This is a genomic window from Aeromonas sp. s2, assembly GCF_040907935.1.
Classification (GTDB): domain Bacteria; phylum Pseudomonadota; class Gammaproteobacteria; order Enterobacterales; family Aeromonadaceae; genus Aeromonas; species Aeromonas dhakensis.
On the sequence record NZ_JBFOCR010000009.1, the window covers coordinates 57,000 to 172,342 of the forward strand.

Annotated in this window: 95 protein-coding genes and 1 other RNA gene (2 of these 96 cut by a window edge); 51 read left to right on the plus strand and 45 right to left on the minus strand. The window is 60.1% G+C overall.

Features of this window, described 5'->3' with window-relative positions; all coding sequences use genetic code 11:
• On the minus strand, window positions 1–294 hold the 5' portion of the coding sequence (gene queA / locus AB5Y81_RS05235) for a tRNA preQ1(34) S-adenosylmethionine ribosyltransferase-isomerase QueA (RefSeq protein WP_010634307.1). It extends 774 nt beyond the left edge of the window; 294 of the gene's 1,068 nt are visible here — the first part of the coding sequence; its start codon is at window positions 292–294; the stop codon falls past the left edge of the window.
• 211 nt (window positions 295–505) lie between these two features.
• Here queA and AB5Y81_RS05240 point away from each other — a divergent pair, with 211 nt between their 5' ends.
• The 3 genes from AB5Y81_RS05240 to ahpF all read left to right on the plus strand — a co-directional run bounded on the left by AB5Y81_RS05240 (window position 506) and on the right by ahpF (window position 3,892).
• Window positions 506–952 (plus strand): CBS domain-containing protein, encoded by a 447-nt coding sequence (locus tag AB5Y81_RS05240; RefSeq protein ID WP_017765922.1) that lies wholly within the window; start codon window positions 506–508, stop codon window positions 950–952.
• Window positions 953–1,613: 661 nt separating this feature from the next.
• Window positions 1,614–2,180: an alkyl hydroperoxide reductase subunit C gene (gene ahpC, locus AB5Y81_RS05245; protein WP_005299724.1), complete on the plus strand. Its 567-nt coding sequence runs from the start codon at window positions 1,614–1,616 to the stop codon at window positions 2,178–2,180.
• A 125-nt stretch (window positions 2,181–2,305) separates the two neighbouring features.
• On the plus strand, window positions 2,306–3,892 hold the full coding sequence (gene ahpF, locus AB5Y81_RS05250; protein ID WP_279484499.1) for an alkyl hydroperoxide reductase subunit F: 1,587 nt from the start codon (window positions 2,306–2,308) through the stop codon (window positions 3,890–3,892).
• 63 nt (window positions 3,893–3,955) lie between these two features.
• On the opposite strand, the gene AB5Y81_RS05255 is transcribed toward ahpF, so the two are convergent.
• The gene (locus tag AB5Y81_RS05255; RefSeq protein ID WP_279484500.1) at window positions 3,956–5,248 is read right to left on the minus strand and encodes an MFS transporter; all 1,293 of its coding nucleotides are present in this window, start codon (window positions 5,246–5,248) and stop codon (window positions 3,956–3,958) included.
• A gap of 172 nt (window positions 5,249–5,420) precedes the next feature.
• On the opposite strand from AB5Y81_RS05255, the gene AB5Y81_RS05260 reads away from it, so the two are divergent.
• Together AB5Y81_RS05260 and AB5Y81_RS05265 are read left to right on the plus strand one after the other, a co-directional pair.
• Entirely contained in the window at window positions 5,421–6,752 is a 1,332-nt protein-coding gene (locus AB5Y81_RS05260; RefSeq protein ID WP_054545107.1) for a GAF domain-containing sensor histidine kinase, read from the plus strand.
• Between the two features lie 110 nt (window positions 6,753–6,862).
• A complete protein-coding gene (locus AB5Y81_RS05265; protein WP_005299713.1) occupies window positions 6,863–7,108 on the plus strand; it encodes a hypothetical protein in 246 nt (81 codons plus the stop codon).
• 91 nt (window positions 7,109–7,199) lie between these two features.
• Here the strand turns inward: AB5Y81_RS05265 and AB5Y81_RS05270 are convergent, their stop codons facing one another.
• Window positions 7,200–7,949 (minus strand): class I SAM-dependent methyltransferase, encoded by a 750-nt coding sequence (locus AB5Y81_RS05270; protein ID WP_279484501.1) that lies wholly within the window; start codon window positions 7,947–7,949, stop codon window positions 7,200–7,202.
• A gap of 433 nt (window positions 7,950–8,382) precedes the next feature.
• Between AB5Y81_RS05270 and AB5Y81_RS05275 the strand changes: the two genes are divergently transcribed.
• Together AB5Y81_RS05275 and AB5Y81_RS05280 are read left to right on the plus strand one after the other, a co-directional pair.
• A complete protein-coding gene (locus tag AB5Y81_RS05275) occupies window positions 8,383–9,957 on the plus strand; it encodes an arylsulfatase (protein WP_005299709.1) in 1,575 nt (524 codons plus the stop codon).
• A gap of 111 nt (window positions 9,958–10,068) precedes the next feature.
• Entirely contained in the window at window positions 10,069–11,367 is a 1,299-nt protein-coding gene (locus tag AB5Y81_RS05280) for an anaerobic sulfatase maturase (protein ID WP_099358401.1), read from the plus strand.
• A gap of 277 nt (window positions 11,368–11,644) precedes the next feature.
• Here AB5Y81_RS05280 and gcvP read toward each other — a convergent pair whose 3' ends face one another.
• The 6 genes from gcvP to AB5Y81_RS05310 form a co-directional block, all read right to left on the minus strand.
• On the minus strand, window positions 11,645–14,521 hold the full coding sequence (gcvP, locus tag AB5Y81_RS05285; RefSeq protein WP_368146574.1) for an aminomethyl-transferring glycine dehydrogenase: 2,877 nt from the start codon (window positions 14,519–14,521) through the stop codon (window positions 11,645–11,647).
• A 253-nt stretch (window positions 14,522–14,774) separates the two neighbouring features.
• Window positions 14,775–15,164 (minus strand): glycine cleavage system protein GcvH, encoded by a 390-nt coding sequence (gcvH, locus tag AB5Y81_RS05290; RefSeq protein WP_010634317.1) that lies wholly within the window; start codon window positions 15,162–15,164, stop codon window positions 14,775–14,777.
• 107 nt (window positions 15,165–15,271) lie between these two features.
• Window positions 15,272–16,369 carry a glycine cleavage system aminomethyltransferase GcvT gene (gene gcvT, locus AB5Y81_RS05295; protein WP_279484504.1) on the minus strand — a complete coding sequence of 366 codons (1,098 nt, stop codon included), beginning with the start codon at window positions 16,367–16,369 and terminating at the stop codon, window positions 15,272–15,274.
• A gap of 479 nt (window positions 16,370–16,848) precedes the next feature.
• The gene (locus AB5Y81_RS05300; protein ID WP_185450613.1) at window positions 16,849–18,084 is read right to left on the minus strand and encodes an FAD-dependent 2-octaprenylphenol hydroxylase; all 1,236 of its coding nucleotides are present in this window, start codon (window positions 18,082–18,084) and stop codon (window positions 16,849–16,851) included.
• A gap of 88 nt (window positions 18,085–18,172) precedes the next feature.
• Window positions 18,173–19,390 carry a 2-octaprenyl-6-methoxyphenyl hydroxylase gene (gene ubiH, locus AB5Y81_RS05305; RefSeq protein ID WP_279484505.1) on the minus strand — a complete coding sequence of 406 codons (1,218 nt, stop codon included), beginning with the start codon at window positions 19,388–19,390 and terminating at the stop codon, window positions 18,173–18,175.
• 183 nt (window positions 19,391–19,573) lie between these two features.
• Window positions 19,574–20,143, minus strand: coding sequence for a UPF0149 family protein (locus tag AB5Y81_RS05310; protein WP_005299696.1), 570 nt, complete (start codon window positions 20,141–20,143; stop codon window positions 19,574–19,576).
• Window positions 20,144–20,316: 173 nt separating this feature from the next.
• On the opposite strand from AB5Y81_RS05310, the gene zapA reads away from it, so the two are divergent.
• Both zapA and ssrS read left to right on the plus strand, forming a co-directional pair.
• Window positions 20,317–20,649: a cell division protein ZapA gene (zapA, locus tag AB5Y81_RS05315; protein WP_005299694.1), complete on the plus strand. Its 333-nt coding sequence runs from the start codon at window positions 20,317–20,319 to the stop codon at window positions 20,647–20,649.
• Between the two features lie 16 nt (window positions 20,650–20,665).
• Window positions 20,666–20,848: non-coding RNA, 6S RNA (ssrS, locus tag AB5Y81_RS05320), on the plus strand.
• A gap of 149 nt (window positions 20,849–20,997) precedes the next feature.
• Here ssrS and emrD read toward each other — a convergent pair.
• From emrD to AB5Y81_RS05335, 3 genes are all read right to left on the minus strand, one after another.
• Complete coding sequence (gene emrD, locus AB5Y81_RS05325) at window positions 20,998–22,197, minus strand: multidrug efflux MFS transporter EmrD (RefSeq protein WP_005299692.1); 1,200 nt, start codon at window positions 22,195–22,197, stop codon at window positions 20,998–21,000.
• 249 nt (window positions 22,198–22,446) lie between these two features.
• Window positions 22,447–23,109 carry a glutathione S-transferase family protein gene (locus AB5Y81_RS05330; protein ID WP_005299690.1) on the minus strand — a complete coding sequence of 221 codons (663 nt, stop codon included), beginning with the start codon at window positions 23,107–23,109 and terminating at the stop codon, window positions 22,447–22,449.
• A 186-nt stretch (window positions 23,110–23,295) separates the two neighbouring features.
• Window positions 23,296–23,706 (minus strand): hypothetical protein, encoded by a 411-nt coding sequence (locus AB5Y81_RS05335; protein ID WP_279484506.1) that lies wholly within the window; start codon window positions 23,704–23,706, stop codon window positions 23,296–23,298.
• 202 nt (window positions 23,707–23,908) lie between these two features.
• Here AB5Y81_RS05335 and suhB point away from each other — a divergent pair, with 202 nt between their 5' ends.
• Window positions 23,909–24,712 (plus strand): inositol-1-monophosphatase, encoded by an 804-nt coding sequence (gene suhB, locus AB5Y81_RS05340; RefSeq protein ID WP_005299686.1) that lies wholly within the window; start codon window positions 23,909–23,911, stop codon window positions 24,710–24,712.
• 359 nt (window positions 24,713–25,071) lie between these two features.
• On the opposite strand, the gene AB5Y81_RS05345 is transcribed toward suhB, so the two are convergent.
• Window positions 25,072–26,703 carry a methyl-accepting chemotaxis protein gene (locus AB5Y81_RS05345; RefSeq protein ID WP_279484507.1) on the minus strand — a complete coding sequence of 544 codons (1,632 nt, stop codon included), beginning with the start codon at window positions 26,701–26,703 and terminating at the stop codon, window positions 25,072–25,074.
• Between the two features lie 377 nt (window positions 26,704–27,080).
• Here AB5Y81_RS05345 and AB5Y81_RS05350 point away from each other — a divergent pair, with 377 nt between their 5' ends.
• The 5 genes from AB5Y81_RS05350 (at window position 27,081) to AB5Y81_RS05370 (ending at window position 31,415) form a co-directional block, all read left to right on the plus strand.
• Complete coding sequence (locus AB5Y81_RS05350; RefSeq protein ID WP_279484508.1) at window positions 27,081–28,013, plus strand: ZIP family metal transporter; 933 nt, start codon at window positions 27,081–27,083, stop codon at window positions 28,011–28,013.
• Window positions 28,014–28,107: 94 nt separating this feature from the next.
• The gene (locus AB5Y81_RS05355; protein ID WP_279484509.1) at window positions 28,108–28,866 is read left to right on the plus strand and encodes an ABC transporter substrate-binding protein; all 759 of its coding nucleotides are present in this window, start codon (window positions 28,108–28,110) and stop codon (window positions 28,864–28,866) included.
• A 107-nt stretch (window positions 28,867–28,973) separates the two neighbouring features.
• A complete protein-coding gene (gene mtnN, locus AB5Y81_RS05360; RefSeq protein ID WP_005299680.1) occupies window positions 28,974–29,666 on the plus strand; it encodes a 5'-methylthioadenosine/S-adenosylhomocysteine nucleosidase in 693 nt (230 codons plus the stop codon).
• Window positions 29,663–30,613, plus strand: coding sequence for a cobalamin biosynthesis protein (locus AB5Y81_RS05365; protein ID WP_279484510.1), 951 nt, complete (start codon window positions 29,663–29,665; stop codon window positions 30,611–30,613). The genes mtnN and AB5Y81_RS05365 overlap by 4 nt, the downstream gene beginning before the upstream one ends.
• Window positions 30,606–31,415 (plus strand): cobalamin-binding protein, encoded by an 810-nt coding sequence (locus AB5Y81_RS05370; protein ID WP_279484511.1) that lies wholly within the window; start codon window positions 30,606–30,608, stop codon window positions 31,413–31,415. Before AB5Y81_RS05365 ends, AB5Y81_RS05370 begins: the two co-directional genes overlap by 8 nt.
• A gap of 99 nt (window positions 31,416–31,514) precedes the next feature.
• On the opposite strand, the gene AB5Y81_RS05375 is transcribed toward AB5Y81_RS05370, so the two are convergent.
• The 7 genes from AB5Y81_RS05375 to flaA all read right to left on the minus strand — a co-directional run bounded on the left by AB5Y81_RS05375 (window position 31,515) and on the right by flaA (window position 38,669).
• A complete protein-coding gene (locus AB5Y81_RS05375) occupies window positions 31,515–33,602 on the minus strand; it encodes a 6-hydroxymethylpterin diphosphokinase MptE-like protein (protein ID WP_279484512.1) in 2,088 nt (695 codons plus the stop codon).
• 7 nt (window positions 33,603–33,609) lie between these two features.
• A complete protein-coding gene (locus AB5Y81_RS05380) occupies window positions 33,610–33,909 on the minus strand; it encodes a hypothetical protein (protein ID WP_279484513.1) in 300 nt (99 codons plus the stop codon).
• The gene (gene fliS / locus AB5Y81_RS05385) at window positions 33,906–34,328 is read right to left on the minus strand and encodes a flagellar export chaperone FliS (protein WP_010634331.1); all 423 of its coding nucleotides are present in this window, start codon (window positions 34,326–34,328) and stop codon (window positions 33,906–33,908) included. Before fliS ends, AB5Y81_RS05380 begins: the two co-directional genes overlap by 4 nt.
• Before the next feature lie 25 nt (window positions 34,329–34,353).
• Window positions 34,354–35,763: a flagellar filament capping protein FliD gene (fliD, locus tag AB5Y81_RS05390; protein ID WP_017765940.1), complete on the minus strand. Its 1,410-nt coding sequence runs from the start codon at window positions 35,761–35,763 to the stop codon at window positions 34,354–34,356.
• A gap of 27 nt (window positions 35,764–35,790) precedes the next feature.
• Window positions 35,791–36,234, minus strand: a complete 444-nt coding sequence (locus tag AB5Y81_RS05395) for a flagellar protein FlaG (RefSeq protein WP_017786670.1) — start codon at window positions 36,232–36,234, stop codon at window positions 35,791–35,793.
• Window positions 36,235–36,272: 38 nt separating this feature from the next.
• Window positions 36,273–37,178, minus strand: coding sequence for a flagellin B (flaB, locus tag AB5Y81_RS05400; protein ID WP_005299664.1), 906 nt, complete (start codon window positions 37,176–37,178; stop codon window positions 36,273–36,275).
• Window positions 37,179–37,757: 579 nt separating this feature from the next.
• Window positions 37,758–38,669, minus strand: coding sequence for a flagellin A (gene flaA, locus AB5Y81_RS05405; RefSeq protein WP_010634334.1), 912 nt, complete (start codon window positions 38,667–38,669; stop codon window positions 37,758–37,760).
• Window positions 38,670–39,084: 415 nt separating this feature from the next.
• Here flaA and AB5Y81_RS05410 point away from each other — a divergent pair, with 415 nt between their 5' ends.
• Both AB5Y81_RS05410 and AB5Y81_RS05415 read left to right on the plus strand, forming a co-directional pair.
• Window positions 39,085–39,717: a trimeric intracellular cation channel family protein gene (locus tag AB5Y81_RS05410; protein ID WP_017779902.1), complete on the plus strand. Its 633-nt coding sequence runs from the start codon at window positions 39,085–39,087 to the stop codon at window positions 39,715–39,717.
• A 100-nt stretch (window positions 39,718–39,817) separates the two neighbouring features.
• Window positions 39,818–40,210: a hypothetical protein gene (locus AB5Y81_RS05415; protein ID WP_005299659.1), complete on the plus strand. Its 393-nt coding sequence runs from the start codon at window positions 39,818–39,820 to the stop codon at window positions 40,208–40,210.
• A 72-nt stretch (window positions 40,211–40,282) separates the two neighbouring features.
• Here the strand turns inward: AB5Y81_RS05415 and thiI are convergent, their stop codons facing one another.
• Window positions 40,283–41,731, minus strand: coding sequence for a tRNA uracil 4-sulfurtransferase ThiI (gene thiI, locus AB5Y81_RS05420; RefSeq protein ID WP_279484514.1), 1,449 nt, complete (start codon window positions 41,729–41,731; stop codon window positions 40,283–40,285).
• Window positions 41,732–41,909: 178 nt separating this feature from the next.
• Here thiI and AB5Y81_RS05425 point away from each other — a divergent pair, with 178 nt between their 5' ends.
• A complete protein-coding gene (locus AB5Y81_RS05425; protein WP_279484515.1) occupies window positions 41,910–42,869 on the plus strand; it encodes a hypothetical protein in 960 nt (319 codons plus the stop codon).
• Between the two features lie 100 nt (window positions 42,870–42,969).
• Here AB5Y81_RS05425 and pbpC read toward each other — a convergent pair whose 3' ends face one another.
• From pbpC to AB5Y81_RS05440, 3 genes are all read right to left on the minus strand, one after another.
• The gene (gene pbpC, locus AB5Y81_RS05430) at window positions 42,970–45,369 is read right to left on the minus strand and encodes a penicillin-binding protein 1C (RefSeq protein ID WP_368146576.1); all 2,400 of its coding nucleotides are present in this window, start codon (window positions 45,367–45,369) and stop codon (window positions 42,970–42,972) included.
• A 10-nt stretch (window positions 45,370–45,379) separates the two neighbouring features.
• Window positions 45,380–50,350, minus strand: coding sequence for an alpha-2-macroglobulin (locus AB5Y81_RS05435; RefSeq protein WP_279484517.1), 4,971 nt, complete (start codon window positions 50,348–50,350; stop codon window positions 45,380–45,382).
• 86 nt (window positions 50,351–50,436) lie between these two features.
• Window positions 50,437–52,125 (minus strand): FAD-dependent oxidoreductase, encoded by a 1,689-nt coding sequence (locus AB5Y81_RS05440; protein ID WP_279484518.1) that lies wholly within the window; start codon window positions 52,123–52,125, stop codon window positions 50,437–50,439.
• Between the two features lie 134 nt (window positions 52,126–52,259).
• Here AB5Y81_RS05440 and AB5Y81_RS05445 point away from each other — a divergent pair, with 134 nt between their 5' ends.
• The 3 genes from AB5Y81_RS05445 (at window position 52,260) to AB5Y81_RS05455 (ending at window position 56,811) form a co-directional block, all read left to right on the plus strand.
• Entirely contained in the window at window positions 52,260–55,199 is a 2,940-nt protein-coding gene (locus AB5Y81_RS05445) for an EAL domain-containing protein (RefSeq protein ID WP_368146579.1), read from the plus strand.
• A gap of 65 nt (window positions 55,200–55,264) precedes the next feature.
• Entirely contained in the window at window positions 55,265–56,083 is an 819-nt protein-coding gene (gene pflA / locus AB5Y81_RS05450) for a pyruvate formate lyase 1-activating protein (protein ID WP_017765948.1), read from the plus strand.
• A gap of 86 nt (window positions 56,084–56,169) precedes the next feature.
• Window positions 56,170–56,811, plus strand: a complete 642-nt coding sequence (locus AB5Y81_RS05455; protein ID WP_279484520.1) for an energy-coupling factor ABC transporter permease — start codon at window positions 56,170–56,172, stop codon at window positions 56,809–56,811.
• Window positions 56,812–56,891: 80 nt separating this feature from the next.
• Here the strand turns inward: AB5Y81_RS05455 and AB5Y81_RS05460 are convergent, their stop codons facing one another.
• Window positions 56,892–57,416, minus strand: a complete 525-nt coding sequence (locus AB5Y81_RS05460; RefSeq protein WP_026459095.1) for an acyloxyacyl hydrolase — start codon at window positions 57,414–57,416, stop codon at window positions 56,892–56,894.
• Between the two features lie 825 nt (window positions 57,417–58,241).
• On the opposite strand from AB5Y81_RS05460, the gene AB5Y81_RS05465 reads away from it, so the two are divergent.
• The 11 genes from AB5Y81_RS05465 to AB5Y81_RS05515 all read left to right on the plus strand — a co-directional run bounded on the left by AB5Y81_RS05465 (window position 58,242) and on the right by AB5Y81_RS05515 (window position 71,741).
• On the plus strand, window positions 58,242–59,042 hold the full coding sequence (locus tag AB5Y81_RS05465; RefSeq protein ID WP_279484521.1) for an ABC transporter permease: 801 nt from the start codon (window positions 58,242–58,244) through the stop codon (window positions 59,040–59,042).
• Between the two features lie 4 nt (window positions 59,043–59,046).
• Window positions 59,047–59,697, plus strand: coding sequence for an ABC transporter ATP-binding protein (locus AB5Y81_RS05470; RefSeq protein WP_279484522.1), 651 nt, complete (start codon window positions 59,047–59,049; stop codon window positions 59,695–59,697).
• Window positions 59,698–59,728: 31 nt separating this feature from the next.
• A complete protein-coding gene (locus tag AB5Y81_RS05475) occupies window positions 59,729–60,922 on the plus strand; it encodes a sugar transporter (RefSeq protein ID WP_279484523.1) in 1,194 nt (397 codons plus the stop codon).
• A 32-nt stretch (window positions 60,923–60,954) separates the two neighbouring features.
• A complete protein-coding gene (locus AB5Y81_RS05480; RefSeq protein WP_042008107.1) occupies window positions 60,955–62,583 on the plus strand; it encodes a polysaccharide biosynthesis/export family protein in 1,629 nt (542 codons plus the stop codon).
• A 146-nt stretch (window positions 62,584–62,729) separates the two neighbouring features.
• Window positions 62,730–64,007, plus strand: coding sequence for a nucleotide sugar dehydrogenase (locus AB5Y81_RS05485; protein WP_279484524.1), 1,278 nt, complete (start codon window positions 62,730–62,732; stop codon window positions 64,005–64,007).
• An 18-nt stretch (window positions 64,008–64,025) separates the two neighbouring features.
• Window positions 64,026–65,159 (plus strand): hypothetical protein, encoded by a 1,134-nt coding sequence (locus AB5Y81_RS05490; protein WP_368146581.1) that lies wholly within the window; start codon window positions 64,026–64,028, stop codon window positions 65,157–65,159.
• 3 nt (window positions 65,160–65,162) lie between these two features.
• Window positions 65,163–66,548, plus strand: a complete 1,386-nt coding sequence (locus AB5Y81_RS05495) for a hypothetical protein (RefSeq protein ID WP_368146583.1) — start codon at window positions 65,163–65,165, stop codon at window positions 66,546–66,548.
• A 56-nt stretch (window positions 66,549–66,604) separates the two neighbouring features.
• A complete protein-coding gene (locus tag AB5Y81_RS05500; protein ID WP_368146585.1) occupies window positions 66,605–67,255 on the plus strand; it encodes a CatB-related O-acetyltransferase in 651 nt (216 codons plus the stop codon).
• The gene (locus tag AB5Y81_RS05505) at window positions 67,255–68,313 is read left to right on the plus strand and encodes a galactosyltransferase-related protein (protein ID WP_368146587.1); all 1,059 of its coding nucleotides are present in this window, start codon (window positions 67,255–67,257) and stop codon (window positions 68,311–68,313) included. Before AB5Y81_RS05500 ends, AB5Y81_RS05505 begins: the two co-directional genes overlap by 1 nt.
• A 52-nt stretch (window positions 68,314–68,365) precedes the next feature.
• Window positions 68,366–70,420, plus strand: a complete 2,055-nt coding sequence (locus AB5Y81_RS05510) for a capsular polysaccharide biosynthesis protein (RefSeq protein WP_279485546.1) — start codon at window positions 68,366–68,368, stop codon at window positions 70,418–70,420.
• A gap of 7 nt (window positions 70,421–70,427) precedes the next feature.
• Window positions 70,428–71,741: a capsular biosynthesis protein gene (locus AB5Y81_RS05515; protein WP_279484529.1), complete on the plus strand. Its 1,314-nt coding sequence runs from the start codon at window positions 70,428–70,430 to the stop codon at window positions 71,739–71,741.
• Between the two features lie 59 nt (window positions 71,742–71,800).
• On the opposite strand, the gene AB5Y81_RS05520 is transcribed toward AB5Y81_RS05515, so the two are convergent.
• The 4 genes from AB5Y81_RS05520 to AB5Y81_RS05535 all read right to left on the minus strand — a co-directional run bounded on the left by AB5Y81_RS05520 (window position 71,801) and on the right by AB5Y81_RS05535 (window position 74,985).
• Window positions 71,801–72,493 carry an ABC transporter permease gene (locus AB5Y81_RS05520; RefSeq protein ID WP_005299639.1) on the minus strand — a complete coding sequence of 231 codons (693 nt, stop codon included), beginning with the start codon at window positions 72,491–72,493 and terminating at the stop codon, window positions 71,801–71,803.
• A gap of 3 nt (window positions 72,494–72,496) precedes the next feature.
• Entirely contained in the window at window positions 72,497–73,237 is a 741-nt protein-coding gene (locus tag AB5Y81_RS05525) for an ABC transporter permease (protein WP_005299635.1), read from the minus strand.
• 139 nt (window positions 73,238–73,376) lie between these two features.
• A complete protein-coding gene (locus AB5Y81_RS05530; RefSeq protein WP_005299633.1) occupies window positions 73,377–74,150 on the minus strand; it encodes an ABC transporter substrate-binding protein in 774 nt (257 codons plus the stop codon).
• A gap of 64 nt (window positions 74,151–74,214) precedes the next feature.
• Window positions 74,215–74,985 (minus strand): ABC transporter ATP-binding protein, encoded by a 771-nt coding sequence (locus tag AB5Y81_RS05535; RefSeq protein ID WP_005299631.1) that lies wholly within the window; start codon window positions 74,983–74,985, stop codon window positions 74,215–74,217.
• A 532-nt stretch (window positions 74,986–75,517) separates the two neighbouring features.
• On the opposite strand from AB5Y81_RS05535, the gene AB5Y81_RS05540 reads away from it, so the two are divergent.
• A complete protein-coding gene (locus AB5Y81_RS05540; RefSeq protein WP_010634358.1) occupies window positions 75,518–76,420 on the plus strand; it encodes a lysine exporter LysO family protein in 903 nt (300 codons plus the stop codon).
• Window positions 76,421–76,534: 114 nt separating this feature from the next.
• On the opposite strand, the gene iadA is transcribed toward AB5Y81_RS05540, so the two are convergent.
• Window positions 76,535–77,665 carry a beta-aspartyl-peptidase gene (gene iadA / locus AB5Y81_RS05545; protein WP_279484530.1) on the minus strand — a complete coding sequence of 377 codons (1,131 nt, stop codon included), beginning with the start codon at window positions 77,663–77,665 and terminating at the stop codon, window positions 76,535–76,537.
• Between the two features lie 175 nt (window positions 77,666–77,840).
• Here iadA and AB5Y81_RS05550 point away from each other — a divergent pair, with 175 nt between their 5' ends.
• Complete coding sequence (locus AB5Y81_RS05550) at window positions 77,841–78,455, plus strand: ACP phosphodiesterase (protein WP_267997102.1); 615 nt, start codon at window positions 77,841–77,843, stop codon at window positions 78,453–78,455.
• An 850-nt stretch (window positions 78,456–79,305) separates the two neighbouring features.
• Window positions 79,306–81,588 carry a hypothetical protein gene (locus AB5Y81_RS05555; protein ID WP_341536328.1) on the plus strand — a complete coding sequence of 761 codons (2,283 nt, stop codon included), beginning with the start codon at window positions 79,306–79,308 and terminating at the stop codon, window positions 81,586–81,588.
• Window positions 81,589–81,732: 144 nt separating this feature from the next.
• On the opposite strand, the gene AB5Y81_RS05560 is transcribed toward AB5Y81_RS05555, so the two are convergent.
• Both AB5Y81_RS05560 and arsC read right to left on the minus strand, forming a co-directional pair.
• Entirely contained in the window at window positions 81,733–82,116 is a 384-nt protein-coding gene (locus AB5Y81_RS05560; RefSeq protein WP_043170929.1) for a DUF2069 domain-containing protein, read from the minus strand.
• The gene (arsC, locus tag AB5Y81_RS05565) at window positions 82,113–82,463 is read right to left on the minus strand and encodes an arsenate reductase (glutaredoxin) (RefSeq protein ID WP_010634363.1); all 351 of its coding nucleotides are present in this window, start codon (window positions 82,461–82,463) and stop codon (window positions 82,113–82,115) included. The genes AB5Y81_RS05560 and arsC overlap by 4 nt, the downstream gene beginning before the upstream one ends.
• Before the next feature lie 60 nt (window positions 82,464–82,523).
• Between arsC and AB5Y81_RS05570 the strand changes: the two genes are divergently transcribed.
• Window positions 82,524–83,006, plus strand: coding sequence for a TlpA disulfide reductase family protein (locus tag AB5Y81_RS05570; RefSeq protein ID WP_279484532.1), 483 nt, complete (start codon window positions 82,524–82,526; stop codon window positions 83,004–83,006).
• 130 nt (window positions 83,007–83,136) lie between these two features.
• On the opposite strand, the gene AB5Y81_RS05575 is transcribed toward AB5Y81_RS05570, so the two are convergent.
• Window positions 83,137–84,591 carry a M48 family metalloprotease gene (locus AB5Y81_RS05575; RefSeq protein WP_368146589.1) on the minus strand — a complete coding sequence of 485 codons (1,455 nt, stop codon included), beginning with the start codon at window positions 84,589–84,591 and terminating at the stop codon, window positions 83,137–83,139.
• A 129-nt stretch (window positions 84,592–84,720) separates the two neighbouring features.
• Between AB5Y81_RS05575 and AB5Y81_RS05580 the strand changes: the two genes are divergently transcribed.
• From AB5Y81_RS05580 to AB5Y81_RS05590, 3 genes are read left to right on the plus strand one after another with little or no spacing between them, the layout of a single operon-like run.
• Complete coding sequence (locus AB5Y81_RS05580) at window positions 84,721–84,963, plus strand: sulfurtransferase TusA family protein (protein WP_017779381.1); 243 nt, start codon at window positions 84,721–84,723, stop codon at window positions 84,961–84,963.
• A 16-nt stretch (window positions 84,964–84,979) separates the two neighbouring features.
• Window positions 84,980–86,050, plus strand: a complete 1,071-nt coding sequence (locus AB5Y81_RS05585) for an AI-2E family transporter (RefSeq protein ID WP_017786655.1) — start codon at window positions 84,980–84,982, stop codon at window positions 86,048–86,050.
• Between the two features lie 56 nt (window positions 86,051–86,106).
• Complete coding sequence (locus tag AB5Y81_RS05590; protein ID WP_279485547.1) at window positions 86,107–86,895, plus strand: MipA/OmpV family protein; 789 nt, start codon at window positions 86,107–86,109, stop codon at window positions 86,893–86,895.
• A gap of 71 nt (window positions 86,896–86,966) precedes the next feature.
• Here the strand turns inward: AB5Y81_RS05590 and AB5Y81_RS05595 are convergent, their stop codons facing one another.
• Window positions 86,967–87,767 carry an alpha/beta fold hydrolase gene (locus AB5Y81_RS05595; protein ID WP_368146590.1) on the minus strand — a complete coding sequence of 267 codons (801 nt, stop codon included), beginning with the start codon at window positions 87,765–87,767 and terminating at the stop codon, window positions 86,967–86,969.
• A 173-nt stretch (window positions 87,768–87,940) separates the two neighbouring features.
• Between AB5Y81_RS05595 and ppk2 the strand changes: the two genes are divergently transcribed.
• Window positions 87,941–88,756 carry a polyphosphate kinase 2 gene (ppk2, locus tag AB5Y81_RS05600; protein WP_005299604.1) on the plus strand — a complete coding sequence of 272 codons (816 nt, stop codon included), beginning with the start codon at window positions 87,941–87,943 and terminating at the stop codon, window positions 88,754–88,756.
• A 115-nt stretch (window positions 88,757–88,871) separates the two neighbouring features.
• Here the strand turns inward: ppk2 and AB5Y81_RS05605 are convergent, their stop codons facing one another.
• The 5 genes from AB5Y81_RS05605 to yejK all read right to left on the minus strand — a co-directional run bounded on the left by AB5Y81_RS05605 (window position 88,872) and on the right by yejK (window position 95,348).
• Window positions 88,872–90,008: a sn-glycerol-3-phosphate ABC transporter ATP-binding protein UgpC gene (locus tag AB5Y81_RS05605; RefSeq protein WP_279484533.1), complete on the minus strand. Its 1,137-nt coding sequence runs from the start codon at window positions 90,006–90,008 to the stop codon at window positions 88,872–88,874.
• Window positions 90,009–90,078: 70 nt separating this feature from the next.
• Window positions 90,079–90,969 carry a maltose ABC transporter permease MalG gene (malG, locus tag AB5Y81_RS05610; protein ID WP_005299600.1) on the minus strand — a complete coding sequence of 297 codons (891 nt, stop codon included), beginning with the start codon at window positions 90,967–90,969 and terminating at the stop codon, window positions 90,079–90,081.
• Window positions 90,970–90,981: 12 nt separating this feature from the next.
• Window positions 90,982–92,634 (minus strand): maltose ABC transporter permease MalF, encoded by a 1,653-nt coding sequence (gene malF / locus AB5Y81_RS05615; RefSeq protein WP_005299595.1) that lies wholly within the window; start codon window positions 92,632–92,634, stop codon window positions 90,982–90,984.
• A gap of 75 nt (window positions 92,635–92,709) precedes the next feature.
• Window positions 92,710–93,891, minus strand: a complete 1,182-nt coding sequence (gene malE, locus AB5Y81_RS05620; RefSeq protein ID WP_005299593.1) for a maltose/maltodextrin ABC transporter substrate-binding protein MalE — start codon at window positions 93,889–93,891, stop codon at window positions 92,710–92,712.
• A 395-nt stretch (window positions 93,892–94,286) separates the two neighbouring features.
• The gene (gene yejK / locus AB5Y81_RS05625; RefSeq protein ID WP_026140927.1) at window positions 94,287–95,348 is read right to left on the minus strand and encodes a nucleoid-associated protein YejK; all 1,062 of its coding nucleotides are present in this window, start codon (window positions 95,346–95,348) and stop codon (window positions 94,287–94,289) included.
• A 73-nt stretch (window positions 95,349–95,421) separates the two neighbouring features.
• Between yejK and AB5Y81_RS05630 the strand changes: the two genes are divergently transcribed.
• The 10 genes from AB5Y81_RS05630 (at window position 95,422) to hdfR (ending at window position 108,770) form a co-directional block, all read left to right on the plus strand.
• Window positions 95,422–95,649 carry a YejL family protein gene (locus tag AB5Y81_RS05630; protein ID WP_005299589.1) on the plus strand — a complete coding sequence of 76 codons (228 nt, stop codon included), beginning with the start codon at window positions 95,422–95,424 and terminating at the stop codon, window positions 95,647–95,649.
• A 43-nt stretch (window positions 95,650–95,692) separates the two neighbouring features.
• A complete protein-coding gene (locus AB5Y81_RS05635; protein WP_005299588.1) occupies window positions 95,693–97,543 on the plus strand; it encodes a DUF3413 domain-containing protein in 1,851 nt (616 codons plus the stop codon).
• Between the two features lie 306 nt (window positions 97,544–97,849).
• The gene (locus AB5Y81_RS05640; protein WP_279484534.1) at window positions 97,850–100,012 is read left to right on the plus strand and encodes a TonB-dependent hemoglobin/transferrin/lactoferrin family receptor; all 2,163 of its coding nucleotides are present in this window, start codon (window positions 97,850–97,852) and stop codon (window positions 100,010–100,012) included.
• Window positions 100,012–102,090 (plus strand): prolyl oligopeptidase family serine peptidase, encoded by a 2,079-nt coding sequence (locus tag AB5Y81_RS05645; RefSeq protein WP_279484535.1) that lies wholly within the window; start codon window positions 100,012–100,014, stop codon window positions 102,088–102,090. Before AB5Y81_RS05640 ends, AB5Y81_RS05645 begins: the two co-directional genes overlap by 1 nt.
• Before the next feature lie 32 nt (window positions 102,091–102,122).
• Window positions 102,123–104,537, plus strand: coding sequence for a proprotein convertase P-domain-containing protein (locus AB5Y81_RS05650; protein ID WP_279484536.1), 2,415 nt, complete (start codon window positions 102,123–102,125; stop codon window positions 104,535–104,537).
• 58 nt (window positions 104,538–104,595) lie between these two features.
• Window positions 104,596–105,969 (plus strand): DUF1566 domain-containing protein, encoded by a 1,374-nt coding sequence (locus AB5Y81_RS05655; protein ID WP_017765983.1) that lies wholly within the window; start codon window positions 104,596–104,598, stop codon window positions 105,967–105,969.
• Complete coding sequence (locus tag AB5Y81_RS05660) at window positions 105,966–106,523, plus strand: DUF1566 domain-containing protein (RefSeq protein WP_005299575.1); 558 nt, start codon at window positions 105,966–105,968, stop codon at window positions 106,521–106,523. Before AB5Y81_RS05655 ends, AB5Y81_RS05660 begins: the two co-directional genes overlap by 4 nt.
• A 230-nt stretch (window positions 106,524–106,753) precedes the next feature.
• Window positions 106,754–107,236: a serine protease inhibitor ecotin gene (gene eco, locus AB5Y81_RS05665; RefSeq protein WP_005299572.1), complete on the plus strand. Its 483-nt coding sequence runs from the start codon at window positions 106,754–106,756 to the stop codon at window positions 107,234–107,236.
• A 302-nt stretch (window positions 107,237–107,538) separates the two neighbouring features.
• On the plus strand, window positions 107,539–107,895 hold the full coding sequence (locus tag AB5Y81_RS05670) for a DUF413 domain-containing protein (protein ID WP_010634377.1): 357 nt from the start codon (window positions 107,539–107,541) through the stop codon (window positions 107,893–107,895).
• Complete coding sequence (gene hdfR / locus AB5Y81_RS05675) at window positions 107,895–108,770, plus strand: HTH-type transcriptional regulator HdfR (protein ID WP_005299567.1); 876 nt, start codon at window positions 107,895–107,897, stop codon at window positions 108,768–108,770. The genes AB5Y81_RS05670 and hdfR overlap by 1 nt, the downstream gene beginning before the upstream one ends.
• Window positions 108,771–108,834: 64 nt before the next feature.
• On the opposite strand, the gene tyrA is transcribed toward hdfR, so the two are convergent.
• The 4 genes from tyrA to glpD all read right to left on the minus strand — a co-directional run bounded on the left by tyrA (window position 108,835) and on the right by glpD (window position 114,152).
• Window positions 108,835–109,974 carry a bifunctional chorismate mutase/prephenate dehydrogenase gene (gene tyrA / locus AB5Y81_RS05680; RefSeq protein ID WP_206865417.1) on the minus strand — a complete coding sequence of 380 codons (1,140 nt, stop codon included), beginning with the start codon at window positions 109,972–109,974 and terminating at the stop codon, window positions 108,835–108,837.
• Window positions 109,975–110,092: 118 nt separating this feature from the next.
• Window positions 110,093–111,166: a 3-deoxy-7-phosphoheptulonate synthase gene (locus tag AB5Y81_RS05685; RefSeq protein ID WP_017779394.1), complete on the minus strand. Its 1,074-nt coding sequence runs from the start codon at window positions 111,164–111,166 to the stop codon at window positions 110,093–110,095.
• A 319-nt stretch (window positions 111,167–111,485) separates the two neighbouring features.
• Window positions 111,486–112,565, minus strand: coding sequence for a glycerophosphodiester phosphodiesterase (gene glpQ / locus AB5Y81_RS05690; RefSeq protein WP_279484537.1), 1,080 nt, complete (start codon window positions 112,563–112,565; stop codon window positions 111,486–111,488).
• A gap of 99 nt (window positions 112,566–112,664) precedes the next feature.
• Window positions 112,665–114,152 carry a glycerol-3-phosphate dehydrogenase gene (gene glpD, locus AB5Y81_RS05695; protein WP_279484538.1) on the minus strand — a complete coding sequence of 496 codons (1,488 nt, stop codon included), beginning with the start codon at window positions 114,150–114,152 and terminating at the stop codon, window positions 112,665–112,667.
• A 104-nt stretch (window positions 114,153–114,256) separates the two neighbouring features.
• On the opposite strand from glpD, the gene AB5Y81_RS05700 reads away from it, so the two are divergent.
• Complete coding sequence (locus AB5Y81_RS05700; protein ID WP_017765987.1) at window positions 114,257–114,394, plus strand: hypothetical protein; 138 nt, start codon at window positions 114,257–114,259, stop codon at window positions 114,392–114,394.
• Window positions 114,395–114,473: 79 nt separating this feature from the next.
• Here AB5Y81_RS05700 and AB5Y81_RS05705 read toward each other — a convergent pair whose 3' ends face one another.
• Together AB5Y81_RS05705 and glpT are read right to left on the minus strand one after the other, a co-directional pair.
• Window positions 114,474–115,232: a DeoR/GlpR family transcriptional regulator gene (locus AB5Y81_RS05705; protein ID WP_005299558.1), complete on the minus strand. Its 759-nt coding sequence runs from the start codon at window positions 115,230–115,232 to the stop codon at window positions 114,474–114,476.
• A gap of 101 nt (window positions 115,233–115,333) precedes the next feature.
• Window positions 115,334–115,343, minus strand: partial view of a glycerol-3-phosphate transporter gene (gene glpT, locus AB5Y81_RS05710; protein ID WP_005299556.1) — the 3' portion only. The gene runs 1,346 nt beyond the window's last position; only the last 10 of its 1,356 coding nucleotides appear in the window; its start codon lies beyond the right edge, outside the window; its stop codon occupies window positions 115,334–115,336.

The window sequence follows — 115,343 nt, forward strand, 5'->3', positions numbered from 1 at the left end:
GGATGAGCGCACGTGCGCCAGCACGCTGTGCTCGTCCAGGATGCGCTCCACCAGCACCTCCAGCTTGCCGCCGCTGGCCTTCTGGCCAAACATGCGCGCGGGGATGACCCGGGTGTTGTTGAACACCAGCAGATCACCGGGGTTGAGCTGGTCCAGCACATCGACAAATTGACCGTGGCGCAGGGCGCCGGTTTGACCGTCGAGCTGCAGCAGACGACTGGCGGTACGCTCCGCCATCGGATAGCGGGCAATCAGCTCGTCTGGCAGATCAAAATGAAAATCGGATACTTGCATCTTTCACCTCGGGGGAATCGGCGGCTAGTCTAGTTATCCCCCTCTTGCAAGGCAACCCAAAAGACCAAAAACCCAAGAGAGACAAGGGATAGCGAGCAATTATGTGAAGCAGGGCCAGTTAAGAAACCTTTAAGGTTTTGTATTGACCCTGATCATGTTTTGCCGAAGGGGGCTGGGCTAGGGTGAAAGCAGATACACAAGGAGGCCCACCATGATGACCCTATCCGAGATCATGACTGAACACCCCTTCACCCTGGGTCCGGAAAACAGCGTCAAACAGGCGATGGACCTGATGCAGCAGGAGCGGATCCGCCATATTCCCATCGTTGACGACCACCATCATCTGCTGGGCCTGGTCACCCTCTCCGATATCCTGGCCACCCGCGAATCCAAGCTGCTGCTGATCAATCCGGAGCGGGAGGCGGAGTTCACCGACAGCGTCCAGCTCGACGAGATCATGACCCGCCAGGTGGCGAGCGTGGATCCCCATGCCGGCATCAAGGAGGCAGCCCTCTATCTGCAGCGCCACAAATATGGCTGCCTGCCGGTACTCAAAGGGCACAAGCTGGTAGGCATAGTCACAGAGTCGGACTTCATTGCCGTGGCCATCAATCTGCTGGAGCTGATGGAAGAGCAGGAGCCATCTGATGACTTTTGATCTGCGAAACCTGTAATTAAATTACAATAAAAGCGTTTTCAGCCTGAATTATCGGCATAAATGGTGAAACACTTTCATTTTGACTGAAAAATTACACCACCAGCTTGCTTTGTGATCTGCATCACACTATCATGACCGCCATGCAATAGTTGCCGAGGGGGAGACGAGGGATTGTGCACCCATCCTCTTCCTCTCATTTGTCTGCAAGTTTGCACACCCCGTAGTTAGTCTTTGCTGTAAAGCTTTTGTTTATATAGCCATTCCTTGTTTGATGACCCGGCCTTGTCCTTGCGACGACGCCGGGATTTTTTTATCCGCGTTGTACCCCTCCCCTTCACCTGGCACGCTCGCGCCGCCCGTTCGCTCACCCCCGACGCCCCTCTGCGCCACGACTTGACGGCCCTCTCCCCTCTCCCCTTGAAAAGCCGAGGTCGCGCACAGATGTTGAATCTCGACAAGGAGTTATCTCTGCATGCTGGCGATATTCATGTTAGGTACAGCAGAGGTGTTTTATCTAATAAGTCGATTTAAGTGATTCAAAATTGCGGCTTTGACCGATTAGGAAAAGCCCCTATGATGAACCCATCGAAAGTTAAACGCCTCGTCTGGCACGACTCTTCACTACCGGACGGGCACATGTACATCACCAAGGAGCAAATACATGTCTACCTACATCAACACTGAAATCAAGCCGTTCAACGCCACCGCCTACCACAATGGCAAATTCGTTCAGGTGTCTGACGCTGACCTGAAAGGCAAGTGGTCCGTGGTGTTCTTCTACCCGGCTGATTTCACCTTCGTCTGCCCGACCGAGCTGGGCGACCTGGCTGACAACTACGCCGAATTCCAGAAGCTGGGCGTCGAGATCTACGCCGTCTCCACCGACACCCACTTCACCCACAAGGCCTGGCACGACACTTCTGACACCATCCAGAAGATCCAGTACCCGATGATCGGCGACCCCACCGGCACCATCACCCGCAACTTCGGCGTGATGATCGAAGAAGCTGGTCTGGCTGACCGCGGTACCTTCGTCATCGACCCGCAGGGCATCATCCAGATCGTTGAAATCAACGCTGGCGGCATCGGCCGTGACGCTCTGGAGCTGCTGCGCAAGGTCAAGGCTGCCCAGTACGTTGCCGCTCACCCGGGTGAAGTGTGCCCGGCCAAGTGGAAAGAAGGCGACGCGACCCTGGCCCCGTCCCTGGATCTGGTAGGCAAAATCTAAGCCTTCCCGCTCTGAAGACCGGCCCGTTCAAGGGCCGGTTTTGTTTACGGACCTCAGAACAGGCGCCGGTCTGCTTTCTGGCCTGACAAAACGCCGACCCGCATTCAACAAGAAGGAATTCGACCATGTTAGATACCAACCTCAAACAACAACTCAACGGTTACTTGCAGTACATCGTCAATCCCATCGAGATCAGCGTGTCCGGCAACGACAGCGACAAATCCGCCGAACTGCTGGCATTGGCCAGCGAGATCGCCGAGATGTCCCCCAAGATTACCCAGACCTCTGGCACCAACGCACGCAAGCCTTCCATGAGCGTCGCGCCGAAGGGCCAAGCCCCGCGCGTTCATTTTGCCGGCATCCCCATGGGTCATGAATTTACCTCGCTGGTGCTTGCCCTGCTGCAAAGCGGCGGTCACCCCTCAAAGGCCGATGCGGCCGTGCAGGAGCAGATCCGCAACCTCAAGGGCGAGTTCCACTTCGAGACCTATATTTCGCTCTCTTGCCACAACTGCCCGGACGTGGTGCAGGCGCTCAACCTGATGGCGACCCTGAACCCCGGCATCACCCACACCATGATCGACGGCGCCCTGTTCCAGGACGAGGTCAACGAGCGTCAGATCATGGCGGTACCGAACGTCTACCTGAACGGTCAGCCGTTCAGCCAGGGCCGCATTTCGCTCGAAGAGATCGTCGCCAAGCTCGACACTGGCGCCGCCGAACGCAAGGCGCAAGAACTCAACGAAAAAGCCCCCTACGATGTACTGGTCGTGGGTGGTGGCCCGGCCGGTGCCGCCGCCGCCATCTATGCCGCCCGCAAAGGCATTCGCACCGCCATCGTCGCCGAGCGTTTCGGTGGCCAGGTGATGGACACCGTCGGCATCGAGAACTTCATCTCCGTGCCCTACACCGAAGGCCCCAAGCTGGCCGCGAGCCTGGAGCAGCACGTCAAGCAGTACGGCGTGGAAGTGATCACCGAGCAGCGCGCCGCCGCCATCAGCCGTGATGGCTACGTCAACGTGGATCTCGCCTCTGGCGCCACCTTGAAGAGCCGCGCCGTGATCCTGGCGACCGGTGCCCGCTGGCGCGATCTGAACGTGCCGGGCGAGCTGGAGTACCGCACCAAGGGCGTGGCTTACTGCCCGCACTGTGACGGCCCCTTCTTCAAGGGCAAGCGGGTTGCGGTGATCGGTGGCGGCAACTCCGGCATCGAGGCGGCCATCGATCTGGCTGGCATCGTCGAACACGTCACAGTGGTGGAGTTCGCCGATACCCTGCGTGCCGACGAAGTGCTGCAGAAGAAGGCCCGCTCCATGGGTAACATCGACATCATCATGAGCGCCCGCACCACCGAAGTGATCGGTGACGGCAGCAAGGTGGTGGGCATGGATTACGAAGATCGCACCACCGGCGAGATCAAGCACCTGGCGGTAGCGGGAATCTTCGTCCAGATCGGTCTGGTGCCGAACACCGAGTTCCTGAAAGGGAGCGAAGTGGCTCTGACCCGCTTCGGCGAAATAGAGATCGACACCAAGGGCGCCACCTCCCTGCCCGGCGTCTATGCCGCAGGGGATGCCACCACAGTGCCGTTCAAGCAGATCATCATCTCCATGGGCGCCGGGGCTACCGCCGCGCTGGGGGCGTTTGATTACCTCATTCGCAACCCGGCGCCAGAAGCCGCTGCGACCAAGGCCGACGTCGTGACCGCCTGATAGCGACCTGATGGACAAAAAGCCGACTCACAGAGTCGGCTTTTTTTATTGGTGCGAAAAGGCTCAGCCGGCTTTCGACGATTGGCCCTCATCCGGCTCGGGCGTGGCGTAGCTGGCGGGCACCGCCTCGCCGTCCAGATCCGTTCTCGGCTCCAGCTCCGCCGTCATGGGGGTATTGGGCGGCACCGGGATGAAGACCTGGTGATCGGCCAGCGGAATGGGGGCCCGTTGCCGCTTGCGCCAGCCGAGATAGCCTGCCAGCAGCAGACCGCAGAGGGCAAAATAGACGAACAGCCCCTCTGGCCCGAACTGCGCCATGACAAACGGCGCCAACAGCGGCCCGGTCATGGCCCCCAGGCTGTAGGCGAGCAGCAGCCCCTGATTGGCCCCCAGCACCTGATCCGGGCGCAGCTCGTCGCAGGCGTGGCTGAGGCTCAGAGGATAGATGGAGAACGCCATCCCTCCCAACAGGAACACCAGGCCCCCCTCGGCGGGGCCGAGCCAGGCATCCGGCAGCAGCACCATCAACAGGGCCAGCAGCGCCAAAACGGCGCCAAGCAGCAGGATCACCCCCCGCCTGTCGTAGCGATCGGAGAGGCGACCTATGGGGTACTGCAGGCACATGCCCCCCAGGATCACCAGCGCCATCATCTCCGCCACCTGGGAGAGGGACGAGCCGCTGTCGGTGAAATAGAGCGGCAACAGGCCATAGATGGCCCCCAGCACCAGACCGGAGGTAAAGCTGCTGCCCATCCCCGCCGGAGTGAGCCGCACCAGCTCCAAGACGCCGACCGGCTGGGGTGCCACCATGGCCGGGGTCGCCACCCGGGAGATAGCCAGCGGGATCACCGACAGGGTCGCCGCCATGGCGCACAGGGCGAACGGGGTCAGCACCATGGGATCCACCCACTTGAGCAGCAGCTGTCCCAGCGCCAGGGAGCCGTAGAGCAGGATCATGTAGAGAGACATCAGCCGGCCCCGGTTCGCCGGGGTGCTGGAGACCAGCATCCAGGACTCCAGCACCACGAACAGGCCGCCGGTGGCAAAGCCCCCCACCAGCCGCAGCGCCGCCCAGCTGAGCGGCTCCACCACCATGCCGTGCAGCAGAAACAGAAAGCAGAGCAGGGAGGCGTAGGCCGCATAGGCCCGGATATGGCCCACCCGGATGATGAGGTGGGCGTTGACGAAGGCCCCCAGCACCAGACCGCCGAAGTAGGCGGCCGAGACCAGGCCAATGGCCTGGGCCGATACCTGCTCGGCAGAGAGGCGCACCGTCAGCAGGGTGTTGAACATGCCGTGACCCAGAATGAAGATCACCAGACTGGTCAGGGGTGAGAAGAACCTTGCGAGTGTCATGGGGTCTCCCTGGTTGGCGCAATTGTGAGCAAAACAGCCATGGTACCGTTTGCTTCCCGCTCTCTTCAACCCCGCGGGATCAAGTCAACTCATGACACGCAGGGCCCGCGCCGGACAACTAGAATGGGAATACAGTCCACTCACCCCAGCCCCAGCAAACAGGAACGCCTTCATGTCCGCGAGCCTATCCAAGTACCCGATCGCCCCCGAGTTCGAGATCCCGGACTCCCTGCGTCTCTCCTGGCAGAAGACCGTCAACCTGATGGCTGAGCTGTTTCACGTGCCGGCCGGGCTCATCATGCGGGTACACCCTCGCGAGATAGAAGTGTTCATCACCAGCCAGACGCCGGACAACTGCTATCCGGCCGGGGCCCGCGAACACCTCGACTCCGGCCTCTATTGCGAACGGGTCATGGATACCCGCCAGGAGCTCCTGGTGCCCAATGCCCTCAAGGATCCCGAATGGCAGCACAATCCGGACATCAAAGTCGGCATGATCTCCTATTGCGGTCTGCCGCTCTGCTGGCCCGATGGCAGACTCTTCGGCACCATCTGCGTGCTGAGCCGGGAGGAGAACGACTACGGCGGCCTCTACCGGCAACTGCTCCTGCAGTTTCGTGATTCGGTGCAGCAGGGCATGCACACCCTCTACGACAATATTCGTCTGCAGGAGACGCAAGAAGAGCTGGAACAGCACAAGTCGCAGTTGACCCACACCCTCGACAGTCTGAAAAAAACCCAGGAGGAGCTCATCCACACCGAAACCCTGGCGGCGCTGGGAGCCATGGTGGCCGGCATCTCCCATGAGCTGAACACCCCCATCGGCAACGCCCTGATCGCCACCACGGCCCTGCAGGAGCAAACCCGGCAGCTGGCCGCCCAGCTGGGGGCTCAGACTATCCGTCGCACCACGCTGGAGGAGTTTGTGCACGCCAGCCAGGAGATGAGCGAGCTGGCCCTGCAGGCCATCACCCAGTCGGCCAAGCTGATCAGCAGCTTCAAGCAGGTGGCCATCGAACAGACCTCGGAGAGCCGGCGCAGCTTCGATCTCAGGCGCCTCATCGACGACAACCTGACCAACCTCAAGGCCGGCCCCGGGTTTGAGCAGGTCGTGCTGCACAATCTCATCGACGAGGAGCTGCTCTGCGACAGCTACCCGGGCCCCCTCAGCCAGGTGCTGCTCAACCTGATCCACAACGCCCTCCTCCATGGCATCGGGGATCGCCAGGATGGACGCATCGAGATCCGGGCCCATCAGGACCAACAATCCATCCACCTGGAGGTGCTGGACAACGGTCGCGGCATGGCGCCCAACGTACTGGCCCACATCTTCGATCCCTTCTTTACCACCACCCTGGGCAAGGGGGGCTCCGGACTGGGGCTCTCCATCTGCCGCCGCATCGCCACCTCGGTGCTGGGTGGCGGCCTGACGGCTCGCTCGGCACCGGGCAAAGGCAGCTGCTTTACCCTCTCCTTTCCCCGCATCGCCCCTGGCCGCGTCTGAGAGGCAGAACTCAGCCCCCTCTCGCAGAGTGAATCGAGTTGCGATGCCGGCCAACACAAGGGCGGCGGTGGGGTCTATCCTTGCTGATGTCCACCAGCGAGGTAATCAAGATGAAACCAGCCCTGTTTCTGTTAACCCTGCTCTTTACCGGCAGCGTGCTCGCCTTTCACTGTCCCGCCGACATGAAGAAGATTGACGATGCCCTGGCCAAGTCCCCGCCTCTGAGCACCGAGCAACTGGCACAGGTGAAGAAACTGCGTGCCGAAGGCGAAGCGCTGCACAATGCGGGCAAGCATCAGGAATCCGTCGATACTCTGGCCAAGGCGATGGCCATGCTGGGCCTGAACAAGGGTTAGCCCGGCGGCAACCCACTGGCAGCGAGCCGATTGCACTGCCCCCTTGCGGCCCCTCGTCCCCGATGCGAGGGGCCGCTTTTATCTGACCCGGCTACACCCGACCGCTGTAGAGCAGGGTGTTGTAATTGAAGGCAATCACGCCGTTGACGGCGTGGCGCTCAAACTCCCAGGCAATCAGCGCCGTCAACTCGGTATGGGCCTGCGAACCGGCCACCGGGGCATAGGAGGAGGAGTTGAGCCGCCCCAGCACCCCGTCGAGATCGAACCGCTGACGGTTGGCGAAGCGCTCGAGCCGGTAATCTCCCTCGAAGAAGGCGGCAAAATCCGCCTCCCCCAGGTTGCGATGATTGACCTCCTCATAATCCCCCGAATAGGTGCGCAGTCCCGCCTCGTAGGCCTTGAGAAACGGGGTGTCAGTCAGCCTGTCGTTCCAGATAAGGGCCACTCTGCCACCTGGCTTTAGCAGCCGCCGACACTCCTGCTTGAAGGCGGGACGATCGAACCAGTGAAACGCCTGGGCCACCGTGACGAGATCCACACAGCCATCCGGCAGACCGGTGACCTCGGCCCGGCCATCAGACCAGCCGACATTGGCAACCCCGGCCAGCAACTGCTGCGCCGCCGCACGCATATCCGGATTGGGTTCGACGGCCAGAACCTGACGCACCCTGGGGGCCAGCAGCGCCGTCAGGATACCGGTGCCCGCTCCTATGTCGGCCACCTGGCTCGCGGGTCCCATGGCCAGTTCATCGGCCAGAAAGTCCAGCATGGCCGGCGGGTAGCCGGGGCGGTATTTCACATAAGCCTCAACGCGAGCTGAAAATCGTTCGGTATTGTCCATTCCTTTCTCCTGCCATGTCGCCACCTGATGGCGCTGCTGCGCTGCTTGCCAGCGCCCCCATACCGATGCACCTCGTGGTCATCCGGTCGCCGCGGGCGCAGACCCGCGCGGTCCCCTTCTGAGCAGGCGGCACATCATCTATCTGACCAGATTGACCTCTCATGGCGCCGGAATAAAGAGGCCTCTCACCCTTTTCCTGTCACGCCAGCCACGCACAGATCGCGCAGGTCTGCTCGGCGACATGAGATCGCCATCACACTCTGCACACGGCACAACTGACATTCAGGTTATTAGTCGGCGGTTAAGTAATAAGCTGGGGGCTTGCCGCGTCATTCTTCGCATGGGGCCCCCGGGCTCAACGGGCCGCCGTGTCATGAATGCTCAAGTCGTTCGGCCAACGAGGTTTTTTTCTGAGCCTACACGGAGCGAAAAGATGCAACTAGGGAAAATATCGGCGGCGGTGAGCATGATCCTCTCTGCCGGCGTCATGGCAAAAACGGATAAACCGAACATAGTGGTCATCTTCGGTGACGACATCGGCTGGCAGAACGTCAGCGCCTATGGCATGGGTACCATGGGTTACACCACCCCCAACATCGACCGGATCGCCAAGGAGGGGATCAAGTTCACCGATCACTACGCCCAGCCGAGTTCGACGGCGGGCCGCGCCGCCTTCCTGACCGGCCAGTATCCCATTCGCTCCGGCATGACGACGGTGGCCATGCCAGGTGGCGCCCTGGGCCTGAAGAAAGAGTCCCCGTCTCTGGCCGAAGTGCTCAAAGCCGTCGGCTACAAGACCGGCCAGTTCGGCAAGAACCACCTGGGGGATCACAACTTTGCCCTGCCGACCGTCCACGGCTTCGACGAATTCTTCGGCAACCTCTATCACCTCAATACCCAGGAAGAACACGAGCAACGGGATTACCAGAATTTTGCCAAGCAGTATTCAGGCTCGCTCGAGGCGTACAGCAAGAAGTTCGGTACCCGCGGCGTCCTGCACTGCTATGCCACCGAGACCGAAGACAAGACGGTTGACCCGCGTTTCGGCGAAGTCGGCAAACAGAAGTGCACCGATACCGGCCCGCTGGGTCAGGAGCGGATGAAGGAGTTCGACCGCGCCGAGATGATCCCGGCCGCCCTCAAGTTCATCGACGGCTCGATCAAGGAAGACAAGCCCTTCTTCACCTGGGTCAATACCAGCCGCATGCACCTCTATACCCGTCTCAACGACAAGTGGCGCTACGCAGCCGAGCAGTACACCAGCGAATACGACTACCATGGCAGCGGCATGATGCAGCACGACAGCGACATCGGCTATCTGCTCGACGAGCTGGAAAAACGGGGTCTGAAAGAGAACACCATCGTCATCTATACCACCGACAACGGTCCGGAACACTCCTCCTGGCCTTATGGCGCCACCACTCCGTTTCGCGGCGAGAAGATGACCACCTATGAAGGGGGCGTCCGGGTGCCCATGATGGCGCGCTGGCCGGCCCAGATCCCGGCGGGTGGAGTGCTCAACGGCATCCAGGGTCACCAGGATCTCTTTACCACCCTGGCAGCGGCAGCGGGTGTCCCCGACGTCAACAAAAAGATGATGGACGAGAAGAAGCAGTACATAGATGGCGTCAACAACCTCGCCTACTGGGAAGGCAAGAGCAAGGAGTCGGCTCGCGACTCCATCTTCTACTACTTCGAGGACAAGCTCTCGGCGGTGCGGGTAGGCCCCTGGAAGTTCCACTTCGCGGTGGCCGAGAACTACTATGACAACCTCACCCCGCTCACCAAACCCAAGCTCTACAACCTGAGGGCCGATCCGTTCGAGAGTTACGACTCCGTCGATGCCAACGGCCACCTGCTGCAGAAGATGTCCTGGTTGCTGGCACCGGTCAGCGAGATGGTGAACCAGCATGTCAACACCCTGGTCCAGTATCCGCCGGTTCAGGGGGGCACCACCTTCGACATGGCCAAGATGATCCAGGAAGCCATGCAGAAAACCCAGCAGTAAACCACGCGGCGGAGGGCCCCCCTCCGCCACCTTCTTCATGCGGCTAAGCAGGTCACCTCGTCAGGCATCCACCCCGTACCGACCTCGCCCGCCGCCACCAGCAGAGTAACGATGAACAAGATCCGGACCCGTGACACGACGCACCTGGACGTCACCCCGCTCAAAACCGCCAACCGTGACAACAGCGGCGCCTATGCCCGCCGCTTCCACGTCATGGCCAAACCGGGGGGCTCCAAGTGCAACATTGATTGCCAATATTGCTTCTACCTGCACAAGGAAGATCTGCTCCATCAACCCAGACAACCCAGGATGGATGAAGAGACGCTGGAGACCTTCATCCGCAGCTACATAGAGGGGCAGGATGGCGACGAGATCGTCTTCTCCTGGCAGGGCGGTGAACCGACCCTGCTCGGCATCGACTACTTTCGCCGGATAGTGGCGCTGCAGCAACAGCATTGCCCGCCCGGGGTCAGCATCCGCAACGACCTGCAGACCAACGGCATCCTGCTCAATGACGAGTGGTGCCGGTTTCTCAAGGAGCACGGCTTTCTGGTTGGCCTCTCCATCGACGGGCCCCGCGCACTGCACGACAAATACCGGGTGACCCGCAGCGGCAAACCCACCTTCGATCTGGTGATGGCGGCGGCCGCGCTGCTGCGCCAGCATCAGGTTCCCTTCAATGCCCTGACCGTCATCAACCGGCACAATGCGAAATATCCCCTCGAGGTGTATCGCTTTCTGACCCGGGAGCTGGGGGCCAGCTACATCCAGTTCACCCCCTGCGTCGAGGCCAGCGACTTCAAACGCACGGCCCCGCAATTCTGGAACGACAGCATGCTGCCCCTGGTCGGCAGCGAGCTGAGCAAACCCGGCCACCCCATGTCGATCGTCACGGACTGGTCGGTGGATCCCGATGACTGGGGCACCTTTCTGGCAACCGTGTTCGAGGAGTGGGTCAACAACGACCTGGGGCGCGTACTGGTCAATCTGTTCGAAACCGCCGTGGCCCAGACCATGGGATACCCCTCCCAGCTCTGCGTCACCGCCGAGTTTTGCGGCAAGGCGCTGGCCATCGAGCACGATGGCAGCGTCTTCTCCTGCGATCACTTCGTCTATCCGGAGTACCGGCTGGGGGATATCAAACAGCGCCCCTTGAGCCACATGGCCTTCTCCACCCGTCAGGAGGCCTTTGGCATGTCCAAGCGGGACAGCCTGCCCGAATATTGCCGCCAGTGCCCCTACCTGACGCTCTGCTGGGGCGAATGCCCCAAGAATCGTCTGATCAGGGCCCCGGATGGCGAGCTTGGCCTGAACTACCTCTGCCCCGGGATCAAGCACTTCTTCGACTACGCCGCCCCCATACTGGCAGGCATAGCCCAGGTGTTGACAACGCAGCAGCAGGGCAGATAAGCCGGCGGGTCCCCAACCAGACCGGCATTGGCGACAGCGAGGGTGGCCCGGCCCCCTTGGCCAGCTAGCCGAACTGCCCGCCCGGCACAGCCAGCCGGCCCTGGTTCCGGGTCTACCAAATGCCCATAAAAAAATCCGAAACCCGCCAACGGGTTTCGGATTTTGACACCTTGATAGCTGCTCTGCTCTGCTCAGCTCTATTGCCCGACCAGGCCCTGCCGATGCAGGGCCTTTTTTACCAGGTCATTGTTTGCCAGGTCACGCTGAGCACCTGCGCTTACTTGCCGTAGTCCTCGGTCGGGATGCAGGAGCAGAACAGGTTGCGATCGCCGTAGACGTCGTCGATGCGGTTGACCGACGGCCACAGCTTGGCGGCGCGCACGGCGTCCGACGGGAACACCGCCTCGGCGCGGCTGTAGCCACGATTCCACTCAGCGTCCATCACGTCATCCTGGGTATGCGGGGCATGCACCAGCGGGTTGTCGGTGAGGCTCCAGTGGCCGTCCTGCACCTTGGCGATCTCGGCACGGATGGCGGTCATGGCCTCCACGAAGCGGTCCAGCTCACGCTTGGACTCCGACTCGGTCGGCTCGACCATCAGGGTACCCGCTACCGGGAAGCTCATGGTCGGCGCGTGGAAGCCGTAGTCCATCAGGCGCTTGGCCACGTCCATCTCGCTGATGCCGGAGGCTTCTTTGAGCGGGCGGATATCCAGGATGCACTCGTGAGCCACCCGACCGTTGCGCCCGGAGTAGAGCACGGGGAAGGATTCACCCAGCTTCTTGGCCAGGTAGTTGGCGTTGAGGATGGCCACCTGGGTGGATTTCTTCAGCCCCTCGTCTCCCAGCATGGCGATGTACATCCAGCTGATGGGCAGGATGCTGGCCGAGCCGAACGGTGCCGCCGACACGGCGCCGTTGTTGCGGCTCTCCTTGTCGGTCTTGACCACGGCGTGACCGGCCACGAAGGGGGCCAGGTGTTTCTTCACGCCGATGGGGCCCATGCCCGGGCCGCCACCGCCATGAGGAATGGCGAAGGTCTTGTGCAGGTTGAGGTGGGAAACGTCCGCCCCGATAAAGCCCGGCGCCGTCAGCCCGACTTGCGCGTTCATGTTGGCGCCGTCCAGATAGACCTGACCACCGTGCTGGTGAACGATGTCGCACACCTCCTTGATGGTCTCCTCGTACACCCCGTGGGTGGAGGGATAGGTCACCATCAGACAGGAGAGCTGATCACCCGCCTCGGCGGCCTTGGCGCGCAGATCGTCCAGGTCCACGTTGCCCGACTTGTCACAGGCGGTGACGATGACCCGCAGGCCCGCCATCTGGGCGGAGGCCGGGTTGGTGCCGTGCGCGGAGGCCGGAATGAGGCAGATGTCGCGATGCCCCTCGCCGCGGGACTCGTGGTACTTCTTGATGGCGAGCAGACCGGCGTATTCGCCCTGGGCGCCGGAGTTGGGCTGCATGCAGACCGCATCGTAACCGGTCACCTTCACCAGCCAGTTTTCGAGGTCGGCCAGCAGCAGCTGGTAACCCTTGGCCTGGGCCAGCGGGGCGAACGGGTGCAGCTTGCCGAACTCGGGCCAGGTCACCGGGATCATCTCGGCGGTGGCATTGAGCTTCATGGTGCAGGAGCCGAGCGAGATCATGGCGTAGTTGAGGGCCAGATCTTTGGCTTCGAGACGGTGGATGTAGCGCAGCATCTCGGTCTCGGAGTGGTACTTGTTGAACACCTCATGGGTCAGCACGGCATCGGTGCGCAGCAGATCCTGCGGGATGGCGTGATGGGTCTGGGCCGCCTTGTCGAGGGCCTCGATGTCCAGACCGTGCCTTGTGCCCAGGAACAGCTCGAACAGCTCGGCCACATCGCCACGGGTAGTGGTCTCGGAGAGGGAGACACCCACTGCACCATCCAGATCCGCGCGCAGGTTGATGCCGAGCCCCTCGGCCTTGGCGATCAGCGCAGCCTTCTCGGCGGTCTGTACGGTCAGGGTATCGAACCAGCTGGCGTGCTTGAGGGCCACGCCCTTGGCCTTCAGACCGAGCGCCAGAATGGTGGTCAGACGGTGCACGCGGGAAGCGATGGTTTTCAGTCCCACCGGGCCGTGGTAGACGGCGTAGAAGCTCGCCATGTTGGCCAGCAGCACCTGGGCGGTACAGATGTTGGAGTTGGCCTTCTCGCGGCGGATATGCTGCTCGCGGGTCTGCATCGCCATGCGCAGGGCGGCCTTGCCGCGGGCATCCTTGGAGACGCCGATGATGCGGCCCGGCATGGAGCGTTTGTAGGCATCACGGGTGGCGAAGAAGGCTGCGTGGGGGCCACCGTAGCCCATGGGCACGCCAAAGCGCTGGGCCGAACCCAGCACCACGTCGGCACCCAGCTCACCCGGGGACTTGAGCAGCAGGAGCGACAAGATGTCGGCGCTGACGCAGGCCAGCCCTTTCTGGGCCTGCACCGCGGCGATAAGCGCCCGCAGATCTTTCACTTCCCCCGTGGTGGTGGGGTACTGGAACAGGGCACCGAACACCTCTTCGGCGCAGGCCTGCTCGGCCGGGCCGACTGCCACGTCAAAGCCGAAGTGGACCGCCCGCTCCTTGACCACGTCGATCACCTGCGGGTGCACGTCGTCGGCCACGAAGAAGAGGTGGGATTTGGACTTGGCCATCCGCTTGGCCAGCGCCATCGCCTCGGCGGCGGCGGTCGCCTCATCCAGCAGGGAGGCACTGGCCAGATCCATGCCGGTGAGATCCAGGGTCAGCTGCTGGAAGTTGAGCAGGGCTTCGAGACGGCCCTGTGCCAGCTCCGGCTGGTACGGGGTGTAGGCGGTGTACCAGCCCGGATTTTCCAGCACGTTGCGCAGGATGACGTGGGGCACGTGGGTGTCGTGATAGCCCATGCCGATGTAGCTCTTGGCCACCTTGTTCTGGGCGGCATAGCCCTTGAGCTTGGCCAGCGCTTCCACTTCGGTCATGGAGGCACCGATGCCGAGCGGGCCCGGCCGGCGAATGGCGGCGGGGACCGTCTGCTCAATCAGATCGTCCAGGCTCTCGGCGCCCACCACGGCCAGCAGGGCGCGCAGATCTTCCTCACCCGGCCCGATGTGACGGCGGATGAAATCGGTTTTTTGCTCGAGTTCAAACAGTGACTGGGTCATTTCCCTATTCCTGATAAAAAGTCCTGATAACTAAGTGCCTGACAGCCGGCCTCGGCCGGCTTCACTCATGTTCGGGTGGCAGGGTGGCCCCTGCCGGCACCGGATGTCGCTCATAGCGACAGGGGGTCGTCTTGTGGCTGCCCGGTTTGCCGCGGGCAAACCGGGACGGACGACGTCACCCTCGCCGGCCGGCCTCCTGGCCGACGGGCATGCATACAAACGGGCCCTGCGCGATTGGCAGGGCCCGGGGGCATTACTCTTCGTCCACCACGTTCTGGTAGCCTTCGGCATCCAGCAGGTTGGCGAGCTCGCCCGCGTCGTCCAGCTTGATGCGGAACAGCCAGCCGGCACCGTAGGGGTCGGAGTTGACCAGCTCGGGGCTGCCTTCCAGCTCTTCGTTGACGGCCAGGATCTCGCCGCTCACCGGGCTGTAGATGTCAGAGGCGGCCTTGACCGACTCGGCCACGGCGCAGTCATCACCGGCACCGACCTGCTTGCCCACTTCCGGCAGATCGACGAACACCATGTCACCCAGCAGCTCCTGGGCGTGCTCGGTGATACCGACCACGGCCTCGCCGTTGGCTTCGACACGGATCCACTCGTGGGAGGTGGCATATTTCAGTTCGCTCGGGATATGGCTCATTTGTGCTTCCTTTATTCACTTGGATCACTTGTCCCCGGCGGGTTCGACAGGCGTTGCCGGGGCAAGGGGGTCTGGCGAAGGGTAGCCCCTTCGCCGCAATGGGGTCGTTACACCAGCTTCTGGCCGTTGCGCACGAAAGCCGGCTTGGTCACTTTCACGGTGACCAGCTTCTTGCGGATCTCCACCGAGGCCTGCTCGCCGATATCACGGGGCACCCGCGCCAGGGCAATACTGTAGCCCAGAGTGGGCGAGAAAGAGCCGGAGGTGATCACACCTTCCCGCTCTTCACCAGCGGCGGTGGTGAAGGTGACCGGCATGCCGCTGCGCAGCACGCCCTTCTCTTCCATTACCAGGCCCACCAGTTTGGGCTGGCTGCCGGCGGCTTTCTGGGCTTCCAGCGCGGCGCGGCCGATGAACTGGCGATCGCTCGGTTCCCAGGCGATGGTCCAGGCCATGTTGGCGGCCAGCGGAGAGACGGTTTCGTCCATGTCCTGGCCGTAGAGGTTCATGCCAGCCTCGAGGCGCAGGGTGTCACGGGCACCCAGGCCACAGGGGGCCACGCCGTTGTCCAGCAGCGCCTGCCACAGATCGCACGCCTGCTCTTGCGGCACCACGATCTCGTAGCCGTCTTCACCTGTGTAGCCGGTGGTGGCGATGAAAAGCTCGCCGGCCTGCACGCCGAAGAAGGGCTTCATGCCTTCCACTGCGGCATTCTGCTCGGCGCTGAACACCTTGGCCGCCTTGGCCTTGGCGTTGGGCCCCTGCACCGCGATCATGGCGAGCTCTGGGCGCTCGGTCACGGTCACCCCGAAGTCCTGGGCATGGTGGCGGATCCAGGCCAGATCCTTCTCGCGGGTGGCGGAGTTGACCACCAGGCGGTAGAAGGTCTCGCCAAGGTAATAGGTGATGAGGTCGTCGATGACGCCGCCTTCCGGGGTCAGCATGCCGCTGTAGAGGGCCTTGCCAAAAAGGGTGAGCTTGGCCACATCGTTGGCCAGCAGGTGTTGCAGGAAGGCTTTGACCCGCTCGCCGGTCAAATCGACGATGGCCATGTGGGAGACGTCGAACATGCCGGCATCGGTGCGCACCTGATGGTGCTCTTCCAGCTGTGAGCCGTAGTTGATGGGCATTTCCCAACCGTGAAAGTCCACCATCTTGGCGCCGGCTTCCAGGTGCTTGGGATGCAGTACTGTAGTCTGGATCATCGCTGTGTTTCCTTAAGCGTTCGCGACAACACTCACGATCCGCCCCGCCCGGCCGCCCTCCGGCGGTTCACCGGGGTCGCAGCAAGAGCAGAGAGTGCCTGAGTCTGTGCTCGTTCCGGCCCGCAAGGCCGGAGTGATTCCTTGAACGCAGCGGATTATATGCCAAGCGGACGCGCATGCCGCTCAAAAAAAACTAATCCACCGCCAGTCAACAGACTCCAGACACTAAGGTAAAAACAGCGATAAAAACAGACCAAACTCGGTAATGACGATATTAAATTTCGATTTTTACCGTTTCGTCACAATTTGGAGAAAAACGTTTCGCCGCCAGCCCAGATTAAAGGCTGATGCCCAAACCGGGTCATCAGCCTCCTCACATTAGTTTTGTTGTGAAAACACCCTAGTATTATTAGATTTTTTCACCCTTGGCCAGAGCGGGCAGCTCTCCTTCCAGCCCCATGGCGGCCCGGATCACCCTCTTACTTCAGCCGGGTCGGCAAATTGTTCCCCTTGGCCAAGGCCGGCAACTCACCCTCTAACCCCATGGCGGCCCTGATCACACTTTGCTTGAGCGGCGTCAACAGGTCGAAGGCGCACAGGCCCGCCCCGCGCACCAGCTTCTTAAGCGGGTTGGCACCGGCAAACAGCCGCTTGAGCCCCTCCATCGCCGCCAGCATGCTGGCCGCCTCGCTCTTGCGCCAGCGCTCGTAGCCGCGCAGGTTGGCGAGCAGACCAATATCCTTGCCCGCCGCCTGATTGCGCAGGATCTGCTCGGCCAGGGCGGCGGCGTCCAGCAGCCCCAGGTTGACCCCCTGCCCCGCCAGCGGGTGTATGGTGTGAGCGGCATCCCCCACCAGTACCAGCCGCTCGCGGGCAAAGTCACGGGCATAGCGGGCGGTGAGCGGGATGGCGCTGCGCGCCCCTTCCACCTGGCACAGGCCGAGGCGGCCGTCGAACGCGGTGGTGAGCTGGCGGTTGAACTGCTCGTCGTCGCACTGACAGAGTGCCTCGGCACGAGCGGCCGGCAGCGACCAGACGATGGAGCAGAGATCCGGTTGCCACAGGGGCAGGAAGGCGAGCGGCCCCTCGGGGGTGAAGATCTGACGCGCCACCGCCTCGTGGGGCTCGGCACAACGTACCGTCGCCACCAGCGCGTGGTGGCCGTAATCCCAGCTGGTGAGTGGAATGTCGGCCTGTCGACGGACCCAGGAGTGGGCGCCATCGGCCGCCACCACCAGTTTGGCCGACAGCGCGCGGCCATCTTCCAGCAGCAGCAGGGAGCCCGCCTCGCCGCTTTGCAGGCTGCTCACCCGGGCCGGGCTCAGCAGCTGGATGTTGTTGGCCCCCTCGATAGCGTCCAGCAGCGCCAGCTGGATGACCCGGTTCTCGGCGATGTGGCCGAGCTCGGGCTGACGCAGGCTGGCAGCATCGAAGGCGATCCGGCCAAAGCTGTCCTGCTCCCACACCTCCATCTGCACGTAGGGCTGCAGGCGGCGGGCCTCAATGCCGCGCCAGGCCCCCACCTGCTGCAGGATGCGCTGGCTGGCCAGACTCAGGGCGCTGACCCGGTTGTCCGGCGCTTCGTCAAGCGCGGGGGCCGGCAACTGGCCCTCGACCACGGCCACCTTGAGCGCACTCCCCTTGAGCGCAGCGGCGAGCCCCAGGCCCACCATGCCGCCCCCCACAATCACCACATCCACGTTTTGCATCTGCATCGTTTTATATCCTTTCAGGGCTGATCGCCGGGATCAGCGAGGGGGCGCCCGAAGGCAGACCCCTTCAATACGCAAGCTGTGACCCGTCTCAGGGGCGGCACAGGTCGGCAACAAAGCCTAGGGTGCGGGAGGCCAGCGGCGCCTTGAGGCAGTCCAGCCGCCCCATCAGGGAGAGCGCCAGGTTGCGGCCCGCCACCAGCGGGTCGTGCTCATTGGAGAAGAGCTGGGCCAGCGAGGAGGTAAGCCAGACCGTCTGCGCCTGATCCCCCTTGCGCTGCTGCCAGTAACCGTTTAGCACCTTGAAGCTGCCGATATCCTCCCCCGCCGCCAGGGCCTGACCGACGGCGTGGGTGAGCAGGTCCAGGTCGCGCATGCCGAGGTTGAAGCCCTGGCCGGCAATGGGGTGCAGCAGATGGGCGGCGTTGCCCACCAGCACGGTGCGCTGGGCCAGCGGGTAGTCGGCCACCGTCAGCACCAGCGGATAGACGTGGCGCTGGCCGGTTTGCAGGAAGCGACCGAGGCGCCAGCCGAAAGCCTGCTGCAGGCGGGCCAGAAAGGCGGCGTCATCGAGCGCCATCAAGGCCGGCGCCTCATCCCGCGCCACGCTCCAGACCAGGGAGGAGAGCCCCCCCTGCATCGGCAGCAGCGCCAGCGGCCCCCCTTGGGTGAAACGCTCGAATGCCTGACCGGCCGGATCCTCGGCCGTCTTGACGGTGGCGATGATGGCGCTCTGGCCGTAGTCGTGACGGCTCACCGCCAGCTTGCACTGCTGGCGCACGAAGGAGTTGCCGCCATCGGCCGCCACCAGCAGACGGGTCTGATAACGCTCGCCGTCCGCCAAAGTCAGGTTCACCCCCTTCGTCAGCGGCTCCACCCGTTCGAGCTGGGCCGGGCACAGCATGCGGATCTGCGGGCAGGCGGCGATCGCCTGTTGCAACTCGATGCCCGCCGCCGACAGCTCGATCACCTGGCCGAGGGCAGACAGGCCATACTCGGCGGCCGTCAATCCGGCTTGGCCGAAGTGGCCCCGATCCGACACATGAATGCGGGTGATGGGGCTGCAATGGGGGGCAAAACGGGGCCAGAGCCCGTGCCGGGTCAGCGCCTCGCAGGTGCCGGCGGAGAGCGCGATGGCGCGGGCATCGAAGCCGGGGTGTGCATTGAGCTCGGGGGCGCTCGCCTCCAGCAGCAGGATCTGCAGAGGCTTGGGCCCTGGCAGGGCCGCGAGGGAGAGCGCCAGCACGGCGCCGCTCATTCCACCACCGACGATGGCCACATCGACGTGGTTCAGATCAGATTGAGACATGAGATCAGGGGAAAAGCTGAAAACGTGGGGTCATGCTAACACAAAGCGTGAGGTCGGGATGCGAAGCCACGGGCAAAAAAGCGCACTCCTGGCCGTCGCTTGCCGCACTACGGCCGACCAATGCTGGCAAACGATGCATGTAAAAAGAGCGCCACCAGGCGCTCTTTTTCAGACTTGCTCGACTCAGTGCAGGGTCGGCGGGGTGCTCGGGGCATCCGGCCGCTTGCCGAACTCCTCGAACGCCATCATGACCCCGAGGCGCACGTGTTCGTAGAGCACCAGGAAGGAGGCTTCGTTCTCTTCATCTTCCTGATCGAACTCGGCAGAGACCTGGGTGATGCTGGCGATGTCCTGGATCATCTCCTGCAGCTCTTCGGAGGCCTTGGAGAGCTCCTGCTGCACCACGCCGAAACCGGCCAGAAAGGCCTGGGACCAGTCCACCAGCGAATCGATGCGCTCGTCAAGCGGCGCCTCGTCGCTTGGCAACAGCAGCTCGACCCCTTTCTGAGCCATCAGGCTCTCGATCACCTCATGATAGAGATCGGTCATCACCTGGCGCACCGGGGCTGGCAGACCGAAACCGTCGTTGACCAGATCGTTGAAATGGGGCAGCCAGCTCTTGTCGTCCAGGGCCACACCACCGCACACCAGACCGCAGATCACGCCATGGGCCTCTACAGCCGTTGCCATCAGCTCGTGCTGTTCCATCAGGTCGGCCACGGCCGCGTATTTCAGGGGGTTCGTTTTGCTCATCGAAGATCCGCTCAAAGTTCAGGCAAATATGCAGAATTAATGGTCAGGATCCTAGCATTCTCCCCCTTCCAGAGCCAGCAAGGCCTTGAAACTTCTGCATCTGCGCTATATAGTCCCGCCCAGTTGTCCACGTGGATAAAGGCGGAATGACACTCCGCCGTATTGAGGAAGGCATGAGCACAGAGGCCGTAGAAATCGTCATTTTGGGACGTCCCTACAAGGTATCCTGTCCCCTGGGACAGCAGGATGCCCTGCGCCAGGCCGCCGACCAGCTGACTGATAAACTCATCGAGCTGCGTCAACGCTCCAAGGTCTCCAGCAATGAACAGCTGGCGGTGATGGCAGCACTCAATTTCTGCCATGAGCTCTGTCTTGAAAAAGACAAGAATCACCAATACTCTGAGACCATGGACAAGCGGATCAAGATGCTGCAACGCACCATCGAAGCGGCCTTGATCGAGCACGGACAATATGGCGAATCCAGCGACGAAGGCGTACAACCCTAACTCGCAACGTTTTTGAAATTCCCTGGGGTGTTTGTCAGCCGGTTCAAGTCCCCGAGCCGATATTCATACCAAACAGGGGATCTGCCTTCTGGCTATTGCGCATGCTCGGCACGACCGAGAAGCCTGCGGTCAGATCCGATCCCCGCCTTGAACCGACGGTTCAAGGGCCCAAACCGGCAACGGCATCTCCGGGGTACCAACAGCAAAAAGCCCGTCACCAGCGTGACGGGCTTTTTCTTTGTCTGCGCGGCAGTCCCCTCCCCCGCTTCCGTCACCCGGCATATCAGCCCCCAGCGGCGGCCCATAAAAAACCCGCCAACTCGGGCGGGTCTTTTCACATCATTAGGCTCACACGGCCATCTGCTCGTGGGGCGAACCGTGGTGACGCAACCAGAGGAAGCTCAGCGCCACGATCAGCACCATGAGCGTCATGATGGCGCCCAGGGTTACCTGCCCCTCCATCGGGAAGCAGGCCGCCAGCAGGGTCACGATGCCGGCCCCCAGGTTCTGCATGCCACCGAGGATGGCACCGGCGGTGCCCGCCTGGCCCGGGAAGGGCTCGATGGCGCAGGAGGTGGCAGTCGGATAGAGGATACCACTACCGATGAAGTAAACGGCAGCCCCCCCCACCAGGGAAGCGGCACTCACTATCCCGAACAGACCGGGCAGCAGGATGATGAGTGACCCCAGCGCCAGGAAGGCGATGCCAAGGCGCATCAGCTTGCCCTGGCTCAGGCGAAAACTCAGCTTGGCGGAGAGCCAGGCACCGAACAGATAGCCGGGCAGCGGCAGCACGAACAGCACGCTGACGGTACGGGCACTCAGCTTGAGCACGTCGCCCAGCAGCACGCCGGCGGCCGCTTCAAACACCGCCAGACCGGCGAAGGTCGCCATCAGGCAGAGCAGGTTGCCCTGAAAACGCGGGTTGCCGAGCACGTGGCGATAGGCGGCACCTACTCGCAGCGGCTGCTGACGGGCCTCCTCCGGCAAGGTTTCGACGAACCAAGCCAGTATGGCCAGGGTCGCCACGGCGCCAAAGCCGAACAGGAACCAGTAGCCCGCACGCCAGTTGAACAACTCGGTCAGCCAGCCACCCAGCACGGGGGCCAGCAGCGGGGAGAAGATCACCCCCATGCTCACCAGGCTGTTGGCCCGGTTGAGCTCGGCACCGGTGTAGCGGTCGCGCATCAGGGTGCGGCTCATGGCGCCGCCGGCCCCGGTCCCCAGCCCCTGGATGAAGCTGCCCGCCAGCAGCGCCATGAAACTCGGGATCAGCTGGATGGTCAGGGTACCCACCAGGAACACCATCATGCCGATGATGATGATGGGACGACGCCCGATGCGATCCGACAAGGGGCCGTAGACAAACTGGGAGAGGCCGTACGGGATCAGATAGCAGGCCATCACCGCCTGCAGCTGGCCGGAGGCCACGTTGAAGTCCCCCGCCATCATGGGAATGGAGGGCACGTAGAGGGTCTGGGTCATCTGGCCCACAGCGACCATCAGAATGGTCAGAAAAAACAGCGGATAAAAACTGTGCCGATACATATCTCAGTCCCGAAAAATCATCGAAAAGCTGCCCGCCTCTGGCAGAAAACCGCAGAGGGGATCCAACAAACAGGGTCAATCAAAGGTGAAAACTCAAGGCGGAGAACCCGCACCGGCCGGGAGCAGGACACTCCCATGGCTTGCCGTCATCTTAGTGATTCAGATCACGAAAAACGAACGAATCTTTATAATCAGCTTTCCTTAGTTTTTCTAATGTGACGGGGTTTTAGGCCCCGTCAACGATAAAAATCAACGCGTTACCATCTGCTGGGCCTGCTTGACCAGATCCTCCGGCTTCTCGTTGCGCGGCGGTATGGTGATCCCCTTCTGGCAGGCCGGCTTGTCGGCCATCCGGTCCATCCAGGCCTGCAGATGGGGCAGCCCCTCGATGGAGATACCGCTCCAGTCATAGATACGCACCCAGGGCCAGGTGGCGATGTCGGCGATGCTGTACTCGTCGGCCAGATACTCGTGCTGGGCCAGATGGCTGTCGAGCACCTCGAACAGGCGGCGTCCCTCCTTCTGATAGCGTTCGATGGCGGCCGGGATCTTCTCCGGGAAGTAGCGATAGAAGACGTTGGCCTGCCCCATCATGGGCCCGACCCCACCCATCTGGAACATCAGCCACTGAATGGCCTGGGAGCGGCGCTTGGGATCCGCCGGCAGCAGCTTGCCTGCCTTCTCGGCCAGATAGAGAAGAATCGCACCCGACTCGAACACCGCGAAGTCCCCGTTGTCCCGATCGACGATGGCCGGAATGCGGCCGTTGGGGTTGATGGCCAGAAACTCGGGTTTCTTCTGATCCAGCGCCGACAGGTCGAGCGCAATGACACGGTAGGGCAAGCCCAGCTCTTCGAGGGCAATCGCCACCTTGAAGCCGTTCGGGGTGGCGGCGGTATAAAAATCGATCATCATGGACTCCTTGTGATTCACACATTGGCACAGGACGGACAGGGCCTCGCCCATGTCGGCTAGAGAAACGCAGCGGGATGGACAACATGGGCATCCCCCGGCCTGAACATGACGAAGCGGCACAATACCGGTCAGTTATGACAAATATTGTGCCGCTTGAACAGCCCGGCGCAGGGAAGGAAGAGCCTAGTTGCACAGCCCCATGGGTTGACGCTGGCGCAGCAGAATGAGGCGGGAAAGCAGCGGGAAGTAGGACTCCAGCTTGTTCAGCAGCACCCGGCTGCAGGCGGGATCGGCAAGTTCAGACTCTTCCAGCACGATGCCGTTGGAGACGAAATAGAAGCGCGGGTCCCGCACATCCGGCCCCTGAATGGTGAGAGTACCGTCTCCCTTGCGCTGCCAGGCAAACTCGGGCCAGGCCGCATCCCCGTCCAGCAGCAGGATGGCCGCCTCTTCCTTGCCGGGTTGCCAGTGGGATGGCTGGGTAATGGTTAGCTCGTTGAAGTAGTCGCCGTATCCGGTCGAGTTCCGCAAGGCGGCCAGCAAACCCTGGGTGGAGGTTGCCGACGGTTTTTGACTCACTAATGACAAATTCATGATCCACGTCCCTATGCTCAAGGCAGCCTGTTATTCGGCTGCTGCCCATAAGACTAGACCAAAAAGAGCCTATATTGGAGCCGTCAGATCTGGCAGTCGCCAAGGCCGGAGCGATAACGTATAACAGTTGCCATTGTCGAAAAGACTGGTATGATACCGCGTCCTTTTATTCCCCCGTTCTTTAACATCCAGTGGTGAACCTATGCATCCGATGCTGAATATCGCCGTGCGCGCTGCGCGCAACGCCGGTCAAGTAGTAGTAAAAGCCTTTTCTCAACCCGAGAACATCGAGGTTATCCAGAAGGGCAGCAATGACTTCGTGACCAACGTTGACCGTGAAGCCGAAGCGGCCATCATTCACACCATCAAAAAATCTTACCCGGAACACAGCATCGTGGCTGAAGAGTCTGGTGAGATTGCCGGTACCAATCCGGACTACCAATGGATCATTGACCCACTGGATGGCACGACCAACCTGGTCAAAGGCATTCCGCACTTTGCCGTCTCCATCGCCCTGCGCGTCAAGGGCAAGACCGAACAGGCCGTGATCTACGATCCGATCCGTGACGAGCTGTTCACTGCCACCCGTGGCAGCGGCGCCCAGCTGAACGGCTACCGCATCCGTGTCGGCAAGGCCAAAGAGCTGGCCGGCACCATCCTGGCCACCGGTTTCCCGTTCAAGCAGAAGCACCACATCGAGCCGTACCTGAAGATGTTCCAGAGCATGTTCATCGAGTGTGCCGACATCCGTCGTGCCGGCTCCGCCGCGCTGGATCTGGCCTATGTGGCTGCCGGTCGCGTCGATGGTTTCTGGGAAATCGGCCTCAAGCCCTGGGACACCGCTGCCGGTGAGCTGCTGGCCAAAGAGGCTGGCGCCATCGTCACCGACTTCGTCGGTGGTCACAACTACGAGAACTCCGGCAACATCGTCGTGGCCAACCCGCGCGTCCTGAAAGAGATGCTGGGCAAGATCCGCGAAGAGCTGCCGGAATCCCTGGCCAAGTAAGCCAGCGTTACCCGCACTCATCAAGAACCCGGCTCAGGCCGGGTTTTTTTATGACCTTTTCATGGCCATCAGCCCATCGACGCTGACAAGCAAATCTCTGCCCATGCGCATTGCCATCGCTCCTCTGCCCCTCATGGCCAGCGCCGCTGCCCCGACAGGCGAGATCGTGAGCGTCACTGTCGCCTTGTGCGGCGTCAATGCTCGATACCAGCCGCAGGCCAAAAGTCGTGACCTATCACTGTGCTCATGCCTTGAAATGATGGACCAACAAAAACAGTCAACCCGGCCGAAGCCGGGTTGACTGTTTACCTGCAGCAACATGCCATGACGCGGCCCCCTGTCTGGTGCCGGTACAGCTATTACGCCAGGCGGAAGCGGCCTATGGTCTGACGCAGGCCGGCGGCCAGCTGGCTCAGTTCCAGGCAGGCACGGGCGGTGTGATCGGCCCCAACGGCAACCTCGTTGGAGGATTCGTTGATCCGCTCCACGTTGCGACCCAGCTCATCGGAGACCGCGTCCTGCTCGCCGCAGGCACTGGCGATCTGAATGGCCATGTCGGCGATCTGGGCGACCGCCTCCTCGATTTGCTGGATGCCGTCGCTGGTCTGCTCGCTCTGCTCCACGCACTGGCGGATCATCTCGCAGCTCTGGCCTGTCACCTCTTTGGCCTGGTTGGCACGGGCCTGCAGGGTTTCGATGATGGCGACGATCTCGCCGGTGGACGCCTGAGTGCGACCCGCCAGGGTACGCACCTCGTCAGCCACTACCGCAAAGCCGCGGCCCTGCTCGCCGGCACGGGCCGCCTCGATGGCGGCGTTGAGCGCCAGCAGGTTGGTCTGATCGGCGATGCCGCGGATCACGTCCACCACCACGTTGATCTGGGCGGATTCGCGCTCCAGTTCGGTGACCAGGGTACCGGCCTGTTCAATCTCTTCGGCAACCCGGGTGATGGCCATCAGCGAGCTCTGCACATCCTGATTACCGCGGCGTGCTAGGGCATTGGCGGAGCTGGCCGATTCAGACGCCGTCTCGGTGTTGCCTGCCACATCGGCCACGGTGGCCTTCATCTGGGCCATGGCGGTGGCAACCAGCGATATCTCCTGCTGCTGGCTCTGGATCCCCTGTGCCGACTGCTCGGAGACGGCGCTCACCTCTTCGATGGCGGCGCCCAGCTGGGTCACGGCCGCCACAACCTCTTCAATCAGACCGCGCAGGTTGTCCTGCATCTTGAGAGACGCCTTGGCCAGCATGCCCAGCTCGTCACGACCGATGTGCTGGCGATCCAGCTGATGGGTCAGATCGCCGGCGGCGATGGCGTTGGCCTGGGCAACCACGGCCTGCAGCGGCAGGCAGATCTGGCGGGTCAGGAACCAGGTCATGGCCACCATGAACAGCAGCAGGCTGCCGATGCTCACCATGGCAAAACTGGTCACCATGTTGACGCTGTCAAGCAGGCTGCCGCGGTTCTCTTTGACGAAACCGAGGTTCACTTCCACCAGGCCGTTGACCGCCTGTTCCAGCTCGCCATAAATGGGGTTGGACTGGAACAGCTGCACCTTGGCCTGCTCCAGCTGGCCCTGTGCCAGCAGTTGATCCACCAGATTGACCGAGTTCAGGTAGCGTTGCCACGCCTGCTTGGCGCCGTTGAACACCTGACGCTCATGGGCGGCACCGACCGTGGCCTCATAGCCCCGGAAGGCCTGCTCGACTTTCTGGACACTGGCCTGGATGCGGCCGCGACGCGCCTGCAGATCGGTGGCGTCATCCACCATCAGCAGGGCAAACTGGGCGCGGCGCACGTAGGATACGTCGTAAAGCAGGTTCTCGACCGAGAGCACGCTCGGCAGGGTGGAATCGGTAAAATTCAACACGCGATCGCGCACGCCGCGCAGTTCGCTGGAGAGAAAAATACCGAATATCACGTTGACGGCGGCAATGACCACAAAGACCACGGCAATCTTTTTGCCGATAGACAGATTTTTGTAAAACATGGTGGCTGGTGATCCTCGACTGCTGACAAGCAGGTGCACAGTGGCGATCACATCCGTATGAACTGGTAACCCGGGCTTTCCTGACGGGAGATGGGACGTTGCGAAAGACCAAGGGAAGGGTGGGTTTCGCGAGGGCGGCACTTTACCACAAACCTGCCTACTCCTTCACCAGCTTTCGCCGCAACAAAGCAAGTTGTTTTTCCATACAATCGGATCTTCGTCACAAACTATTCAAGACGACCAAATCATTTCAAATAGTTAGCCGATGAATGCAATCGATGCCCCGGCATGGACAAGTGAGGCCCGGCTCGCTGTAATGCAAGAGTCCCCGGATGGCGCAGCGCCATTCCTGCCGTCAAGCAAGAGAGGTGATCTTCATGGATAACGCGTCAGCCCTGCCCCTTTCCTCCTGGTCAGCCCAGCTGCGCGAGCAGCTGCGGGCACGCCCGGTGATCGCCATCGGCCTGTTCGTTGCTCTGGCGACCGTCGTGCTGTTGCTGCTGCAAAGCCTGGTGATGCTGGCCGCCGGCTACATCAGCCCCGGCGTTCGCTATGGCCTGATCGGTGGCCTGGCCGGCTTTGCCGCCACCGCGCTTGGCGCCCTGCCCGCCCTTTTTCTGCGCTCGGTTCCGCAACGGGTAGAAGACAGCATGCTGGGCTTTGCCGCCGGCATGATGCTGGCAGCCAGCGCCTTCTCCTTGCTGTTGCCGGGGCTCGAGGCGGCAGAGGGGATCACCGGCAACGGCTTTCTCGCCGCCGCCGTGGTGGTAGTCGGCATGACCCTCGGGGTACTCCTGATGTTGGGGCTCGATCAATTCACCCCCCATGAACACGACAAGACCGGCCCCTGCGGCCCCGGTCACGAGAGCTGCTCCCGGGTCTGGTTGTTCGTATTTGCCATCGCCCTGCACAACCTGCCGGAGGGGATGGCCATCGGGGTGAGCTTCTCGCAGGGGGACATGTCGGTGGGTCTGCCGCTCACCACCGCCATCGCGTTGCAAGACATTCCGGAAGGGCTGGCGGTGGCACTCGCCATGTGCGCCGCCGGTTTTCGGCCCGGCAAAGCCGTGCTGGTCGCTATCGGCAGCGGTCTGCTTGAGCCACTCGGGGCCCTGCTCGGCGTCGGCCTCTCCAGCGGGCTGGCCATCGCCTATCCCATCGGCCTCGGGCTGGCCGCCGGTGCCATGCTGTTCGTGGTCTCCCACGAGGTGATCCCGGAAACGCACCGCAACGGCCACCAGACCCACGCCACCCTGGGCCTGATGGCCGGGTTTGCGCTGATGATGACCCTGGATACGGCGCTTGGTTGATAAGGTTCTGATATATGGCGTAATGTTTCAGCACTAGCGCCGCGACATCCGCAGGCAACGTCGCATTTTCCCACGCATCGAGGGCCAGCATGACATGATATTCCGGGTGATGGTGCTGGGTTGTCTGCTAGCAGTCACTCACCGGGCCGTCAGCGCCACCGAGATTTATCGCACGGCGGCGCAGCCCGAGTCCGCCCCCAAATACACCCAGATGGCAGATGGCCGCATCGGGGGGCTCTGCGTCGAACTGTTTCGATTGATGGAGCAACAGGAGCCTGCCCTGCGCATCGAGGGGGATCAGCACTTTATCCCCCTCAAGCGGCTGGAAAAACGGGTGCGCTTCGGCCAGCTCGACTTCCTCTGCGGCGTGGGGGACAACCCGGTCCGCCGCAACCACTTCCTCTATCTGCAGCCCCCCATCTTCACCGTACACTACCACCTGGCGGTGCGCAGCGACGACCCGGTCGAGATCCACCACTGGGACGACGTCAGGGCGCTGGGTAATGCGGGGATCATCCTCGTCAATCACGGCAGTGGCGCCATCGAACGGCTGCAGGCCATACAGGGGCTCATCATCGACAGCGGCGGGAGCAGCAGCGCCGCCAACTACGACAAGCTGCTGATGAAGCGCGGACGCTTCGTCTACTACCGCTCACCCGGTATCGAAGCCGATCTGCAGCGCCATCACCTGAGCGACCAGATCCGCATCCTCCCCACCGCCATGGAGACCATCCCCTTCTACATCCTGTTTTACCAGCGCACCTCCCCTGCCCGCCTGGCCCTGTTTACCAGCACCCTGCAACGGTTGGCGGACCGCGGCGAGCTGGCCAGATTGGCCGAACGCTACCCTTGAGTGGATCTTCCCACCCACCAGCATCGGAATGCTCGGCGCCATCGCCAACTTTTGTTATGATCCACAACAACTTATTCGGCCAACTGGCCATCAAGACGAGGTAAGTGATGAAAGTAGGTATTATCGGCGCCATGGAACAGGAAGTGGCCCTGCTGCGCAGCCAGATGAGCAACCCGACCACCCTGCAACTGGGCGGCTGCGAGTTCTATCAGGGCACCCTGGCAGGCAAGGAGGTGATCCTGACCCGCTCCGGCATCGGTAAAGTTGCCGCCAGCGTTGCCACCAGCCTGCTGCTGGAAAAATTCGCCCCCGACTGCGTCATCAACACCGGCTCTGCCGGCGGCTTTGCCCAGGACCTGCATATCGGTGACGTGGTGATCGCCAGCGAGATGCGCTTCCACGATGTAGACGTGACCGCCTTTGGCTACGAGATGGGCCAGATGGCGCAGCAGCCTGCCGCCTTCCCCTGCGACGAGCGGCTCATCGCTGTCGCCCAGGCTTGCATCGCCGAGCAGGGCAAGCATCAGACCAAAGTCGGCCTCATCTGCACCGGCGATCAGTTCATGTGCAAGCCGGACGCCATCGCCAAGGCCCGCGCCGATTTCCCGCAGATGCTGGCGGTCGAGATGGAAGGGGCAGCCATCGGCCAGGTGTGCCACATGTTCAAGGTGCCCTATCTGGTGGTGCGTGCCATGTCCGACATCGCCGGCAAGGAACAGGTTGAATCCTTCGATGCCTTCATCGAGGTGGCCGGCAAGCACTCTGCCGAAGTGATCATCAAGATGCTCGGCAAGCTGTGATCCCACTCACCACACTGGAACAGATGGCCGCCACTCCGGCGGCCATCTTGCTCGGGGCCGCCCTGCTGGAGGCCATCGTGCCCTGGCCGGCCCACTATCGGCTCTCCGCCGTTGTGCCACTGCTGACCCGGCTGGGTCACAAGGTGTGTCGCCCCGATGGCGCCCCCGGTCAGCAATTGCAGGCCGGTCTGCTGGCCATGCTGATTGTCTGGCTGCCGTGCGCCGCCGGACTCTGGGCGGTGCGCAATCTCTCGCTCTCGGAGCCGCTGTTCGATCTGCTGTTTCTGCTGCTGATGCTGGAATCGCGTCCGCTGCGGGAGCTGGCCCGCGCCACTCGCGCGCTGACAGACCAGGATACCCTGGTGGTGGCCCGGTTGCAGGCGGCCCCCTGGCTCAGACGAGATACAGGTAAACTCTCCCTGATGGGGCTTGCCAAGGCGGTCAGCGAAAGCTGCGCCCTGCGCCTGATAGGACAGTGGGCCGGCCCTCTGCTGGGGTTCGCCCTGGCGGGTGTACAGGGGGCCCTGATGTGGCGCCTCGCCCAGTTGATGAATCAGGGCTGGAGCCCGAAACTGCCAGCCTTTGCCCACTTTGGCCGGGCCGCCGCCGTGCTCTATCAGGCCCTGTGTACCCCTGCCATCTTGTTGCTGGCGCTGCCCTTGTGCCTGACCCAGCTGCGCAAGCTGGCCAGCCGATTGCGTACAGCCATGCTCTGGCCCTACCCCGCCATGGGAATACTGCTGGCGCTGCTCTCCGGCTCGCTGGGCTGCAAGCTCGGTGGCCCCCGTTACTATCAGGGCAGATTGATCCGTTTTCCCGTGTTTGACGCCGCCGCCGAGCCGGATGCCGGTACGGCCCTGCGCCTGCTCAACCGCCTGCAGCAAACCGGTTGGGGCTGGCTGGCGCTGGCATTGCTGCTCACTGTTCTGGAGCACCTGCATGGCTAGATGGCTCACCCTGCTCTGCCTGTTGTGCATGTCACCCGTCCTGCTGGCTGGCACGCCTGCACGCATCGTCAGCCTCACCCCCCACCTGACCGAACTGCTGTTTGCCATCGGCGCAGGGGATCGCATCGTGGCTACCGATGATGCCTCCGATTATCCGCCCGAGGTCAAACGCCTGCCCCAGGTGGCCAACTACCGCAGCATCAATCTGGAAGCCCTGCTGGCCCAGAAACCCGACCTGATCGTCGCCTGGCGCTCCGCCCAATCCCGCATGCTGGCCCCCATCGAGCAGTTGGGGATCCCGGTGTTCTATTCAGAACCGACCGACTTTGCCTCCCTCGCCACCGAGATGCGGGCCTTGGGAAAAACATTGGGGGTGGAAAAAACCGCCAATGCCGAGGCCGACGCCTATCTCGCCCGCCTGACCGCCCTTGGCCAGCGCTACGGCAAACCCAAGCATATCAAGGTGTTCTACCAGCTCTGGTATCCACCGCTGACCAGCGTCAGCGGCAATGCCTGGCCCGCCCAGGCCATCGAGTTGTGTGGCGGGGATAACCTGATGGCGGATGCCCGCACTCCTTATCCCCATGTCAGCCTGGAGCAGGTGATCAAGGCCAATCCGGCGTTGATCCTGGCAGGGAGTCAAGACGCTGACGCCCTGCGCCACTGGCAACAGTGGCCCATGGTGGATGCCGTTCGCCACCAGCGTCTGCAACTCATCAACTCGGATGAGCTGCACCGTTTCACCCCGAGAGCACTCAATGCGGTAGAGCAGATATGCCGGGCCATCGCAGACGTACAGTAACCGCGCCTGTAAAGCCCGCAGCTCATCACTCGTACAATAAAAAAACACCGGCGTAGGCCGGTGTTTTTTATTCAGCAAACATGTGATGAGGTATAGCCGTTACTTCTGCTTGAAGATATCCAGTCCGACGAAGTAGACGGAATCGTGTCGCTGGAAGGCATCGGCATAAATCGGCTTTGCATCGTCGAAGAACCGCTCGAGTATCGCCTCGGCCTCTTTCACCTTGGCTTCGAACTTGTCAGGCGTTGCGTCAATCAGGGTCATCATCAAGCCGATGATGTTGGCGTAGAAATAGTTCATCGAGCCGATCAAGACACGGTAGAGATGGCAATCACGGCTCATCAGCAAATAGAGCAGATAGTCGTGGTGACGCTGCATCATGGCCAGTATGTCATTGTGCTCGAATTTGACCGTCTGCCAGTCGGTACGCAACTTCTCCAGCAGATCGTCAAACAGCGTCACATTGAGCGCGGCAGTAAAATCCACGCTGGCCATGTCGAACGGCTGGAAGCTGCGCGCCATCAGCTCATCAAGCAAGGCGATCTTGTCCAGCTCCGGGCTGCTGATGTGCAAGGCGTCGACCCCTTGAGGGATGGCGCCTTCAATGTAGGCCCCATCACTGCAATTCAGACAGCGCATATCCGGATGGCTTGTCAGCACACGCGTCATGTTATGGATTGCCAGACCAAACAGATGATTGATCCGCACTTCCCCGCCAAAATTGCCCGGGGCCGGGAAAGTATCTTTCAGATTCTCGTCGTACTTGGCTTCTCTCTTCTCGTTGTAATAGAGACTCAGAGTGGAGTGATGCTTGTCTGCGTACTTGTAGCCATTGTCTATTCCGAACAGGTATACCTGTTTGAACCCGAGCAACGCCGCATAATTGAGGCCGGTGTTGCCAACGAAGGGGTTGGAGAATTCAATGGACTCATACTCGAAAGCCTGACCAAACCGGCTGACCAGCATGGCAAACATGGGCTCGTTGGGCTTGAAGGTCAGCCCCGTCTTGCGGAAGAAGGTCTTGCACTCGGGGTGGATCACGTCAACGCTGAGGAAGACCGCATCCTTGAGGAAGTCGTCCGCATTGAGGATGCGCAGGAAATCCGCCGAGCTCTTGGTGCGCTCCACTGCTACATAGATGTCCGGTTTGATACCCGCCTTGTGCAGCGCACTGACGGCCGTGCCGCAGGCAATGATGATGGCTTGCCGTTGATGCTGCCGGATGAAGTCGATGCTCTGATCCAGCGACGGTCCGTTACCGACCACGAATACCGGCACCTGCTCGACCAGCGAGGTATCCCGCTCTCGCTTCAGGAAAGGCGTGCCATCCTGCAGATGGGTGTGACTGTGGGCCAGCGCATAAATATTGTCATCGAAAAAGCCCCAGCCCGTCTTGAGCAGATACAGCTCACCCTCGGCCTTGTCGATCAAGGCATGCAGCTTGGGTGAGTGGTAATGACAAAACGAGAAATAGCTCGCCGACCAGAATGCACCTTTGCGATGCAGCGCCTCCATCATGTCGGCAACCAGCAGCTGTTCGTCGACACCGATGAACAGGTGCAGACTCAGCGACTCCTGATCCATGTATTCGAGCAACTTGTGCCAATCGAAGCAATAGAGCGAGGCATAGAACATATCGAGGTCGGGCTCGAAGGCAAACAGATTCCGAACCCGGCACCGCTCATACAGGTAGCCCAGCTGATAACCCAGTCCGATCCCGTACATGAAGGACAAGGGAATATCGGCATCCAGCACCTTGCGAAGCGGCAAGCCTTCCAGCGACACATTCTCCTTGAGTTTGGAGATGGCATTGTTGTAAGCGATATGAATCTGGCCTTCCAGATGCCACTGAGGCACGAAGTCGATACATTGCAATACGCTATGTTCGATCACCTCGGCAATCTGGGCCTGTGCTTCGGCAAAGGGATCATCGCCATAGAGGGCGACATCATCGTCCAGCCAAAGAACATTTGGAACGCCGTTCTCATTGCAGAAAAAGCGGAAGGGTCTGACCGGCTGATACTCTTTGAAAAATGCATGTATTCCGGGCATATATTTTTCAAAGGCAGCCATATTGAGTTCATGGCGAACGGGCAGCACCTCCAGCATGGCGGCTTCCTGCTCTTTCTGCCTGGCTAGACGGGAGAGCTCATGCTCGGCATCTTTGATGTTCTTGTTAAAATCCATTCGGTACTCAACCCGCATTCATCTTGTAAAGGCCCGCCACACGACCGGCCTTGGAAAATTGGCGCAATTCATCCTCTGCCAGATGTCTCGCATTCGTTATCAGCGCATGGATCATGTGAAACTGAGACAGGGCTTGCTGCTGCTCTGCATTAAGATGACTGTCAGCGGGGATATGCTCGAAAACCTCGTTCAGGGCAGCGAGATAGTGCTCCATTTGCACTTCCGCTGCCACCAGCTCATTTTGCTCCAACAGCAACCGCAAGCGGCTGCCGTGGTTCATCAAGCCGGACAGCTTGGCATCATTCATTCCGCACGACCCGCTTTTTGCTGGGCAATGGCCTTATCGCGCTCCTCGACCGGAATCGCATCCCAGCCACTCTTGACCGTCAGCATCAGGTTCATCACCTCGTCGATGGCGGCCATGTCCATATCACGACTGGCATCCATCATGCGCACCTTCATGTAGTCGTAGAGCGCAAACAGGTCTTCCGGCACCTTGCCATAAGAGAGGTCCAGCGAGTCCTGCAAACCGTTGATAATGGCCATGGTTTTGGAGATGGACTGGGACTTGGCTTCGAAATCACGACGTTCGATGGCCCCACGGGCCTGGGCAAGACGCTCGAGGCAACCTTGCATCAACAGCTGGATCACCCGGTAGGGATCCGCCACCGCCAGCTCGGACTGCAGATTCTGGGTGGTGTAAGCCTTGATATTTTTCCGATACATAAGAGGCACGGCTCCTGACTACGTATTAATTCGTTTTGGTATTGAGCAGATTCAGATAAGAGGCCGACTTGTTCATCTTGGCCAGCATGCTGTCCAGGCTGCCATAACGGGCCCGCAAGGTCTCCTGATACTTGGTCAGCTGGGCGGTAACATCCGACTCCTTGCGGCTTACTTCGCGCAGATCGGAATTGAGCGAATCTTCCCGCTTGGCCAGCAGGCCGCCGGTCTTGGAGTAGGTTTCCAGCTGGCTGGCCAGCTTGCCTGCCACCCCATCCTTGCCGCCAAACACCGCAACCACCTGATCAAAGTTTTTGTCGATGGCCTCGCTGAACTTGGTATCGTCGATGGACAATACCCCCTTGTTGTCCATCTTGATACCCATCTGGAAAATCGTTGAATAGGTAGACGATTTTTTGGAGGGTTCGGTGATGAGGCCGTTCATCATGTTGACCACGGCACGCGTCGTCGCATCACCTGCCAATGCACCGCCATCATTCTGGCTTTTCCCTGCCACGATCGAGTTGCGCTTGCCAAGATCATTGCTCTTCTTCACCAGCGCGTTGTAACCGTCGACAAAGCTCTTGACCATGTCCTTGATGCCGGCCTTGTCGGTGGTCACATCGACCTTGTTCGAGCTGTAGGTCTTGACCGGATTGCCGTTGGTGTCGGTGGTGGTCGTGCTATCCGACTCTCTGAGCACGGTCAGTTTGAGCCCGACTATGGTGCCATCGAAGGTATTGGTCGCACTGGTCAGGGTGTTGCCATCTACCTTGATCTTGGCATCCTGAGCGCTCTGGCTCTTGGTCAATTTGGACACCAGGTTGTCGGTCAACTCAGTGGTGCTGCCGGTGATCTGCAGATCCTTGCCGTCGCCGCTGACCCCTGAGTCGATCATCAGCTTGGATTTGCCATCTGAGGTATTCATGATGTTGACGCTCAGACCGAAGTTGTCAGCGTCATTGTTGATCCGCTTGCGAATGGACTGCAGCGAGTCACCCGCTTTGACATCCACATCGAAGGTCTTGTCGCCAGCCTTGAACGTCAGTTTCCCGTCCTGAGTGATGAGGGGGGTCGTCGACGAGTCGAAGGTGCCGTCAAATTTACTGGACTTCGCCAATTGTTCGACGCTGATGTCATATTGACCGTTGGAGGCCCCCGCCTTGCTCTCCACCTTGAGCACGGGTTTGTCCTTGTCCTGGGTAATGTTGATGGAGCGCTTGTTGAACGCATCATCCTTCGCCATGGCTTGCAGAGTGGTCACGAACGAGGCGATGGCAGACTTCAGCTGCCCCACACCGGAGAGAGTGATTTGAGTGTTGGTCTTCTTGGTGGTGATGGGCTGCATCAGTTGTGCCTTTTTGGCATCGACACTGGCAGCAATCACTGACTCCAAATCGAGTCCGGAGCCGGCACCGGCAGACGTAATGGTGGGCATACTCTCTCTCCTCTTAATTTTTTCGTATCAGATCTCGTTATCGAGCAGCAACCCGACCCGCGAACCGCCGCCGGATACATCGCCCTCACGCAGATCCTTGATCCGCTTGCTGATGGCCAGCAGCTCCTCGCTCGGGATCTGCCGGATCATTGACTTGGTCTCGGCGTCCACCACCTTGATAACCACCTGATCCAGATCCTTCTCAACACTGAAATTGACAGTCCAGCCTTGCAACTTGCTGAACTCTTGCAAGTTTTGCACCTCATTTTCAATATCGGCATTGGATACGTCCTGTTTGGCGGTTTTATCACCAGCCAGAGCATCCTGCTGTTTTTTCACATCCTGTTGTGCCGTCACCCGCTGCTCTTCCGTCGTGCCAGATAGCACTTGAGCGGCCGATTGGCCGCTCTTGCTACTTGACTGAAGAGAAGAAGGAGTGACCGATGACGGGATCCCAATTTCATTGGCCATATCGTCGCTCCTTTTCCTATCTCATCACTGCTGTTCTGTTAGCCCAGCAGGGACAGAGCAGATTGCGGTCTTTGGTTGGCTTGCGCCAGGATGCTGGACGCTGCCTGTTGCAGAATGTTCTGCTTGGTCAGGTTGGCTGTCTCGGTCGCAAAGTCTGCGTCACGGATACGAGAACGTGCGGCGCTCAGGTTTTCAGAGACGTTGGACTGGTTGCGGATAGTGGAATCAAACCTGTTCTGTACCGCACCCAGCTCCGCCCGCTTGCTGTCAACCGCCTTGATCATGAAGTCAAGGTTGGCCATGGCCAGCTGAGCCGAACTTGCTGCCTTGATGCTGCTGACGCTGGTAGAAGTCACCGCTGACGTACCCTTCGTCACTTTGTAAGGCTCGCCAGTGGCGCTGGTCGCAACGGTCGCGCTGCCCTTGGTGGACGCCGCAATCCCGCTGATGGTAAACGCGGAGGTCATCTTGAAGGTGATGGTCTGACCGGCGTCAGCCCCTACCTGGAATGAACCCTTGTAGTTCCCATCCAGCAGTTTTTGCCCACCAAAGGTGGTGTCGTTGGAGATCCGGTTGATCTCGGTGGTCAGCTGGTCAAATTCTTGCTGCAATGCAGTACGGTCATCGGTGTTGTTGGAGCCGTTGGCGGATTGCTGTGCCAGCGTGCGCATGCGTTGCAGCATGCTGGTCACTTCATCCATGGCCCCTTCAGCCGTTTGCGCGACGGAAATACCGTCGTTGGCGTTGCGGTTACCTTGGTCCAAGCCGTTGATCTGGGAGGTCAAACGGTTGGAGATCTGCAAACCGGCAGCATCGTCCTTGGCGGTGTTGATACGCAGACCGGAAGCCAGTCTGGTATAGGACGTATCCAGGGACTTGTTGGTGTTCATCAGGTTACGCTGGGCGTTCAGTGATGAAGTATTCGTGTTGATGTACATGGCCATAAAATATTCTCCCGAAGAACATGCGACTGCGGGTTGCACCGCCAAAGCGGCGTCCCACCGTTAGAAGAACAGGTTGAACGAGCCTGATTCTTCTGGCGGGTGTCTGTTTGAACGGACAGGTCACCCGCAGTAGTGCAAACGTTGGATTCCGAACACCCCTCGATTGCTTCACTTTATTTAACGGCAGCGCAGCGACAAGCTTTAGGAAAATAATTGCCGAAGGCGGCAAGTTTTATCCGGCAAGCGGCAAGGTGACGGCAGGCCATCCCCGGTGAGCAGGACCAGGACCTAAAGCCGGCGTGACAGAGATGAACTCTGAGGGTTGGCACAGTTTGTGCTTTGATATGAGGGAGTGGCGTCAATTTGACGGCACAATAAAAAGAGGCCGGAAGATCCGGCCTAAAACGAGCATACGCTCAGGAGAATATGACCAAGCGTGACAGAACTGAACAGCTGTACAACACTTGGCTTTACTAGTAGAGAATAGATTCTCTCCCGATAGAACAGAGTGCGAACCGAACACCCCTTTGTTCCATCTCTTGACCAGGGCGGCCTGAACAACCGCCCTGTTTTCTTTTATCAGCCCTGCAGCAGGGAGAGTGCTGACTGCGGACGCTGGTTTGCCTGAGACAGTATGGTCGAGGCTGCCTGTTGCAGAATGTTCTGCTTGGTCAGGTTGGCGGTCTCGGTCGCGAAGTCTGCGTCGCGGATCCGTGAACGGGCGGCACTGACGTTTTCAGAGACGTTCGCCTGGTTGCGAATGGTCGAATCGAACCGGTTCTGCACCGCACCCAGTTCGGCACGCTTGCTATCCACCACTTTAATCATGTAATCCAGGTTGGCCATGGCCGACTGGGCAGAGCTTGCCGCCGTAATGGTCGACATGCTGGTAGAACTCACCGGCGTACCTGCAGTTTTTGTAATTTTATAAGGCTCGCCCGAAGTAGTGGTCGTCACAGCCGCACTGCCGCTGGTCGCGGACGCCATGCCAGAGATGCTGAAGGCAGTGGTCATCCGGAACGTGATGGTCTGACCGGCATCGGCACCGACCTGGAAGGAGCCCACATAACCGCCCTTGAGCAGATTCTGGCCACCGAAGGTGGTGTCTTTGGCTACCCGGTCTATTTCAGTCATCAGCTGAGTGTACTCTTGCTGCAACGCGGTACGGTCATCCGTGTTGTTGGAGCCGTTGGCAGACTGCTGGGCCAGGGTACGCATCCGTTGCAGCATGGAAGTAATTTCATCCATGGCGCCTTCGGCGGTCTGGGCGACGGAGATACCGTCGTTGGCGTTGCGGTTGCCCTGATCCAGACCATTGATCTGGGAGGTCAAACGGTTGGAAATCTGCAGACCGGCGGCATCGTCTTTGGCGCTGTTGATGCGCAGACCGGATGCCAGACGGGTGTAGGATGTATCCAGAGATTTGTTGGTGTTCATCAGGTTACGCTGGGCGTTAAGCGATGAAACGTTCGTATTGATATAAAGACCCATGACTATTCTCCTAAGCTATTAAATTTACTATTTAATTTGCTCGAACTTTATTGTCTTTCCTGTTCGATGCTTCTTATTTAACGGCCTCTTTTTCGATGTCTTTAGCATTATTTTCAACGCTTCATCGCATTAACGCCGCTTACCCTATATATCGGCATGTTCCGGCTGAACTTGAGGAAAAAAGTGCCCTGTTTTGCTCATTGAATTCATCGGGCTTGCGACAACGGGCCGGGCGCAGGGCTACATCCACCTCCCCTGCAACATGACGCCGCTCAGATGCATCGCGCTGGCTGGCGCCAGCGCGGCCGAGAAAAACTTGGTCTGGCTCCCACTTCTTGCAGGCAGCCATTGGTCAGACGCCGCAATCCCCCCTAAAATCGCGGCCCCATCAACAATTGGACGTGAGTTGTTCTCCATGCAGACACTGGTTGAGCAGATTGTTTACATCAGCGACATGTTTGGTACTGCGGTATTCGCGTTTTCGGGCGTACTGGTGGCGGGCCGTCTCAGGATGGACGGTTTTGGCGTCATGGTGTTGGCAGCGGTCACCGCCATCGGCGGCGGCACCATCCGTGACATGATCCTGGGGGCTACCCCGGTATTCTGGGTACGTGACCCCCTCTACATCTGGGTGGTGATCGCCACGGCACTCATCGGCATGTGGATGGTCAAGCTGCCCCGTCGCATGCCCTGGTACGTGTTGCCGGTCGCCGACGCCTTCGGGCTGGCGCTCTTTACCGTGATCGGAGCACAAAAAGCCCTCAACTTTGGTACATCGGGGCTGATCGCCGTATTGATGGGCACCATGACAGGGGTGGCCGGCGGCATGATCAGGGACGTGCTGGCCCGGGAGGTGCCCATGGTGCTGCAAAAGGAGATCTATGCCACCGCCTGCATCCTGGGGGGGATCCTCTATACCCTGGCGCTGGAGATAGACGTGGATCGGGTGACCGCCATGCTCATCTGCATGACGGCGGTGTTTGGTTTACGGGTGGCCGCCATCTACTGGCATCTGTCACTGCCTACCTTCTCGCTGCAGCGCAATTGACCTCACAACCGGCGTCAGGTCGCACTCCCGGCCCGGTTGCGTTGAACCAAGCAGGCTTTTCTGTTGTCATAGGATGCAGTGTTGTAAGCCGGAATCCCTCATGCAAAAACTTGGACTCATCGCATCACTGTTACTGATGAATGTGGCAACGGCGCAGGCTGAAGCCCAGGTACTGTTTGGTCGGCTCGCGTCCACCCCGGTGCAGCAGTTCAACCAGCAGATCCGTCAGGCAAGCACCGCCCAGCAGAGCTGGGTCAATGACTATCGTGAAGTGGCCCTGCGTTTCGTCGGCCACAGCGACATACCCAGTCGCATCCAGGCGCAGCAGCTGGACAACGATCTGGTACTCTCGGTCGCCCTCGATGGCACCAAGAGCGACATGATCTACATCCTGACCCTGTTTCGCAGCAACAACCTGTGGCAGATGCGCCAAGCGGAAATGGGATGGCGCTGCCAGGGGCAGTCCACCTTTACCCCGGTCCCCTGCCCTTGAGCCTCAACCTGCAAGTGAAATAAAAAAATCCGGCACATTGGCCGGATTTTTTATGCACGCTTGAAGGTCACCTTACGGGCGGTACACCTTGACGTTGGCAAAGCCCTTCTCCTTCAAATAGAGCGCCTGCAGCTTGCTCATCACGCCGCGATCGCAGTAGAGCAGGTAGGTCTTCTCTTTCGGCAGATCGCCAAAGGCGGTGGCCAGCTTGAAGAAGGGGATATGCATGACCTCACGCCCTTCCACCAGCAACGGCTTCTCATCGTGCTCATCCATGGAGCGGATATCCAGGATCACCTCGTTGTCACCGCTCTCGGCGGTAGTCTCCACTTCCTGCACTTCGGCAGCAGTCTCTTCACCGATACGACGAATGTCGAGGTAACGTGCCTCGGCCACCACCTTGTCCAGAATGGCGAAGTCGAAGTTGCCCTCTTCCTCTTCAATACGGGCCAGATCGGCCTTCACGGTCGGCTTCTTGGAGATGACGCCGCAATACTCCGGCATGGTCTCGGCAAACTCCAGGGTGCCGATGCGGCGAGCTTCACTGATGATGTCCGGCTTGTCCCAGGTGATGAGCGGGCGCAGGATCACCTTGTCGGTCACCCGGTCGATGACATTCAGGTTGGTGAGGGTCTGGCTGGAGACCTGACCCACGCACTCGCCGGTCACCAGCGCCGGGATCTGGAACTCGTCGGCCACCTTGGCGGCGGCGCGCATCATCATCCGCTTGAGCACCACGCCCATCTGACCGTTGTCGATCTTCTCGAGGATCTCGGCCACCACAGGCTCGAAGTCCACTGCGGTGAAACGCACCCGGTGGGAAGAGCCGAAGCGGTTCCACAGGTGATAGGCCACCTGCTTGACACCGATCTCGTGAGCGGCACCACCCAGATTGAAGAAGCAGTAGTGCACCCGGCAGCCGCGCTTGATGAATTGGAAGGAGGCCACGCCCGAGTCAAAACCGCCGGAGATGAGGCTCAGCACATCTTCCTGGGTGGCGATAGGCATGCCGCTCAGCCCCTGGTGGATGGCGCTGACGATGAAGAGCTCTTCGCCGTCGATCTCGAGGTTGATCTTCACGTCCGGGTTCTTGAGGCGCACGCCGTTGCTCACGCAGTGCTGGTTCAGGCCGCCGCCCACGTAGCGCTCGATCTCCAGCGAGGAGAACTCGTGCTTGCCGTGGCGCTTGGCGCGCACGCAGAAGGTCTTGCCCTCGAGCTGGTCACCCCACACGGCTTTCACCTGCTCGAAGATTTCGTGCAGGTCGGTAAACTTGCTGGCTTGCACCTCGAGGAAGGCCTGAATGCCGGGAATGCAGGCCAGGGCTTCGATGGCCTGTTCACGGAACTGGTCATTGCGGGAGCTCACGATCAGCTTGTCCCAATCCATCCGCACCCGGGCATCGTCGTCGAAGCGGCGCAGGACATTGCGGATATTGCCCTGCAGGATCTTGATAAAGCGCTGGCGCACCGACTTGCTCTTGATGGTGATTTCCGGGAACAGCTTGATAATGAACTTCATGGTAATGACTCGGGTGACCTTGATTTAAGGGCGCGAATTATATCAGAAGTTTGTGGCCAGCGCCTACTGGATGAGCGTTTGCTCACATTCCCCCACGCAATGTTTGCCGCAGCGAGGCAATCTTGCGTATATTCCCGAACCTGCGCCCTGGCAACATTCCTGACCACAGACCCATTCGATGAAGACCTATATCTATTATCCCGGCATGGAAGTGCGCGACGAGCTGTGGCTCAAGTTTGCCCTGCTCTATCTGGAGCGGCTCGCCTTCGTCTTCACCGTCAGTGAGAAGAGCGGCCTCACCGCCCTGCTGCAAACCCTCGAGCAGGAGACGGATCTGCTGGCCGAGCGGCCGGATGCCTCCTTCTTTGCCGCCATCACCCCCCAGATAGAGAGTCAGATTGCCGGCCTTATAGCCCCCGACTTCGTGCGTCACAAGGTGTTTGGCAACAAGGAGCTGATCGGGCGCTGGCGCACGCCGGCCAACCACGACTGTTTCTGCCCGGCCCAGGCGGGGCTGGAGCGGCTGCACGGCTTTTGCCTGGCCCACGGTTTTGCCAGCCGGGAAGAGGGCGGGTTCAGGATGGCACGACGCTTTGCCAACCTGCTCTCCATGCGGCTCGCCCGCGAGTGGGCACTCGCCAATGAGGGAGCCCTCATCACCGATCACGACTATCTGGACCGGCTGCTGCACCTGCTCGAATCCCGCTATCACAACCGCGGTGGTCAGGATTGCTTCCATCTGGAGATCCCGCTGCAAGTGCCCACTCACTTGAGCGATATCCCGTTTGCAGAGCTGATCGCCCTGCGCAGTCGCAGCGGCTTTCGCCAGCAGCTGGCCGAATTTAATCAGGCGCTCGATGCCCTGCTCGCCATGCTGGGCAGCGGCTACGCCGAGCCCACCGTGCTGACCCGCTTCGAGCAGGCCCAGCAGGGGCTCAACCAGCTGCTGGGGCCGCAGACCCAGAGTCTGCCGCTCACCACGCTCGTCAGTACTGGCCTGCCTGCCATGGCGATGATCCATCGCCTCAAGGCGAGCCACCCGGACAGCAAGCTGGTGTTTCACTCCATCAAGAAGAGCCACTTCCACCAGCGCAAGAGTCAGCACTTCTTCACCCGGCTGGGGCAGGTCAAGCCCTGACGCCAAGACGGCCTGCCGGGGATCGACAATCCGCTGACGGCATCGGAGTCATCCCCCGATGTCGTCAATATTCTGACACCCCAAAAACAGGCGCCTCCCCTCAGGAGGGATTTTCCAAGCGAAACTCGATGCGATCGCTGTTACCCGCCTCGTCCACCACCACCAGCTGATAGCGACCCGCCTCGCTCAGCACCTGATCCCCGTCCCAGCGCAGCCGCTGACCGTTGAGAAACCAGGCCGCTTTGCCGACGCCCCCCAGCACCTTGGGCTGCAACCGATAGCGCTGGCTGCGAACAAGGTTGCCCTCCCCCAGCGCCAGGATGCGAATGGGGGCCTGCAGCTCGGTGCTCTGCCCCTCCCCCTTGCAACCACTCGCCAGCAGCGCCTGGCGCCGCTCGGCAGGCCCTCGCCACGGCTCCAGCGACAGCGGCCAGAGGGCCCGAAAAACGGATTGCGTCGCATCCTGACAGCGGCTCAGAGTGGGTTTTCCCTGATCGGTCAACGCAACCTGCCGCAGCGGCGAAGGCCAATCCATGGGATCCGGCAAGGTGGGGGGATCGCGCCCTTCCAGCAGCCAGGCGCTCTGGCGCTGCAGACAGGCCTCAGGCAGGGTCGCGCTCGCCTTGCGCCCCAGCGGCCAGCAAACTTCGGCCTCGCTCACCGTGTTGGGTTGTGCCGGCAGGGGGCTGTTGTCAGCCAGCCGCGAGTAGACCGAGAGCAGCAGCGGCACCGCCGCGCTCTGGCCGTAAAAGCCGGGCATAGGGGTACCATCCGGGCGCCCCAACCAGACGCCTATGGTCCAGCGACCTGAGACCCCCATCGCCCAGCTGTCGCGATAGCCATAGCTGGTGCCGGTCTTCCAGGCCAACCGGTTGACCCGGCCGGTCGCCTCGCTGGCAAAGGGCTGGTCCGCCCGCCCCTGCGCGCTCAATATTTGCCAGATGATCCAGGCCGCTCCCGGGCTCAGCAAGGGGCGTGACACCGCCTGCTGCCCCGCCAGCCAAACCGGCATTGCCACCTGTCCCTGCCGGGTCAGTGCGCTGTAGAGGGCCACCAGTTGCTCGAGCCGAATGCCCGCCGCCCCCAGCGCGATGGCCGGATTGGGCTTGTCAGAGAGCGCCAGCCGCACCCCAGAGTTGTCGAGGCGGCTGACCAGCTTGTCCGGCCCCAGCGCCTCCAGCACCTGCACCGCCGGCACGTTGAGGGATTGCTGCAGCGCCTGGGCGAGTGTCACCGGCCCCTGAAAGGCACCGGAAAAGTTGGCGGGGCGATAGTCAGACCCGAGCCTTGGCGCATCGGAGAGCAGGGAGGCCGAGTGCACCAGCCCCTCGTCCATGGCCAGGCCGTAGATAAAGGGTTTCAGCGTAGAGCCGGGAGAGCGGATCGCCTGCACCATGTCGAGGTAACCGTGGCGGCGCAAATTGCCATACTCGGCGCTGCCCACGTAGGCACGCACCGCCATGGTTTTGTTATCTACCAACAGCAACGCCGCAGAGGTCTGCTCGGGGAAGCGGCGGATATAGCTCGCCACCCGTCCCTCCAGCCAGCGCTGCAGATCGCCGTCTATGGTCGTGTGCACCAGCGCCCCGGCCTGATTGTAGGCGGCAAGGCGGGCAAAGAGCGGTGCCTCCATCGGCGTGAAGTGACCGCGGGCCAGCACCGGCTCGATGCGCCCCTCCAGCCACACCTCCTCGGGCCAGACGCCCTGCGCTACCAGCCGCTGCATCACTTTGTCGCGAGCCGCGCGAGCCCGTTCGGGGTGCCGGTCCGGCCGGTTGCGGCTGGGAGCCTGCGGCAGCACCGCCAACAGCGCAGCCTCGGCATAAGTCAGCTTGGCGGCGCTTTTGCCAAGGTAGGCAAAACTTGCCGCCTGCACCCCCTCCAGATTGCCGCCAAACGGCGCCCGGTTGAGGTAGACGGTGAGCAGGGTGCGCTTGTCGTAGTGCCACTCCAGCTGCAGCGCACGGGCCATCTGACGCAGCTTGCCGGGCACGCTCCTGTGATAGGGCTCGATAAGGCGGGCAACCTGCATGGTGAGGGTCGAGCCGCCCGACACGGCTCGCCCGTAGCGCAGCCACTGCCAGACCCCGCGCACCATGGCCACCGGATTGACCCCGGGATGACGCAAGAAATGGCGATCCTCGTAGCCAAGCAATGCCTCGATATAGCGGGGGGAGACCTGCTCCAGGGTCACGGGGTAGCGCCACACCCCGCTGGTATCGGCAAAGGCGCGCAGCGGTCGCCCCTTCATGTCGAGCACCACCCGCGCGTAGGCCGGGTCGAGTGGCGGCGGCGGGAAAATGCGATCCAGCGCCAGCAATGACAGGAGCAGTGCTACAACGCCCAGCACCGAAAAGCGCAGCCAGCGCGGCAGACGGCCCAGCCGGTGGCGGCAAATGCGGCCACCGTGACACAGTCGCAGCCAGCCGCGCCGCCAGAAAGTGAGCGGGCGAACCCGCTCAAGGGAGGGGTCGTTGCCCAGAGAGCGTCTGCGACCCATCAAGCGCCAGCTACTCAGAGATAGTTACCTCGTGGATGTCCTCACCCACGGCCCTGAGCTCGGGGCGGTACATATCCTCCACCTGGGTCGGCGGCACCTGATAGCGGCCCGGCGTCACCGCCCGCATCAGGTAGACCAGCTGCTGGTTGCTCCCCTCGCTCAGATCCAGCGCCGCCGTGTAGCGGTCATCGCGAAACTCCTGATGCTTGAGATAGTCGTTCCACTCGCTCTGCCACGCCGGTTTCCCCTCGATGGAGAGCTCTTCGAGCTTGATGCTGTTGCCAAGGGCCGGGTTCTCCAGCTCGAAGCCAGCGGGCAGCATCTCCACCAGCAGGGCATCGGGCACCGCCGATTCACTGCTGACGTTGAGCCGCACCACCACCAGATCGCCGACCTTCACCTTGGCGGGATCAAAACGCTGACCATCGCTGTTGAACCAGCTGCGGGTCACGCTTATCCCCTGACTGACGCGCGCAGGCGCCTGCTCGGGGTAGCCGATCAGGGTGCGCTGCACATAGAGGGATCCCTTGCCCTCGTTGGTGACGGTACTCGCCGCCAGTGCCTCGGGGGCACCCTGCTGCAACGGGGCCGAACCACTCAGGGATCCACTGCCAAGCGAGGAGCTCATCCTGGCCTGCCAGTCGACAGCCGGATCGAAGCGGGCGAGTCGCAGCAGGGCGAGCCGCTCCTGGGTGCTGAGCCACTGACGGTGAGCCAGGGTATCGGCCACCTTGGCACTGAGAGCGGGCCAGCGATCCGCAGCCAGCTTGTGCTGGCGCAGCAAGGAGAGCTCAAGAGCTCCATCGCGTAACTGTGAACCGTAATCCCCGAGATAGTCGTCACCACGCTCGGTCGCCAATGCCCGACTGAGGGCCTTGGCGGCGTTTTGCTCATCCCCCATGGCCGAGAGCGCCAGCGAGAGGTGCAAGAGCGGCAAACCGGAGCGGGCATGATCGGCCTGCTGCTCCCAGACAAGGCGCAGGGTAGCGAGTGGCGCCTTGCCCACCCGGGCCAGCACATAGGCACTGTAGGCCTGATAGGCCAGCCGGCTGTGCTCGGGTGCACTGCTCCAGCGCTCGCCATACTGACTGTCGGTGAGATAGCTTTGCAACCGGTTCAGCGCCTGATTGAGCATTGCCTCCGGCACTGCGTCGCCCGCCTCCTTGCGCGCCAGCAGGTAGTCGGCAGCATAGGCGGTGAGCCACTGCTCCTCGTCGGAGCGGCCATCCCAGAGGCCAAAGCCACCGCTTGGCAGTTGCAACCGCTGCAGCCGTTGCAGCAGGGCGCGTTGCACATCCGCCTCACTCGCCGCCTTCTTGCCCTCTGCGGTTTTGCGCCAGGCGGCCCGCTCATCCGCCGTGGTCAGCAAGTAAGGCCAGGCACGGGACAGGGTCTGCTCCAGACAGGCGTAGGGGTAGTCGGCCAGCGCCTGCCACTGGGCAGCCGGATCCCAGGGCGGGGTGCCGGAGAGGCTGAGCAGCCCCTGCAGGTTAGCGCGATCCAGCCCAGCCAGCTCAGCTGGCGCAAAGCTCATCTGCTGGCCGGGGGCCAGCATCTGGTAGCGCTGGCGCGTCTCGGCCGGCCAGGGGGAGCGTAGCGGCAGATACCAGTCGCGGCTGATGGCAAAATCCTTGCCGCTGGCCGCCAACTGCAGGCTTGCCACGCCGCTTGCTCCGGTCACGGTGAGCGGCAGGGTCAGCCACTGCTCCTCGCCGTTTTTCAGGGCCAGGGTGCCGGGCAGTTCGCCATTTGCCTTGAGCCCACCGTTGAGGGTCCAGACAAGGGAGAGGGTCTGATCCTCACCGCTCATGTTGCGCAGCTGTACCAGCGCCCGGGTCTCATCCCCTCTGGCGCCAAAGCGCGGCCAGCCAATTTCGGCCACCAAGGGCGCTACTACCTTGACGGCGCGCTCAGCCTCACCCACTTGCTGTTCGTTCCAGGCAAGCGCCATCAGCGCCAGCTCGCCGTTGAAGTTGGGCAGATCGAGCGGGATCACCGCCTTGCCGCTCTCATCAAAACTCACCTCGCCGCTCCAGAGTGCGGCGATCTCGACCCGGCTCTCCAGCGCGCCGCCCTTTTTCAGCGGCGCCCGGTCACCCCCGTAGTTGAGGCGGGCCAGCTTGCCATCCTGCGGCGGGATCACCTGACCGTAGTTGTCGAACAAATCCTGGGCGAAGCGCTTGCGACCAAAGAAGATCTCGAACGGGTCGAGCGGCTGGTAGTCGCTGATGTTGAGCACGCCCCGATCCACCGCGGCCAGCACCACGCGGCCCTGACTGTTGGGGGTGGAGGTGGCGGTCACTTCCAGCCGGGTGAGCGGCACCGCTTTGTCCGGCGCGCTCAGGGTGAGCGGCAGACGGCGCGCTTCCCGATCCAGGGTGAGCGGCACCAGGCCGACCGAGCGCAGGCTCTGCCCCTGCTGCTTGCCAGCCGGTTTGGAGGCGCTGTCTGGCGCGGCGATCTGGGCCGAGATATGCAAGTCATGGCGCTGCCACTCGGGGCTGACCGGGATCTCGAACTCGCCGCGGGCATCCTTGGCATAACCACCGGCCCCCTTGAGCTCGATGCGCTGCCACCAGCGCAGGCCGTCACCATCTTCCACCAGCAGCAACCCCTTGCCGGGGCGCGGGGCAACCAGGGTCACTTTGGCCTTGTCACCCGCCAGATAGGCGCGCTTGTCGAGGGTGAAGGCAATCTTGTCAGGCCGTGCCTGCTCGCCACCGCCGCCCCAGGCGTAACTGCCTATCTCCACCCGCAAGCTCGATTGATGGCCCTGACTGTTCTCCACTTCCAATCGATACCAGCCCGCCGCCAGTTGCAGCGTGAGCGGGGTCGGCCCCTTGCCATCCAGCTGCAGGGTCTGCTCCTGCTCCAGATAGGGCTGGCTGTTGAACTCGTACTTCCACCCCTCGCCATCGGCGTAGTGCCAGTAGTAGTCGCGGTACTCGTTGATGAGGCGCACCTTCACCGCCCCCGCCACCGGCTGGCCCTTGTCATCGAGGTTGAGGATCTGGAAGGGGAGCGGTTTGCCCCCTTCCACCCGATCTGCCACAAAGTCGGCCTTGAGAGCTGGCCACTGGCTGCCCGCGGGCCAGCCATACTGGGTACGGCTGCGATTGACGGCGCGGCCACCGGGCTCGGCGAGCGACACCCGATAGGCCACCTCCAGCGGCCCGAGGGCGCGCACCCCATCGAGCTCATCAGCTAACGAAAACGTCCCCTGCCCCTGCGTATCGAGGGTGAGACCCCGCTGCTCGAGCTCCCTGGCCTGCTCGGCGAGCAGCACATCCCCCAGGGTGAACTCCTGCCACTGGGTAAAGGGCATGGTGGCACGGCTGATCTTCACCTCCGCCTTCGCCTTGGTGGCACTGGCTGGCGCACCGTAGAGATAGTCCCCTTGCAGCGGCAAAGTTAGGGCGGCGTCCAAATCAGTGACTTCGCCATCCGGCCCCTTGCCAAGCTGCAGTTTGAGCCGCTCCGGCAAGAACTCCTCCACCAGAAAGGGCCACTCGAAGCGGCTGCCGGCGGCGGTCTTGAGGTTGATGGTCCAGCGCCCGAGCGGCGCATCGTCCGGCAGGCGCAGGCCGTAGTGGGCGGCGCCCAGGCTATCCGGCAGCAGCCGCTTTTGTTCGAGCAGCTGGCCATCCGGCTGCTTCACCTCCAGCTCCACCGCCATCCCCGGCAGCAGCTGGCCATCCTGGCCCTTGAGCAGGATCTCGCTGTCGAGCCGCTCGCCGGGGCGATAGAGATCTCGCCCGCTGAACAGATAGAGCTGCTGGGCCTGCCAGGGCTGGGTGCCGAGATCGAAAGTGGAGAGATCGAGCGCAGCCCCGTCGAGACGCAGCACCGCCAGATGGTTGCCCTGCTCGGCCAGCAGCAGGCGAGCACCCTGCACCTGATCGAAGCGGCGATGGCCCTGCGGATCGGTGTTTTGCACCTGCAGCCGGTTGCCCTTCTCGTCGAGCAGGGAGAGCTGCACATCCTTGAGCGGGTCGGCGCTGGCCAGGGAGCTCACGAACACCTCCAGCTGATCGCGGTAACGGCGGGCACTGAGCCCCATGTCGCTCACCGCGAAATAGGTGGTCTCCTTGCGCCAGTCGTAGTTGCCAAGGGGCGACATCACCGCAAAGTAGACGCCAGCTTCGGCCAGCTGCGGCTCTTTCACATTGATAAGGCGGGTCTCGCGCCGGTTGGCATCCAGTTCCAGCGCGTAGCGGCCGCTGAACACCCGCTTGGCCCGCTTGGTGATCTGCTCAAGCTCCCAGTTGCCCATGCCGGCACCGGGACGATACTCGGCCAGGAAACGGGGCAGATATTCCGCATCGACCCGAAAGAAGTCGATATTGACCTCATCCACGTTGACCGCGCTGATGGGCAGGCGCAGCTCGTCGCGCAGCGGCAATACCATGCCGCTGGCGGTAAAGGAGGCTCCCGCCTCCAGCGGCCGGGTCTTGAGAGTCCAGCTCTGGGGGGATGGGCCCAGTCCCGCCTTGAGGTTCACCTCGTAGCGCTTGTCGGGCTGGACGTTCGGGAAATAAAGGGTGCGGCCATCGTCGGCGAGGATCCACTCCCCCTGCACCTGCTTGCCCCCCTCGCTGACCGCAAGCCAGCTCTGCCAATTGGCCTTGGGGGTCAGGGAGCTGGAGAAGACCAGCGCCAGCGCCGGGGCATCCCGATATTGGCGGGCATTGGCCTGCACTACGGCGCTTGGTGCGCCCGCTTCCTGCTGCGCGGCAGCCGCTTGTGTGGTCGGCTCATTGGCGACAGGCTTGTCGGGGCCGCAGCCGCTCAGCAGCAACGCCGTGAGCCCCGCCAGCAGCAGGGCCGGCCAGCGGCGCCCGGGGGCGGCCATCTGTTGTGGTGAGGAACGAGAGAAGCGAGGGTGAGAGTCGACGCGGCGCATAAATGTCATCCCTGATTGGCTCGCTGCCAGTGCAGCGCAATAGCCAACAGGATAAGGGATCAGGCTCGCTTGACACAAAGCTCATTGCGTTAAAACGCCGCCGGCTCCCGCCAGATGCAACAGCGCCGACCCTGGGGTCGGCGCTCGCTTGCGACTGGGGCGGGTTACCTCATCACCGCCATCTGCCAGGTCTTGAAGCCGCCGGAGAGGTTCTTGACCTTGAAGCCGTGCTGGCTCAGCAGGCGACAGGCCACGTGGCCGCGCAAGCCCACCTGGCAGCTGATGAGCAGCTCTTTGTCCTTGGGCAGTTCATGAAGGCGACTGCGCAGCTCATCCAGCGGAATGTGCATCGCCCCCGGAATGCAACCCAGCTTGTCGAGCTCGGGGCCGTTGCGCACATCCAGCACCTGCTGATGGGGGTGACGGGCCTCAACCTCGGCGGCATGACAGAGCAGGGTATCCCCCTTCAAGTGGTTGCTGGCCACAAAGCCGGCCATGTTGATCACGTCCTTGGCCGAGCCGAAGGGCGGTGCATAGGTGAGTTCCAGATCCTGCAGATCGAACACGGTGAGACCGGCGCGCTGGGCCACCGCCAGCACGTCGATGCGCTTGTCGACCCCGTCCTTGCCGATGGCCTGGGCGCCGTAAATCTTGCCATCGGGGGCAAACAGCAGCTTGAGGCTGACCGGGTGAGCACCGGGGTAGTAACCGGCGTGGCTGCCCGGGTGGACATAGGCCTTCTCGAACGGCAGCCCCAGCTGCAGCAGCCGCTTCTCGTTCAGCCCGGTGCTGGCCACCGCCAGATCGAACAGCTTGCAGATGGCGGTACCCTGGGTCTTCTTGTAGGTTTCGGCGCGGCCCAGCATGTTGTCGGCGGCGATGCGCCCCTGCCGATTGGCAGGCCCCGCCAGCGGGATCAGCACAGATTCGCCGGTGACGAAGTCGGTCTCCTCCACCGCATCCCCCACCGCATAGATGAAGGGATCCGAGGTGCGCATGGCGGCATCCACCTTGATACCGCCGCGCGGCCCCAGCTCCAACCCCGCCTTGGCGGCGAGCAGGGTCTCGGGCTTGACGCCGATGGCGAGGATCAGCAGGCCGGTGTCGAGATGAGAGCCGTCGCTCAGGGTCAGGCGCAGCCCGCCCCGTTGTTCAGTGGCCACGGCAGCAGTTTTTTCCGCCAGCACATCCAGACTCTCGATGGCGGAGAGGCCGGTGCGCAGGCGCAGGTCTATCCCCTCCTCCCGGATGCGGGCATGGAGCATGTTGGCCATCTCCTTATCCACCGGTGCCATCACCTGATCGGAGAGCTCCAGCAGGGTGACATCCAGCTTGCGCTGGTGCAGCGCCTCCATCATCTCCAGCCCGATGAAGCCGCCCCCCACCACGGTGACGTGGCGCGGCTGATCGTGCGCCAGCGCCGCCAGAATGCGATCCATGTCGGGAATATTACGCAGTGTGTGTACACCCGGGCTGTCGATGCCGGGGAAGGGAGGCCGGATGGGGGCCGCGCCCGGGCTCAGCAGCAGCACGTCGTAGGCTTCGCGCCGCTCTTCACCGGTCAGCAGGTTGCGCACCAGCAGGCTCTTGCCGGCCTTGTCTATCTCGATGACATCGTGAAAGACCCGCACATCCACGTTGAAGCGGCGTTTGAAGCTTTGGGGGGTCTGCAACAGCAGGGCATCCCGGTTGGGGATGTCACCACCGATGTGATAAGGCAGCCCGCAGTTGGCGAAGCTGACGAACTCGCCCCGCTCGAACATCACAATTTCCGCCTCTTCGCTCAGACGGCGGGCTCTGGCGGCGGCAGACGCCCCCCCCGCTACCCCGCCTACAATCAGGATCCGTTTCATCAGCAAGACTCCAGTCAACGACAAATTGACATTAAATTAGTATTTTCTAATTTAGATTTCAATGAAATTTTGTTTGCACTAATTTTGCAGTATTCTTGCCACCCGACAGTCGTTCAACAGGATGTTATCAGTTCATGTCGTCAACCGCGCTCAGTCATCTCTCTTCTGCCAACCAGACACCGCTGTTCTTTCGTCTGGACGTGCGCAGCCAACGGCTGGTCGCGTTGACCGATGTGATGCAAACCCCGCTCTACTGGCTCGATGAGCCAAGGGGCCCATGGCCGGCCCAGTTGCCGGATGCACTACGCCTGCCTATCGAACAGTTGCTGGCCAGCGGCCATGGCGGCAAGCTGGTGCTGCGCTTTGCCGGCCAGCAGTGGCACATTGCCCTCTCCCACGAACAAGACGCCTTCTGGCTCATCTGCCTGCAGACCCTGCGCCAGGAGCCGGTGGCCGACCTGGCGCTGCAACTGCCGCGCCTGAGCCAGATGGCGAGCCAGCAGCAGTTTGCCGCCATGCTGGAGGCCCTCAAGGAGAGCCTGGGGGCCGATCGCCTCATCCTCTGGCACTATCAGGCCAACGGCCCCCTCGGCAGCGAGCAACTGACCCCGGTCTTTACCCTGGGAGCCGACGAGGTAGCCGCCATTCGCGGCGACAGTCGCTACATCCGCGCCCTGCGCACCCGCAAGTCCCTGAGCTTTTCGGAAGCCGCGCACCAGCCCATGCTGAGTCAGCACTACTATCTGGCCAATGCCGGTGTGAGTTCGCGTCTGGACGGTGCCTTGCTTGAGCAGGAAAAACTCATCGGCGTGCTGAGCCTCGAATACCTCAACGCCACCCCGCTGAGCGAAGAGATGCTGCAACTGGTGCGTCACAGCGCCCAGCTGCTCGGCCACTGGCAACCGGTGCCGGAACCGGTCCAGCCCGCCGTGCTGACGCTGCCTGCCGAGCTCACCCTGCTGACCGGCATCGCTTACTGCCGCGCCCTGGTGAGCTGGGCCATAGGCATCAGCGGCGCGCGCATCGGCTGGATTGGCGAGTACCAGCCCCGCGGCCAGGATCTCTGGATGATCCCGCGCTGCGTTCTGGAGGGGGAGACCTTCTCGGTGCTCAAGCCCATCCAGATGGACCCGGGGCCTGGCCAGGAGCTGTTCCAGCACGGCCAGGCTGTCTATGTGGAAGACCTGCCCCTGCGCTATCCCCAGGCCAGCCAGTTGCTGGCACTCAATGCCCCCGTCTATGTCGGCATTCCGCTGCACGGCTCGCAGGGCGCCCCCATCGGCCAGCTCACTCTGCTGCTCGACACGCCACTGGCCGACCCCATGCCGCTGCTCGACGCCCTCAGCAGCCAGCACGAGCGGGCCGCCGTCGAGTTGCAACGATTGGCCGCCGACGATGCGCTGCGGCTGGCCGAGGTGGCCTTCAACACCCACGACGGTCTGCTGGTGATGGATCACAAGGGGATCATCCTCAAGGTCAACCGCTCCTTTGGTCGCATCACCGGCTTTGCCGACGATGAGATGATCGGCCAGCATATCGTCCGGCTCAGACCCACCTACTATGGCGATCACCTGGCGCAGGACGTGCGCGAGGCGGTGGCGGCCCAGGAGTTCTGGATGGGGGAAGAGCGCTGCCTGCACAAGGATGGCCACCTGTTCCCGGTCCGGTTGATGGTGAGCGGGGTGCAGGATGAGCACGGCGAGATCAGCCACTACGTCTGCAGCTTCTACGACATCACCCAGGAAAAGGAGGCGGCGCGCCACATCGAGCAGCTCGCCTACTACGACGATCTGTGCGGCCTCTACAACCGCCGCAGCCTCAACGACATCATGCAACGCACCCTGCAGGAGGCCAGCGGCCAGTGGGGCGCCCTGCTGCTGGTGGATCTGGACAACTTCAAGTCGATCAACGACTCCCTCGGCCATGCCTGCGGCGATCTGCTGCTGCAGGCGGTGGTGGAGCGGCTCAAGACCCTGCCCCAGGACAACCTGGTGCTGGCCCGTATCTCGGGGGACGAGTTCGCCCTGCTGTTCAGCGCCCTGGGCCAGGGTTATGTCACCGCCAAGATCCTGGCAGAACACTTCGCCCGCGAGCTGATGGGGCTGTTCCGCATCCCGTTCGACATAGAGGATCACAAGCTGCACTGCAGCGCCTCGGTGGGGATCAGCCTCTTCTCCAGCGAGGACAAGGATCACCTGGTGCTGATGCAGCAGGCCGACACCGCCACCCACATGGCCAAGCGATCCGGCCAAGGCAACTATGTGTTCTTCAGCGAGGCGATGGCGGAGAAGGAGAAGAGCAAGCTGGCGCTCAACAACCAGCTGCGCGACGCCCTGCGCCACCACGAGCTGCAACTGCACTATCAGCCGCAATACCGGGTCGACAACGGCGCGCTCTCCGGCATCGAGGCGCTGCTGCGCTGGCAGCGCAGCGACGGCAGCATGGTGCCGCCGGCGGAGTTCATCCCCATCGCCGAGGAGACCAGCCTCATCCAGGACATCGGCTACTGGGTGATGAAGACCGCCTGCGCCCAGTACAGCTTCTGGCTCAACCGCGGGCTGGCCATTCCCCATCTGTCGGTCAACGTCAGCGCCCGCCAGTTCCACACCGCAGGCTTCGTGCAGCAGGTGGAATACATATTGCGCGATACCGGGGTGCCCCCCTCCCGCCTGCTGCTGGAGGTGACAGAATCCGTGGTGCTGGAGAACCGGCTGGAGAGCATCGCCAGGATGCGCCAGCTCAAGGAGCTCGGCATCCTGCTCTCCATTGATGATTTCGGCACCGGCTACTCGTCGCTAGCCTATCTGCGCGATCTGCCGGCGGACGAGGTGAAGCTCGACAGAAGCTTCATTCAGACCCTGGTGCACAGCGAACAGGACAAGGCCATCGTCAAGGCGATCCTGGAACTGGCCAAGGTTTTTCGTTTTACCGTCACCGCCGAAGGGGTGGAGGACGAAGAGCAGCTCGCCATCCTCAAAGCCCTCGGATGCCAGCATTATCAAGGCTTCCTGACCAGCAGGCCGCTCACCGCCAAAGCCCTCGAGAGCCTGCTGGGTGCCCCGGTGGCGGGCTAAACATGTAGGATTTATAGGGCTTTATGTAATAAAATAACGGCCTGCTCGAATCATTGGAGTCGTCTATGTCTGTCATTAATCGGATCCCTGCTGTCGAAGTCAGCGGCACCGCCGCTGAAACCAGTGTGACCACCGATACATCCGGGGTCATTGGTCGGATCCATTCCGTTGAAACCTGCGGCACCGTCGATGGCCCCGGAATACGCTTCATCGTGTTCATGCAGGGCTGCCTGATGCGCTGCAAGTACTGCCACAACCGCGACACCTGGGACACCCAGGGCGGCCGCGAGGTGACAGTGCCGGAGTTGATGAGCGACATCACCAGCTATCGCCACTTCATGAATGCCTCGGGAGGCGGCGTCACCGCCTCCGGTGGCGAAGCCATGCTGCAGCAAAATTTCATCGCCGAACTGTTCGCCGCCTGCAAGGAGAAGGGCATCCACACCTGCCTCGATACCAACGGCTTCGTCCGTCACTACGACGAACAGCTCGACAAGGTGCTCGACAATACCGATCTGGTGCTGCTCGACATCAAGCAGATCAACGACGACAAGCACATTCCGCTGACCCACGTCAGCAACAAGTACACCCTGGAGTTTGCCCGCTACCTGGCCGCCAAGGGCAAAACCATGTGGATCCGCTACGTGGTAGTGCCGACCTGGTCGGACGACGACGAGAGCGCCGAAGGGCTCGGTCAGTTCATCGCCGAGCTGGGAGAGTGCGTCGAGAAGGTGGAACTGCTGCCCTATCACGAACTCGGCAAGCACAAGTGGGACGTACTGGGCGACACCTATGATCTCACCGGGATCAAGCCACCCAGCAAGGAGACCATGGACCGCGTCCAGGGCATCCTCGCCAAGTACCACAACAACGTCAAATACTGATAGCTCAGGGGCTGGCCGGGAAAACGCCGGCCCCTTTCACATCGGGCCTCGCCCACCTGCATGCCGTCACCGGACAAGGATCTGCCATGAGTGAAGGACAAGCCGCCGCCCTGCTGCTCTGGGTACTGTTGCTCACATTCAGCCTGCGTGGCACCTTGCTGCGCACCCTCCACGACAATTCGCTCTACCAGCACCTCTGCCTCGGCGGCGCCATCGTGCTGGTGCCGCTCTGGACCCTGCGGGCCGGCCTGCACGACGGGCTGGAGGTGCACTTTCTCGGCCTCACCAGCCTGACCCTGCTGCTGGGCTGGCGCCTCGCCCTGCTTGCCCCCTGCCTCACCCTGCTGGTGCTCAGCTATTTTGGCGTCATCCCGCTGGCCGAGATAGGCTGGCAGGCCCTCATCGGCGTGGCCCTGCCGGTCGCCACCACCTGGCTGCTGTTTCTGGCCAGCTGGGCCTGGCTGCCGCGCCACCTGTTCGTCTACCTGTTCGTGGTGGCCTTTCTTGGCGGCGCCCTCTCCATCTCGGTCAAGGTGGTGGCCAGCGCCCTGCTGATGGGCCTTAGCGACACCTATCCCTGGTACACCATCAGCGCCGACTACCTCTCCATCTGGCCACTGCTGCTCTTCCCCGAAGCCCTGCTCAACGGCATGACCATGACCCTGCTCGCCATCTACCGCCCTCACTGGGTCAACACCTTCTTCGACCGGGAATACCTGAGCCGCTGATCCCGACGCAGGGCTTGATTATCACCCGCGAAACAAAAGCCCCTGAAACAGGGGCTTTTGTTTGTGAAAGGCAAGCGAGGTTAGAAGCGATATTCAATGTGGATGGAGTGACTATCCAGACCCGGGTTCTGTTCATACATGTTGGCGTTGGACATGTGCTCATATTGATAGCCAATCAGCCAGTTCGGCGTCAGCGCATAGCCAAGACCAATACCGCTTGAAAACTGAAATGGCCCGCCATAGTCCTTGAAACCATTGCCGCGGTGGCCAAACTCATGCTCCGCCAGCCAGAGCACTTCAACCGGGATCCAAACTACCCAGTTACCCCACAGGCACTCAGCCCTGGCTCCGGTTCCTAGTCTGGCAGTGCTGTCGTCTCCGACCTTCAACATGCCGCCCCGGGCACCCAAACCCAGCTGACAGCCTGAGTCACCCCAACGCCAAAACATGTGGTGGTATTTCACATCGACACTATAGATATCGAGCTTTTCGTCTTCGGCTGGTTTGCCAAGCTGCAACGCCATTATGTCATCCTCGGCGAAGACTCCCGTACTGACAGCCATGGTCGCCAGCAATCCTGAAAGCAAGATCGAATTAGCGTTCATCGTCTCCTCCACCATCCCTGTTGTTTGCGCCGCCACGTCCAAGTGCAAGCGAGTACATAACAGACATAGTCAGTCAAAAGGAGGTTTGTCAATTGAGTATTAACAACTAAAAAAATCAACATTTCATGTCAAATAGTCTACCAACTCAAGAGAAAGGCTGATTTTGTCAGAACAAATGAAAATATTCGGTCATTATTTGAACAACCAAATAGCATCAAGCACCAACATCGGAATACACATAAAAGCAAGAAATGTAGATCACAAAAATAGAATTTTATTGAGGAAGGGGGATGTATGAGAAAAGTCTTAATTAATCATTTTTTCGCCATCAATACTCACCATGTTCGTGTCAATTACCATTAAGTTTCAAAAAAAACACATATACAACAATTGGTTATATTATTTGGTCGCGTTTACGAACAATTGATAATGCGTGTTGACTCAATTGCAGCTGGTAGGTAGTATGCAGCGCAAATAAAATTAAGCATGACGCGCGTCACAGAACGACGTCATATGCACGGGTTGATTACTTGCTTTGCAAGTCCACTTATGTTTGTTGCCATCAACAAGCTACGCCTCGTTATCACCCCCATTTTATTTTTATTCAACACAATCTGCTCTTTACGCCGGGAATATGTCATTGCCGTGCGGTAGCTATACCCTAAGCAAATTAACACAGAAACAAACAATTAACATACCGATAACGCAATATAGTTGCCTCGCATTGCGCAATGAATTATTCGTTTTCAAGACATTGCTGCTTTGCCAAGCCTTTATGCTAGAGTCGCCCCTCTTGATTTTCATACGCTGATGAAAGATTAAAAATTGAACACGCCCATTCTATCAACTCATCGCCGAACGTCGCTTGCCGTGCTGAAGGATGTCACCTTCGGCCTGCTGATGCGTGAACTGAAGACCCGTTTCGGCAGTTACCGGATGGGCTACGCCTGGGCCGTGCTCGATCCCCTGCTGGCAATTGCACTGTTTTGTTTTGTGTTTGGTATGCGCCAGCGCACCGGCTTCGGTGGGGTGGAAGCACCGGTCTTTATCGCCGCCGGTTATCTGCCCTTTATGATGTTTCAAAACGTAGTCAGCCAGTTGCAATCCGCAGTCAGTGCCAACAAGGGGCTGTTCTGCTATCGGCAGGTAACCCCCTTTGCCACCCTGTTTTCCCGCTTTGTGCTGGAAACCCTGATTGGCGTGCTGGTAGCCTTCGTGCTTATTTTAGGGCTTATCTGGTTTGGCTTTGATGCCATGCCTGCCGACCCACTGGCAGTGCTGACCGGCTATGGTCTGCTGATGATCTTCTCGTTTGCGTTGGGCTCCCTGTTTTGTATCGCCACTTCGCTGTCTGAGGAGGCACGTAAACTGATCCCCATCCTGATGCGCCCGATGATGTGGATTTCTGCTGTTTTCTTTCCGCTGGCGGCAGTGCCACAAAGCTATCAGCATTTGCTGTTGTGGAACCCTATCGTCCATGCCCTTGAACTTATCCGTTCCGGCTGGATCGCCGGTTTCCAGACTCAGGGAGGGAGCTGGTCTTATCTGGCCGGCATTACCCTGATCTTGCTCACGTTTGCCATGAGTGCCTATCGCCTCAGCCATCGCCGTCTAATTGCAAGCTAACCCTATGATCACGCTGGACAACGTCACCAAATATTACCCGACCAAATTTGGTCGCCATTACGTGCTGAAAAATGTCAATTTTATCCTGCCGGGGGATCGCAATATCGGCATTCTCGGTGCCAACGGCGCGGGCAAGTCGACGCTGCTGCGGCTACTCGGAGGCATGGATATGCCGAGCAAGGGTAAAGTAACGCGCCATAGCCGGGTTTCCTGGCCGCTGGCCCTGAGCGGTGGTTTTCAGGGCAGCATGACGGGGCGCGAAAATACCCGCTTCGTCTGCCGGATCCACGGTGTGCACGACACGGCTGCCGTGGAGGAGTGGGTCAAGGAATTCTCGGAAATCGGCCAGCATTTTGAACTGCCCATCAAGGGCTACTCCAGCGGGATGAGATCCAAATTCTCCTTCGCAGTGAGCATGGCCTTTGATTTCGATATCTATCTGACCGACGAGATCACCTCGGTGGGGGATGCCAGATTCAGACAGAAATGCATTGACGTCTTTACCCAGAAGCGGCAGACCGCCAGCCTGATCATGGTTTCGCACGATATGAACACCCTGCGCCAGCAGTGCGATATGGGCATTGTACTGCAAAACGGACAATTGACCCTGCACGATGACATCGAAGAAGCCATCGCCGTCTACCAAAAGCTCTGATTCTTTTTTTTAAGCCTTGCCACGGACACCTATGACCAAAGCCAATCTGACCGCCCTGCTTGAGCGCAAGCTTCGCAAATTCAAGCGAGACCCCAAGTTGTTTCTGATCGATTCCAAGGGCTACAAGGTGGCCCAGCACTCCTGGAAAAAGACGATCAAACTGGGCAGTTTTCTGTGGGTTGTCCTCTGTTTCAGCCTGGCTGCACTCTACTACGGCACCATTGCCAGCGATCGCTATGTCAGTCAGGCCAGCCTTATCATCAAGCAGGCGGATCAGCTCAAGATGATGCCGGATGCCCTCTCCATGCTGGGGCTGGGTGGCAGCAATCATCAGGATGTGCTGGTAATCCAGGATTACCTCAAATCCTGGGACATGCTCGAAACGCTGGACAAACAACTGCAGCTGAAAAAGCACTACGAGAGCGACCGTGCAGACCTCTTCTCCCGCCTGCCGGCAGACGCCAGTCGCGAAGAGTTTCTGGCCTTCTATCGTGATCACCTGACCGTCAGCCTGGATGAGCTTTCCGGGGTGTTGACCGTCAGTTTGCAAGCCTTTGAGCCCGAGTATGCCAAACAGGTGGTCGCGCTGATGCTCAAGGAGAGCGAAGGATTCATCAACCGGCTGAGCCGCCAGGTCGCCGTCGAACAGCTCAAGTTTGTCGAATCCCAGGTGGCTCGCTCCCATGAACGGCTGCTGAGCGAGCGGGAAAAGATGCTCGCCTTCCAGAACCAGCACCAGCTGATCAGCCCAGAGGCGACCAGTACCGCCATGATGGGCGTGGTGTCTGAGCTGGAAGCGGAGCTGGTACGCCAGGACGCCGAGCTCAAGCGCCTGCAAATCTATATGAACCCCAATGCCCCGGATGTGGTAGCGGTAAAAGACAGGGTCGATGCCCTCACCCGCCAGCTGGCACAAGAGAAACAGCGGCTGACCGGCAGCGAGAAGCAAGCGCTCAACGAGGTCAATGCCGACTATCAGGCGGTTCAGGTACAAACCCAGCTGGCTGCCGATGTCTACAAAACAGGTCTGGTCAGCATGGAGCAGGCCCGTGTCGAAGCCTATCGTAAACTGAAGCATCTGCTGGTGGTCAGCCAGCCCAGTTTGGCCGAACAGGCTGAATATCCCCGCCGTCTCTACAACCTGGCGACCATCGGCGTGCTGCTTTGTCTTTTCTACGGTCTGGTCGTGATGGGTGTTGCTACCCTGCGCGAGCACCAGGACTGATCAGGAGTGATTTTTTGAAGATGTTATCCCATTTGAACCTGAAACCCAGCCTGCTGGCATTGGGATTGGGTATGCTGCTACAGCCCGCACTGGCCCTCGAGATCTCGCAAGAAGCGGCGCCGGTGCGCAAAGTCATTACCGACACCCAGACCCAGGATCCTGTCTTTGGCAACTGGCTGTTTCGCGGCGAGTTCGCCCGCGAATCCTTCAACGGCTTCAACCCTGATTATCGCATCGCCATTGGCGATCGCCTGCAGGTACAACTCTGGGGCGGTGTCGAATTTGATCAGCCGCTGACGGTCGATCATCAGGGCAATATTTTTCTGCCCAAGGTAGGCCCCATCAAGGTCGCCGGGGTGCGCAACGAGCAGCTCAACGACACTCTGCTCGGCGCCATCACCACCGTTTATCAGAAAAACGTCAGCGTGTATGCGACGCTGGATGTCAGCCAACCGGTCAAGATCTTCGTCACCGGCTTTGTCAAACAGCCGGGTCTGTTTGCCGGTCAATCTGGGGATTCCATCCTCTATTTTCTCGACAAGGCGGGTGGCATCTCCCCCGAGCGTGGCAGCTATCTGGATGTCGCCCTCAAGCGCAATGGCCAGACACTGCGTCACTACAACCTCTATCAGTTCTTGGTCAATGGCACCCTGCTACCGACCCAGCTGCGCGATGGTGACATCATAGTGGTGGCGCCGCTGCGCTATCAGACCACGGTCAGAGGCAAGGTGGCGAACGCCAACAAGTTCGAACTGAGCAAGCCCCATGTCACCCTGGCCGAGTTGATGCAGATGGCCAGACCCGACCCCGATGCCACCCATATCCGGGTGAGCCGCAATCAAGGGGAAGATATCCGCATGGACTACTACCCCATCAATGATCAGCAACTGAACAGCAAGATGGTCAGCTCAGGCGACACGGTGGAAGTGATCGCCGACAAGCGTTATGCCTCCATCGCGGTACGGGTGGAAGGGGAGCACGACAGTGCCCAGGAGTATGTGCTCAAGTACGGCGCACGCCTTGGCGATATCCTCAACGGGCTGAAACTGACTCAGGATGCGGATCTCAGTGCCATCCAGCTCTATCGGGAATCGGTCAAGGTACGCCAAAAAGAGATGCTGCAATCCTCGCTCAAGGCGCTGGAAGCGAGCATCCTGACCGCTCGTTCATCCTCCGAGGGTGAAGCCAAACTGCGCAACAGCGAAGCCCAGCTTCTGATGCAGTGGGTGGAACGTGCCAAAGATATCCAGCCCAATGGCCAGGTGGTACTGGCCAACGGTACCAATATGGAAGAGGTGCGGCTCGAACCGGGGGATGTGATCCGGATCCCGCGTCAGACCAACCTCATCATGGTGCATGGGGATGTGATGTTCCCGAATGCCATCCTGATGGACAGCAAGCGGACCGTGGCCGACTATATCAATCTGGCCGGCGGCTTTACCCAGAAAGCGAGCAACTCACGCATCTTGCTGCTGCATCGTGACGGCACCTTCAGCCAGATCGAGAAGGGTGATCTCGACAATAAAGAGATTGCCATCAAACCGGGCGACGAAATATTCGTACTGCCGCAGGTTGATACCAAGTCACTGCAGATCACCAAGGATCTCACCGAAGTGCTCTATCAGATCGCCATTTCAGCAAGAGCTCTAGTACTCTTATAATTCGTCACTGGTATTATCTACCTAATACCAGTGATATTACGTCCCCGCTTAGAACTAAATTAATAAGGAGAGAGTAATTAATTTCTGCTTTGGCAATTTATTTATAAATTTCAACTTAAAAACACTAAATAAGAAGAGTGCACATAATGTTTGATATTAATGAATTAAAAGTCGGTGTTATCGGTTTAGGTTATGTTGGGCTTCCACTAGCAATTGAATTTGGTAAAATAGTCCCCACCACTGGTTTTGACATAAATAACCATCGAATTGATGAGCTCAGAGATAAAATTGACCACACTCTTGAGATAGAATCACATGAATTTGATGATTCACAATATATTTCATTTACCCATCAAAGAGATGAGCTTGCAAATTGTAATTTTTACATTGTAACCGTTCCAACGCCTGTGAATGATAACAATATCCCTGATGTTAGTATAATTCATGCCGCGAGCACCACAGTTGGGCATGTTTTAAAAGCTGGAGATATTGTTGTATTTGAAAGTACTGTGTATCCAGGCGCAACAGAGGAAGTATGCATTCCAGAGTTAGAACGAGTTTCTGGACTAAAATTTAACTCTGATTTCTATGTCGGATATAGCCCAGAAAGAATTAATCCTGGTGACAAAAAAAATAGACTGCCAGATATAATGAAAATAACTTCAGGTTCAACTGAGGAAGCTGCTAACTATATTGACTCTGTATATAACCTAGTCATAAAGGCTGGTACACATAAAGCAGCATCTATAAAAGTTGCTGAAGCTGCAAAAGTCATTGAAAACACTCAAAGAGATGTCAATATTGCTTTAGTTAACGAGCTATCTATGATTTTTGATAGACTAGGTATAAATACCCATGATGTTATTGAAGCAGCAGGGACAAAGTGGAATTTTCAGAAATTATACCCAGGATTAGTTGGTGGACATTGCATTGGTGTTGACCCTTATTATCTTGCTCACAAAGCTGAATCTATTGGTCATTACCCAGATATGATTTTGACCGCAAGAAGACTTAACCAAAATATGTCAGCTCATGTTGCCAATAAATTGACAAGAGAGATGAGCCGAAAGAAGATTCATATTGTAGACTCTAACATTCTAATTCTTGGGTTTACTTTTAAAGAAAACTGTCCTGACATTAGAAATACACAAGTTGTTAATCTATATAAAGAACTTCTCAATCATAATGCTACAGTTGACATTTATGATCCTTGGGCTTCCAAGTCAGAGGTTTATCATGAGTATGGCATTGAGTTAAACAATGATATACATAATAAAAAATATGACGCTGTTATAATTGCTGTATCTCACGATCAATTCAAAACAATGACCTCTCAAGACATCGCTAATATAACTAAAAACAACAACGTGATCTTTGATCTCAAAAGAGCGCTGAATGAAGAACTTATTGACTGTGCTCTGTAAGAACATCAGGGGTAAATAATGCGGAACATAATTCACTCTTTTCCTGTAAAAAGGAATACTGTAAATAAAGTTTCTGTTTCTTTTAAGAATAAAAACCAAAAAGACTGCGTTATTATAATTACTGATGATAAAGGCAGTGTTATATCACGTAGAAATGTCAATGGTGATCGAGATATATATCACTCAGTATTCAATTTTACAGGTGCAGGCGATCAATTATTATCGGTCTCTATAGACTCCAATAGAAGTGAATATCAAGTTGACTTTATAAACACAAAAGAAATTTGTAAAATATATTCTGACTCCAATTTTAAAAGTTCACATAATAGCATTACTGCAGCGATAGCAACTTATCCAGGTAGAATAAATGTTCTTCCTATCGCCGTAGCAAGTTTAATTGAACAGGTAGATCATCTTTTTATATACTTGAACAATTACAGAAGCGTTCCTGAATTTCTGTTAACACATAGCAAAAAAGATAAAATAACATATATACTTGATACTGATAGCAAAAAAAGAGCTGCTGCAAAATTCTTCTGGGTACAATCAACACAAGGAATACAGTTAACATGTGATGATGATATTAGTTACCCTAGCAATTATGTAAAAAGTATGGTTGATGAATTAAATAGGCATCCTGAAAACACTATAATTGCAGTGCATGGTGCAATCTATAAAAATGTTGTATCAGATGCTATAGCCTCTAGGGAGCATGTCTTTAATTTTAAAGCACCACTGAAAACCCCTCAGCAAGTTCATTTAGCCGGAACTGGAACTCTATGCTTTAGAACCAAAACATTGCAGAAAAAGGGATTCGATGAATTATGGAGTTTTGCCGCATCAACAGACGAATGGTTAGCATGTTTTAGTAAGGTCAATTCAATAAAGCTAGTCGTTATTAATAGAGCTAAAAATTGGATGAAATCTATTGATGGCATGACTCATGGACTACATGAAGAAAAACAAGCTAATTCCAATTTAAAAAACAAAGCTAACAGTCTATTACTAATATATAATCCATGGCAAAATATTCACGTTTCGGATTTAAATTCAACTCTTCCACCGCCATTTAAAAGAAAAGCCAATAAATTACTTACTTCGCCTAAGGCATTCATTAAAGATTTTTTCAAGAAAAGAGTAAGGTTTGGATAAGTCATGATATATAAGCATAATAGTCCATCATCAACGAAAATAAAAATAAACTCATTTCACGCTGAATCATTATTTTATGTATCTGGACATGTAAGTTATATTGGTCAACCTGAACGTATCTCTATTATTGGCATAAGTAATAAAAGCAAAAAAAGAATATTCATTAGAGATGTGGGTTCAAACGATTTTAATTTTGAAAACAAAGTTTCATTAGAAATGCCTGATGATATAGATGTTTTCATCAATATAAACTCCTCAACAGAGGTCTGGGTTGACATTGATAGATTAGATGTCAAAGAAAACCAAAAGGATAAATACTCACTTTTAATAAAACATTTAAAAGATGATGCAGATATCAACGATCCACAACCAACTAAGGGAAAAAAATTAATTTGTAGCCACGATGTTCAATCATTTTCAGTAAATAAAAGTTCTATTTCTCTTTCCTTTACTGGTGCAGACTCTATCTTAGTTGAAGGCTTTGACCAGAATAAAGAACTACTTCTACGTCGAAAAATTAAGAGTGGCGTTGCATATCCAACTATATTTAGAACAGATAAAAAGTCCTCAAGAATAGACTATTACATCAATGAGAAAATCATTGCCGATGTAATAGATAATAAAGTTGAGCATTTAGAAAATATTTTTGAACATGCTTCATCAAAATTAAACGACTATAGTATCACAGCAGCAATGGCAACATATCCTGCCAGGGAGCACATATACCTTGATGCTGTCAACTCAATAATTGATCAAGTAGATATTTTATATATATATTTCAATGGGTATGAAAATATTCCAGATGAAATTCTACATCATGCTAAGAAAGAAAAGATAGAATATATAATATCACCTAGAAGTACATTAAGAGCATCTGGAAAATTCTCATGGATTGGAACTATTCCTGGCTTTCATCTAACTATTGATGACGATATCATATACCCAAGTGACTATGTGTCTGGTCTCGTTAATGAAGCTAGGGCTATTGATGATGAAAATATAATAATTGGTGTGCACGGTTCTATTTTTAAAAAAAATGTAAAAGATGCATCTAAATGTAGAGAGAAAGTGTTCAATTTTCAAGATGAATTATCCAGTACTTGTCCAGTACATATGATTGGGAGTGGTACCGCATTATTCACTCCATCAACAAGCCGCCTTATTAATGTTGAAGAGTTATTGTCACACCCTATTGCGAATGATGAGCTCCTTGCAATACAAGCAAAAAACATAGGTATAGGTATGTACTGTGTGAAAAGAACAGCACAATGGCTTCGTAGTAATACTGCTATGGAGTTTGGAGTTTATGAGGAAAAACAGCTAAATAAACCTCTAAAAAACGAAGTAAATACTTTAGTTGCAAAAGCTAATCCCTGGCCTCCTTTATAACCTCACCCCCCCCTTCCTGCGCTAGATATTTGTAGAAGGGGGGGTAGGACATTCAGATGAATAATCTACAAGATACGCCACCAATTTTTTCAAATTTAAAGTCTAAAAACTTTGTTGCTTTTTCAGAAAATAATGTAAGAATCCTTAATGTAGAGCTTTTCGGGACTGTTTTTTTCGGTTTTTCCTCATATATTAACTCTGGATTGATACGCTCTTATTGTGAGATTGGTCGATACTGTTCTATTGGCAGAAATGTATCAATCGGCCTAGGAAGTCATGACACTAATTGTTTATCAACATCACCTTTTTTATCTCATCTAGCGTCAGGTGAAAGTTTGAAGTTAGCATCACAGACGCCAAAACGACGAGTCATTATAGGCCATGATGTCTGGATTGGTGATAATGTTTGCATAGCTAGTGGTATAACCATAGGACATGGTGCTGTAATAGCAGCAGGGGCTGTAGTAACAAAAAATGTCCCTCCTTATTCCATTTACGGAGGTGTTCCTGCGAAAGAAATAAAGATGCGTTTTGAAAAAAACGTGATTGAAAAACTCATAAAAACTGAATGGTGGAATGTTCAACCTTCAGATTTACTTACTCTTCCCAAAGGGGATATACTTGATGTGATTGATAAAATTGATGAGTTTGATAAGCATAAATTCCCTGTGCGTTATACTAGAATTGATGGAAGTTCCTTTTTATAATGAAGCAGATCTGCCTCATAACCCCCTTTTTCAAGGAAAAAAACAACACGAGAAGGGCTTGCTCCTATAACATTCCATTTCAGTTTTCAAGATACATTTCACATGCCAAAATAATAACAACGCAAGAAAAAAGTGAAATTATAAACGACAGTACTACAATTGGTATAAAAAGGCATACCCTTCATAAGAAATTAATTTACTCACCTGGCCAACATAGAAATGAAATAATTTCAAAAGTCAACTATAACAATATTTTCATTCTAGACTCAGACCTAATACCCAGCGATGAGATCCTATTATCAATCATAGATAAGACATATCATCATAGAACGAGTTCCCCCCAGTGTTTTGATATGTACCCCTGCCTCTATCTGACCAAGGAAGAGACGGAGCGCTTTGACGGTGATTTTCAGGGCTGCCTGGAGTCCTTCTTGCGCGGGGAGAATCATCGAGTGGAGGGAGTCGCCCTGGCCAGTAGCTGTCTGCTGATGAACCGCGAGTGGTTTTTGCAGCTGGGGGGCTTTGATGAGCAGTTTGTCGGCCATGGCGGCGAAGATCTCGAACTGATAGACCGCCTCACCCGTCACTACCCCATCGGGCCGAGGCCGGATGACTATGCCCTCAATATCAAGGCCCAGCATCCGGGGGATTATCAGGGCTTTCGGCGCTATTTCAGCTATTATGCGCTGCCCCATCTGTTTGCCGGCCGATTTCTGGTGCACCAGTGGCATCCGCGCCCTCTGACCCACCCATACCACAAGCGGCGGGCAGGCAATGATCAGCTGCTCGAGCAGATGCTGGCCCGCAGCGAGGCAGAGCGGGGCCCGTTGAAAGGGCCCGTGGTGCCCTGCAACGACCTTGGTGGAGAGCTGCCCGATTTTCGTGAGTGGATGATCCGCTTGCAGGAGGAGGCTGGCTACCCGGTGCAGGAGTATCCGGGTCTGCTTCGCTGGCAGGATGGCATCAAACCCAAGCGCCCTTTGTGGCGCAAGTTGCGCAAGCTCTACCTCAACCCTCGGGCTTTTTTCAGAGACATGTTCAACCCCAGGTCTCGCTGAACTTTTTATCTGAGCAATTTGCATGACTCTATGGACACAATCCGGCGGCATTATGGCTCGCAGCGCCCAGATCGGTGCCTGCCTGGACCTGCCCCTGGCTCGCTTCACATCCCCTGATGACCCACAACCGGGTGATGTGCTGATCGGCTGGGGCCAGAAGGCCAATACCCGCCAGATCAAGCAGCAGGCACAGGCTCTGGGCCTGCCCTACTGGCAACTGGAAGATGGCTTTATCGGCTATATCGGTCACCCCGCCAAGGGGGGGATGGCGGTGTCGCTGATCGCCGATCCGGTAGGCATCTATTACGATGCCCGCCAACCCAGCCGGCTCGAACAGCTGATCGCTACCCCTTGCGATGCCGGCACGCTGGCGCGTGCCGAGCGACTGATAGGCGAACTGGTACGCCTTGGTGTGACCAAGTACAACTGTTATGCCAGTCGCCCCGATACCGCCTCGGCCGCCGGGCCCCGCAGCCCGTCGGTTGCCGAAGTGAAAGGGCTACCGGCCGCACTGGCTCAACGCCTGCTGCAAGACGCCAGGCCCAGAGTCTTGCTGGTCGATCAGGTGGCCGGCGATCTCTCCATCCCCGGCGCACTGGCCAGCGAGGCCGACTTTGTTGCCATGGTGGAAGCGGCGCGTCGCAACCACCCCCATGCCCGTCTGCTGCTGCGCACCCATCCCGATACCCGCTTTGGCAAGAAGAGCGGGGTGCTGGCCAGGCTGAAGCTGAGCGATGTGGAGATAGTGGCCGACCACTGTCACCCCCACGCCCTGCTGAGCCTGGTGGATGCCGTCTATACCGTCTCATCCCAGCTCGGCTTTGAGGGCCTGCTGCTGGGCAAGCCGGTCTACTGTTTCGGCATGCCGTTTTATGCCGGCTGGGGGCTGACCCACGACAGCAAGCAGTGTGAGCGTCGCAACCTGCCGGTCTCGCTGGCCCAGCTGGTGGCGGCGGCCTTGATCCACTACCCGCGCTACCTTGACCCCGTGCTCGGCCAACGCTGCGAAGTGGAAGAGGTGATCGCCATCATCGCCCGCCAGCAAAAGCCCGCTCCCCGTTGGCGCAGGCTCTATCTGGTCGGCTTCTCGCTGTGGAAGCGCGCCTTTATGCAGGCGTTTTGTCATCACCTGGCCGAGGAGCTTCGTTTTGTTCGCAAGCCTCCCAAGCGGCTGACCGGCGATGAGCAGGTGTTGGTCTGGGGCAGCCGGCATCCCGATCTCACCTCGGCCATTCGGGTGGAAGATGGTTTTATCCGCTCTCGCGGGCTGGGCTCCAACCTGTGTCGTCCCTCTTCCCTCTCCATCGATCAGGTGGGGATCTACTTTGACTGCCGCACCCCAAGCGGGCTCGAGCAGCTGCTCAATTACCAGCAACTGACCGAGCAGGAGGTCATGCGAGGCCAGGCTCTGCTTGAGCTGCTCAAGCGACACGGCGTCAGCAAATACAATGTGGGCACAATACAGTCGTTCACGCCGCCGTCAGATGGCCGCACGCGGGTGTTGGTGGTGGGCCAGGTCGACGGAGATGCCTCCATCCTGACCGGCAGTCCGACCATTCGCAGCAACGAGCAGTTGCTGTGGGCCGTGCGGGCCGCCAAACCCGAGGCCCATATCATCTACAAACCGCATCCGGATGTGGTGGCAGGCAACCGGGCCGGTGCCATCTCGGCAGCCTGCCTGGCGGAGTGCGTCGACAGCCAGGTACTCGATATCGGCCTCACCAGCCTCTATCCCCATGTGGACGAGCTGCATACCATGACCTCGCTGAGCGGATTCGAGGCGCTGGTGCAAGGGGTCAAGGTCACAACCTGGGGTCAACCCTTCTACAGTGGCTGGGGCCTGACCACGGATGCCCACCCTCCTGCTCGTCGGCAACGAACCCTGCCTTTGGCCGCACTGGTCTATCTGACCCTGGTGGCCTATCCGCTCTATATCGACTGGCAGACCGGCCTCTGGATAAGTCCGGAGCAGCTGATCCGCCAGCTGGCACAGCAGGGCCACTCATCGGCCCGAAAGGCTGGCCGCTGGCAACGTTGGCAGCTCAAGCTGAGTTACCTGACCCAGACCCTGTGGCAGCGCCCTTCCCTCCCCCAGCTCATGAGATAAGTCGTACATGAAGATTTTGTTGTTGCAAGGACCGCTGGGCCCCTTCTTTCAGACCCTGAGCCAGGTGCTGAGCGATGCCGGCCATCAGGTGTACAAGATCCATTTCAACGGTGGGGATGAGTGCTGGCCCTGTGTCGGCCATAACGAGCGCTTTACCGGCAAACCGGAGAGCTGGAACACTTTTTTTCGCCGCTTCATCAAGCGCAACGGTATCGACAGCCTGGTCTGCTATGGTGACTGCCGTTATTACCATCTGCAGGCCATTCGCATCTGCAAGCAGAAAAAGATTGCCGTCTGGGCCATGGAAGAGGGGTACCTGCGCCCCGACTACGTGACCTTGGAGCAAGGAGGGGTCAACGCCTTCAGCCCGCTCTATGCCAAGCGTGACAAGCTGGCAGAGATGCAATGGCCTGAGCCCTACCAGGCGCCGTTGCAGGTGGGCAAGACCTTTGCCAGACGAGCCTGGTATGCCAGCCGCTACCACATCAACAAAAGCCTGTTTCGCTGGCGCTATCCCCACTTCGTCAATCACAGACCCTGGAGCCTTTACCAGGAGGCCAGCGGCTGGGTTGCCGGCGGCTTGGTGAAGTGGCGCTACCGCTGGGCAGACCGCCGTTTGCTGAAAGCCCTGCCGGCACACAAGGGGCATATCTTCTTCGTTCCCCTGCAGGTCACCGAGGACTTCCAGATCCGTGAGCATTCGGATTTGAGCGGTGTCGAGGAGATGGTGGCACAGGTGATGAACTCGTTTGCCGAGCATGCCCGCAGCGAAGATGTGCTGCTGTTCAAGCATCACCCCATGGACCGTGGTTACGTCAGCTACCAGTCCCAGATCAACCGGCTGGTCACCCTGCTCGGGCTGGAAGGGCGGGTGTTTTATGGCTATGACCTGCCGCTGCCGGCGCTCTATCCCCTGCTCAAGGGCGTCATTACCATCAACAGCACGGTCGGCCTCTCCGCCCTGCTGCACGATGTGCCGACCTTCTGCATGGGGCGCGCCCTCTACGATCTGCCGGGGCTCACCACCCGCGGCACGCTGGAGAAGTTCTGGCACAAGCAGAGCCCGGTCTGCAACGAGACGTTCGAACGGATGCGCCAGTCCCTGCTGCACCTGTCCCAGATCAATGCCAGCTTCTATCGGCATCTGGAGATCGGGGCAATGGCCGTGGCACAGAAGATCCAGCAGCACGACAAGCAGCGTATGCCAATCAAACAGGGCAAGCAGGCCCTCAACGCCCCCGGGCTTATCAGTGCCCTCGGCGTGCTGAGCTCGCTTGGTTTGATGGCAGACGAGATGCTGGCGCCCCTCGGCATGCTGTGATGCTTGCCCCTATCTTGACCGACAAAAAAGCCCGCAATTGCGGGCTTTTTTTATGGCCATTACACGGTGCGGGGGCGCAGGTGAGCGTGCCAGCGGGCTTCCCACTTCTTGAACAGCCAGACGATGACGAATGTCAGCAGCATGTAGAGCAGGCCGGCGGTCAGGAACGCCTCGAACGGGCTGTAGTAGCGGGAGTTGATGATCCGCGCTGCGCCGGTCAGATCGACGATGGTGATGATGCCCGCCACCGCCGAGCCCTGCAGCATGAAGATCACCTCGTTGCTGTAGGCCGGCAGTGCCCGACGAAACGAGTTGGGCAAAATGATCCGGGTGAGGGTCTGCCAGCGGGTCATGCCGAAGGCGTTGGCCGCCTCAATCTGCCCCTTGGGCATGTTGAGCACGGCCCCGCGCACGATTTCGGCGGTGTAGGCCCCAGTGTTCAGGGTGAACGCCAGCAGGGCGCAGAACCAGGCTTCGGCAAACAGATCCCAGGCGACGCTGTTTTTCAGCCACTCCCACTGGGCGGCGCCGTAGTAGATGATGAACAGCTGCACCAAGAGCGGGGTGCCGCGAAAGAAGTAGATGTAGGCCCAGATCGGCCCCTTGATCAGCCAGTTGCGACTGTTGCGCAGGATGCCGAGTGGCACCGCCAGCATCAGCCCGAGGATCAGGGAGGCGGCCACCAGCAGTACTGTGGTGTAGAGGCCCTGCCAGTAGGTGGGCCATTCGCTGAGAATGATTGAGAAATCCATGGCTTACCTCGTCTTTATCGCATAGTGACGCTCGGCCCATTTCAGTGCCGAGGTGGAGACCGCAGTGAAGATCAGGAAGATCAGGGCCACCGCCATGTAGAAGGTGAAGGGCAGCTGGGTCGAGCCCGCCGCCAGGGACGCTTTGCGCACCATGTCATCGAGCCCGATGATGGAGACCAGCGCCGTGGTTTTCAGCAAGACCAGCCAGTTGTTGCCAAACCCCGGCAGGGCGTGGCGCATCATCTGGGGAAACAGGATGCGACGAAACACCTGGGTCGCCCGCATGCCAAAGGCCCGGGCCGCTTCCAGCTCGCCCTTGTCCACCGCCAGGATGGCGCCGCGGAAGGTCTCGGTCATGTAGGCGCCGAAGATGAAACCGATGGTGGCCACCCCGGCCGCAAATGGGCTGATGTCGATGTAATCGGGCAGCAGGGAGACCCACTCCTGGTTGGGGTTGCTCGCCAGCAGGTAGTTGTTGTAGGTCTCGTTGACCCAGGTACAGAGGTTGTTGATGAGCACCTGACCGCCGAAGAACAAGAGCATCATCAGCACCAGATCGGGAATGCCGCGGATGACGGTGGTGTAGGCGGTGGCAAAGCCGCGGGCCCACTTGTAGGGGGAGAGCTTGGCCAGCGCCCCCAGCATGCCGAGCACCAGCGCCAGCAGCAGGGAGGCCAGCGCCACTTCCAGGGTGACCCAGGCCCCCTCCAGCAAGGAGGTTTCGTATCCTTTCAAATCAAACATATGCAGTTCCATCGCAACTAAGCGGGCCCATCACTCCCTGGCGAGAGACGACGGGCCCGATGACTACAGACGAGGGTCAACCTGTCGCTATTGTGCGTGTCACGCCCTGGCTCCTGCCTCTGGCAGCGAGCCTTGGGGGTTATTCGCCGTAGACGTCGAAGTCGAAGTACTTGTCGTTGATCGCCTTGTACTTGCCGTTGGCACGCAGCGCCAGGATGGCGGCATTGAATTTCTCTTTCAGATCCTTGTCGGCCTTGCGCACCGCGATGCCGGCGCCTTCACCAAACCACTTGGGATCGGTCAGTTTCGGGCCCACGAACTCGAACGCATCGCCGCCCTCTTTCTTGAGCAGACCGTCGCTGATGGCGGCAGAGTCGGCCAGCACGTAGTCGACGCGGCCGGATTTCAGGTCGAGATAGGCTTCATCGGCGGTGCCGTAACGCTTGATGGTGGCGTTCGGGAAGTTGTCGGTAATAAAGGTGTCCATGGAGGTGGCACGCTGCACGGCCACTGTCTTGCCATCCATGAAGGCCTTCTCCAGTTTCACGTCAGTGCCTTTCTTGGCGGCGAAGCGGGCCGGAATGTGCTGGTACTTCTGGGTGAAGTCCACCTTCTTCTTGCGCTCTTCGGTGATGTCCATGGTGGCGATGATGGCGTCATATTTGCGCGACAGCAGCGCCGGAATGATGCCGTCCCAGTCCTGCTTGACCAGGGTGCATTTCACCTTCATCTCCTCGCACAGGGCGTTGGCGATGTCGATGTCAAAGCCTTTCACCTCGCCGCTCGGCTCGGTCCAGGAGAAGGGGGGGTAGGCACCTTCGACACCGATCCGCACCTCTTTCCACTCCTTGGCCATCAGGCTGCCGGAGGACAGGGCAGTAACCATGGCAGTCGCCAGCATCAGCTTGTTCATGTATCTCTCCTTGATAAAGTCATCGACTGTTGCAATTGCAGATTGTTGGGCTCAGCTCCGGCCATCAATAGATGGAGGAGATGAATTGCTTGAACCGTTCGGACTTGGGATGGGCGAAGATCTCCTTGGGATTGCCCTCCTCCTCCACGCGGCCCTGGTGCAAAAACATTACCTTGTTCGACACATCGCGGGCAAACGACATCTCATGGGTCACCACCAGCATGGTGCGCCCCTCTTCGGCCAGCTCGCGCATCAGGCCGAGTACTTCGCCCACCAGCTCGGGGTCGAGCGCCGAAGTGGGTTCGTCAAACAGCATCACCTCGGGTTCCACCGCCAGGGCCCGGGCGATGGCCGCCCGCTGCTGCTGGCCGCCGGAGAGGTGACCCGGGTAGTAGTCGCGCCGCTCCCACAATCCAACCCGGTTGAGCAGGTGTTCCGCCTTGGCAATGGCCTCGGCGCGGGGCACCTTGAGTACCTGGATCGGCACCTCGATGATGTTCTGCATGATGGTCATGTGCGACCAGAGGTTGAAGCTTTGAAACACCATGGCCAGCCGGCTGCGAATGCGCTCCACCTGCCGCATGTCTTCCGGCAGACGTTCACCGGTGCGGTTGGTTTTCATGCGAATAAGCTCGCCATGGAGGGAAACCGTGCCGGAAGAGGGTGTTTCCAGCAGATTGATACAGCGAAGAAAGGTCGACTTCCCCGAGCCGGAGGAGCCGATAAGGGAGATGACATCCCCCTTGTGGGCGGTCATATCGATGCCCTTGAGCACTTCGTGGGTGCCGAAATACTTGTGCAGATCACGAACTTCCAGTGCGGCAACGTCGCTCATCCATTACAACCTTGTCTGTCCCTAGACGCCGCTGGGGCGTGACTCACGCCATCGTTTATTTAACAAAAAGTTAACCGATGGCAACCTTCAGCGAAAATATCACTCGGATAGTCAAAAAACAATACAGAACCGAGGTCTTTGGTGTTTTGTCTGTATTTTTATTGGCCAAACAGGTATTTTTCAGCACTTTGTCTGCATAAAATGCTAATCACCCCGGTTCGATGACACCGCCTTTTTATACCCGCATCGCACTACTGGCAAGAAAATTCCGCCCATCATGCCATAAGGCAGCCGAAGTGGCTTTATTCACCCGCCCCGCCCTCGCATCCCGTTGAAAAATCGCCGGCTCGCGCCGTTTTTGGATTGCACCAGGGTGGGTAGATGCCCCGAAACGGGGCCTCATTTCATACCAGAAACATAACAAATCGATAAAAAAGTTCCGGATGAGGCAGGCAAACACACAAATATGTGACACAGGGCCAATAAGTGATGATAAGGTGTCATTTTTGTCAGTTTTGTGATCGAGGCCCCGATGTTGCTCAATGTGTTGCTGATCCTGCTGCCGCTTGTGATCGGCTATCTTGTACCCCTCTCCTCCGCCCGTTTGATCAAGCTGGTCAATCAATCGCTGGGCAAGATGGTCTATCTCATCTTGTTCCTGATGGGGCTGGGGCTCGCCTACGTGGAGAACCTGGGCAGCAACCTGGCGGTGATCTTCAAGGTGGCCGGCGTCATGCTCGCCGCCATTACCCTGTGCAACCTGCTGGCCCTCTGGTGGCTGGACCGGCGCTCCCCCCCTACGCATGAAGCCAGCGACGGCCAGATGCCGAGCAAGCTGCACCTGTTGTGGGAATCGCTGCAGCTCTGCTTCGTAGTGCTGGGCGGTGTCTTGCTGGGGCTGCTGGTGGACCTGCGCGCCCTGCCCATCGACAAGTGGAGCGAGTGGGCGCTGATGCTGCTGCTGTTTCTCATCGGGGTACAGATGCGCAACTCCGGCATGCGGCTGCGCCAGATCCTGCTCAACCCCTGGGGCATGAAGATCGCCGCCACCGTCATCGTCAGCAGCTGGCTCGGCAGCCTGCTGGCCGCCCAGTTGCTCGGCATGCCGCTGGCCCACGGCCTGGCCCTCAGCTCCAGCTTCGGCTGGTATTCGCTCTCCGGCATCCTGGTGGCCGACAAGCTGGGCCCGGTGCTGGGCTCCGCCGCCTTCATCAACGATCTGGGGCGCGAGCTCATCGCCATCCTGATCATTCCGGTGCTGATGCGCCGCCACCCCTCCGCCGCCATCGGTTATGGCGGCGCCACCGCGCTCGACTTCACCCTGCCGGTGATCCAGAAATCCGGCGGCATCCAGGTGGTGCCGGTGGCCATCGTTTCCGGCTTTATCCTGAGCCTGCTCGGCCCCATCCTGATCCTGGGCTTCCTGGCCATCTGATCTCGACCCGCTGACTGGCCCACGGTCAACAACAACAAGCCCGGCACTGCTGCCGGGCTTGTTGTTTAAAAGAGGGGTGGCCTGACATCACGGATTCCCCATTAACTCCGATATTCAGCTGCGCCAGCGGCCGCCGCTCATCACCCGCTCGATGGTGAGCGTGTCGGGGTCGATCAGCAGCAGATCCGCATCCTGCCCCACCGCCAGCGTGCCCTTGGCCGCCAGCCCCAGCGCCTTGGCCGGATTGGCCGTCACCACTGCCAGCGCCACCTCCAGCGCGATCCCCTTGCTGCACGCTTCCACCAGCGCCTGCCACAGGCTGCCTATCTGGCCGCAGCGCAGCTCGATGAGACGCCCCTCACCGTCGAAGCGCGGCAGGCTGGCGTTGGCGTCCGAACTGAAGCTGATACGCTCGGCAGGCACCCCGGCCGCCAGCAGCGCCACCAGGGCGTCGGCCGCCAGCAACTCACCATCGTCCAGCAGGTCCGGGAAGCTCGAGGTGGTGAGATCGACCCAGCCGCCAGCCCGGCCCCACTCGATAGCCTCGGCAAACAGCCAGGGATTGCGGTTGCAGTGGGTGGGGTAGAGCTGGCGCAGCGGGATGTCGGTGCCATCGCGCAGGGCCCGCAGCGGTGCCAGCGCCCCGCGCCCGTCCCCCAGATGAAAGAAGCTGACCCCGCTCTTGCCGGCAAGCAGCCCGGCCACCCGCGCCTCGCTCACCAGGCGGGCCAGCTCGTCGTGGGTCGGTGCGCTGGATCTGTGATCGCTGATGGCCACCTCCCCCACCCCCAGCACCTCGGGGATGAGCATGATGTCGGACTCCACCGTGCCGGTGAGGGTCTTGACCGGCAGATGGTAGGAGCCGGTATACATGAAGGCGCTCACCCCGGCGGCGCGAAACTCGCGCACCTTGCCAAGCACCTGGGCCGGGCTGCGCGTCAGGCTGTCGGTACCAAGCGCCGCCACCAGGGTGGTGACCCCTGCGCTCAGCGCCTCCCTTGCCGAGAGCTCCGGGGTACGAAAACCAAAGCCTCCCTCGCCGCCACCGCCGGTGATGTGGGCCAGCGGATCCACCAGTCCGGGCACCAGATAGCGGCCGCGACCGTCCACCCGCGTCAGCGGCCAGTCGGCGGGGACAGACAATCCCTGCCCGAGCCAGGCGATGCGGCCATCTGCCACCAACAGATCCTGGCGGCCAAGCGGGGTAGGGCCATAGAGTTCGGCCCCTTCGATCAGGGTCAACATGCGGCATGCTCCTCGTGATGTTGATGTGCGCCTTAAAGCGGCAGCCATGCTGCACTCTACCCAGCCGACGGTCAGGGAGGGAAGCACTTCCTCACGGCCAGGCGGCCGTTTTCATAGGCAAGGGCCGCCGGATCCGCTAGGCTCAGCGGCAATCTCTTTGGCTGGTTCCCCCTCCATGAACTATCTGGCTCACCTGCATCTGGCAGCCCATACCCACAGCTCCCTCACCGGCAACCTGCTGGGGGATTTCGTCAAGGGCGCACTGCCCACGGGCCTCGCCGCACCGTTTGACGAGGGGATCTGGCTGCACCGCAAGATAGACGCCTTCACCGACGGGCACCCCGAACACAGGGCGGCGGTAGCCTGCTTCGAGGCCCCCTGGCGCCGCTTTGGCGGCATCCTGGTGGACATGCTCTACGATCACTGGCTCAGCCTGCACTGGCCGCAGTTTCATGACGAGGCCCTGCCCCGCTTCCTGCAACAGAGCTACGGGCGCCTGCTGGCAGATGCACCCCAGCTGCCGGAGGGGCTCCCCCTGCCCCTCAAGCGGATGGCAGAGCAGGACTGGATCGCCTCCTATCAGCGCAAAGAGGGACTGGCGCAGGCCCTCAACGGCATAGGTCGCCGGCTGCGCCGCCCGCAGCCTCTGGGAGAAGCGCTCACGACCCTGGACGCGGCCCGCTGGCAGCAGTGCGAAGAGGGCTTTCTGCGCTTCTATCCTCAGCTGATGCAGTTCAGCGTGCAGCAGTTGGTCCACTATCGCGGCGGGGATGAACGGCCGCAGCCATGAATCCCCCGCAATATGACGGCAAACACACTCTCTTTCGCTCCCTGTATTTCACGGGAGCGTATCTCCGGTTGAGCTGGGGTCAGGAATATTTGCTTGGCAATGACCCTTGATGGAGAAGATTTCATTCATCGAATATATATTTTCATATATCGCTCTGGCTGCAAAAAAAAAAAAATCAACACCAATGAAGTCTCCACATAAATGGTGCCACACCAGTTCTGACTGACATTATTTTCATATAAAAACGCCTGTCGAATGCCTCTGCTATTATCCATGGCCTCCAGAATAATAAAAAAGTCATTGACTAGCCAGCATTAATTATTACCCTCACGGTAATGGATATGCTTAATTTAAAACCCGCTGACATATTCATTGCGAGAATAATATTCTCGATATCTGTCAATTGTAAGATTTTACAATAGCGATTAAAACCTGGAGAATTATGATAATGGAGATCAGGCATTCAACATTATGGATGGCCGTCAGTGCCATGCTTCCATTGATGGCGCATGCAGCCACCCCGCTGGATATAGATGCTCGCTGGAAACAGGAAGCCGTCATTACCCACCCGGATCATGCGCGCTACCCAAATACGGCAGCGGCAATTCAACAACAGCGCAAAAATATTTTTGACTGGCGCACCCAACACCTGCAAGTTGGCATGTCTTCGATAAGCGGAGAAGATGAGCTGATGACCAGCCCATTCTATATCTGCGAAATAGAATCGCTCTACAATATTCCGGGTGGCGCAGCCATCACCTCGGATATCATGGGCACGGGTAATCAGCTCCCTCCTGCCACAAGCTGCACCAGACGGGTAGCCAGATCCATCGCAGACAAAATACCCGACATGGACCCAAATAGCGGTTGGGAACTCCTCAAATTCAATCTTGGCTACAAGATGCAGCATTATGCCAATGCGAAGTCCGCTTGGTCTGCCGATGGGGATGATGCATTTTCAACCAATCAATATCCCTATCTCATCCTCTACAACCGGATGACGGCAAAACTGCGGGTGATGGGATATTTCCCCGGTTACACCATAGGCACCGGCGTTGCGGTGACGCTCTCCACCACTGGCAAATCCAAGCTCTTTGACAGCAACCAGAGCGCGGATGCCCGATTCTACTCCAGCAGCAAGACCGGCTTTGGCGCCATCAATAACGCGCAGGATGGTGGCTGGGGGGTGACCGACTTCCAGGTGAATTTGGATCCCTGTTCCGCCGGTTCAGATGAAATTGACTTGAACATCAAAATCAGTCCAAAAGCGATCGCCAATGTTGAACTGTATGGGCATGCCACCGGCATCTCGCAGAATATCACCGACGAGGGTATCGGCGATCCGGCGGCCTATCTGATGGATGTCTCGGGTAGCTTGAGCGACAACCTGGAACAGGCCGGCAATTATACCGTCAGCAATCTCTCCGACCTGCAGAATGTCTTCGGCGGCATCAACGACTCCGCCACCTCCAATGCCGTGGCCAGCGATGCCCTGAGTGCCGCAGGCGACTTTCTGGGCGGCATGATGGAGCTGGCTCCGGGGGGAAGCAGTGTAACGGCAGGCTTCAAGGCACTGGCCGGTACCCTGTCTGGCGTGGGATCCATCTTCGGAACACAGGCGGCGGCCGTGCCCGGCTACAGCCCAATCATTCCACAAATCTCCTTCTCGGAGGTGTATTTGCGGGGTGAAACGACCTCTTCAGATCCTGGCATCACGGTCAAACTGAAAATGCCGGGCAGTTTGTCCACCGCCTGGCAAGATTTTGGCGAAAATGGTGCCAGTGATATCTCGTTCCCGCTCTATGATGAGCCCATGGGCTTGTTCACCCTGTTGACCACCCCGAAGGTCCGTGTCGACAAGACCTATAGCGATCGCTCCAGCTCCCAGGGATACAAGCTGGTCACCACCTTCATCCCCTCCAACGTCGTGCTGGCAAGCAATGCCAAGTCGGGCTTGACCATGAGTGGCTGGAACACGACCGAGAATACCGGCGTCAATCTCACCGGGAGATTGAAGATCAAATATCTGGTCAGTGCTGATGTCACCCCGCAGTTCACCAACCTTCACGATATAGACGGCAATAATGACAGCTTCTCCTATGCCGCTATGTCTACCAATGGCAGCAGTTCCAAGCTGTATACGGTAGTCACCGATGATGTGCCCTTGATGTATTTGTACGACCGCTTGAACAGCAAGCGCCCGAGCATTTCATTCCAGGGGGGAAAAGGGGTTGTGGATAGCATCTCCCTGATCGTCACGGCGAAGAATAATTCCGCCACCCTCCATGACAATATCTTGAATAAAGACATCGCCATGGTGAATAAAACGGACGCCGAGGGAAAATTCGTTCCCTATTATTTGACCATGAAAGAGTATCCCGCCACCTTGAGTTATACCAAGGACACGCTGGATCCGGATAGCGATGCCAAGCGCCTGATCAATTCAGGACAACTGGGCAATGTGACGCTGACTCCCAAGCAAGGTCTTGATATTCGTCTCGGTGCACCATCAAGTCAGGTCACCATAAAGAACTATTGCGCGGCAGAAGGGGAATATAACAAGCCGCATGAGGTCAGAAGCGATGGCACCTATGCCATCTATGCCGATGAAGACATGGCCTATTATACCTATGATCCCAAGCAAGTCAGTCAGTCTCAAAACAACTACCTGACTCTCGGCGCCGATGGTGCTTACAATCCTGCCATGACCTGGGGATTTCTCTCATTCAACCTGGGTGAATACGTAGCCAAATATGGCAACAGAAAACCGAGCTCGGTTTCATTGAGAATTGAACAGTACGATCCCGGCACCGTATATATTTCCAGTTACTGGAGTTACTACTTCTTCAGCGCCAACGCCTCAACCTGGGCGATGCGACAAAACAGCTGGAAAGAGTACCGGCCCAAGTTCAGCGATCAAATCACCTATTCCAGTGAACAGGTGGCCTGGGTTGATGTCACTGACTTGTTCAATGCCGCCCTGGACAGGGCAAAAACGGGGAGTGGCAATATCTATGAACAACCAAGATTGAGCTTCACGCTCGATCCCGGTTATGCCAGTTTCTACGATAAATATGTCTATACCTCGGAGGCAACCCCGGCCAAAGCGCCCCAGCTGACCATTCATTTCTAAGCGAGCGGCAAGCGCAGCCAAGGCCACTCTGGCCATAAAAAAGTCCCTGCCTTGGCAGGGACTTTTTATTTAGGTGCGCACTCTGCACTATGGTCGCAGCGACAGCCCGTTTTCCCCTGCAAGCCGGGGTAGAAACTCAGCGGGTCAGCTGTCGGCATCCTTTTTCTTGCGAATGCTCAGCCCCAGCTCGCGGCCGCGCAGGCGGGCGTAATAGATGGTGCCGATGAAGGCGAGCACGGTGAACAGCAGTTCCACCACCGCCAGCCACCGCTCCCCCTCATCCGTGGTGATCAGGGTCAGGGCGTGCAGGAAGTAGGGCATCAGCACGAAGTTGCCCCAGGCGTGGGTGTAGGGATTGCCCTGCACTATCCCCTTGAGCGGGAACAGCAGCGGCACCGTCCAGATCACCGGCAACAGCCAGGGGTTGAGGTCGGGGTGGGGCGAGAGCCAGAGGTGCCACAGCAGCACCCAGCCCAGCAGGCCGAAAAAGCCGACCAGGGTCAGCAGACGGGCGAAGCGGGTGCTCACTTGAGGATCTCCAGCACCTGCTCGGGCGGACGGCCGATGCGGGCCTGGCCGTTCTTGATGACGATGGGGCGCTCGATGAGCTTGGGATTCTGGTGCATGGCGCGAATGAGGGCGTCACCGCTCACCTCGCCAAGCCCCAGCTCCTTGTAGAGATCTTCCTTGGTGCGCATCAGTTGACGCGGATCGCTGAACCCCAGCTGACTCAGCAGGGTGCGGATCTCTTCCTCGCTCGGGGCCTGCTCCAGATAGAGCACCACAGCCGGGGCGATCCCGTGTTGTTCCAGCAAAGCCAGGGTTTCACGGCTCTTGGAGCAGCGCGGATTGTGGTAGATTTGGGTCTCGCTCATGATAACTCCCTGATTAATCGCAAGATGGGACAAGAAACGGCGCTATTGTAGGGGAAACTGATGGTCAGGGTAAGCGCGAGAGTGCAGGAATTGAAACGAATTTGTTGGCTGATTGTGGCCGGCCTGCTGACGGCCTGCAGCCCGGCCCCCCAGTTCACCGACAGCGAAAACCTGCCGGTGGCCCTGGCCGACTTTGCCGGCAAGCCGCTGTTGGTCAACTACTTCGCCCCCTGGTGCGCCCCCTGCCTGCGGGAGCTGCCGCTGCTGGAGGCGTTGGCGCGGGAGGGTGAGATCGCCGTGGTGATGGTCAACTATGACCCGACCACACCTGCCGAGCTCGGCAAACTGGCCGGGCAGTACCACATCAGGGTGCCGCTGCTCATCCCCCGGCAGGAGGCGAGCCTCCCCTTCCCTCGCCCCGCCGGGCTGCCCACCAGCTATCTGCTCGATGGCAAAGGAAACCTCCTGCAGAGCCTGGTGGGGGAGCTCACCTCATCGCGGGTCGAGGCCCTCAGGGCCTCAGTCAAGCCGGCTGGCCACTGAACGCCTGACCCCTTGCCGCCGGCCGCTCTGTTTCCCCGCCCTTCCCCCTGTTGTTGCCCATCGGCAACCTGCATCAACGACAAGGACCCACCCTGGTGCGCCCTTGTCGTGCGTGAGAACCGCTGGCCCGTCAGCCCTTGAGGCTGTCGAGATCCTTCTTGGCCCGCTCCAGCTCGGTGATCCGTGCCTCCAGCCTTGCCAGGGTCAACTTGTCGTTGGTGGTGCCACGCGCCACGATCAGCTCGTCAATGGCCGCCTGGTAGTCACCGCGCAGGGAGAGCATCTCGGCGCGCGCCATGTGCAACTCGGTCATCCTGCCCGCCTTGCGATAGGCATCGGAGAGCAGGCTCCAGGCCAGGTTGTTCTCTTCGTGCTCACGGGCATAGGGGTCGAGAATGGCAATGGACTTCTTGTAGTTGCCCCCTTCCAGATAGGCGTTGCCGAGGTTCACCACCACCACCTCGTTGTCCGGCATGCGGGTGCGGAATTTCTCGAGCCGGGCGATGGCCTGGACGCTGCGCCCTTTGGCCAAGTCGATGTCGGTGAGGGCATCCACCACGAACAGATCTTCCGGGTGGCGGGTCGCCAGCTCCTGCATCAGGGCATCGGCCTCATCGGTGCGCTTGAGCTGCAGCAGCGCCAGCGCCTTGCCGTAGATGGCCGCATCCTTGAGCGGGTAGTCCCCCTTCTGCAACCGGTTGTCGAAATAGGTGAGCAGGGCCTGCGGGCTCTCGGTGCCAAAACGCACCTGGATGCGCACCTTGGCCAGCCAGAAGTCGAGACTCGGCGGCAGATTGCGACGGCCATAACTGCCCGCCCGGGCGCGCGCCTCGCTGATCCGGGTCTCCGGCAGCGGGTGAGTCAGCAGCATCTCCGGCGGCTTGCTGGCATAGCGATACTCGGCCGCCAGCTTCTGGAAAAAGTTGGCCATGCCCATGGGATCGAAACCGGCGTCATACAGCGTCTTCATGCCGATCCGGTCCGCTTCGTATTCGTTGTCGCGGGTGTAGTTGATGGCCGACTGCATGGAGAGACCCAGCGTGGTCTGCAACGCGGCGATCCCCGCGGTGGGGTTGATCACCGCCAGCGCAATGGAGCCCACCAGGCCGGCCAGGGTCATGGCGGAGCTGCTCGCCTGCGCTTCCATATAGCGGGCGATGTGGCGCTGGGTCACGTGGGTGATTTCGTGGGCCAGTACCGAGGCGAGCTCGCTCTCGCTGTCGGCATAGAGAAACAGGCCGGTGTGCACCTTGACCCGCCCGCCGAGGAAGGCGGCCGCGTTGATGCTGGGGTCGTTGATGAGGAAGAAGGTGAACGGGAAGCGCACGCCGTCGGCGTTGGAGAGCAGCCGCTGTCCCAGATCGTCGATGTACTGGCTCAACACGGGATCATCTATGATCGGCAAGCCGGCCCGGGCAAAGCGCATGAAGGCGTTGCCGTAGCGCACCTCCTGCTCGATGGGCAGGGCGGCCACCCCGGCGGTGCCGATATCGGGAAGCTGGTTGCTGGCCTGGGCATGGAAAGTGGCGCCCATCAGGGAAGCCAGCAGGGGGAGCGATGCCATCAGGGGGGAAAAGCGTGCCACGTTATCTCTATCTCCAATCAGACCCTACCGGGACACCGGCAGAATACCCTTGCCCATCAAGGGCTACAAGCGTTGTTTCGTGCTCTCATCACGGCCATAATAGCCGCCATCACGCGCGATGGAGCCTCCATGGAATACCTCGACCTGACCCCCTGGCGTTGCCCCGAGCCGCTGATCCGGCTCAAGCTCTGGTTGCGCCAGGCCAAAACCGGTCAAGCCCTCGCCATCCGGCTGGCCGATGCCGGCTCCCGGCAGGACATTCCCGCCTATCTGCAGCGCCAGGGTCACCCCTTCACCTTGCAGGAAGCGCCGGACAATACCCTCTCTTTGCAGTTGGTGGTCGGGGCCAGGCACCACAGCCAGCCCCAGTAACGTAAAGGATGTCGCCATGTTAGAAGTCATCAAGCGCTGGTATCAGACCCGCTTCTCCGATCCCGATGCCGTCACCCTGTTTCTGCTGCTGGCGGCCTGTTTCGCCGTGCTCTGGCTGTTTGGCGATCTGCTGGCGCCACTGTTGGTCGCACTGGTGATGGCCTACCTGCTGGAGTGGCCGGTAAGCCGGCTGCAGCGGGCCGGGCTCTCCCGCACCCTGGCCACCAGCCTCATCCTGCTGCTGTTCATCGCCCTCACCGCCATGGCGTTTCTCGGCCTCATCCCGACCCTGGCAAGCCAGGGGCTGAACCTGGCCAAGGAGTCCCCGGCCATGCTCTCCCATGCCCAGGACTATGTGCGCACCCTGCCGGAACAGTACCCCGAGCTGGTCGATGTCAGCCTGGTGGAGACCGTCATCGACAACATGCGCCAGCGTATCCTGAGCGGGGGCGAGCAGCTGGTGACCGCCTCCCTCGGCTCCCTCATCAACGTGGTGGCCATACTCATCTACGCCATCCTGGTGCCCTTGATGGTGTTCTTCATGCTCAAGGACAAAGAGATATTGATGGGGGGGCTGCGCCGCTTCCTGCCGCGCAACCGCACCCTGGTCAACCGGGTCTGGGTGGAGATGAACGAGCAGATCCTCAACTACATCCGCGGCAAGGTGATCGAGATCCTGATCGTCGGAGTGGCGACCTATATCCCATTCGCCCTGATGGGGCTGCGCTACTCGGCGCTGCTGGCGGTGGCGGTGGGCTTCTCGGTGCTGATCCCCTACATAGGTGCCGCCGCGGTGACGGTGCCGGTGGCCATGGTGGCCCTGTTCCAGTGGGGGCTGACCCCCGAGTTCACCTGGCTGATGGTGGCCTATCTGGTGATCCAGGCCCTCGACGGCAATCTGTTGGTACCTCTGCTCTTCTCCGAGGCGGTCAACCTGCATCCGGTGGCCATCATCGTTGCCGTGCTGGTGTTTGGCGGCCTGTGGGGCTTCTGGGGGGTCTTCTTCGCCATCCCCCTCGCCACCCTGGTCAAGGCGGTGCTCAATGCCTGGCCCAAGCGCGAAGAGCTGCCCGCCGTGCCCAAATAATGCGATAGTCGTGCCTGGCCATCGATGACAACGGAGTGTCCATGAAGATATTGCAAATGCTCACACGGACGGGGCTGGCGGCCCTGCTCCTGGCCACCCTGCCGGCCCGGGCCGATCTCGATATCGGGGCGCTCAGCGCCTTCTCCAGCGACAGCCCCGACAGCCCCATTCCCAAAGGGTTGGTGCTGGGCGGGGCCGTCATCGGCGGTCAGGCCCGCTACCAGCACCAGGATGACACCCTGCTGCCGATCCCGGGAGCCCTCTACTTTGGCGACAACCTCATGTATCTGGGGGATCGGGCCCGCTACTACCTGAGCCGCAATGGCGGCCTCTCCACCTACGCCTTCGGCCGGATGCGCTTTGGCAATCTGGATCCGGACGATGATCCCTTCCTGCACGGCCTCGACAAGCGCAAAGGTGAGTTCGAAGCCGGGGTCGGGGCCGATCTCATCACCCCCTATGCCCTCTGGAGCGTGCGGGCCACCAGCGACGTGACCGGTACCAGCAATGGCCAGGAGCTGATGCTGTGGGCCAACTTCCCCATCATCCGCGGCCCGCTGCTGCTGATGCCGGGGGCCGGCGTCATGCTGCGCAGCCACAACCTGGCCAACTACTACTTCGGCGGTGTCTCGCAAGACGAAGCGAGGGCGGACAGGCCGGCGTGGAACACCGGCACCACCCTCTCCCCCATGGTCTCCCTCATCGGCAGCTATCGCTTCAACGCCAACTGGATCGGCGGCTTTGGCATCAACTACGAGCGCTATGACGGCGACATCGCGGACAGCCCCCTCGTCCAGCATCAGGGGGAACTCTATGCCGGGCTGGGGCTCGGCTATATCTGGTAACACCCCGGCTACCACGCCAAAGAGAAAAGGAGCCTATGGCTCCTTTTCTTGTTATCCGGCAGAGAACACTGTCACAGGCGGGCCAGAAACTCGGCCAGTGCGTCGTTGACGAAGGCAGGGTTCTCCAGCGAGGCGATGTGGCCGGCCGCCGGGATTTCCTTGAACGGGCAGCCCAGCACCTCGGCCATCAGGTAGCCTTCCAGCACAGGGCGGGCCTTGTCCTGACAACCGGTCATCACCAGCGCGGGGGCCGATATCTCTTCCAACCACTCGATGCGATCTTCGCGGGTCACGAAGCTGCGACCCACCGCCACCATGGCGGCCACCTTGTCGGCCGGCCAGGCGGCGAGACGCGCCTTGAAACCGCTCATCAGGGCGACATCCGGCTGGTCGGCAAAGAACAGCGGCGCCACCTGCTCGACGATGGGAGCCGGGATGGTGCCAAGCTGCTCGATCATGGCCAGCATGCCGAGGTAGCGCTCGCAGGTGATCTGGGGCTCGAGACCGACGAAGCTGTCCATCAGCACCAGCCCCTTGAGGCGCGCGGGCGCCATGCGCGCCAGCTCCACGCCCCACATGCCGCCGATGGAGAGACCCACCAGCACGAACTCGTCGATGCCGAGCGCATCGAGCAGGGCCAGGTGGTCGCGGGCCAGGGTCGCCAGGGTGCAGCCCCCCTCTGGCAGCGCATCGGAATCACCGTGGCCCCACAACTCGGGCACGATGCAGCGGTACTGCCCCTTGAGGGCCTCGATTTGCGGCGCCCACATGGCGCTGTCCCACAGGTAGCTGTGACCAAACAGCACGACCGGGCCCTGCCCCTCGTCCAGATAGGCCATCTGGCGGCCTGCTATCTCCATAACTTGCTTCATGTTTTCTCCTGTTGCCAACAGCCGGTGATGAGACGGCAGTGCAAATCGCCATCACTGGCGTCATGTTTTTTCTATTGCCTGCCGGCGGCTCGTGAGGCGGCAGTGTAACACGACCCCCTTGGCAGTGACGTCCGCCTGGTGCAATCTGGAAAGGACTCAATAAGGAGACAATCATGCCGAAGGACAAGAGCAAGAAGCGCCCGCGCCTGGACAAGAAGACCTACGAGCACCACCTGGCCCATCTGCAGGAGGAGCTGGTCAAGCTGCAGGAGTGGGTCAAGCAGGAGGGGCTGAAGGTGGTGGTGCTGTTCGAGGGGCGCGACGCCGCCGGCAAGGGGGGCGTCATCAAGGCGATCACCGAGCCCCTCAACCCCCGGGTCTGCCGGGTCACAGCCCTGCCAGCGCCCTCTGACCGGGAGCGCTCCCAGTGGTACTTTCAGCGCTACGTGACCCACCTGCCCGCCGCCGGCGAGATGGTGTTGTTCGACCGCTCCTGGTACAACCGGGCCGGGGTCGAGCGGGTGATGGGCTTTTGCAGCGACAACGAGTATCGCGAGTTCCTGCGCGCCTGCCCCGAGTTCGAGCGGATGCTGACTCGCTCAGGGATCACCCTCATCAAGTACTGGTTCTCGGTCAGCGACGAGGAGCAGGAGAAACGCTTCAAGGAGCGGATCAACACCCCCATCAAGCGCTGGAAGTTCAGCCCGATGGATCTGCAGTCCCGCTCGCGCTGGGTGGAGTACTCCCGCGCCAAGGACGACATGTTCACCTACACCGACACCGAGGATTGCCCCTGGTTCGTGGTGGAGGCGGACGACAAGCGCCGTGCCCGCCTCAACTGCATCTCTCACCTGCTGGGCAAGGTGCCCTACGAGGCGATTCACTACGAGCCCATCACCCTGCCCCCCATCAACACCGAAGGCTACGAGCGCCCGCCGCTCACCAGCCAGCACTTCGTGCCGGACATTACCGCCGCGCTCGAGGCTTGATCCCTGCTACCTCGCCTGCCGTTCTCGCCAAACGGCAGGCAATAAAAAGCCGGTCTTGCGACCGGCAAAAAGGCATTGAATATAAAGAAAAGGAAACCTCGGCAGCCGCCCCTTGTCAGGTGCGGATGTATTTGGCCGTGCGCGGGAACGCCTGCTCCTTGGCATCGAACAGGTAGCACGCCTCGGCCGGGATGCCGACGCTGTACTCCTGGCCGGTGGCCACGTCCACGTCGGAGCTGGCCTTGACGGTGAAGTCGTGGCCCGCCACGTCCATGTAGACGAAGGATTCGGCCCCCAGGTGTTCAGCCACCTGCACCACCCCGCTCACCCGGCTGTCGGCATGGGCGTGATCCAGCGGCACCAGGTGCTCGGGACGAATGCCCAGCTCCACCTTGTCGCCAACCGCGCCGCGGCGGGCATCGACCCGCACCCGCACGCTGTCGCCCGTGGTCAGCTTGACCACGGCCTCCTGCTCGCCAATCTCCACCAGCTCGCCGGCCAGGAAGTTCATCTTGGGGGAGCCGATGAAGCCCGCCACGAACTTGTTGTCCGGGTTGTGGTAGAGCTCGAGCGGGGTGCCGAACTGTTCCAGGTTGGTGGTCGCATCCGCCTTGAGCGGGCTCAGTACCACGATGCGGTTGGCCAGGGTCATGGCCTCCACCTGGTCGTGGGTCACGTAGATGATGGTGGAGTTGAGCTCCTTGTGCAGCTTGGCGATCTCGATGCGCATCTTGACCCGCAGGGCGGCATCCAGGTTCGACAGGGGTTCGTCAAACAGGAACACCTGCGGCTGCTGCACGATGGAGCGACCGATGGCGACCCGCTGGCGCTGACCGCCGGAGAGGGCCTTGGGCTTGCGGTCCAGCAGCGGCTCGAGACCCAGGATCTCGGCGGCGCGCATCACCCGCTTGTGGATGTTCTCCTTGTCCATCTTCTTGAGCTTGAGGCCGAAAGCCATGTTCTCGTAGATGTTCATGTGCGGGTAGAGGGCGTAGGACTGGAACACCATGCCCACGTTGCGCTCTACCGGCGGCACGTCGTTCATGTAGCGCCCGCCGATGGTCAGCTCGCCGCTGGTGATGTCTTCCAGACCGGCGATCATCCGCAGCAGGGTGGACTTGCCGCAACCGGACGGGCCGACGAAGACGATGAACTCCCCTTCCTTGATGGCCAGGTTGATATTGCGCAGGGTGTCCTTGTGGACAGCCGGATCGTAATTTTTGCGAACGTTGTTGAGTACTACTTCAGCCATGTCGAGCTCCGCTCTTGAATCTTTGCAAATCGTGATGGCGGGGGGAGTCGGCTCCCCCGGCCATGAACCGTTAACCTTTCACGCCGCCGGCAGTGAGACCACCCACCAGCCAGCGCTGGGCGAGCAGGAAGACGACCGTGATGGGGAAGCCCGACAGCACGGCGGCCGCGGCGAAGTCACCCCACAGGTAGTTCTGCGGATAGAGGTACTGCTGGGCCCCGACCGCCAGGGTCAGGTTGTTCACATCCTGCAGCAGGATGGAGGCCATGGGCACCTCGGTGATGGAACCGATGAAGGCCAGGATGAACACCACCGCCAGGATGGGCACCGACAGCGGCAGCAGGATCAACCGGAATGCCTGCCACGGGGTGGCACCGTCGATGGCCGCCGCCTCTTCCAGGGAGGAGTCGATGGTCTCGAAGTAGCCCTTGATGGTCCAGACGTGCAGGGCGATGCCCCCCATGTAGGCCAGGATCAGGCCGCCGTGGGTGTTGAGACCCAGCCAGGGGATGTAGTCACCAATCTTGTTGAACAGCGCATAGATGGCCACCAGTGCCAGCACCGCCGGGAACATCTGGAAGATCAGCATGCCCTGCAGGATGGTTGACTTGCCACGGAACCGCAGGCGGGCGAAGGCGTAAGCACAGGTGGTGGAGAGCACCACTATCATCAGGGCGGTGATGCCCGCGATCTTGATGGAGTTCCACAACCAGGTCAGCACCGGGAACGGCGGCGGCGTGATGCTGCCGTCGGCGTTGGTGATGGACATGCCCAGCGCCAGCTTCCAGTGATCCAGGGTCGGGTTGGAGGGGATGATCTCCCCTACCGCGAAGTTGCCGTTTCTGAACGAGATGGCGATGACCATGATCAGCGGGAAGATGATCAGTGCCAGGAAGCCCCACATCACAAGGTGGGTTGCCCACACCCGGTATTTGACTGATTTGGGTTGTACGATTGCCATGTTGAAGCCTCCTTACAGTTGCTTGTCGGCTTTGGACAATTTCAGGTTGAGCAAGGCCAGCGCACCCACGATGAGGAAGATGGCGGTGGCGATGGCACTGGCCAGACCGTAGTCCTGACCACCCGAGCCCTGGAACGCGATCCGGTAGGTGTAGCTCACCAGCAGGTCGGTGGTCCCGGCCGGGGTGCTGGCGCCAATGATGTCCGGCGCGCCGTTGGTCAACAACTGGATAAGCACGAAGTTGTTGAAGTTGAACGCGAACGAGGCAATCAACAGGGGCGTCAGCGGCTTCATCAAGAGCGGTACTGTGATCTTGAAGAAGTTCTGCACCGGACCGGCACCGTCCATGGCGGACGCTTCATAGAGATCTTCCGGAATGGCTTTGAGCAGGCCCATGCAGAGGATCATCATGTAGGGGTAGCCAAGCCAGGTGTTGACGATGAGGATCATCACCTTGGCCAGGAAGGGGTTGGTGTACCAGTCCGGCTTGATGCCGAAGGCCGCTTCCAGGAACAGGTTGATCTCGCCGAAGTTCTGGTTGAACAAACCCTTGAACACCAGGATGGAGATGAACGCCGGGATGGCATAGGGCAGGATCAGCATGACCCGGTAGAAACCGCGCCCCTTGAGAGACTCCCACTGCACCAGACAGGCCAGCACCATGCCGATGGCCAGGGTGAAGCCCACCGAACAGGCGGAGAAGATCACGGTCCAGACGAAGATCTGCAGGAACGGCGCCTGGATACCCGGGTCGGTGACGATGCGGGCGAAGTTCTTCCAGCCCACGCTCACCACGAAACCGGGTGCCACGCTCTTGCCGACGAATTGGCCCTGCTCATCGATATATTGATAGAAGCCGGTGTCGCCGTTGGGCAGCATCAGCTCGCCGCTCTGGTTGTCACGCAGCAGATTGCTGTCTTTGATCACCACCCCGGACTTGAGCACGGCACCGTCCAGCAGACGGGTGTACTGCTGTTTCTGGGCGGCGAACTTGCGCAGGCTGCTCAGGGTCAGGTGGGTTCCGCCATCTGGCAGCACCAGATCGAGTGCGCTCAGGTGGGTGCGGTGGTCGACGATGGCCCGGATGGGCGCCACCTGATCCACGGCCTCACCGGCCAGGGGTTGCAGCTGAACAACTTGTACCTTGTCATGAACCCTGCCCTCGCGGACAGCCAGTTCACGGGCCTTGTTGTTCATCAGGGTAACGGGTTGACTGATAAAGGATTGGTCGTCCTGTTTCAGCAGCAGCTGAAACTGATTGTTCTCACCACCCAGGAGGGTGAAATCGAATTCACCGCCCGCCACCTTATAGGTTTTTTTCAGATGGTAATCCCGCGCCTGCTCGATGGAGAGCAGGTTGGATCCCGAATAGTTGGTGAAGGCGATGCCGATCGTGTAGGCAAGAGGGAAGATGATAAAAACAACCATGCCAGCCACACCGGGGAAGATATAGCGGTGGGCATAGGTCTTCTTGTTCATGAAGACATACAGACCGACGGAGACCACCACCAGATCAAGCAGAGCGAATACCCACTCACCGCTGGCGTACATCATCACGGCTGCATAACCGTTGAGGATGGCTACCAGGGCAGCAATGGTCCACTTAAGCCAGGTGTGCTTATCCTTCGGACCGGCATAGGATTCGATAGAAGGTACTACTTCCATGCCAATTAACCTTTATAACGCCAAGAGAGATTTGAGAGAGTGGGAGGCCGTTGCGGCCTCCCGGGTAGTGCGTGCTTACTGAACGATACGCTTGGCAGCGGTATCCAGGGCTTCGTCAACGCTCTGACGGCCGGAGGTCACGTTCTTCAGGGCAGTTTCGAAGGAGGACCAGAAACGGCTCATTTCAGGCACGGACGGCATCGGCTCGCCATTCTGGGCGTTCACCATGGTGGCCTTGATGTGCGGATCCGCTTCCAGGGTCTTCTGGAAGGACTTCAGCGCCACGGCGCCCAGCGGCTTGTCGGCGTTGACCGGCGCCAGACCGGCGTCGGTCAGCAGGTAGTTTTCCAGAAACTCGATGGCCAGATCCTTGTTCGGGCTGGCGGCGTTGATGGTGGCACCCAGCACGCCGACGAAGGCCTTGGCCGGTTTACCCTTCAGGGTCGGCAGGGAGGCAACGCCGTACTTGATGCCGCTCTTGTCCAGGTTGCTCCAGGCCCAGGGACCGTTGATCATCATGGCCACTTCGCCCTTGTTGAACTTGGCGTCCATCACACCGTAGTCGATGCCTTTTTCCAGGTGACCGGACTTGATCATCTCGGAGATGTAGCCGACACCGGCCTTGGCACCCGCGTTGTTCACGCCGGTGTCTTTCACGTCATAACCGGTAGCGGTCTTCTTGAAGGCGTAGCCACCGTTGGCAGCCACCAGCGGGTAGCTGAAGTAGGGGGTGTCATAGGCCCACATGATGGCGCGCTTGCCGCTCTTCTTCAGGGTCTCGTCAATCTTGGCGATCTCTTCGAAGGTCTTCGGCGGCTCCGGCAGCAGATCCTTGTTGTAGATCAGGCTGACGGCTTCGACGGCAACCGGATAACCGTAGGTCTTGCCATCAACGGTCATGGCATCCCAGGCGAACTGTTCAAACTTGGCTTTGGTGGCGGCATTCGGGGTCACGGGGACCAGCAGACCGGCCTTGACCCACTCACCGTAACGGTCGTGAGCCCAGAAGAAGATGTCCGGGCCGTTGCCGGTGGCAGCGGCTTGCTGGAATTTCACTTCCACCTGATCAGGGTGAGCAACCGTCACCTTGATGCCGGTTTCGGCTTCAAATTTCTTACCTACTTCGGCCAGACCATTGTATCCCTTGTCACCGTTGATCCAGATGGTCAGTTGGCCTTCGTCAATGGCGGCAGTGGCAGAGCAAGCCACACCCAGAGTAGCCAGACCGATCAGGGATGACAGCAATTTCTTTTTCATGAGCCTTTCCTTGTATTAGTTCCGCGCTGCAAGAGCATTGTGTGCGAGATGAATATTATCCCAAGCCGTTACCGCCTCACATGACGCAACTCGCATTTTTGAAACGCAATTACGTATTTTCTTCCGGAAAGTTCTGAAAACATTTTCTTATTTCAGGGGGTTAACGCCATTTATTGGCATATTTATCGCCAAATTAAGAAATTAAATTACCAAAGAGAAATAAATAAACATGAATGAAAGGGTTTTCACCTCATTGAAAACCCTTTCACAGGGATTATTCTGTTTAATTTGTTAACAAATCACCGAGTTGGTTTCGCTGCCACCTACCCCGTTAAATAAAAAGACACCGCAGCAGGCTGCGGTGTCTTTTTGCCAAAAGTGGAAAGCAGATCACATTACGACTGGCGCAACAGCTGATCCTTGAGGTTGGGCGGCACCCCCTTGATGGTCAGGGTATCGGTCTGGGGATCGTAGAAAATCCGGCTGTTGAGCAGCTTCTGCTCGAAGCTCAACGTCAGCCCGCCACCGGAGCCGACGAACTTGGTCAGCCCGCGCAGGGTGGAGCGGTCCGCCGGGAAGCGCTCTTCCAGCTCATACTCCTGACCGATGAAGCTGTAAAAATCGAGGTCGCCCTCCCCTGCCTCTTTTGACGAGAGCTCCGCTGACAGCTCCCTGATCTCGATCTCTTCACCGGCGCTGGCCTGCTCGGTGCAATATTTGAAGACCTGTTTCTTGTAGTCGTTGCGCTCGGCCGGTTCGAGCTGGCGGCTGTCGCAATAGTCGTCCACCGCCTGCAGCAGCCCCTTGTTCTGGATCTTGGCATCCATCCCCTCGCGGGCACCCAGCAGATCCATGAAAAAATCACCCAGCTTGCGACCGACCCGGCCCTTGCTGAAGGTGATGTAACGGCGCGAATCAGCCTGGGTTTTCCATTCGGTGAGATCGATGCGGGCCACCAGGTTCAATTTGCCGATATCCAGATACTGGATGTGGCGCAGTTCCAGCGCCTCGCTGACGGTGACGCTCTCCTTGCCCTCCAGCAGGGCGATCATCAGATAATCCACACCCACGTAGTTGTACTTGGCAAACAACAGTACGCCCTGCTCGTCGAGGGCGTGCTCCACCAGCTGCTTGACCAGCAGCTGGGTCATCTCCACCGAGAAGGGAACGAATTCGAGCTGCTCGTCCAGCAGCTTTTCCAGCGCGATGCGAAACAGGGGAGAGGGCTGTTTGGGGGCCTCTTCCCCCTCTGCCAGCTCGGCGACGGCGGCTTCAGGGTCGGCGAAGAAGCCAAAGCCCTTGCCCCCCTTGCCGTTGTAAATGCGGTGCAGCTCCGCCATCAGCCCCTGTACCGCCTCATCGGCAGGCAGAAGCTGGCTGCGGGTGTCGGCGTGAGGTTGACCATCGCCGCCCTGGCGCAGGGAGTGAAGAATGATCTTGTCGATATCGAGACTCATGTCACAAAGCCATAGTGTTAGCCGAAAGGGTGAAGTATTATAAGGCGCTTTGAACCGAGATGAACCCAAGATTATGCCCATCGTATCAAAGTACAATAACGAGCAGTTTGACGCCCTGATGAACGACCTGATCACCGCCCTGGAGAAGCACAAGGCGCCGGTGGACCTCAGTCTGATGGTGCTCGGCAACCTGACCACCAACATCATCAATGGCATGGCCCCGGCCCAGCGTCAGGCGATCACCGAGAAATTCATCCAGGCGCTCACCGCCTCGGTCGATCATCGCCACGACGCTCATTGAGTCTCTTCGCATTCTTTGATGTTTTTCAAGCAGATGGATCACTATGGTCGAAACCGGCAACCCCTATCGTGATAATGTCTCTCGCCTGATCACCTGGGGGCATTGGTTCTCCTTCTTCAACATCATTCTGGCCATGCTGATCGCTACCCGTTATCTGGGGGCGATCAGCTGGCCGTCGACCACGCTCGGCGTGACCTATCTCATCATCAGCTGGATCGGTCACTTCTCGTTTCTGAGCTTTGTCACCTACCTGTTGACGATCTTCCCCCTGAGCTTCGTGCTGCCCAGGGAGAAACCATTGCGCTTCATCTCCGCCATCATCGCCACCCTGGCGCTGGTGCTGCTGCTTATCGACACCCAGGTGTTCCAGCTGTTCAAGTTCCACCTCAACGGTCAGGTGTGGCAGTTGCTGCTGGATCAGGCCCAGACCGAGGAGGGTTCGATCTGGAGCATCATCTTCGTGGCGGTGCCCACCATCTTCCTGGTGCAGCTGCTGCTGTCGGCCTATGTGTGGCGCAAAATCAACAAGCGCAAGCGCCGCCAATACGGCAATCAGGTGGGGCTGGCCCTGCTGGTCTGCTTCATCCTGACCCACGTGGTCAACAGCTGGGCCGATGCCACCCTGTATCAGCCCATCACCATGCAGCGCGCCAACTTCCCGCTCTCCTACCCGATGACCGCCAAGAGCTTCCTCGCCAAGCACGGCTGGCTGGATCTGGATCAGTACGAGAAGAAGGCCGAGTCCCAGGATGGCGACAGTGCGAGCCGGCTGCGTTACCCGCTGCGCCCGCTCAGCGTCAACGCCCCGCTGACCCACAAGAACCTGCTGATCGTGGTGGTCGACTCCCTGCGGGCCGACATGCTCAACAACATCAACATGCCCAATCTGCAGCGCTATGCGGATCAGCACCTCAACTTTGCCAACCACATGAGTGGCGGCAACGATGACGCCATGGGGATGTTCAGCCTGTTCTACGGCCTGCCTGGCCACTACTACGACGACATTCGCAACGACAAGACCCCGCCGGTGCTGTTTGACGAGATGCTGCGCCAGGACTACCAGTTCGGCCTGTTCGGCGCGCTGGAAGATGCCCAGCAGTATCGCCAGAGCATCCTCTCCGGCCTGCGCAAGCAGGTGTTCGTCTCCGAGCAGACCGACGATACCCAGCTTGTCGGCGACTGGCAGCAGTGGCTCGCCAAGCGCTCCCCTGACCGCCCCTGGTTTTCGCTGGTCTATCTGTCGAGCCCGGGCGACTACCAGCTGCCGGCCGGCATCAAGGGCCCCTTCCAGCCGGAGCTCACCAAGTTCAACCCGGCCACCGCCTATCAGGCCGAAAATCTGCAAAAGCTGGAGAACCGCTACAAGAACTCGGTCTTCTACACCGATCAGCTGCTGGAGCAGATGCTGACCCAGTTGCAGCAACAGGGCATTGGCGAGCAGACCATCGTCGTGGTCACCGCCAACCACGGCCAGGAGTTCAACGATACCCAGAGCAACAGCTGGGGCTATGGCACCAACTACTCTCCCTATCAGGTGCAGGTGCCCTTCGTGCTGGCCTGGCCGGGCAACGAGACCCTGCCGACGAGCCCGGTGAGCAGCCACCTGGATCTGGTGCCGACCCTGATGCAGGGGATGCTGGGGGTGCGCAACCCGCCGCGGGACTACAGCATAGGTCGCAACCTGTTCGACAACAGCCCGCGCAACTGGCTGCTGGCGGGGGATCAGCGCGACTTTGCCATCTATCAGGGCAACACCATCACCCACTTCAACAAGCAGGGTGACTTCGAGCTGCTGGAGCGCAACAGCTACCGTCCCATCAAGCACGGCACCCCGGACATGGGGGTCATGATCCAGGTGATGAACGAGCTGAACCGCTTCTACCGCGCCCCCTGAGGCCCGTCCTGTATCCCTTGAAAACCCGCTCCTCGAGCGGGTTTTTTATTGCCGCCAAGACCTGTGCAGGGGCTGCCAACACGTTAGCCGAGGCGCTTTCGTCCGCCCCCGCCTCATCACCAACCCTGCCTGCCAGACCCGCACCCGACGCAAAGGTTGGCCCTGCTCATTACTGACTCTCTTCTCAAAAACCCAGTCCGATCAGGATCATAAAAACAAAATGATAATGATTATCAATCGTTGATCTGATTGGACCTCTCTGCAATAATCCGCGGCCTTCAGGCTTAAATAATAATTATTCTCAAAATGAAAACACTACTTCACTACTGGCCCATGCTGCTGTCCGGTACAGCGCTGGCCGCCGGCGATCCCGCAGGGATAGACACCTCCGGCACCACCCCGCCCAAGGCGCGCGAGACCATAATTGTCAAGGGTCAGCGGGTCGAGCAGAAACTGTCCGACATCTCGGGCTCCATCACCGTCATCACCGAAGAGGATCTGGAGCGCCAGATAGCCACCGAGCTCACCGACGTGTTCAAGAACGAACCCGGCGTCTCGGTGACCGGCTCGGCGGGCCGGCCGCAAAACATCAGCATCCGCGGCATCGGTGGCAACCGGGTGCTGATCGTCAAGGATGGGGTCCGGGTCAGCGACGGCTTCGGTGCCGACGATCTCAACGACAAGGTGGGCCGCTTCAGCTTCGATCTCGATGACGTCAAGCAGATCGAGGTGGCCAAGGGGGCCGGTTCCGCCCTGCACGGCTCGGACGCCATCGGCGGCACCGTGGTCATCACCACCAAGCAGCCGGAAGATTACCTGCAGGGGCAGGATGCCTACCTCAGCAGCAAGGTGCTGCACGACGGCAGCAGCGACAAACAGAAACTGAGCGCCACCGGCGCCGCCCGCTGGGGCGAGAGCGCCCACCTGCTGCGCCTCTCCGGCTGGCAGGGGCACGAGACTGCCAACTACGACCAGAGCCGCATCCCGGCGGATCTCGATGGCCTCAGCGCCTCCACCAGCTCCAGCCTGACCCTCAATCAGCACCATCTGCTGCGCCTCGAGATCGACTACTTCGAGGACAACGCCAAGCGGGATCAGGGGCCGCGCGAAATTCCCCAGCCCGACGGCAAGTGGCAGGTGCGCCAGTATCGCGAGAACGGCAGCCAGCGCTCCCAGGGCGGCAAGCTGAGCTGGGAGGCGCAGGATCTGGGCCATCCGCTGGCCGACCGCTTTACCTGGAACCTGCACGGCAACTATGCCAAGAACACCGCCAACAAGCGCAGCCTGCTGCAAAATGACGAGCTGAGCGGCTACCCCCGCTATCGCAGCGAGCGGGAGCTGGCCACCTTCACCGAGCACCTGCTCGGCAGCGAGCTGGATATCCGCCGCGATCTGGTCACCGGCGCCGTCGAGCACAAGCTGAGCTACGGCCTCGAGCTGGCGCGCACCCGGCACGAGCGACCGGTGGAGAAGCTGATGCTGGAAGCCGGCATCCCCCAACCCACCCAGTCAGCCCCCTTCAGCAGCGCCCGCACCGATCGGGCCGGCATCTGGCTGGGGGACGTGGCGACCCTGGGCCAGTGGCAGTTCACCCCGACCCTGCGCATGGATCAGCAGTGGCTGAGCCCGCAGGATGGCCGGGGCGACAGCAACCACAGCTGGCACCTCTCGCCGAGCCTGGCCACCAGCTACCGCTTCAACGAGCAGTGGCGCAGCTGGCTGAGCTACGCCAACGGTTTCAGCGCCCCCTCCTACGACAAGGTGTACGGCAACATCCCCCACTACTTTGCCCTGCCGCCGTTCGAGATCATCGCCAACCCGGATCTCAAGGAGGAGACCAGCCACAGCTTCGAGTGGGGGGTGAGCGGCGAAGGGGACGAATGGAGCATCAAGCCGGCCCTCTTCTACAACCGCTACTACAACTTCGTCGACTGGCGTCAGGTGGGCTTCCGCCTGAGCGACGGGGTCATGCTGCGTCAATATCGCAACGTCGCCAAGTCCGAGACCTGGGGCGCCGAAGTCGCCGCCAGCTACTGGCTGACCCCGCAATGGGAGCTGGCCACCAAGCTGGGCTGGGTCGACGGCAAGACCAGCCAGGGCGAATCGCCGCGCAACCTCACTCCGCTCGAGGGCAACACCCGCCTCAGCTATCAGGCCAACGACTGGAGCCTGGGGCTGCAGGCCGACTACGCCGCCGCCATGAGCCGGGTGCCCAGCTGTGGCAACAGCCTGACCCAGCAGCAGGGCGAGTGCCTGAAAACCGCAGGCTGGCTCAGCTTCGCCCTGACCGCCGACTGGCAGATCACCGACGCCCTCAAGGCCAACCTCAAGCTCGACAACCTGCTCGACACCCGCTACACCCGCTATCAGGACGTCGCCGGGCTGGAAGCAGGCACGGATGCGGGCCTCTACACCCAGACGGGCCGCTCCCTGAGCGCCAGCCTGCGCTACACCTTCGTGGGGCTCTGATGCACGCACTCCTGATGCTGGCCAGCCTGCTGGCCACTCCGGCGGCTGCCCAGCCCGCCACCATTGCACCTGCCGGCACCCCGAGCCAGGCCGTCGCCACCTCGGCGCCGCTCATGGCCCCGCTTATTCCTCACCGCCCGCTGCCGATGCCGGGAGAGCGGGCCCGGCTCGATCCCTACGGCGGCTGGCGCGACGACAGCCGCCAGGATCCCGCCCTGCTGACCCTGCTGGGCGAGCAGAATCGCTGGACCGAGCAGCAGCTCGCCGCTCAGCGGTCGCTGGAGCAGGCTCTGCAGGCCGAGTGGCAGGCGCAAGCGCGCGGCGAGCCCATGCCGCAAGAGTGGCTGAGCGAGGCGGGCAGCCAGTGGCGGATGGAAGCCGACGGCAGCCTGTGGCAGCGCAGCGGCGAGCAGGCTGAGCCCCGTCAACGGCTGGCGGCCCGCCAACCGGCCAGCGGCTACTACGAGCTCGCCGGCTGGGCCCTGCACCCGAACGGGCGCTGGCTGGCCCTGGCCGAAGATCTGCAGGGCGATCGGGATTACCGCATCACCCTGCTCGACCTGGCCGACGGCAAGCCCCTGGCCACCCTGACGCACCGGGCCAGCGATCTGCTCTGGAGCCTGGATGGCAAGACCCTCTACACCATCGCCAACGAACCTCGCACCCTGCGCCCCTGGCAGCTGTGGGCTTGGCGCGATGGCAAGGAGCAGCAAATCCACCAGGAGGCGGACCCTGCCTGGCTGCTCAGCCTCTATCGCACCACGGATCGGCGCCACCTGCTGCTGCAGAGCAACAACCACGACAGCGCCGAGCAGTATCTGCTGGACGAGGGCACACCGGCTCTGCTCAAGGTCCGTCAGGCCGGCCTCGAGTACTACCTGGATACCCAGGGGGAGCGGGTGCTGCTCAAGAGCAACCGGGACGGTGCCCTCGGCCTCTATCAGGTGGCCGACCTGAGCCAGGTGGCCAAGGGAGAGTGGCAGCCGCTCTGGTCCGGCGAGCAGAGGAGTCTTGAGAAGTGGCGCCTGTTTGCCGACTACACGGTGCTGCAGTATCGCCATCACGGGGATGACTGGCTCGACGTGCTGGATGGCCGCGGCCGGCTCAGCCATCGCCTGCTGCTGACCGAGGGGGCCGGCACGGCCTGGATCCAGGGCGCCCACGACCCCGCCAGCGGGCAGATCCTGATCCGCCGCCAGGGCATGGCCGAGCCGCCGCACCAGCGCCTGCTCGATCTCGCCAGCGGCCGCTGGCTGCCGGACGCCCGGGCAGCCCTCCCCTCCCCCTACCAGAGCGAGCGCCGCTGGGTGGTGGGCAAGGATGGCGTCAAGGTGCCGGTCTCCCTGGTGTGGCGCAAGGATATTCACACCCCCAAAGCCCTGCTGCTCTACGGCTATGGCGCCTACGGTACCCCCATGCGCCCCTACTACCAGCCGCAGGTGCTGAGTCTGCTGGATCGCGGCTTCGTCTACGCCATCGCCCACGTGCGCGGCGGCGGCATGCTGGGGGATGAGTGGTATCTAGCAGGGCGCGGTCGCCACAAACAGCACAGCGTGGACGACTTCCTGGCCGTGGCCGAGGCGCTGGCCCGGGATCCCGCCATCGATCCCACCCGGCTGTTTGCCATGGGCGGCAGCGCCGGCGGCCTGCTGGTGGCGGCGGCCCTCAACCAGGCGCCGACCCGCTTCGCCGGGGCCGTGTTGCAGGTGCCCTTCGTCGATCTCATCGGCACCATGAGCGATCCCGAACTGCCGCTCACCCGTCAGGAGTACGCCGAATGGGGCAACCCGGCCATTGCCGCCGATTACGCCGCCATGCGCCACCTGAGCCCTTACGACAACCTGCATGCGGCCCCCTATCCCCCCGTCTATGTGACGGCCGGGCTGCACGACAGTCAGGTGCCCTACTGGGAGCCGCTCAAGTGGGTGGCCCGCCTGCGGGAACACAGCACGGGAGCGGGCCCCTATCTGCTCAGCACGGCCCTCGACGGCGGCCACCGCACCAGCCCGGGCAACGCGCGCCAGCAGGCGGCCCGCGAGTACGCCTTCCTGCTCACCCTGGCGGGCGCCCGCCGGTGATCCCTTTTCTCATTTTTGTGTTGGAGTAAACCATGAAACCCTCTTCCCTGGCCCTCTGGCTGGCGGCAACCCTGCTCTCCCAGCCACTGCTGGCGGCCGAGCTGCAGTTTGTCGATGAACAACCGCTGACCACGACGCCGCAGCAGTGGCTCGAACAGCGTCTCGGCGTGACGCTCGCCCCCGACTACGACAGGGCCAGCCTGCTCGGCCATCACTACAGCTTCCGCCAGCTGGTCAACGGTCTGCCGGTGGCCACCATTCAGGCCGCCGTCAGCGTCGATCAAACAGGCAAGCCCTGGCGCATCTATCACAACAGCCGGCCGCTGGATAGCCGCGAACCCGGCTGCGACGCCACCAGTAATCTGGATCCCCTGCTGGATCAACTGCGCGATGGCGGCAGCGAGATCGACACCCTTGGTCCGGTCGAGGCCTGGTACTGGCGCGACGGCGACACCCTGGTGCCGGCCCTGCGCCAACGGGTACGCGAGCATCAGGCGGGCAACGCCAAGGCCAGCCAGGTGCAGCTGTTCGCCAGCTGCGACGGCAGCCGCGAGCTCGGTCGCTGGATGGATGCGGCCACCACCCGGGCCAGCCGCACCGCAGACGCCGGCGACACCCTGCTGGAGGCTCGGGTATTCGATCCGGATCCCCGTACCCAGCTGCGCGACGCCGGTCTGGTCTGGCACGAATCCCTGCAACTGGCAGACGCCGCCTATCAGGACAAGGTACCGCTGCCGGTCACCCTGGCGGGCGGACGCTATCTGCTGAGCGGCCCCCACGCCCGGGTGGTGGATGCCATGGAGCCGGATACCGCCCCCTTCAGCGCCGACAGCCCGCAGGCGTTTCGCCTGACCCGCGATGATCGCGGCTTTGCCGACATCAACGCCTACTACCACCTGGATCTCGCCCAGCGTCACCTCAAGCGCCTCGGCTTTAGCGACCTCATCCCGGGGGCACTCGACATCGACACCGAGGCCGGCTATCAGGACAACTCCCTCTACGATCCGTTCGAACGCCGGCTGGAGCTGGGTCGCAGCGGCGTGCCCGATGCCGAGGATCCCATGGTGATCTGGCACGAATTCGGCCACGCAGTGCAGCACCACATAGTGCCGGATCTGGGGGACGAGGCGGACTGGGGCGCCATCGGCGAGGGCTTCAGCGACTACCTGGCCGCCAGCCACCGCCAGCGCAGCGAAGCCGGTCGCCAGTTCGAGCCCGCCATGGTGTTCAACTGGGATGCCCGCTTCACCGACCGCACCCCGCGTCAGCTGGACGATCTGCGCGCCCGCTACCACCCGGATTACAACTACCCGGCCCACCGCACCATCAACGGCAGCAATGGCGACCAGCTGTGGGGCACCCCGCTGTTCCAGGCGCTGCTGGCCGCGGTCGCCGAGCAGGGCGAAGGAGCGCGGGACGAGTTTGATCGCCTGATCATCGAGTCCCACTTCGGTCTCGGCCCGGCCATCCGCATGCCGCAGCTGGCCCGCATCACGGTGGATACCGCCGCTCGGCTCTACCCGGCCCGCCCCTATGCCCGGCTGCTGGAGCAGGCGTTTCGCCAGCACGGTCTGTTGCAGGCACCGGTCAATGTGGGCCTGGGTGATGGTAGCGTCATCGAGCTGGGGCAGCGCCAGTCGGTGCAGCTGACCCTTACCAACCAGGGCAAGGCGCCGGTGGCCCTGAACGAGCTGGCCCTCCAGCTGCCAAGCGGGCTGCAGGCCGATCCTTACAGCTGGCAACCGGCGACCCTCGCGGCGGGTGCCAGCATGACCACCACCCTGCGCCTACTGGCCCAGAGCCCGCTCGCCTGTGGCGACGAGGTGGCGCTGCCGGTAAGCCTCACCATGAGCGGCACCAGCCCGACCGAGCGCCAGTGGCAGCAGTCGCTGACCCTGCCCATCGGCGCCCCCATCGTCAGCCGCGCCAGTGGTCAGCCGCTCACCTTGAGCGATGCCATCAGCGACGAGGTGCGTGGCCTCAGCGAAACCAGCCTGCTGATAGAGAGCAGCGAGGCCAAGGTGAGCGACCGGCTGCAGCTGAACCTGGATCTGCAGCACCCGGCGCTCGATGAGCTGGAGATCTGGCTCAACTCCCCCTCCGGCACCCGCATCCAGATCTGGGACAAGGGCTACAGCCCGCTGCCACGCCTCAAGGGGGTCTTCCCCACCGAGCTGCTGCCCCTGCAGCCCTTCAGCGCGCTGGAAGGCGAGCCGCTGGCCGGTCGCTGGACCCTGGAGATAGTGGACAGCAAGCCCGGCAATCAGGGCCGCATCAACGGCTGGAGCATCAGCCAGCGGACCGGCGCCCAGTGCAGCAAGCCGGTCACCCCGCCCGATGACGGCATCATCCACTTCCAGGTGGACGACGGTAGCGGTGGCGGTACGACCAACCTGCTCTGGTTGCTGCCGCTGGCCCTCTGGCGCCGCCTGCGCCAGCGCACCTGAATCCACCCCATCCATATATAAGAAGAGGGGGCCAAGGCCCCCTCCCTAAGGACTAGAGATGACACCACATTACTCCCGCCTGGCCTGCCTGCTGGCCCCCCTGCTCACCGCCTGTGGCGGTGGCGGCTCGGACGAGGCGCCGCTGGCGGTCCCCGACTACAGCCTGACCGTGACCCTGCCCGAAGCCGGCACCCTGTGCATCAACCTCAACCAGAATGCATCTTGTGATGCGGGGGAGCCCAGTGTCAGCGGCGCGGCCGGTACTCACCGGCTGAGCGGCAGCGCCCCGGCCCTGTTGACCAGCACCTTGCTGTTCTTGCCAAGCAACCCGGCCGCCCCCGTGCTGCTGCATCCCGCCGCCCGGCTCGATGATCAGCACCTGACCCCCAGCCCGCTCAGCACCCTGCTGCAATACCGCATCGCCGAGGGGCAGCCCCCGAGGCAAGCCCTCGGCGAGCTGCTCAGTGCGCTGGCGCCGCTGCAACCGGGTCAGGATCTGGCCGCCCTCTCCCGGCTGAGCGACTTCAACCTGGCGCTGGGCCAGCTGCTGCAGGCGGTCGTCGAGACCGATCTGAAGGCCCAGGAGGGCTTCTCCACCGCCACCCTGCATATGCTGGTGTGGCCTGCCATCGGCAGCCTGCTGCCCGAGCTGGCTGGCCACTTTGCCCTGCACGGCGAGCTGGCCAGCCAGCAGGCAGACGTCCGCGCCCGGCTGCTGCAACAGCACTCCCATCCACTGATCACCGGCAGTGGCGTCACCACCTACACGGACGGGGTCGACTACCTGCTCACCCAGGAACCCGCCGACCACCCGGGGCAGGAGGCCAGCCTCAACAAGGCGCCGCTGCGCTATCGCAAGCTCGACGGCAAGGGGCAGCCGCTGGCCGATGACGCCCCCGTCTGGGAGTGTGTGGAAGATCTCAACACCGGTCTGGTCTGGGAGAAGAAGCTCGATGATCCCGCCAGCCCGCGCGATCTGCACCGCACCTTCGCCTGGGAGCTTGACGACTATCACCCCACCCAGCAGGAGCTGGACTACGCCTGCCCGGATGGCGAGGCCATCTGCACCACGGAGCAGTACCGCCAGTGGCTCAACGCCCAGCAGCTGTGCGGCATCACCAGCTGGCGCATGCCCCACTCGCGCGAGCTGATGAGCCTGCAGCACTACGGCTCCCTCTCCCGCCAGGACGACCAGCCGGTGAGCATGGACGTGCGCTACTTCCCCGATGTCGGCACCACCAGCAAGGATTTCAGCGGCTACTACTGGAGCCAGACCCTGACCCCTTCGCGCCGGCTGGAGAGCGCCCCCATCAGCGCCATCGCCCACATCTTCCTTGGCGATGACGCCGGCACCGACTACGCAACCACAGTTCAAAACAGCGATGATGCCAACGGTCTGCAACTGCGACTGGTGGCGGAGGTAACCCGATGAACCGCTTGATGTTGACCCTGCTGCTGACCCTTGGCAGTCCCCTCGCCCTGGCCACCGCCATCTGTGATGACAACATGCCCAGAACCAGTCCCACCGCCCGCTTCATCGACCGCGGCAACGGCACCGTCACGGATCGCTCCACCGGCCTGACCTGGATGCGCTGCCAGCTCGGCCAGACCTGGCGCAACCAGAGCTGCCAAGGCGAGCCGACCCGGCTTTACTGGCAGCAGGCCCTGCTGACCGCCGAGCGGATCCGCACCGAGCCGAGCCATGCGCTGTACAACTTCGGCGGCCACGGCGGCTGGCGCCTGCCCACCATCAAGGAGCTGGCCAGCGTGCTGGAGTCCGCCTGCTACAAGCCGGCGCTCAACGAAACCATCTTCCCCCGCGCCATGGCCGGTGACGGCAAAGAGGTGAACGACGGTTACGTCTACCTCTGGTCCTCCACCCCGGTGCCGGCCAGCAAGGGGGTCGCCTATCTGGATATCACCAGCGGCGCCGTCGGCATGCGGGCCCCCGGCGCCTGGGCCAAGCAGGTGCTGCTGGTGCGCTGATGGAGTCGGGTGGCCAGGGGATCCCGATGAACACAGGATCCCGGCTGGCCACCCGCGTTTGCAGCCCAGCCTGTCGTTTGGCGGATCTGCACCCTGTCAGAAAATAGCCAGAAGACGTCATTGTGTGCCGGATCTGCATCATTTTACGCAGTTTTTACGTAGCAGATCGCTGGCATGAAACGGGCAGAGCGGTTAGTCTAGCGGCGTTGAACCAACCCCATGAGGTACAGATGAAAACCGTATTGCGTTTTAGCCTGCTGGGCGCCTTGTTGCTGGGCGGCCATGCCTTCGCCGCCGAACCGAAAAAATTTGATATCAGCATGTTCCCGGCTGCCGAAGTGAACCAGGAACGTGTGGTGATCCGCCTGCCGGAAGTCGAGAACGAAGCCGACATGATGGTCGAGCTGCAGGTCGGCAAGAAAATGATGGTCGATTGCAATGTGCCGCGCTTTGCCGGCAACCTGGAACAGCACAGCGTCAAAGGCTGGGGCTACAACTACCTGATGCTCGGCAAGGTGTCCGATCCCATCAGCACCCTGATGGCCTGCCCGGATGGCCAGAAGAAAGAGACCTTCGTCCAGATCTACGGCCAGGGCTTCTTCGTGAACTACAACTCCAAGCTGCCGTTCGTGCTCTACGTACCGCAGGAGTATGAAGTGCGCTACCGTCTGTGGCGTGCCGATACCCTGGCTCAGCCAGCCATGATCGAGTGAGTCTCTACCGAGACCAGACCTCCCGCTTTGGTTCATGAACGACATCAAATAGAGCGCCGAATGGCGCTTTATTTGTAACAAATTGTGCTGTTTCCCACCCCGCCAACCTTTACAGAACCTGACATAACTCCGCTTTTTTTCTCACTTTTTTGCCCTTTTCAGCCGACCCGGGCCCATGGATCCGCGGCAAATCACTTTCGATGAAAGAGATTTATCAATATAGTGAAAAAATTGATTTTGCACTCTGCGACGGCCTGATGATACTTGCCCGCAAAGGTCAAACTAACCAGAAAAAGAGCACTATGAGCTTCGAATCAGACAAGCGTTTCAACGACTTCAAACATTTTCCCCGTGGCCTGCGTCGCAGTGGCGAATTCACTGTGGCCGAAGCGGACAGTCTGGAAAAATACGGTACCGCCATGCTCGCGCTCTATCAGGGCAACCTGGCCGCGCGCGATGACGTGGAAAGCGCCTTCATCGAACAGGTCAAATCCGGTGCCGCCGGCAACAACCCCCACGCCAAGGTGTGGTTCAAGTATCTGAAGGTGATCGGTCCCAAGCGCGTGCACCGTCTGTGCACCGTCGCCGGCGGTGCCAACGAGGAAGCGAGTGGCGGCGGTTTTGAAGGTGGCAGCGGTAGCGACGAGTCCATCGATTAATGGATACCGAACTGCTTCGGACCTTTATCGAGGTCAGCAAGACCCGGCACTTCGGCCGGGCTGCTGAAAATCTCTACCTGACCCAGTCGGCGGTGAGCTTTCGGATCCGCCAGCTCGAACAGCAACTCGGGGTCAGTCTGTTTGCCCGCCATCGCAACAACATCCGCCTGACCGCCTCCGGTGAGCGTCTGCTGCCCTACGCAGACGCCATCTTGCATACCCTGGGCCGCGCCAAGCAGGATGTGGCCCTCTCCCCCGGTTTCAGCCAGCAGCTCGCCATCGGCGCCCCCGCGGTGTTCTGGGAGCTCGACTTCAATGACTGGCTCAACCATGTCTATGCCCTGGCCCCCGGCCTTGCAGTGCGGCTCGAGACCGCCTCCCGCGAGCACCTGTGCCGCCAGTTGCTGGAGCGCTCCCTCGATCTCGCCCTGCTCTCCGAGCCGACCAAGATCGACGAGATTGCCCTGCACCCCATCGGCGAGCTGGTGTTCGAGCTGGTGAGCCGGGATGGCGCGGCCAACGCCGACAGCCTGATGCAGATGCCGCACATTCATCTGGATTGGGGCACCAGCTTTGAGCCCCAGCCCAGCCGGCTGCAGAGCCTGCAAAAGACCCCGGTGCTGCACTCGAGCTCCGCCAATATGGCGCTGCAGTTCGTGCTGGCCAACGGCGGTGCGGCCTACCTGCCAAGACGCATGGTAAGCCCTTTCCTCGAGCAGGGGCGCCTGCACCTGGTGGAAGGCGCCCAGGCCTTGAGCCGCCCGCTCTACCTCGCCTATCTGGAAAAGTCCGATCGGCGGGAGCTGATCGATCAGCTGCTGACCCTGCCGCTGGGCTGGGATGGCGCCGATCTGCGCTTGCCGCAGCCGGAATAGAGGCGGCGCGGCGCGCGCTAGAATGCAAAAGGGGCCTGTCGGCCCCTTTTGCTTTTGGTCATCGTCAGCCGTGATGGCGACGATCGTTGGCCTGGGCCAGCAAGGTGCGACTCTCACGCAGGAACTCGTCCGCCCGCTCGCCAAAGAAGCCCGAAACCTGGCTGAAGGCCTCGATGAAGCCCTCCCTGTCCCCCCGCTCCAGCAGCCCCAGCGCCTCGCCGAAGTTCTGGTAGTAGCGGCGGATCATCGCGAGGTTCTGCGGCGACGACAGTATGATGTCGGCGTAGAGGTGCGGATCCTGGGCGAACAGCCGTCCCACCATGGCCAGCTCCAGCCGGTAGATGGGGGAGCTCAAGGCCAGCAACCGGTCGAGGTTGGCCTGCTCGCGGGAGAGATGCCAGCCATAGGCGAAAGTGGCAAAGTGGCGCAGCGCCTGGATAAAGGTCATCGCCTCGTCGTGGGCCCTGGCCTCCACCTGCTGCAAACGCGCCCCCCAGATGGTCATCTGCTCCAGCAGCCACTGACTGGCATCGTTGTCGCGCCCCTGACAGCAGACGATCACCTGCTTGGCGAGGCTCGCCACGTCCGGCCCGAACATGGGGTGCAGCCCCAGCACCGGCCCCTTGTGCACCGCCAGCATATGCTCGAGCGGTTCGCCCTTGACGCTGGTCACATCCACCAGCAGACAGTCCGCCGGCAGGTTGCCGAGCCGGTCGATCACCTGGCAGGTGACGTCGATGGGCACCGCCACCATCACCAACCCGGCGCCCTGCAGGATCTCGTCGGCGCGCGGCCAGTCGGCCTGACCCAGGGTCTCGACCCGGTAGCCCGAGAGGCTGAACAGGTTGCCGAACAGGCGGCCGAGCTGCCCCTGACCACCTATGATCACCACCTTGCCAAGGTCAGGCTTCATGCACTTGAAGTGGTGCTCCTTGTCGCTGGCGGACTCCAGAATATAGGATTCGCGCATCACCCGGCGCAGCACGTCCTCGATAAGGTCCCCTGGCACCCCCAGTGCCTCGGCCTCGGCGCGGCGGCGGGCCAGCATGCTCGCCTCCCGATCCGGTGCATAGATGGGCAGGCCGTGCCGGCTCTTCACTTCCCCCACTTCCCCCACCAGGGCGAGACGGGCGGCCAGCAGATCAATCAACTGCTTGTCCACCGCATCGATTTTGTCCCTGAGGGCATTCAACTCTTCAGCCATATCCGGTCCCTGCGGCGCCGCCCGCAGCGACGCCCTGTGATTCAAGAGGCAACGAGGTGCCACCGCCTCGGCCGGTGACACCTCGATTGTTCAGTCAGTGCTAACAAGATACCACGGCTTATGCCTTGGTTCTGGCCAAAAGTGGCGCCGCCAGCTGGCTGTGACAACGGGCCAGCAGCGCGTCCGTGGTCTCCCAGTCGATGCAGGCATCGGTGATGGAGACGCCGTAGCGCATCTCGCACTTGGGCTGCTCGCTGGACTGGTTGCCTTCGAACAGGTTGGATTCGAGCATCACCCCTATGATGGAGCGATTGCCCTCCTCGATTTGGTGGATCACGTTGTCAGCCACCTTGGGCTGCAGGCGGTGATCCTTGCTGGAGTTGCCGTGGCTGCAATCCACCACCAGGCCGGGCAGCAGGCCCGCTTTTTCCAGCGCCTCTTCCGCCAGCGACACATTGACCGAGTCGTAGTTCGGGTGCTTGCCGCCGCGCAGGATCACGTGACCATCCGGGTTGCCCTGGGTCTGCAGCAGCGCGACCTGGCCCTGCTGGTTGATCCCCATGAAGGCATGCGGGCTGGAGGCGGCCTGCAGCGCATTGATGGCGGTACCCAGGTTGCCGTCGGTGCCGTTCTTGAAGCCGACCGGCATGGAGAGGCCGGACGCCATCTCCCTGTGGGTCTGGGATTCGGTGGTGCGGGCACCGATGGCCGACCAGGAGAAGAGCTCCGCCAGGTATTGCGGGCTGATGGGGTCGAGCGCCTCGGTAGCCAGCGGCAGCTCCAGTTCGGCCAGCCAGCAGAGCAGCTCGCGGGCCCGGTGCAGCCCCAGCTCCACGTCGAAGGTGCCGTCCAGGTTCGGGTCGTTGATGAAGCCCTTCCAGCCGACCGTGGTGCGTGGCTTCTCAAAGTAGACCCGCATGACAATGTAGAGAGTGTCCTGATAGGCGTCATGCAGCGCTTTGAGTCTGGTTGCGTACTCTTTGGCGGCGTCCATGTCGTGGATGGAGCAGGGACCACAGATCACCAGCAAGCGGTGATCACGACGGTGGATGATGTCGGCGATGGTATTGCGGGCCCCTTGCACGAATGCCAGCGCGCGATCGGAGATGGGCAGTTTCTCCTTCAGCTGGGCAGGCGTGATCATCACTTGTTCGGACTGGATATGGATGTTGTTCAGGGGATCTCTTTGCATGTTCTCATTCTCTCTACTGTTTCAAGCCAACTGCGCCGACCGTTCAATTTTATTTACACAAGTCAGCACTTTGTTACGCAACCGCCCCCACCTTACCAATTAAAAACAAACAATCAAGTGAAACTAGCGGATTTATTCGCTGACAGATGGATAAATGACCACAAAAGAGACCCTTTCGGCCAGAAAGTAGTGCTCGCCACATGATCAAAACACCAAAATCGTAAACTTATAGTTACACCCTTACTGATTTCCCTTGCCAGCAGACATAAAAAAGCGGGGCACCTGGCCCCGCTTGCATTCCCGTGTTGCTCTTCTTTAATTATTTGCCGCGCGCCTTGATCACCTCGACCGCCTTGTCGGGGAAGTCGCTGAACACGCCATCCACATCGGCCTGATAGAGGAAGATGTTCAGCAGATCGGTGAAGTCTTTCGCGTAGGCCGGGATCTGGCCCTCATCCTGACGGAAGGTATAGGGATGCACCTTTAGGCCGGCCGCATGGGCCTCTTTCACCATGCCGGTGAAGGTCGGCTTGCCCAGGGTACCCGGCTCCGGCACTATCATCGGCTTCCAGGGGCCGATCCCCTCGGCGTAAGCGGCGATCTCCTTCATGGCGCCCGGCTTGAACATCCAGTCATAGTTGTAGGGGGTCGCCTTGCCCTTGGCATCGTAGACCATGGTCTCGTTCCAGTCGGTCTCGGCCATCAGCTGCACCAGCTTGAGATCCATCCCCATGGCAGGCATCAGCTCGCTGTTGATGCGCTTGAGCTCGTTGGTATCGAAACACTGCAGATAGACCTTGTCGTTCTTGCTGGTGTAGCCGTACTCCTTCAGCACCTTGAGCACCGCCTTGGAGATGTCCTTGCCTTCGTGGCGGAACAGCCAGGGGGCCTTGATCTCCGGGTAGATGCCGATGTTCTTGCCGGTGCTCTTGTTGAGCCCCTGGATCATCTCGATCTCTTCCTGGAAGGTGTGGATCTTGAAGCTGGACTTCCACAGCGGGAAGCGGGCCGGATAGACGGGCACCTGCTTGCCGTCCACCAGCTGGAACGGCTCGGTCATGCGCAGGGAGCGCACCTCGTCCAGGGTGAAATCCACCACATAGTAGCGACCATCCGGGCGTGCCCGGCCGGGGAAGCGCTCGGCCACATCGGTGATGCCATCGAGGAAGTGATCGTGCATCACCACCAGCTGGTCATCCTTGGTCATCACCAGATCCTGCTCCAGATAGTCGGCCCCCATGCCATAAGCCAATGCTTTGGACTCCAGGGTGTGCTCGGGCAGGTAGCCGGAGGCGCCCCGGTGGGCGATCACGATTTTGCCTTCATCGGCGGCCAGCGCGGGCAACGCCAAGGCGGCCCCCAGACCAAGGGCAAGCAGGGAGCGAGTATGTTTTTTCATGCGCGGTGCTCTTTGTTATTGTTTATGGGATGTAGGTTATTGTTATAACAGAGGTTTATTGCAGTTTTACGGCGGGCGGCCGAGGCCGCCCGCAGGGGGTCAGCTCGCTTTTGGCAGGGCGTGGTGGTGTTCGCTCAGCCAGGCAGCCAGTTGCTGCTGCTCGGTGTCGGAGAGGCGCAGCCCCAGCTTGCTGCGGCGCCACAGGATGTCTTCCAGGCTGCAGGCCCACTCCCGCTCGATAAGGTAGCGCACCTCGGCTTCGTACAGACCGGCACCAAAGTGCTGACCACGGGGCTCCTTGAGCCAGAGGCGGGCATGGGCGCCATAGGCCTCGGCAATGCGCAGGGCGCTGCGATCATCGAGCCAGTCGAACTCCAGCGCAAAGGCGCGCGCCAGTTCGCGCACCGAGCAGTCGAACTCGCCACCGGGCAACCGGCTGTTGGCGGTCCAGTCATCCCCCATCTGGCTGAACCAGGGCTTGAGCTTGTTGCAGGCAGCCTGAGCCAGCTTGCGGTAGGTGGTGAGCTTGCCGCCGAACACCGACAACAGCGGCGCGCCATCGGATTCGCCACTGAGCTCCAGCGTGTAGTCGCGGGTCACCGCCTGCGGCGAGTCGGACTCGTCATCGCACAGCGGGCGCACCCCGGCGTAGGTCCAGATCACGTCTTTGGGGGCGATCTGGCGGGTGAAGTGGGCGTTGACCACCTTGCACAGGTAGTTGATCTCTGCGTCGCTGATCTTGGCTTCGCGCGGGCTGCCCTTGTGCTCCACGTCAGTGGTGCCAATCAGCGAGTAGTCCTGCTGATAAGGGATGACGAAGACGATGCGGTTGTCCTCGTTTTGCAGGATGTAAGCCTCTTCGCGCTCATGGATGCGCGGCACTATCATGTGGCTGCCCTTGATGAGGCGAATGCCGCGTGGGGATTTCTCGTGCAGGCTCTCGTCATAGAAGGTCTTGACCCAGGGGCCGGCCGCATTGACCAGGCCGCGGCAGGTGACGTTGAACTGCTCGCCCCCTTCCCGCTCCAGAGTCAGGGTCCAGTGTTTGGAGCCGCGCACCGCCTTGACGCAGCGGGTACGGGTCTGCACGTCGGCCCCCTTGTCGCGCGCCATCATGGCGTTGAGCACCACCAGGCGGGCGTCGTCGACCCAGGCGTCCGAGTACTCGAACCCCTTTCTGATGCCGGCGGTGAGGCCATCCTGTGGCAGGAAGCGCACGCCGCAGCTGCCCTTGAGCTTGTCGCGCTTGGCCAGGTTGTCATAGAGGAACAGGCCGGCGCGGATCATCCAGGCCGGACGCAGGTGCGGGCGATGGGGCAAGCGAAAACGCATGGGGCGAGCGATGTGAGGGGCCATGCCGAGCAGCACTTCCCGCTCCGCCAGCGCCTCTTTCACCAGCCGGAATTCGTAGTGTTCGAGATAGCGCAGGCCGCCGTGGATCAGCTTGCTGGAGTTGGAAGAGGTGGCAGAGGCGAGATCGCGCGCCTCGAACAGGGCAACCTTCAGACCCCGCCCTGCCGCATCAGCCGCAATGCCTACCCCGTTGATGCCGCCGCCGACGACGACCAGATCATAATGTTCGCTCATGTTCACCTACTTTCTTATTTTGATCTTGCGAAACCGTCGCAATGTTTGATTTCGCTCATATTAGAGCATGAAAAAATGATAAACGAACATTTTATGGAGAAAATGTGATCGCGATTGTTTTGGCAATGCTAAAAATGCTGCCGGTCGGTGATAAAGCGGCAGGGCATGGGGAAAACGGGGGCGAGGCTGTGAGCGAGTTCGCGCTTTTTGGGGTGATCAGCGCGGCATCGGCAGTGGAATGAGGGCAAGCAGAAAGGCGGGAGGCTGAAAACGAAGCGGCCGCCCGATGGCGGCCTGATGCTGGAGCGGATTAACGGCGACTCAGCAGATGTGACACTCGATCTGATGCTGGGACATCAGCCGCATCAGCTTCTCCGGCGGCTCCTGATCGGTGAACAGGGCGTGGATCTGGCTGAGGTTGCCGAGGTTGACCATGGCGTTGCGGCCGAACTTGGTGTGGTCGGCGGCCAGGAACACCTGGCGGGAGTGGGCGATGATGGCCTGGGCGATCTTCACCTCGTGGTAGTCAAAATCGAGCAGTGAGCCGTCGCTGTCGATGCCAGAGATGCCGATGACGCCGTAGTCCATCCGAAACTGGCCGATGAAGTCGCGGGTCGCCTCCCCCACGATGCCGCCGTCCCGGTTGCGAATTTCGCCGCCGGCGATGATGACGGTGAAGTCATCCTTGGCGGTGAGGATGCTGGCCACGTTGAGGTTGTTGGTGACCACGCGCAGCTCGCGGTGATCGAGCAGGGCGCGGGCGATGGCTTCGGTGGTGGTGCCGATGTCGATGAACAGCGACGAGCCGTCGGGGATGTTGGCGGCCACTTCCCGGGCGATGCGCTCTTTCTCCTTGAGCTGCATCACCTTGCGGGCGCTGTAGGCGGTGTTGACGGTACTCGAATGCAGGGAGGCCCCGCCATGGTGGCGCCGGATCTTGTTCTGCTCGGCAAGATCGTTGAGATCCCGGCGAATGGTCTGGGGGCTGACGTCAAAATGGGTCACCAGATCCTCGGTCGAGACAAAGCCCTGCCGCGTCAGGACGTCCAGGATCTCCAGATGTCGTTGGGTTTGCTTCACGCTTGAACTCCGATGATGAGACGAAAAAAGGCCCCGGCAGATGCGGGGCCTTGGGCAGTTTACCTGATCCCTTTTCCAATCGATAAGGGCAGGATCACGTTTTATGCCTTA

Bases quoted from the DNA above. Each gene is read 5' to 3' on its own strand.
- AB5Y81_RS05240 (WP_017765922.1), top strand. From the start codon at position 506: ATGATGACCCTATCCGAGATCATGACTGAACACCCCTTCACCCTGGGT.
- ahpC (WP_005299724.1), top strand. From the start codon at position 1,614: ATGTCTACCTACATCAACACTGAAATCAAGCCGTTCAACGCCACCGCC.
- ahpF (WP_279484499.1), top strand. From the start codon at position 2,306: ATGTTAGATACCAACCTCAAACAACAACTCAACGGTTACTTGCAGTAC.
- AB5Y81_RS05255 (WP_279484500.1), bottom strand. From the start codon at position 5,248: ATGACACTCGCAAGGTTCTTCTCACCCCTGACCAGTCTGGTGATCTTC.
- AB5Y81_RS05260 (WP_054545107.1), top strand. From the start codon at position 5,421: ATGTCCGCGAGCCTATCCAAGTACCCGATCGCCCCCGAGTTCGAGATC.
- AB5Y81_RS05265 (WP_005299713.1), top strand. From the start codon at position 6,863: ATGAAACCAGCCCTGTTTCTGTTAACCCTGCTCTTTACCGGCAGCGTG.
- AB5Y81_RS05270 (WP_279484501.1), bottom strand. From the start codon at position 7,949: ATGGACAATACCGAACGATTTTCAGCTCGCGTTGAGGCTTATGTGAAA.
- AB5Y81_RS05275 (WP_005299709.1), top strand. From the start codon at position 8,383: ATGCAACTAGGGAAAATATCGGCGGCGGTGAGCATGATCCTCTCTGCC.
- AB5Y81_RS05280 (WP_099358401.1), top strand. From the start codon at position 10,069: ATGAACAAGATCCGGACCCGTGACACGACGCACCTGGACGTCACCCCG.
- gcvP (WP_368146574.1), bottom strand. From the start codon at position 14,521: ATGACCCAGTCACTGTTTGAACTCGAGCAAAAAACCGATTTCATCCGC.
- gcvH (WP_010634317.1), bottom strand. From the start codon at position 15,164: ATGAGCCATATCCCGAGCGAACTGAAATATGCCACCTCCCACGAGTGG.
- gcvT (WP_279484504.1), bottom strand. From the start codon at position 16,369: ATGATCCAGACTACAGTACTGCATCCCAAGCACCTGGAAGCCGGCGCC.
- AB5Y81_RS05300 (WP_185450613.1), bottom strand. From the start codon at position 18,084: ATGCAGATGCAAAACGTGGATGTGGTGATTGTGGGGGGCGGCATGGTG.
- ubiH (WP_279484505.1), bottom strand. From the start codon at position 19,390: ATGTCTCAATCTGATCTGAACCACGTCGATGTGGCCATCGTCGGTGGT.
- AB5Y81_RS05310 (WP_005299696.1), bottom strand. From the start codon at position 20,143: ATGAGCAAAACGAACCCCCTGAAATACGCGGCCGTGGCCGACCTGATG.
- zapA (WP_005299694.1), top strand. From the start codon at position 20,317: ATGAGCACAGAGGCCGTAGAAATCGTCATTTTGGGACGTCCCTACAAG.
- emrD (WP_005299692.1), bottom strand. From the start codon at position 22,197: ATGTATCGGCACAGTTTTTATCCGCTGTTTTTTCTGACCATTCTGATG.
- AB5Y81_RS05330 (WP_005299690.1), bottom strand. From the start codon at position 23,109: ATGATCGATTTTTATACCGCCGCCACCCCGAACGGCTTCAAGGTGGCG.
- AB5Y81_RS05335 (WP_279484506.1), bottom strand. From the start codon at position 23,706: ATGAATTTGTCATTAGTGAGTCAAAAACCGTCGGCAACCTCCACCCAG.
- suhB (WP_005299686.1), top strand. From the start codon at position 23,909: ATGCATCCGATGCTGAATATCGCCGTGCGCGCTGCGCGCAACGCCGGT.
- AB5Y81_RS05345 (WP_279484507.1), bottom strand. From the start codon at position 26,703: ATGTTTTACAAAAATCTGTCTATCGGCAAAAAGATTGCCGTGGTCTTT.
- AB5Y81_RS05350 (WP_279484508.1), top strand. From the start codon at position 27,081: ATGGATAACGCGTCAGCCCTGCCCCTTTCCTCCTGGTCAGCCCAGCTG.
- AB5Y81_RS05355 (WP_279484509.1), top strand. From the start codon at position 28,108: ATGATATTCCGGGTGATGGTGCTGGGTTGTCTGCTAGCAGTCACTCAC.
- mtnN (WP_005299680.1), top strand. From the start codon at position 28,974: ATGAAAGTAGGTATTATCGGCGCCATGGAACAGGAAGTGGCCCTGCTG.
- AB5Y81_RS05370 (WP_279484511.1), top strand. From the start codon at position 30,606: ATGGCTAGATGGCTCACCCTGCTCTGCCTGTTGTGCATGTCACCCGTC.
- AB5Y81_RS05375 (WP_279484512.1), bottom strand. From the start codon at position 33,602: ATGGATTTTAACAAGAACATCAAAGATGCCGAGCATGAGCTCTCCCGT.
- AB5Y81_RS05380 (WP_279484513.1), bottom strand. From the start codon at position 33,909: ATGAATGATGCCAAGCTGTCCGGCTTGATGAACCACGGCAGCCGCTTG.
- fliS (WP_010634331.1), bottom strand. From the start codon at position 34,328: ATGTATCGGAAAAATATCAAGGCTTACACCACCCAGAATCTGCAGTCC.
- fliD (WP_017765940.1), bottom strand. From the start codon at position 35,763: ATGCCCACCATTACGTCTGCCGGTGCCGGCTCCGGACTCGATTTGGAG.
- AB5Y81_RS05395 (WP_017786670.1), bottom strand. From the start codon at position 36,234: ATGGCCAATGAAATTGGGATCCCGTCATCGGTCACTCCTTCTTCTCTT.
- flaB (WP_005299664.1), bottom strand. From the start codon at position 37,178: ATGGCCATGTACATCAACACGAATACTTCATCACTGAACGCCCAGCGT.
- flaA (WP_010634334.1), bottom strand. From the start codon at position 38,669: ATGGGTCTTTATATCAATACGAACGTTTCATCGCTTAACGCCCAGCGT.
- AB5Y81_RS05410 (WP_017779902.1), top strand. From the start codon at position 39,085: ATGCAGACACTGGTTGAGCAGATTGTTTACATCAGCGACATGTTTGGT.
- AB5Y81_RS05415 (WP_005299659.1), top strand. From the start codon at position 39,818: ATGCAAAAACTTGGACTCATCGCATCACTGTTACTGATGAATGTGGCA.
- thiI (WP_279484514.1), bottom strand. From the start codon at position 41,731: ATGAAGTTCATTATCAAGCTGTTCCCGGAAATCACCATCAAGAGCAAG.
- AB5Y81_RS05425 (WP_279484515.1), top strand. From the start codon at position 41,910: ATGAAGACCTATATCTATTATCCCGGCATGGAAGTGCGCGACGAGCTG.
- pbpC (WP_368146576.1), bottom strand. From the start codon at position 45,369: ATGGGTCGCAGACGCTCTCTGGGCAACGACCCCTCCCTTGAGCGGGTT.
- AB5Y81_RS05440 (WP_279484518.1), bottom strand. From the start codon at position 52,125: ATGAAACGGATCCTGATTGTAGGCGGGGTAGCGGGGGGGGCGTCTGCC.
- AB5Y81_RS05445 (WP_368146579.1), top strand. From the start codon at position 52,260: ATGTCGTCAACCGCGCTCAGTCATCTCTCTTCTGCCAACCAGACACCG.
- pflA (WP_017765948.1), top strand. From the start codon at position 55,265: ATGTCTGTCATTAATCGGATCCCTGCTGTCGAAGTCAGCGGCACCGCC.
- AB5Y81_RS05455 (WP_279484520.1), top strand. From the start codon at position 56,170: ATGAGTGAAGGACAAGCCGCCGCCCTGCTGCTCTGGGTACTGTTGCTC.
- AB5Y81_RS05460 (WP_026459095.1), bottom strand. From the start codon at position 57,416: ATGAACGCTAATTCGATCTTGCTTTCAGGATTGCTGGCGACCATGGCT.
- AB5Y81_RS05470 (WP_279484522.1), top strand. From the start codon at position 59,047: ATGATCACGCTGGACAACGTCACCAAATATTACCCGACCAAATTTGGT.
- AB5Y81_RS05475 (WP_279484523.1), top strand. From the start codon at position 59,729: ATGACCAAAGCCAATCTGACCGCCCTGCTTGAGCGCAAGCTTCGCAAA.
- AB5Y81_RS05485 (WP_279484524.1), top strand. From the start codon at position 62,730: ATGTTTGATATTAATGAATTAAAAGTCGGTGTTATCGGTTTAGGTTAT.
- AB5Y81_RS05490 (WP_368146581.1), top strand. From the start codon at position 64,026: ATGCGGAACATAATTCACTCTTTTCCTGTAAAAAGGAATACTGTAAAT.
- AB5Y81_RS05495 (WP_368146583.1), top strand. From the start codon at position 65,163: ATGATATATAAGCATAATAGTCCATCATCAACGAAAATAAAAATAAAC.
- AB5Y81_RS05500 (WP_368146585.1), top strand. From the start codon at position 66,605: ATGAATAATCTACAAGATACGCCACCAATTTTTTCAAATTTAAAGTCT.
- AB5Y81_RS05505 (WP_368146587.1), top strand. From the start codon at position 67,255: ATGAAGCAGATCTGCCTCATAACCCCCTTTTTCAAGGAAAAAAACAAC.
- AB5Y81_RS05510 (WP_279485546.1), top strand. From the start codon at position 68,366: ATGGCTCGCAGCGCCCAGATCGGTGCCTGCCTGGACCTGCCCCTGGCT.
- AB5Y81_RS05515 (WP_279484529.1), top strand. From the start codon at position 70,428: ATGAAGATTTTGTTGTTGCAAGGACCGCTGGGCCCCTTCTTTCAGACC.
- AB5Y81_RS05520 (WP_005299639.1), bottom strand. From the start codon at position 72,493: ATGGATTTCTCAATCATTCTCAGCGAATGGCCCACCTACTGGCAGGGC.
- AB5Y81_RS05525 (WP_005299635.1), bottom strand. From the start codon at position 73,237: ATGTTTGATTTGAAAGGATACGAAACCTCCTTGCTGGAGGGGGCCTGG.
- AB5Y81_RS05530 (WP_005299633.1), bottom strand. From the start codon at position 74,150: ATGAACAAGCTGATGCTGGCGACTGCCATGGTTACTGCCCTGTCCTCC.
- AB5Y81_RS05535 (WP_005299631.1), bottom strand. From the start codon at position 74,985: ATGAGCGACGTTGCCGCACTGGAAGTTCGTGATCTGCACAAGTATTTC.
- AB5Y81_RS05540 (WP_010634358.1), top strand. From the start codon at position 75,518: ATGTTGCTCAATGTGTTGCTGATCCTGCTGCCGCTTGTGATCGGCTAT.
- iadA (WP_279484530.1), bottom strand. From the start codon at position 77,665: ATGTTGACCCTGATCGAAGGGGCCGAACTCTATGGCCCTACCCCGCTT.
- AB5Y81_RS05550 (WP_267997102.1), top strand. From the start codon at position 77,841: ATGAACTATCTGGCTCACCTGCATCTGGCAGCCCATACCCACAGCTCC.
- AB5Y81_RS05555 (WP_341536328.1), top strand. From the start codon at position 79,306: ATGGACCCAAATAGCGGTTGGGAACTCCTCAAATTCAATCTTGGCTAC.
- arsC (WP_010634363.1), bottom strand. From the start codon at position 82,463: ATGAGCGAGACCCAAATCTACCACAATCCGCGCTGCTCCAAGAGCCGT.
- AB5Y81_RS05570 (WP_279484532.1), top strand. From the start codon at position 82,524: ATGGTCAGGGTAAGCGCGAGAGTGCAGGAATTGAAACGAATTTGTTGG.
- AB5Y81_RS05580 (WP_017779381.1), top strand. From the start codon at position 84,721: ATGGAATACCTCGACCTGACCCCCTGGCGTTGCCCCGAGCCGCTGATC.
- AB5Y81_RS05585 (WP_017786655.1), top strand. From the start codon at position 84,980: ATGTTAGAAGTCATCAAGCGCTGGTATCAGACCCGCTTCTCCGATCCC.
- AB5Y81_RS05590 (WP_279485547.1), top strand. From the start codon at position 86,107: ATGCTCACACGGACGGGGCTGGCGGCCCTGCTCCTGGCCACCCTGCCG.
- AB5Y81_RS05595 (WP_368146590.1), bottom strand. From the start codon at position 87,767: ATGAAGCAAGTTATGGAGATAGCAGGCCGCCAGATGGCCTATCTGGAC.
- ppk2 (WP_005299604.1), top strand. From the start codon at position 87,941: ATGCCGAAGGACAAGAGCAAGAAGCGCCCGCGCCTGGACAAGAAGACC.
- AB5Y81_RS05605 (WP_279484533.1), bottom strand. From the start codon at position 90,008: ATGGCTGAAGTAGTACTCAACAACGTTCGCAAAAATTACGATCCGGCT.
- malG (WP_005299600.1), bottom strand. From the start codon at position 90,969: ATGGCAATCGTACAACCCAAATCAGTCAAATACCGGGTGTGGGCAACC.
- malF (WP_005299595.1), bottom strand. From the start codon at position 92,634: ATGGAAGTAGTACCTTCTATCGAATCCTATGCCGGTCCGAAGGATAAG.
- malE (WP_005299593.1), bottom strand. From the start codon at position 93,891: ATGAAAAAGAAATTGCTGTCATCCCTGATCGGTCTGGCTACTCTGGGT.
- yejK (WP_026140927.1), bottom strand. From the start codon at position 95,348: ATGAGTCTCGATATCGACAAGATCATTCTTCACTCCCTGCGCCAGGGC.
- AB5Y81_RS05630 (WP_005299589.1), top strand. From the start codon at position 95,422: ATGCCCATCGTATCAAAGTACAATAACGAGCAGTTTGACGCCCTGATG.
- AB5Y81_RS05635 (WP_005299588.1), top strand. From the start codon at position 95,693: ATGGTCGAAACCGGCAACCCCTATCGTGATAATGTCTCTCGCCTGATC.
- AB5Y81_RS05640 (WP_279484534.1), top strand. From the start codon at position 97,850: ATGAAAACACTACTTCACTACTGGCCCATGCTGCTGTCCGGTACAGCG.
- AB5Y81_RS05645 (WP_279484535.1), top strand. From the start codon at position 100,012: ATGCACGCACTCCTGATGCTGGCCAGCCTGCTGGCCACTCCGGCGGCT.
- AB5Y81_RS05650 (WP_279484536.1), top strand. From the start codon at position 102,123: ATGAAACCCTCTTCCCTGGCCCTCTGGCTGGCGGCAACCCTGCTCTCC.
- AB5Y81_RS05655 (WP_017765983.1), top strand. From the start codon at position 104,596: ATGACACCACATTACTCCCGCCTGGCCTGCCTGCTGGCCCCCCTGCTC.
- AB5Y81_RS05660 (WP_005299575.1), top strand. From the start codon at position 105,966: ATGAACCGCTTGATGTTGACCCTGCTGCTGACCCTTGGCAGTCCCCTC.
- eco (WP_005299572.1), top strand. From the start codon at position 106,754: ATGAAAACCGTATTGCGTTTTAGCCTGCTGGGCGCCTTGTTGCTGGGC.
- AB5Y81_RS05670 (WP_010634377.1), top strand. From the start codon at position 107,539: ATGAGCTTCGAATCAGACAAGCGTTTCAACGACTTCAAACATTTTCCC.
- hdfR (WP_005299567.1), top strand. From the start codon at position 107,895: ATGGATACCGAACTGCTTCGGACCTTTATCGAGGTCAGCAAGACCCGG.
- tyrA (WP_206865417.1), bottom strand. From the start codon at position 109,974: ATGGCTGAAGAGTTGAATGCCCTCAGGGACAAAATCGATGCGGTGGAC.
- AB5Y81_RS05685 (WP_017779394.1), bottom strand. From the start codon at position 111,166: ATGCAAAGAGATCCCCTGAACAACATCCATATCCAGTCCGAACAAGTG.
- glpQ (WP_279484537.1), bottom strand. From the start codon at position 112,565: ATGAAAAAACATACTCGCTCCCTGCTTGCCCTTGGTCTGGGGGCCGCC.
- glpD (WP_279484538.1), bottom strand. From the start codon at position 114,152: ATGAGCGAACATTATGATCTGGTCGTCGTCGGCGGCGGCATCAACGGG.